This window comes from Flavobacterium sp. GNP011 (genome assembly GCF_056428925.1).
Genome location: NZ_JBWJVJ010000001.1, coordinates 519,043 through 611,607, shown reverse-complemented (window position 1 = coordinate 611,607; position 92,565 = coordinate 519,043). Strand labels below are relative to the sequence as shown.

At 33.6% G+C, this 92,565-nt stretch carries 66 protein-coding genes, 1 tRNA gene, 1 pseudogene and 1 riboswitch (1 of these 69 only partly in view); of the genes and pseudogenes, 19 read left to right on the top strand and 49 right to left on the bottom strand.

Annotated features, from left to right (window positions below; translation table 11 throughout):
• Positions 1-340 (bottom strand): annotated as a pseudogene (locus AC061E_RS02590) (efflux RND transporter periplasmic adaptor subunit); the annotation flags it as partial.
• Between the two features lie 5 nt (positions 341-345).
• Positions 346-1,713, bottom strand: a complete 1,368-nt coding sequence (locus AC061E_RS02585; RefSeq protein ID WP_478284858.1) for a TolC family protein — start codon at positions 1,711-1,713, stop codon at positions 346-348.
• A gap of 190 nt (positions 1,714-1,903) precedes the next feature.
• Between AC061E_RS02585 and AC061E_RS02580 the strand changes: the two genes are divergently transcribed.
• Positions 1,904-3,304 (top strand): DUF4403 family protein, encoded by a 1,401-nt coding sequence (locus AC061E_RS02580; protein ID WP_478284857.1) that lies wholly within the window; start codon positions 1,904-1,906, stop codon positions 3,302-3,304.
• Between the two features lie 20 nt (positions 3,305-3,324).
• Here AC061E_RS02580 and AC061E_RS02575 read toward each other — a convergent pair whose 3' ends face one another.
• From AC061E_RS02575 to AC061E_RS02445, 27 genes are all read right to left on the bottom strand, one after another.
• Positions 3,325-3,561, bottom strand: a complete 237-nt coding sequence (locus AC061E_RS02575; protein WP_478284856.1) for a CAMCR motif-containing small membrane protein — start codon at positions 3,559-3,561, stop codon at positions 3,325-3,327.
• 16 nt (positions 3,562-3,577) lie between these two features.
• Positions 3,578-4,162, bottom strand: coding sequence for a DUF420 domain-containing protein (locus AC061E_RS02570; protein WP_478284855.1), 585 nt, complete (start codon positions 4,160-4,162; stop codon positions 3,578-3,580).
• Positions 4,163-4,164: 2 nt separating this feature from the next.
• Complete coding sequence (locus tag AC061E_RS02565) at positions 4,165-4,851, bottom strand: SCO family protein (protein ID WP_478284854.1); 687 nt, start codon at positions 4,849-4,851, stop codon at positions 4,165-4,167.
• 5 nt (positions 4,852-4,856) lie between these two features.
• Positions 4,857-5,498 (bottom strand): hypothetical protein, encoded by a 642-nt coding sequence (locus tag AC061E_RS02560; RefSeq protein ID WP_478284853.1) that lies wholly within the window; start codon positions 5,496-5,498, stop codon positions 4,857-4,859.
• A 73-nt stretch (positions 5,499-5,571) separates the two neighbouring features.
• Positions 5,572-5,922, bottom strand: a complete 351-nt coding sequence (locus tag AC061E_RS02555; protein WP_144889532.1) for a cytochrome C oxidase subunit IV family protein — start codon at positions 5,920-5,922, stop codon at positions 5,572-5,574.
• Positions 5,923-5,943: 21 nt separating this feature from the next.
• Complete coding sequence (locus AC061E_RS02550) at positions 5,944-6,921, bottom strand: cytochrome c oxidase subunit 3 (protein ID WP_144889534.1); 978 nt, start codon at positions 6,919-6,921, stop codon at positions 5,944-5,946.
• 42 nt (positions 6,922-6,963) lie between these two features.
• Positions 6,964-7,551: a cytochrome c oxidase subunit 3 gene (locus tag AC061E_RS02545; RefSeq protein WP_182650666.1), complete on the bottom strand. Its 588-nt coding sequence runs from the start codon at positions 7,549-7,551 to the stop codon at positions 6,964-6,966.
• A gap of 2 nt (positions 7,552-7,553) precedes the next feature.
• Positions 7,554-8,456 (bottom strand): heme o synthase, encoded by a 903-nt coding sequence (gene cyoE / locus AC061E_RS02540; RefSeq protein ID WP_478284852.1) that lies wholly within the window; start codon positions 8,454-8,456, stop codon positions 7,554-7,556.
• Between the two features lie 105 nt (positions 8,457-8,561).
• Positions 8,562-10,685, bottom strand: coding sequence for a gliding motility outer membrane protein RemB (remB, locus tag AC061E_RS02535; RefSeq protein ID WP_478284851.1), 2,124 nt, complete (start codon positions 10,683-10,685; stop codon positions 8,562-8,564).
• A gap of 18 nt (positions 10,686-10,703) precedes the next feature.
• Positions 10,704-11,447 (bottom strand): deoxyribose-phosphate aldolase, encoded by a 744-nt coding sequence (deoC, locus tag AC061E_RS02530; RefSeq protein WP_478284850.1) that lies wholly within the window; start codon positions 11,445-11,447, stop codon positions 10,704-10,706.
• A 139-nt stretch (positions 11,448-11,586) separates the two neighbouring features.
• Positions 11,587-11,982 (bottom strand): VanZ family protein, encoded by a 396-nt coding sequence (locus AC061E_RS02525; protein WP_478284849.1) that lies wholly within the window; start codon positions 11,980-11,982, stop codon positions 11,587-11,589.
• Positions 11,975-12,355: a glycine cleavage system protein GcvH gene (gene gcvH, locus AC061E_RS02520; protein ID WP_478284848.1), complete on the bottom strand. Its 381-nt coding sequence runs from the start codon at positions 12,353-12,355 to the stop codon at positions 11,975-11,977. Before gcvH ends, AC061E_RS02525 begins: the two co-directional genes overlap by 8 nt.
• Before the next feature lie 93 nt (positions 12,356-12,448).
• Positions 12,449-19,675 carry a T9SS outer membrane translocon Sov/SprA gene (sov, locus tag AC061E_RS02515; RefSeq protein ID WP_478284847.1) on the bottom strand — a complete coding sequence of 2,409 codons (7,227 nt, stop codon included), beginning with the start codon at positions 19,673-19,675 and terminating at the stop codon, positions 12,449-12,451.
• Positions 19,676-19,700: 25 nt separating this feature from the next.
• A complete protein-coding gene (ruvA, locus tag AC061E_RS02510; protein ID WP_086452892.1) occupies positions 19,701-20,282 on the bottom strand; it encodes a Holliday junction branch migration protein RuvA in 582 nt (193 codons plus the stop codon).
• A 94-nt stretch (positions 20,283-20,376) separates the two neighbouring features.
• Positions 20,377-22,665 carry an NADP-dependent malic enzyme gene (locus AC061E_RS02505; RefSeq protein WP_478284846.1) on the bottom strand — a complete coding sequence of 763 codons (2,289 nt, stop codon included), beginning with the start codon at positions 22,663-22,665 and terminating at the stop codon, positions 20,377-20,379.
• Between the two features lie 154 nt (positions 22,666-22,819).
• Positions 22,820-23,245 (bottom strand): CBS domain-containing protein, encoded by a 426-nt coding sequence (locus AC061E_RS02500; protein WP_478284845.1) that lies wholly within the window; start codon positions 23,243-23,245, stop codon positions 22,820-22,822.
• A 69-nt stretch (positions 23,246-23,314) separates the two neighbouring features.
• A complete protein-coding gene (locus AC061E_RS02495; RefSeq protein ID WP_478284844.1) occupies positions 23,315-25,180 on the bottom strand; it encodes a trehalase family glycosidase in 1,866 nt (621 codons plus the stop codon).
• Positions 25,177-26,391, bottom strand: coding sequence for an MFS transporter (locus AC061E_RS02490; RefSeq protein ID WP_478284843.1), 1,215 nt, complete (start codon positions 26,389-26,391; stop codon positions 25,177-25,179). Before AC061E_RS02490 ends, AC061E_RS02495 begins: the two co-directional genes overlap by 4 nt.
• Positions 26,392-26,467: 76 nt before the next feature.
• Positions 26,468-28,204, bottom strand: a complete 1,737-nt coding sequence (locus AC061E_RS02485; RefSeq protein ID WP_478284842.1) for an alpha-amylase family protein — start codon at positions 28,202-28,204, stop codon at positions 26,468-26,470.
• A gap of 3 nt (positions 28,205-28,207) precedes the next feature.
• Entirely contained in the window at positions 28,208-29,146 is a 939-nt protein-coding gene (locus AC061E_RS02480) for a carbohydrate kinase family protein (protein WP_478284841.1), read from the bottom strand.
• Positions 29,139-30,443 carry an MFS transporter gene (locus AC061E_RS02475; protein WP_478284840.1) on the bottom strand — a complete coding sequence of 435 codons (1,305 nt, stop codon included), beginning with the start codon at positions 30,441-30,443 and terminating at the stop codon, positions 29,139-29,141. The genes AC061E_RS02480 and AC061E_RS02475 overlap by 8 nt, the downstream gene beginning before the upstream one ends.
• 128 nt (positions 30,444-30,571) lie before the next feature.
• Positions 30,572-31,495 (bottom strand): GyrI-like domain-containing protein, encoded by a 924-nt coding sequence (locus AC061E_RS02470; protein ID WP_478284839.1) that lies wholly within the window; start codon positions 31,493-31,495, stop codon positions 30,572-30,574.
• The gene (locus AC061E_RS02465) at positions 31,495-32,865 is read right to left on the bottom strand and encodes a vanadium-dependent haloperoxidase (protein WP_478284838.1); all 1,371 of its coding nucleotides are present in this window, start codon (positions 32,863-32,865) and stop codon (positions 31,495-31,497) included. The genes AC061E_RS02470 and AC061E_RS02465 overlap by 1 nt, the downstream gene beginning before the upstream one ends.
• Positions 32,866-32,880: 15 nt before the next feature.
• On the bottom strand, positions 32,881-36,144 hold the full coding sequence (locus AC061E_RS02460; RefSeq protein WP_478284837.1) for a VCBS repeat-containing protein: 3,264 nt from the start codon (positions 36,142-36,144) through the stop codon (positions 32,881-32,883).
• Positions 36,137-39,454, bottom strand: a complete 3,318-nt coding sequence (locus tag AC061E_RS02455) for a VCBS repeat-containing protein (RefSeq protein ID WP_478284836.1) — start codon at positions 39,452-39,454, stop codon at positions 36,137-36,139. The genes AC061E_RS02460 and AC061E_RS02455 overlap by 8 nt, the downstream gene beginning before the upstream one ends.
• 159 nt (positions 39,455-39,613) lie before the next feature.
• Positions 39,614-41,197 carry a RagB/SusD family nutrient uptake outer membrane protein gene (locus AC061E_RS02450; protein ID WP_478284835.1) on the bottom strand — a complete coding sequence of 528 codons (1,584 nt, stop codon included), beginning with the start codon at positions 41,195-41,197 and terminating at the stop codon, positions 39,614-39,616.
• A gap of 11 nt (positions 41,198-41,208) precedes the next feature.
• On the bottom strand, positions 41,209-44,178 hold the full coding sequence (locus AC061E_RS02445; protein ID WP_478284834.1) for a SusC/RagA family TonB-linked outer membrane protein: 2,970 nt from the start codon (positions 44,176-44,178) through the stop codon (positions 41,209-41,211).
• A 598-nt stretch (positions 44,179-44,776) separates the two neighbouring features.
• Here AC061E_RS02445 and AC061E_RS02440 point away from each other — a divergent pair.
• Both AC061E_RS02440 and AC061E_RS02435 read left to right on the top strand, forming a co-directional pair.
• Entirely contained in the window at positions 44,777-45,796 is a 1,020-nt protein-coding gene (locus AC061E_RS02440; RefSeq protein WP_478284833.1) for a LacI family DNA-binding transcriptional regulator, read from the top strand.
• A 173-nt stretch (positions 45,797-45,969) separates the two neighbouring features.
• Positions 45,970-46,992, top strand: a complete 1,023-nt coding sequence (locus AC061E_RS02435; RefSeq protein ID WP_478284832.1) for a LacI family DNA-binding transcriptional regulator — start codon at positions 45,970-45,972, stop codon at positions 46,990-46,992.
• Position 46,993: 1 nt separating this feature from the next.
• Here the strand turns inward: AC061E_RS02435 and queG are convergent, their stop codons facing one another.
• From queG to AC061E_RS02385, 10 genes are all read right to left on the bottom strand, one after another.
• Positions 46,994-47,917 (bottom strand): tRNA epoxyqueuosine(34) reductase QueG, encoded by a 924-nt coding sequence (gene queG / locus AC061E_RS02430; protein ID WP_478284866.1) that lies wholly within the window; start codon positions 47,915-47,917, stop codon positions 46,994-46,996.
• Between the two features lie 17 nt (positions 47,918-47,934).
• Positions 47,935-48,957 (bottom strand): Holliday junction branch migration DNA helicase RuvB, encoded by a 1,023-nt coding sequence (gene ruvB / locus AC061E_RS02425; protein ID WP_478284831.1) that lies wholly within the window; start codon positions 48,955-48,957, stop codon positions 47,935-47,937.
• Between the two features lie 90 nt (positions 48,958-49,047).
• A complete protein-coding gene (locus AC061E_RS02420; RefSeq protein ID WP_182650639.1) occupies positions 49,048-50,844 on the bottom strand; it encodes a cytochrome c oxidase subunit I in 1,797 nt (598 codons plus the stop codon).
• A gap of 28 nt (positions 50,845-50,872) precedes the next feature.
• Positions 50,873-52,027, bottom strand: coding sequence for a cytochrome c oxidase subunit II (locus AC061E_RS02415; protein WP_478284830.1), 1,155 nt, complete (start codon positions 52,025-52,027; stop codon positions 50,873-50,875).
• 19 nt (positions 52,028-52,046) lie between these two features.
• The gene (locus AC061E_RS02410; RefSeq protein WP_478284829.1) at positions 52,047-53,429 is read right to left on the bottom strand and encodes a quinol:cytochrome C oxidoreductase; all 1,383 of its coding nucleotides are present in this window, start codon (positions 53,427-53,429) and stop codon (positions 52,047-52,049) included.
• 27 nt (positions 53,430-53,456) lie between these two features.
• Complete coding sequence (locus AC061E_RS02405) at positions 53,457-54,002, bottom strand: c-type cytochrome (RefSeq protein ID WP_144889573.1); 546 nt, start codon at positions 54,000-54,002, stop codon at positions 53,457-53,459.
• Positions 54,003-54,010: 8 nt separating this feature from the next.
• Complete coding sequence (locus AC061E_RS02400) at positions 54,011-54,535, bottom strand: DUF3341 domain-containing protein (RefSeq protein ID WP_144889575.1); 525 nt, start codon at positions 54,533-54,535, stop codon at positions 54,011-54,013.
• A complete protein-coding gene (nrfD, locus tag AC061E_RS02395; RefSeq protein ID WP_144889577.1) occupies positions 54,528-55,931 on the bottom strand; it encodes an NrfD/PsrC family molybdoenzyme membrane anchor subunit in 1,404 nt (467 codons plus the stop codon). Before nrfD ends, AC061E_RS02400 begins: the two co-directional genes overlap by 8 nt.
• A gap of 37 nt (positions 55,932-55,968) precedes the next feature.
• Positions 55,969-59,025, bottom strand: a complete 3,057-nt coding sequence (locus AC061E_RS02390; RefSeq protein ID WP_478284828.1) for a TAT-variant-translocated molybdopterin oxidoreductase — start codon at positions 59,023-59,025, stop codon at positions 55,969-55,971.
• Positions 59,026-59,054: 29 nt separating this feature from the next.
• Positions 59,055-60,392 carry a c-type cytochrome gene (locus tag AC061E_RS02385; protein ID WP_478284827.1) on the bottom strand — a complete coding sequence of 446 codons (1,338 nt, stop codon included), beginning with the start codon at positions 60,390-60,392 and terminating at the stop codon, positions 59,055-59,057.
• Between the two features lie 215 nt (positions 60,393-60,607).
• On the opposite strand from AC061E_RS02385, the gene AC061E_RS02380 reads away from it, so the two are divergent.
• On the top strand, positions 60,608-60,997 hold the full coding sequence (locus tag AC061E_RS02380; protein ID WP_144889583.1) for an SPOR domain-containing protein: 390 nt from the start codon (positions 60,608-60,610) through the stop codon (positions 60,995-60,997).
• Positions 60,998-61,250: 253 nt separating this feature from the next.
• Here the strand turns inward: AC061E_RS02380 and infB are convergent, their stop codons facing one another.
• From infB to rimP, 3 genes are all read right to left on the bottom strand, one after another.
• Positions 61,251-64,133 carry a translation initiation factor IF-2 gene (infB, locus tag AC061E_RS02375; RefSeq protein ID WP_478284826.1) on the bottom strand — a complete coding sequence of 961 codons (2,883 nt, stop codon included), beginning with the start codon at positions 64,131-64,133 and terminating at the stop codon, positions 61,251-61,253.
• 110 nt (positions 64,134-64,243) lie between these two features.
• Positions 64,244-65,497, bottom strand: a complete 1,254-nt coding sequence (gene nusA / locus AC061E_RS02370) for a transcription termination factor NusA (RefSeq protein ID WP_478284825.1) — start codon at positions 65,495-65,497, stop codon at positions 64,244-64,246.
• Positions 65,498-65,510: 13 nt separating this feature from the next.
• Positions 65,511-65,975 (bottom strand): ribosome assembly cofactor RimP, encoded by a 465-nt coding sequence (rimP, locus tag AC061E_RS02365; protein WP_478284824.1) that lies wholly within the window; start codon positions 65,973-65,975, stop codon positions 65,511-65,513.
• A gap of 177 nt (positions 65,976-66,152) precedes the next feature.
• Here rimP and AC061E_RS02360 point away from each other — a divergent pair, with 177 nt between their 5' ends.
• The gene (locus AC061E_RS02360; RefSeq protein ID WP_478284823.1) at positions 66,153-66,977 is read left to right on the top strand and encodes a universal stress protein; all 825 of its coding nucleotides are present in this window, start codon (positions 66,153-66,155) and stop codon (positions 66,975-66,977) included.
• Positions 66,978-67,032: 55 nt separating this feature from the next.
• Here the strand turns inward: AC061E_RS02360 and AC061E_RS02355 are convergent.
• Positions 67,033-67,103 (bottom strand) — tRNA-Gln (locus tag AC061E_RS02355).
• A 251-nt stretch (positions 67,104-67,354) separates the two neighbouring features.
• Here AC061E_RS02355 and AC061E_RS02350 point away from each other — a divergent pair.
• Positions 67,355-70,645 carry a glycosyltransferase family 117 protein gene (locus AC061E_RS02350; RefSeq protein WP_478284822.1) on the top strand — a complete coding sequence of 1,097 codons (3,291 nt, stop codon included), beginning with the start codon at positions 67,355-67,357 and terminating at the stop codon, positions 70,643-70,645.
• A 59-nt stretch (positions 70,646-70,704) separates the two neighbouring features.
• The gene (locus tag AC061E_RS02345) at positions 70,705-71,346 is read left to right on the top strand and encodes a polysaccharide deacetylase family protein (RefSeq protein WP_478284821.1); all 642 of its coding nucleotides are present in this window, start codon (positions 70,705-70,707) and stop codon (positions 71,344-71,346) included.
• 10 nt (positions 71,347-71,356) lie between these two features.
• On the opposite strand, the gene AC061E_RS02340 is transcribed toward AC061E_RS02345, so the two are convergent.
• From AC061E_RS02340 to AC061E_RS02330, 3 genes are all read right to left on the bottom strand, one after another.
• The gene (locus AC061E_RS02340; protein ID WP_144889597.1) at positions 71,357-71,653 is read right to left on the bottom strand and encodes a thioredoxin family protein; all 297 of its coding nucleotides are present in this window, start codon (positions 71,651-71,653) and stop codon (positions 71,357-71,359) included.
• A gap of 72 nt (positions 71,654-71,725) precedes the next feature.
• The gene (locus tag AC061E_RS02335; protein ID WP_478284820.1) at positions 71,726-72,961 is read right to left on the bottom strand and encodes a metallophosphoesterase; all 1,236 of its coding nucleotides are present in this window, start codon (positions 72,959-72,961) and stop codon (positions 71,726-71,728) included.
• A 180-nt stretch (positions 72,962-73,141) separates the two neighbouring features.
• Positions 73,142-74,644 carry a phage tail-like protein gene (locus AC061E_RS02330; RefSeq protein WP_478284819.1) on the bottom strand — a complete coding sequence of 501 codons (1,503 nt, stop codon included), beginning with the start codon at positions 74,642-74,644 and terminating at the stop codon, positions 73,142-73,144.
• 302 nt (positions 74,645-74,946) lie between these two features.
• On the opposite strand from AC061E_RS02330, the gene AC061E_RS02325 reads away from it, so the two are divergent.
• Entirely contained in the window at positions 74,947-75,249 is a 303-nt protein-coding gene (locus AC061E_RS02325) for a hypothetical protein (protein WP_478284818.1), read from the top strand.
• 247 nt (positions 75,250-75,496) lie between these two features.
• Here the strand turns inward: AC061E_RS02325 and AC061E_RS02320 are convergent, their stop codons facing one another.
• Positions 75,497-76,993: a phage tail-like protein gene (locus tag AC061E_RS02320; RefSeq protein ID WP_478284817.1), complete on the bottom strand. Its 1,497-nt coding sequence runs from the start codon at positions 76,991-76,993 to the stop codon at positions 75,497-75,499.
• Positions 76,994-77,289: 296 nt separating this feature from the next.
• Between AC061E_RS02320 and polA the strand changes: the two genes are divergently transcribed.
• The gene (polA, locus tag AC061E_RS02315) at positions 77,290-80,130 is read left to right on the top strand and encodes a DNA polymerase I (RefSeq protein WP_478284816.1); all 2,841 of its coding nucleotides are present in this window, start codon (positions 77,290-77,292) and stop codon (positions 80,128-80,130) included.
• A gap of 512 nt (positions 80,131-80,642) precedes the next feature.
• On the opposite strand, the gene AC061E_RS02310 is transcribed toward polA, so the two are convergent.
• Positions 80,643-81,668, bottom strand: a complete 1,026-nt coding sequence (locus AC061E_RS02310) for a LacI family DNA-binding transcriptional regulator (RefSeq protein ID WP_478284815.1) — start codon at positions 81,666-81,668, stop codon at positions 80,643-80,645.
• A 318-nt stretch (positions 81,669-81,986) separates the two neighbouring features.
• Here AC061E_RS02310 and rplM point away from each other — a divergent pair, with 318 nt between their 5' ends.
• The 5 genes from rplM (at position 81,987) to AC061E_RS02285 (ending at position 88,020) form a co-directional block, all read left to right on the top strand.
• Entirely contained in the window at positions 81,987-82,442 is a 456-nt protein-coding gene (gene rplM, locus AC061E_RS02305; protein WP_086453663.1) for a 50S ribosomal protein L13, read from the top strand.
• Positions 82,442-82,828 (top strand): 30S ribosomal protein S9, encoded by a 387-nt coding sequence (gene rpsI, locus AC061E_RS02300; protein ID WP_086453662.1) that lies wholly within the window; start codon positions 82,442-82,444, stop codon positions 82,826-82,828. Before rplM ends, rpsI begins: the two co-directional genes overlap by 1 nt.
• A gap of 237 nt (positions 82,829-83,065) precedes the next feature.
• Entirely contained in the window at positions 83,066-83,845 is a 780-nt protein-coding gene (gene rpsB / locus AC061E_RS02295; RefSeq protein ID WP_221917854.1) for a 30S ribosomal protein S2, read from the top strand.
• Positions 83,846-83,970: 125 nt separating this feature from the next.
• Positions 83,971-84,933, top strand: a complete 963-nt coding sequence (gene tsf / locus AC061E_RS02290; protein WP_478284814.1) for a translation elongation factor Ts — start codon at positions 83,971-83,973, stop codon at positions 84,931-84,933.
• Positions 84,934-85,395: 462 nt separating this feature from the next.
• On the top strand, positions 85,396-88,020 hold the full coding sequence (locus tag AC061E_RS02285; RefSeq protein ID WP_478284813.1) for a TonB-dependent receptor domain-containing protein: 2,625 nt from the start codon (positions 85,396-85,398) through the stop codon (positions 88,018-88,020).
• 160 nt (positions 88,021-88,180) lie between these two features.
• Here AC061E_RS02285 and AC061E_RS02280 read toward each other — a convergent pair whose 3' ends face one another.
• Positions 88,181-88,360, bottom strand: coding sequence for a hypothetical protein (locus AC061E_RS02280; protein WP_478284865.1), 180 nt, complete (start codon positions 88,358-88,360; stop codon positions 88,181-88,183).
• A 206-nt stretch (positions 88,361-88,566) separates the two neighbouring features.
• Between AC061E_RS02280 and AC061E_RS02275 the strand changes: the two genes are divergently transcribed.
• From AC061E_RS02275 to AC061E_RS02255, 5 genes are all read left to right on the top strand, one after another.
• The gene (locus tag AC061E_RS02275; protein WP_478284812.1) at positions 88,567-89,220 is read left to right on the top strand and encodes a queuosine precursor transporter; all 654 of its coding nucleotides are present in this window, start codon (positions 88,567-88,569) and stop codon (positions 89,218-89,220) included.
• Entirely contained in the window at positions 89,217-89,786 is a 570-nt protein-coding gene (locus AC061E_RS02270; RefSeq protein WP_478284811.1) for a DNA-3-methyladenine glycosylase I, read from the top strand. Before AC061E_RS02275 ends, AC061E_RS02270 begins: the two co-directional genes overlap by 4 nt.
• Before the next feature lie 37 nt (positions 89,787-89,823).
• Positions 89,824-89,919: riboswitch (TPP riboswitch) on the top strand.
• A 66-nt stretch (positions 89,920-89,985) separates the two neighbouring features.
• Entirely contained in the window at positions 89,986-90,192 is a 207-nt protein-coding gene (gene thiS, locus AC061E_RS02265; protein WP_478284810.1) for a sulfur carrier protein ThiS, read from the top strand.
• A 319-nt stretch (positions 90,193-90,511) separates the two neighbouring features.
• On the top strand, positions 90,512-92,335 hold the full coding sequence (thiC, locus tag AC061E_RS02260) for a phosphomethylpyrimidine synthase ThiC (RefSeq protein WP_478284809.1): 1,824 nt from the start codon (positions 90,512-90,514) through the stop codon (positions 92,333-92,335).
• 92 nt (positions 92,336-92,427) lie between these two features.
• On the top strand, positions 92,428-92,565 hold the 5' portion of the coding sequence (locus AC061E_RS02255) for a thiamine phosphate synthase (protein WP_478284808.1). The gene runs 453 nt beyond the window's last position; only the first 138 of its 591 coding nucleotides appear in the window; the start codon lies at positions 92,428-92,430; the stop codon falls past the right edge of the window.

Sequence of the window (92,565 nt, the reverse complement as noted above, 5' to 3'; positions counted from 1 at the left end):
TAGTTCCGGATAAGTTAGATACTGATCTGTTGTAACCAGAGGTGTATAAATCTGGATTGATCTTCACTAGTAAATCTCCTTTTTTCACTACTTGCCCTTCTTTTACATTTAAGGCTATGATTTCTCCCGAAACTTCAGAAGAAATTTTAACTTCAATTTCTGGCTGTATTTTTCCAGTAGCAGATACCGTTTCAATTATTGTAGATGGAATTACTTGTGCGGTTTCTACCTCAGTACCTACATCTTTTTTACCTATAACCCCAGACTTAGAAAGAGCAATTAAACCCGCAATAATTACTACTGCACCACCTATTAGGATATAAACTGTTTTTTTTGACATAATAATTAGTTTTTGATAAGAGGAATTCCGAAATAGAATTCTAATATTTTAATTTTAAAGATATAATCGTATTTGGTTCTCAATACTTCAGATTGTGCATTAGTAAGCAATGTTTGGGCTTGATTGTAATCAAATGAGTTCATTAACCCAACATTATAACGTTCTTTAGCATAATCAACCGCTCCTTGTCTAGCCTCAACAGCAATTACAGCAGATTCGTATGACTTTAAGGCGCCTTTAGCATCAGTAAATGCAGTAAAAACATTTCTTTGCAAATCCAAATCTTGTTGTTCTACGGCAATTTTCGATCGTTCTAAACTCACTTTGGAACGCTCTACATTGTTTCTAACAGAAAAACCATTAAATATTGGTATTGATAATTGTGCTCCAAAAGACTGTCCTTTATTATCGCTAAACTGATTGAAAAATGGGGCTGCATTTCGGGTACCAGTTATATTTCCCATGTTATTAAAAACAGGAACATCAGCATATGAAACCCTACTATTAAAACTGTAGAAACCCTGTAAAGTAGGCTGAAAAGCTCCTTTTGCAATGTCCACATTTTTTTGGGCAATCTCTAAGTTAGTTCGAGCAATTTTCAATTCTGTTCTGCCTTCTATCGCTTTATTATAAATAGCACTTGGAGTTTGAGCCATAATATTATTCTCATCTCTCATATTAGTGTCATCTACAACATCAAAATTTTCAAAATCTTTAAGCTGTAGTAACTGCGCTAAACTTAATTTTGAGATCAATAAAGCATTATCAGCAACTATAACATTCTGATTATTCTGAGCAACGGTAGCTTTGATATCTAATAAATCACCACGAGGAATAGATCCAGCTTTAACCAATTCTTCTGAACGTGCATATTGCTTTTCATTGATTCCCAATTGCTCCTTCTGTACTTTTAAATTTTCTTTATTAAAAAGAACCTGCAAAAAAGCATTGGCAACATTCAAAGCGATATCTTCTTGCATTTTTAACAATTGATATTTGGCTGCCACTATGGAAAGATTGGCTTTACGAAGCGTGTTCTGATTTTGCAATCCTTTATAAATATCAATACCTACATTAGCACCAGCTGAAGTAAACTGGGTTGTTTGATTTCTCAATAAACCAGTGGTAATATCCTGATTCAAACCAATGTTCCAAGAGTGAGAAGCACTGGCATTCAATGAAGGTAAAAAATTACCAATAGCACCTCTCTTATCAATCAATGCCGTTTTAGTATCTAGAGCGGATTGCTTAATTGAGATGTTGTTTTGAATGGCGTAATTCACACATTCTTGCAAGGTCCACTTTTTGGCTTGTCCCTGAACAGACAATCCTACAAGAACAATGAACAAACTAAAAAAACTATTTCTTTTCATATTTTTTTAAATAATTGCCTGAATTATGGATCAAACACATTTAACTTAGTTTAATTATGGTCTTCAAAATCATAAATTTTACAATCTGAAATTCAATAATTAAACAATAAGACTTTCGATCGTACCATTTGTTACAAAAAATCATAAAAAAAGAATTGTTTTACTAATTTTGTTTTCTAAAATTAATTAAATGTACGCATTCTCTCGAATCATTTTCGTTTTTGTAGCTGTAATTTTGTGTGAATCCTGCGCCACAACAAATAAAATAAACGCTTTAAAACCAGAACCAGACGATGCTGTGCCATTGGTTTATGAAAATCTTCCGTCCTTTATCAATCTACCAATATCAGTAAAATTAAAAGATATAGAGAATCAAACCAATACAGTTTTAACAGGATTGATCTATGAGGACAACACAATTGAGGACGATGACATTGAAATGAAAGTTTGGAAACAAGCCTCAATAACAATTACATCTGAAAAAGGAGAAAAAATAAAAACAATTCTTCCTTTAAAAGCTGTAATAAAATACCGAATTGGCACCAAAAAAATGGGGATAGAGCTCTATGATACTAGAGAGTTTAATTTAGATGGCGTTGTGACTTTATCTAGTGATGTTACCTTGACAAATTGGAAACTAAACACTAAAACCGAATTAAAATCACTTGATTGGAACGAAAGTCCCACCATGCTTGTCTTTGGTAAAAACGTACCTGTAACCTATCTAATCAATCCTGCAGTCAAAATATTTAAATCAAAAATTGAACGTAAAATTGACGAAGCCATAGGGAAATCAATGGATTTTAAACCAAATGTCTTGAGTGCGTTAGAAAAAATAACCACTCCTTTTTTAATGAATGAAACTTATGAAAGTTGGTTACGAATAGTTCCCTTAGAGATTTACACTACCAATGCGACATTAAAAAACGATGCATTACTTATAGAAATGGGAATGAAGTGCAATATGGAAACTTTTATAGGAAAACAACCTGAATCGAAGTTTAATGCCTCTAAGATTACTCTTAAACCGGTTACCAAAATTCCTAATGATATAGATGCAAACATTATTGCTATTTCATCCTATCAAGAAGCGTCTAAAATAATGACTAAGAATTTTAAAGGTCAAGAATTTGGATCAGGTTCCAAAAAAATTCAAGTACAAAACGTGGACATTTGGCACAAAAAAGGAAAAATGATTATTGCATTAGATGTTTTGGGTAGTGTAAATGGCACCTTATATCTATCAGGAATACCTCAATATAATGACAAAACCAAAGAAGTTTATTTTGAAGATCTTGACTATGCCTTGGATACAAAAAACAAATTAATGCGAACCGCAAACTGGATGGCTCAAACATTAATTCTAAAAAAAATAAAACAAAGTTGCAGGTATTCTATTCAACCAAACCTTGACGAAGGTCAAAAAAGCATGCTGGGTTATCTAAAAAACTATTCACCGATGCACGGGGTATTTGTAAATGGAAAAATGGAAGAAATAGAATTCCAAAAAATACAACTTACCAATCAAGCTATTATAGCATTTGTAAAAGTAAAAGGGAAAATAAATGTTTCTATCAATGGTTTAAAATAAACATTGATAGAAACAATAAATTACGAAGCCTTATTTTTCTTCATTTTATAAATCAAATATCCAATAATTGCAACTAGTAAATACGGAATAACCATTAAGTATACAATTCCATCATTTACAGCAGCAGCTTGAGTAGTATTATCACCACTAGTAAGGGCAGCTCTACACATAGCACATTGTGCATTTACGCTAGCACTACAAACAAAAGCTATAAATAGGAACCAAAACTTACTCCCGCTAGGATTAATTAACTTCATCTTTCTAACTGTAAAATTAATAACTATAATAAGGCGCAATCATCAAATAGACAATAACACCCGTTACTGCAACATAAAGCCAAATAGGGAATGTTATTTTAGAGATTTTTTTATGAGCAACAAAATCCTGCCCTACAGCTCTAACATAAGTAATCAATACCATTGGTATGATTGCTATAGACAAAATAATGTGAGTGATTAAAATCAATAAGTACACTATACGTAAAGATCCTATACTAACTTTTTCAGACTCTTCCAATAAGCCATTATGGTTACTATCACCAAATACAGTAGAATCACTAGTCATGTGATAAGCAACATACATCACTAAAAAAGCAAGCGATAAACCAATGGCTGTAGTCATGAAATACTGATGCCATTTTCTATTACCGTATTTAATAGCTACTACAGCCCCTACCAATAGAACAGCCGTTAAACCGTTTGTAGTAGCATATATTGGAGGTAAAAAGGACAATGGAGCAACATCAATTCCAAAATCTTTTAGTTTAATTTTAAATAAAATAGCTACCACGACAGGAATTACTATAGATACCGCAATGATGTATTTATTAAATTTTTGTTCTAAGGAATTGTTTTTCATATCTATTCTTCTAATAAAATATTAATATCTTGTTGTAGGTTTCTCACCCCTTTTTTATCTAGTCCATCGTAATATAAAATAGGATTACCAAATTCATCATTACGACAACGGATGTTTCCGTTTTTATCAATCAATGCAAATAAACCAGAGTGTTCAAATCCTCCAGCTACTTTTTTGTTCTCACCAGCATACAAGTTAAAGCCTTTGTTAGCCAATTTAAAAATATAATCTTTCTCACCTGTTAAAAAATTCCAATTTTTGGATCGAACTCCTAACAAATCATAATGTACCTTTAATGCCGCAGGTGTATCCGTTACAGGATCAATCGTTATAGAAGCAATACCAAAGTTAGGATTACCAAAGAATTTTTTTTCAATGAGCAACATACTTTCATTCATTTTTGGACAAATGGTAGGACAAGTAGTGAAAAAGAATTCTAAAACATATACTTTACCCTTATACGTTTCGTTTGTAATTTTTTCATTATCTTGATTTGTAAGTTCAAACTTAGGTGCAGCTCCAATTTTTAATAACTTCCCTTCCTCAGCAACTTCAGCCTTAACATTATCTAGTCTATCACCTTGGACAATTTTATCGTTTTTAATACGATCCACAATCTTAGGTATGGCATAAATACCAAATACCAAAATAATAAATGAAATACCGATGTAAGATTTATTTTTAAACATAACAATTAAATTTTTCTTGAAGCATTGTTATTTTTCTTGAGTGCAGCTCTGTATTCATACAAGATCACTTTAAAATCATCCAGCATTTCATTACTTAATTCAGCTGGGTGAAAAGTATTGTATCCTTCCATAACATCTTTTACTAACTTGCGTCCTCGTAAATTTCTTTTTTTATCAATAATATAGACCTTTGGAGTCCCCAACTTATCATCTAGATTTTCTTTCAACCTTAACTGTGAATAATAATCAGATATAGTATCGGGAGAAGCAAAAACAAATCTCCATTGAGCGACATCTGTAAAAGCGCCTAAAGCATCAACTACTTTTTTAGCATCACTTTCAGTTCCAGCAGGACACAACATTACAAACTGAACATCCTTAAATTCGTGATAACGTTGATAAATTTTTTGATTTAGATTAAAAAGATTACCTCTGTTTTTAAGTAATTCTGTACCGCAAAAGCCCAAAATAGTAACTTTCCCATTTAAAGTTAAAGGTTTACTATCTAAAGTTTTCCAAGTACCAAAATCAGCCGTATTAGGAGTAACAATAGGTAATTTAGTATAACCATTAACTCCAGAAGCAAAAAACAAATAAGCAACTATTGGTAAAATAAAGAGAACAAAAAGGACAATATTTTTTTTCATTACATTTTAAATATATAGTACAAAAATAAAAAAAGGTACGCAATGCGTACCCTTTTATTGAATTAATATCTTGTTAAAAATTCCATTTAATTGTGGAATTTTTAAAAACCTCATAAATATAATCCCCTTCAGTCAAAAAGATAAAAAGAATGTATAATATCAGAAAAATAAGTGGAAAAACAACTGCATTTCGCAATGAGCTCTTTTCACCTTCCATGTGCATGAAAGCCCAAACGATATAATATGCTTTGTAAATGGTTAGCAAATAAAATATCCAGTTTAGTAGGTTCATACCCATTAGACTATTCATGTGAAGGGCTTCTGGTTTAAAAATACCCAAAAATACTTCTAATATGGTTACAGCAGATAATATTCCGAATACTTTCCAGATTCTACCTACATTTGATGCGTGTTCGTGTGACATGATAATAATTTTTTTTAGAAATTAAACTAGATAGAAAACTGTAAATACAAATACCCAAACTAAATCTACAAAGTGCCAATATAGACCTACTTTTTCTACCATTTCATAACTTTTTCTCTTATCATATGTACCAAGTAGTACATTGAAAAAGATAATAATGTTAATTATTACTCCAGAGAAAACGTGAAAACCGTGAAAACCAGTTATAAAAAAGAAGAAATCAGCAAATAATTTACTCCCGTATTCATTTCTAATTAAGTTAGCACCCTCTACAACATAATGTGCTTGAGAAAGTCTAGTTTCTGATTCTTTTCTAGAAAGAATTGTTTTTTGTTTGTTCGCATTGACAATCTCTGTTCTAATCAATAAATCTGGATGAGCTTTGAAACCAGCTTGTACCTCTGCAACAGAGTAAGATGGCAACTCCCCTTCTTCCATGAACCATTTGGCTTTGTTTCTTTTAAGCTGTTCACGCTCTTCAGGTAAAGTCACTGCAAAATCAGCAAGTGCAACACGTTTCCCGTCTTTATCAACAAACTGAAGTAAACTACCTCCTTTTGTTTCAATTGCTCCGTACTCTCCTTTGATAAAGTTTTTCCACTCCCAAGCTTGAGAACCAACAAAAATAAAACCTCCAATGATGGTCAAGAACATGTACAAAACCACTTTGTCTTTTTTCATTTGGTGACCAGCATCTACGGCTAAAACCATAGTTACCGACGAGAAAATCAAAATAAAAGTCATTAATGCCACATAATACATTGGCGCTGAAACTCCGTGTAAAAACGGAAAGTGAGTAAACACTTCATCAGCCAATGGCCATGTTTCAATAAATTTAAATCTAGAAAAACCATACGCCGCTAGAAATCCAGAGAACGTTAAAGCATCTGACACGATAAAAAACCACATCATTAATTTGCCATAACTTGCTCCCATTGGCTCATTGCCGCCTCCCCAAGTTTTTTCTTCACTATTTGCAGTAGTAACTGTCGCTTCCATAAAAGTTATTCGTTAAAAAGTTCCCAAATTTACGTTTTTTTCTTATTTAAAGAAATATAAAAACAAAAACAAATAAACCCACAATAAGTCCAGAAAGTGCCAGTACATTGCACCTAGTTCTATACCAAGGGTTTGAGATGAGTTGTATTTTTGTTTAAAATGATTATAAATTATAATTAAAAGCGAAATCACACCACCAGCAAGGTGAATTAGGTGCACAACCGTTACTACATATAGAAATGTAGTCGTAATTGAACTCCCGCTTCCAGTAAAATAATAACCACTTTCTACTATTTGTCCAAAACCTACAAATTGTAAAATTACAAATAAAATACCAAGTCCCAATGTAGCTAAAAGATACATTGTTGTGGCGCTATTATTATCCTTTTGTATTGCTTTTTTAGCCAAATGAAAAGTTATACTACAGCCTATAATAGCAGCAGTACTGTAATAAAATGCAACTGGCAGTTGAAAATCTTTCAACCAATCTGCTCTTGATTTACTCACTACAAAAGCACTTGTGAGTCCCGCAAACATCATGGTCATACTTGCCATTGCGAACAAAAGGATCAATTTATAGGATCTATTTGTTCTGGATTTTTGCTCTTCGGCCGTCATTGTCATTTCCATAACTATCTTAAAAATTTATCAAATATGTATACTAACTGTAATAATGTAATGTAGGTAACACTTACAAGCATAAGTGTTCTAGCTGCTTTTGCAGTTCTTAATTGATATAACTTAACGCCATAAAACAACATCCATAATCCTAATAAGAAAATAATTCCTGCTGCGATAGGAGTCACAAACAACCTTCCCGTATATCCAAAAGCTGGTAACAATGAAGCTAATATGAGCCAAATGGTGTATAAAATAACCTGCAATGCTGTTCCTTTATCTTTTTTTCCCGTTGGCAACATAAAAAAACCTGCTTTTTCATAATCTTCATACAAGAACCAACCAATTGCCCAAAAATGAGGAAATTGCCAAAAAAACTGAATTAAAAATAAGGTTCCTGCTTCGATACCAAATTCACCAGTTGCAGCAACCCAACCTAACATAAAAGGAATTGCTCCTGGAAAAGCACCAACAAAAACAGACAAAGAAGTCATTGTTTTTAATGGCGTGTAAACACTTGTATATAAAAATATAGAGATAGCACCAAACATTGCTGTTTTTCCATTTATCGTATACAACAACACAAGTCCTACTATGGTCAACAACGCAGCTATAAATAGCGCTGTGGTTTGTGTCATTCGTCCTGCTGGAACAGGCCTCCCTTTTGTACGTTCCATCAAAGCATCAAGATCTTTCTCAATGATTTGATTGAAAGCATTTGAAGCACCTACCATACAATATCCGCCAATTGCCAGTTTTAACAAAACCATCCAATCTAAAGACTGAAAATCATAAATACCCAACATAAAACCCGCAACAGACGAAAAAACGACACTAACCGCTAATCGTGCTTTTGTGATTTCTCTGAAGTCTATATAAACTGATTTTAATGAAAGTGTACTTTGTGATGTGCTCAATGCTACTATTTATTTTATTTCTAAAAACTTATGCAAAAGTAGGCTATCAAAAGGGATTTGACAAAAAACAATTCACAAAAAAGTATAAAAATAAATGGATGTCTTTTAATAGTCAAAATACCAATTAAAAATATCGGTTCTAACACCTAAACTAAGCCAACTTGTGTCTTGATTTTGTGCAGTCAATGTATTTTTAGTTGGGTCAAATGTTCTGTAAATATAACTCCCAAATACTTTTAAGTTAGTAGATGGATTTACTACATACCCTACTTGAAGATCCGCAATAAACACGGCTGTTTTATTCCCTTGACCTACTTTTACATCTGAGTCAAAAGGTCTTTTTTCATCATAATCTTTGTAGATATTACCACCATAATTAAATCCATTCTCAGTGGTATCAAAATCAAAACCTCTGGTTCCCATTGTGAATTTTGCGTCAGCGTAATATCGCTCTTTTCGATAACGAGCTAAAAGGATTAACTCGCTAAAATTTGCTCCCCATTGATGCCCTAAACTTTGATTATTGTGTGCATAGTTTGTAATTGGCATACTATGAGAATAGACATATGGCCTCACATGATTGTATTCCAATTGTACCACTAAGTTTTCTACATCGAAAGCATTGTAATACTTTGCTCCTAACTGATAACCATACTTGTTTTTCCAACTATTATTTCGCTCTTTTACGTCATTCAGTGAAAATTCATCTAGGATAAACTGCCCATAAAAATTGATTTGGTTATTCCATTTGTATTTAAAAGTTAGACCCAAAACTGCATTCCCACTCCTTGCCGAAGAGGTAAACTCAACTGATCTATAAAAAATTAATGGATTAACAAAATTTACATCATACCCTCTATCATTTGTATTTGTCCATACCACCGATTCAAAAAAACCTAAATTCAACTTGTTTGACACGTTCCAACTCAAATAATGATTGGCCATGAACTTAGTTGCATAAGTACGCTCAAGAGTCACCTCAGGACGTACGTCTTTGAGCCACATATAGGTATTGGTATACTTTATCTTCCAGAAATTTGTATTCAATTTAAAATACGGGTATGGACTAGCGCCATCACTTTCTAGTAATGACCTGTATCCATCGCCAATGAAATTTCGGCCATAGCCCAATTGCATATCAATATGCTTGCTTGGTGTAAATGTTAAATTAGCATCTGCGGATGGAAAATCGAAACCTGTTGTTTTAAAATCCTTAGCAATTCCTATTCCCGGAATTATGGCTGGATTTCCTCCCGCTGGTTTTATAGAGGAAGCATAAGCGTTATAATAAGGAGCAAAACGACCTTGACTTTCAAAAACTGTGGTTGTAAAATGCAAGTTTTTACCCAGAGCTCCTTTAAAATTAATTCCTCTAGTGTTTACATAAGTGTATGAATCAGAACTTTTACTAGCCTTTCCCAACTGTAAATCTACAACAGGGTTAAGTATAAACCAATATCCTTCTCCTTGAATGGCAACCATGTTCTCATTCCATAATTTTCGAGACCACCAGCTTGAAGTTTTCTTCATTAGAGACGCTTGCACTGCTTTGAGATTGTAATATTTAGAAACTTCGGCATATGCAAATGGCTTTGAAGCTGTATGATTATTACTCCCCATTTGATTTAGCGCTGCATCAAATTGCGCATAATAACTATGCGAAAATGGAATATTCAATTGACTTTCTAATTCTGGATTATCGAATTTTTTATATACGATGCTATCAAGTTCTGACAAAGTTTTATCTTTTGTAATGCTGGATTTGGCTTTCGCCAAAGAAACATTGTCAGTCACAACATTGTTTACCAAAGGAATCGCAATTGTGTAGGTGAATCTAGAATAAGTGGCATTCCCATTATATGTTGCAGGCTGAATTTTGGGCATTTTACCAAAAACACGCTTGGTTTCTAAAATAAGTTTTTCATCAGTGGCATCTACATGAATTACTTTAAAGATTCCGTTTGAGTCTACTTCAAAAAGCACTTTTATATTCCCTTTGAAATTAGAAGAAACTAATTCTTGAGGCACATTAAAATTAGAAGTAATATAGGTTTGCACTTGATTGTAAAAACAATTTTCTAGTTCCTTGAATTGTTTAGAATTACATTCCTCAAACACAGGAAAACGTTCAGATGTATTGACTGGACGATTTTCATTATTAGAGTTGTCTTGTGCAGTTGCACTAAAAATAGAAAATAAAAATAGTAGTAGTGTTAGTCCTTTGTTCATCCTTAATATTTGTACAATTTAGTATCCTATTGTGGCCTTTTGACCATCGGAAATTATTTTAGCTCCTGAAGTCCCTATTCTTTTCACACCAAGATTTATCATTGTTACCGCCTCTTCATGAGTACGTACGCCACCAGCAGCTTTTACTGGCAAAGGAGAAGCGTTATCTAACATAATTTTTATAGAGTGTAAAGTTGCACCATTTGGTACACCTATCTCAGTTTCATAAAAACCTGTAGATGATTTTACAAAAACACGTGAAAATTGTTCTTGACTAAAAGCAGTTACCACAACATTTTTAATCAAACTAGAAATTTGAATAATCTCTTTATCTGTTAAAGCAGCAACTTCAATTATCCACTTAACCACTTTATTATGATCTAAACCAAGTTGTGTACATTCAAATATTTCTTGCTTTACAAGATCTATTTCACCATTTTTAAACGCTTTATAATTGCACACAAAATCCAAATCATCAGCTCCATTTTGAATGGCTACTTGGGCTTCTTCTAATTTATCTTCAACTGAGGATTCACCATTAGGAAAATCAATAACAGTTCCTACTTGCAAGACCGCATTAGCATCAATAATCATTTTTTTTGCTAGTGAAACCATATCTGGCCTTATCATCACTAGTTTAAAACCCTCCTCTATTGCCTCCTGGACATTTTTTTTAACAACAACCGTATTTTCTTCTGGAGAAAGGCCAGCTTGTTCTGCAGTTTTTAAATAGGTTGCATCTAAATATTGCTTAATATCCATAGTCGTCTTGATTATTGATTTTACTAAATCTTGTTTACAAAAATACATTTTATCTCTACACTAAGCCTACTTAAAAATTACAATTTGAAATATAGCGAACAAAAAAATTAAGACGAGTAGACTTCAAAAAAAAATCCCACTAGTGTGAGATTCTTTTTGATTTTGATGAAAGTGCTTTATTTGAAAAGTAAATTAGTAGCACCGCAATAGTTGCTCCAGTAGTATTTGCTAAAACGTCATAAATATCGGCATGGCGTGTAGCTGTAAATTTATCTTGAATAATTTCTATTAATATACCGTAGATGACCGCACAAAAAAACGATATTGTCATCGCATTAAAACTAATCGTATTAGAGAAGCTATTTTTAATAGAAAGGTAAAACAGAATTGTAAATATCAAATAAAAAAATGCATGTACGATTTTATCCAAATGAGAAACGCTTCCTAAGGGCACACTATTGAAGGTTGCCAAACAAAAAAAAGTTACGGTTCCTATCCAGAGTACTAGCGCCCATGGATATATTTTTTTAAGCACCTATTAATTCTTTATACGCTTCTTCTGATAATAAAGAGTCAAAATCAGCAACATTCGCCACTTTAACTTTAATCATCCATCCAGCTCCATAAGGATCTGAGTTTACACTTTCAGGATTGCTCTCTAAGTCATCATTAAAAGCGATGATTTCGCCAGCAAGAGGAAGAAACAAATCCGAAACTGTTTTTACTGCCTCTACGGTACCAAAAACCTCATCTTTATCAAGTGTTTGATCTAAAGTTTCAACTTCTACATAAACAATATCACCTAATTCTTTTTGAGCAAAATCAGTGATTCCTATTGTTGCGATATCGCCTTCTATACTAACCCACTCGTGGTCTTTTGTATACTTTAAATTTGCAGGTATTTTCATTTAAGTTGTAATTATTTATTAGTTTTTATTTTTTTTTGAATTTATTGACAAATGTAACAATCTTCTTTTCAATTACCGATTAGAATTTAAAAATTAATTTCCAAAATTATAACGCAATGTAAATCCAGATCGGATGTTGGTAAGTGGAAAAGCAGTTGATATAACAGCCTTAGAGAAAGAGTGATCGTAATAGAAAATTGCTGTCAAATTTTTACTAAAAGCATAGTCAGCCTTAACTTTTACGGTCCAAATATTTTGTCCACCTGCCAGCTGATTGTTATTATAATCCAAATAACGCACTATCGTTTCATTATTTCTATACGTAACATCTGCAGAGAGATTGATATCACTTTTTATGACTCCCGTTGGATTATCAGCCAATCTTGATGAAAAAATTACATCTTTAAACCTGTATCCAAGTCCAACAACATATTCAACACCCTTAACCTCTGTCAATAAATTATTGTCAAAACTCATTGATAGCGCTCTATCTTTCTTAATTTCAGTAAGTACTTTTAGCGAACTTTTAAGCTCAAAATCCATTCGAACCAAAGGATTGAATTGTTCTACTAAATTGATGTTTGACATAATGGTTTTATTAAAAAAATTGCCACTAGCATCAATACCGTTTGGATCTTTATCATATTCAAAATTAGAACGGAACGCATTAATAGTGTAAGAAGCTCTATAATTATGCAGCAAAGAAAAGCGTTTGAAATTTTTCTTAAAAAGAGAATAGCGCATAAGACCATTGTACTTAATGGCCCAATTAGGCAATGGAAAACTCTTAAAAATACCTAATGAGGCACCTCCTGCATCATTCCCAGAATAAGCTGCAAGAAAGGCGGGTAACAAAACGGATTGATTATTCTTTCCGTAACCCAAAGGAAATCCATCGTTTGTTATAATTTGTCTTCTCCTAGAATTATTTGGATTAGCCAAATCTGTAATAGGAACACCTGCGTTTTCTGCTGGCAATGCCGTAGCATTATATCTAGGCACCGTAGAACCATAATAATCTATGGCTAATCTATTTGCTATTACAAGTCTGTTTTCTCTAAAATCATCAAATGCTTGTGAAGCGTTTTGATCACTTGCCGAAAAAGACGTTTTGATCAATACCGTAGAGATAGAAAAAATTCCTGTGCTAAAGGGCGATCTTGGATTGTATATCCCGTTTGAAACATCATATTGCTCTGAATCATTTTGAGACAATGCTCTGTCAAAGGTTAAATCTATTTTCATATCCGGAAACAAATCCACATTGGCCGTAGCCTTCAAAATTTTATTATCTACTTGCGTATAATTTTGATTAAAGTCTTGATAATTTGTTAACCACCCATTTTTTGCAGCTTCAAAACGTATGTCATCTTGGCTTCCAAAAATAAATCCTAATGAAGGTCTAGAAGAACCTAGAAAACCTAAACCAGGAGTATAACCTGGTAAAACAGTACCACTATTGTGTGTGTAGTTTACCTGAATATTTTTTACACTAGTAAGCACTCCTAATAATCCATCTACAAAAGGACCTTTTTTAGCTGTGGCTGCAGCAACATTTGTATTTACAATTTTCTCACCCGGTTTTGGCGGACCAGTTTTTGGCTTAGGAGCAGCTTTTGTACTGGTTTTTGAAATACCTAAATATTTGTACAGCGTTTCCATGGTCAAACTTGCATTCAAATTACTTGAACTTGCATTTTGAATTGTATTTCCTAAATTATAATCTTGTCCTCCTATTGAAATTTGTGACAAAGCATTGGAAGTACGCTGCCAGCTGTAATCACCAGTATAGGAATAGGTAGCTTTTATAAAACTAAACAACGGAATTTTATTAATAGGCAATTCATAATTTACAACTAATTGTTGCATGTGCTGGTTAGGATCACCGATATCCCAATAACTATCCCATATTGTAAAACTGTCAATAGGTTCATTATCTTCATTGAGATAACTCTTCACAATATTACTAGAGGAAGCTGTGTAATTTAGCTTTAATGATTTTGTAAGGTTGTAATTAAAACCATATTGATAATTGAATGCAAAATTTCTTCTATACAAAGGATCAAGTCCAATGCCCTCTACCTCAACTTGACGAAATTGTTGACGGTTGTATTGTCTGTTAATATTAGTATTAAATGAAATAGATGATGGCAAATAATTAAAATTAAAATCGCTCAACATTTTCCAATAATTACTTTTCTTTAAAAACTTTGATTTTTTAAAGGGTTCAACAGGTTTTGGTTTAAAAGTGTAGGCATAATCTACCGCAGAATTAGCTTGCTGATCAACAAAATCCTCTATCTCAAAATCATGACGTTCTACTTGATTGAAAGACTGAGAAAGAGTGAAATTCTCAGGATCGTACAATCTTTGTTTTTGCTCTGGTTGACGTTCTTTTTTTACTCCAATAAAATTGATACTTGTTCTTTTAGTATAATCAATTGCTCTGTTTGCAATATTATCTTTCTCATTTTGATTTGTTGTATTGTCTAACAACTGCTTCAACTTAATGTCTTGGTTGAACGGATCGTATTCAGGAGTAATGGTTTCTTCACCTACAGAATAGTTAAACGGTAAATTCACACCCCATTTTTGAGGCAATAATTTCCCTAGATTGACATTGGTTACAATGTTGTATTGTTGCGTATCCTCTCTACTTCTCTCATTTGGTCCTTGCTCTAGGGAACCAAAACCTATAGTGGTTTTTCTACCCGATGCAGAAACGGTAGCAAAATCAGCTAGATTGGTATCAATATTTAAAACGGCAGCCATTCCGCCTTTGTTATCCATATCAGCCAAACGTAATTCATTAAACCAAACCTCACCTTTTATGTCATTTAGAGGATCATTGTTTTTTATTCCCACCATAAGTGTTCGCACCAAACCAAAGTTAGGATTTCCTTTAATCCCTAACTTAAGCGTAGTTGATTTATCTCCATCAGGAAGAGAGGCATCACTATCTGGATAATAAATCCCGTCTAGCGGAAGTGTATTTGGATTTACTTTCATGGCTAAAATTTTCATCCTAGTCAATAATTCAAGAGGTAAGTCTATTTCGTTTTCGGCTGGCCAAACAAGTTCTGGGCTCAAAGGACCACAATCTGAAGTGTTACCACCAGAGGGTAATGTTACTTTTAATGGAATCTCTATTTGATAAAAATTTTGATTAAAATCGTTTCCAAAACGGATAAAACCGACCATTTGATTGTCTCTTAGTGCAATCTCATTAGGTAGTGATTCAGCATGTAAAAACATTTTCAATTTATTAAATTGTCTCATGTCTATACTTACATTTTTAAAAACTGCTCTAGAATCTTGTGGCTCTAACCCGTCTCCCGAAGCACGTAAAGCAAGTGACTGCTCGTTTTGATTGATTACCGTATTATTGTTGAATAATTGTTCCCGTTGAACCGCTGGTGGAGTTACATAGTTTACGGGGCATCGCTCGTTGTTTTCTTGAATATTAACAGCAAGAACATCCAAATTAGTACCGTCATCATCAGGATTAGTATCGTTAAAATCAAGTGCATTAGTGTAACGTCTCCATTCTCCACGCACAAGGTCAAGTGCACCAAAACGTACTGTAACCTCATCATTAAAACCTGTCATAAACATCCTCATAAATCGAATGGATCTAAAATCAGAGATGGAACCTATAACATTTTCTGGCTGAGAAACTGGTATTTTAAACTGCAACCATCTAGCCTCAGTAGTTGAACCATTTGGTAAGGTCACTTGTGTGTTGCGAATATCAGTAATATAATTTTGTCCAATATCCATCCCTGGACGCATATCAACACTGTACTCATAGTAGGCATTGATTGTGTTCATGGTATTGTCTCTATTGATATCTTCAACATCAGGCACAGTAATAGAACCTCTGTTAGCTGAATTAATATCTACTGGAGAATTATTCTCTACACCATTGTAATTTTTATATCGGTCTATGATTGTACCATTGGCATTCAAATAAAAAGCATAATCATCTGCTGCGGGATCAAGATCTGATTCAAAATTAGTATACACAGATCCTTCATTAGGATTTGACAAACCATCAAGACCTACATCCTGATTTTTCCTGTTATTCACATCCGTATCAAATGCATAAATCAAGGATTGTGAAGCAGGAACATCTCCCCAAAGTGGTCTTGGATTCACTACAATTTGTCCAGGCCCAAGACCATTTTCATATTGTTTTCTTCCATCTTTTAGAATATCTTCGGAAATTTCACCTAGGTTAAAATAGATCTTTCCTGTATTAGATTGTGGCGCGGGACCATTACCCACATACGGATCTAAAACCCAAAACTGAATGTATTCAACATTTCCTTGCTCAAAATTTGTTGAATTCAAAGAACGCATAATTCCGCCAAAATTTTCAGTAGGATTAGCTCCCACAGCACTATTATTATTGTAAGGTCCTCTTTCTGATGGAAAATAAGTTAAATCAAGCGTGCTTATTACTTGTGTTTGCCCTTGTGCAATATCAGTTAAGGGATACAATTCCCTACTAAAAACTCTTCTTGTTTTATTGAATGACAAATCAGCATCAGAGACTCCGGGTGGTTTTTGGGTATAAAAAATAGGGTCAATAGCATACCAAGCCAGTTTTGCCCGTTTGAACCCATAGCTTAAATCAGTTGCGCTACCATTAAAATTATATGTACTTGTTGCTGCTCTCTCTGGTGTTGATGACAAACTCCAAGCCTGCGGCGAACGCATGTCAATTGTTGATTGTGACCCTTCAAAATCATCTACATAAATAGTAGACTCTCCTTGAAACTGATCCGCTTTTGGAGTATCCGGTCTTAAAAATGCAACTTCACCTCTTATGGATAAATTAGACGGTACATCAGTGTCTAAATTTGGTAATTTATTAACAAGACGTGTCAAGAAAGGAACTTCTGTAGAATAATTTGAATTTAAACCAAAAACAGTATTATTTACAGACTCTTGACCAAAACTTGATTTTTGTGTAAAAGGTCTCTCGGTCATTTTTAAAAATGTTCCCCCTACAACAAAATTATCTGATATTTTATGCTCTACGTTTAAGCCTATGAAACGTCTGGTTTGTTGTCCAAAAACAGAATTATTTTCTAAAGATACTTCGATAGGTGTATTTGAAGCTTGAAGTGATGGATCTAGAATTTGCACACGACCAAATTGATAATTTACACTATAATCAACACCTTCAACCAAGCGTCTACCTGCAGCAGTTACTACTACTGATCCTTGTGGAACATTTAAAGCACCAATAGGAATTCCATCACTTCCGCTGGATTTGTACTTTCCTCTCAATAAAAACTTATTTTTATCACTGTCTTGTAATGCACCTGCTTGGGTATTGCGATACATACTTTGAAACACATATTTACGCTGATTATCATTGTAAGTAGCTGGATTTCTATAATCTTCAATAGCAGTATTTGTCAATTTAGAAAATAACAATTCCCCAAAAGGTTCCTTGGTAGTAAACATGATACGACCGTTTTGTGCATCAATTGTCAAACTGGGAATAAAGTCAAAAAAACCATCACCTCCTGCTTGAGGATCGTTATTGAAATTTAATTTATCTAAATTAAAAACTTTTAATAAAGGCGTTTCGGCAACTTTTTTATCTGGATCCGGATTTGAAGGGAAAGGAGTTCCTGTAACTTCAGTAATATAATTTAGCGGAGAAGGATCAGTGTACAAAATATTAAATCTAAAATCCTCTTGTTTCAATTGATATCCTCCTTGAATTTGATATATATTTTTCATCATCAAGTTCCAAATGGGATTTTTAACATTGGTTAAATTACTTTTCAGCATTTTCAATATTAAACTTTGAGAAATGATAGCTTGTGTAGCGGGCGTGTTACCTGTAACCACAGTGGCATCAACACCATCATTACCAAACTCCCCTACTTGATACACTTGATCCCCAATGGTATATTGATAAGCCACTGCTAAAACCTCATCATTTGCCAAACGTTGTTGCAAAGAAATGAATCCGAGTTGTGGGTTAAAAGTGTACTCATTTGGATTCAATTTTCGAGCATTCTCCAGCTTAGAATAATCTTGTCCTTCACTAACAGTTGTATTAAAACCTGAACTTGAAGTTGCAATTTCTCTAATATTAGCATTTAATAATCCTGTTCCAGCAGCAATTTGAGCTGGATCATAATCATTATTGCCATTATTTGATGGAGTATTAGCTGGAGTATTAAAAATTCCTGTAGACGGGTCTAACACAACAACTTCATTATCTGGTATACCTGTGATTTGCGCTTCACCTAGATCTTGAATAGCAATAATATTCCTTAAATTATTATTGGTTGTAGTTACCCTATTTTGTCTGTTGGTAACCCAAATTTCGATTCTAGAGATTTGAACTCTACTATCAATAAAAGGATAATTTGCTAAAGATTTATCATATCTATCTCTAAAATATTGGGATAAAAAAAAGTGACGGTCACTGTCATAATCCAAAGCAAACATTTCAAAGTTTTCAATGGTTCCTCCGCCTTGCGCTACTACGCTTTTTGTTTGTGATTTTTGCTCTGAAATTACCCCTGTGAAAGTTGTTTTACCAAATTGCAATTGGGTTTTGAAACCAAATAAACTTTGAGCACCACGTATAAGAGAGCTATTTAAAGGCATGCTTACATTTCCAACTTCAATCTTTTGAATGATATCATCCTCTGTAGGAGCGTAATCTAGTTTTATTAAATTTTGAAATGCAAAGGTAGATTGAGTATCATAATTAGCATTTACATTAAGTCTTGTTCCCACTTTCCCCATTAAACTCATACTAATTCTTTGGTCAAAATCAAAAGAAAGATTAGACCTGTTTCTAGGAGAAAATGAAGGATTATCTTGTTTTGTATAACGCAAACCTAAATCCATTTCAACAGATCCAGTTGGTTTTACATCAATGGTATTACTACCAAAAATAGATTCAAACAAACCTGATTTAATTACATATCTCGGTAATAAATCTTTTTTTGCTAGTTCACTCCCCTCTTTTTTACCGTCTATTGCGTCCACTTTTGTTTTAAAATAGTTGCGCATTGACTCTTTCAAAACTAATTTCTCATATTCCCTAGGAGTCAATATGATAGGGTAATTTATAGATAACCCGTCAAAAGAACTTGTGTACACATACCTATCAATAGATGGATCATACGTATATGATGAAAGTATACTTGGTGGGTTTTTAAGCTGTAATTTCCCCTTAGAGAAACCCTTACTTACCGTATCCTGAGTTCCCTCTTTAACTTGAGCATGCAATATGTAACCACATAATAGAACAAGCCAAAAAATACAATTTTTATGCATATAACTCCTGTTTCTTAAATCCCTTTTATAGGTTTTTTAAAGCTTGTTTGATAATAGATTCAACAGTAGCATCTGGATTTTCCTTTACGATTTTTTCGATAACTTTTTCCGAACTTTTTCGTACAAAACCTAATACTTCCAATGCTGATAACGCTTCATCTCTATTTGTATTGCTTTGAGACATAGAAACTTCGTCTAAATCATAAAGTTTTAATACTTTTTCTTTGAGGTCAAGTATCACCCTCTGTGCTGTTTTACTACCAATTCCCTTAATAGATTGAATAGTTACTACATCTGCAGATCCTATGGCATTTGTAATTTGTTTGGGATCAAGTGAGGACAACATTGTTCTAGCAATGCTTGCGCCAATACCTGAAACAGATAATAAGAGTCTGAAAATTTCTCGCTCTGATTTTTCTATAAACCCAAAAAGTGTATGCGCATCTTCCTTAATTTGAAGATGCGTATATACTTTTATAAAATCGGTATTGGGTAATAATGAATATGTATGTAAGGAAATATTTATATGGTAGCCTACGCCACCACAATCAATAACAATATGTGTTGGCGATTTTTCAACGAGTTTCCCTTGTAAATGTGCTATCATGATGTTTATTAAATAGTTCCAAATATAATAAAATTTGTACACGCATAAATTTCTTATCAAAAATTACGGTATAACTTGTTTACAATACATTAAATTAAACTTGTTTGGCTTTCTTGATGGCTTTTTCTTGAGCGTCAATCACTGCAATTGCAGCCATATTTACCATTTCCTCAACACTTGCTCCTAATTGAAAAATGTGTACTGGTTTGCCCATTCCTAACATGATCGGTCCTATAGAATCTACTTTGTTAAGTTCTTTCAATAGTTTATACGTAATATTTGCCGATTCTAGATTTGGAAAAATCAAAGTATTTACTTTTTTTCCAGCTAGTTTAGAGAATGGAAACTTCTCTTTTAACATTTCAGGGTTTAAAGCAAAGTCGGCTTGAATTTCTCCGTCAATGATCATATCAGGATAATTTTTATGCAAGAAAGCTACTGCTTCACGCACTTTTGATGCGCTTTCACTTGATGATGAACCAAAGTTTGAAAATGATATCATTGCTATCACAGGTTCAACTCCAAACATTTTAGCAGTTTTAGCAGTCATGATTGCAATTTTGGCTAAATCATCTGCTGATGGGTTGATGTTTATTGCAGTATCTGATAAAAACATTGGCCCACGAGCCGTCATCATCATATTTGTTGTAGCAATTATTGAAGCGCCAGCTGCTTTATCAATTAATTGTAACATAGGTTTCACTACAGATGGATAACTTCTAGAATGTCCTGTTACCAGTGCATCGGCTTCATTTTCATTGACCATCATGGCTGCAAAATAATTTCTTTCGCGCATGAGTTTTTGAGCATCTAGAAGTGAAATACCGCGACGTTGTCTTGTAGACCAGTACGTTAAGGCAAATTTATTTCTTCTTGGCTCTTCCTCTTTAATTTTTGGATCAATAATAGGCACATCAGCATCAAAGCCTATTTCTTCTTTGAGTTCCAATATAATTTCTTTGTTTCCAAGTAAAATTGGGAAACCAATACCTTCTTCGTGTACTATTTGAGCTGCTTTTAAAACATCCAAATGATCTGCTTCGGCAAAAACAATGCGTTTAGGATCCATCTTAGCTCTATTGGTAATCAAACGAACCATTTTGTTGTCGTTACCCAAACGTTCGTTCAATTCTTCTTCGTATTTTTTCCAATCTGTAATAGGATTTAGTGCAACGCCAGACTCCATAGCTGCTTTGGCTACAGCCGGTGCAACAATAGATATTAATCTTGGATCAAAAGGTTTTGGAATGATGTAATCTCTACCAAAATTAAGTTTTGTAGCTCCATATGCCACATTTACTTGTTCTGGAACAGATTCCTTAGTCAATAAAGCAAGTGCTTTGACAGCAGCCATTTTCATGGCCTCATTTATTTTGGTAGCACGTACGTCTAGAGCACCTCTAAAAATGTAAGGAAAACCTAAAACATTATTAACTTGGTTAGGGAAATCTGATCTTCCCGTGGCCATGATAACATCTTTGCGGGTTGCAATAGCTACATTATAATCAATTTCTGGATCCGGATTTGCCATAGCAAAAACGATAGGATTATCAGCCATTGTAAGCAGCATCTCTGGAGACATTAATCCTCCTGTTGACAACCCTAGAAAAATATCAGCACCTACTAAAGCCTCGGCAAGAGACATTGAAGGAATGTTTTTTGCATATTTTAATTGCAGTTCAGACAAACTCGGGTTGTCACTTGTCAACAAACCTTTGCTGTTGAACATGAAAATATTCTCAACTTTAACACCCAATAAAACGTATAAATCAGCACAAGCAAGTGCCGCCGATCCTGCTCCTGAAACCACCATTTTTACATCTTCGGCTTTCTTATCAGCAAGTTCAAGCGCATTCAACAATGCAGCTGATGAGATGATAGCAGTACCGTGTTGATCATCATGCATTACGGGAATATTCAATTCCTCTACCAAACGTCTTTCTATTTCAAAAGATTCTGGCGCTTTAATATCCTCAAGATTGATTCCTCCAAAAGTAGGAGCAATATTCTTAACCGTTTGAATGAATTCTTCAATATCTTTAGTTCCTATTTCAATGTCAAAAACATCAATATCTGCAAAAATTTTAAACAACAAACCTTTTCCTTCCATTACTGGTTTTGAGGCTTCGGGACCTATATCCCCTAGACCCAAAACAGCGGTACCGTTTGTAATTACGGCTACTAGATTTCCTTTGGCAGTATATTTGTAAACGTTATTGATATCTTTTGCAATTTCTAAACATGGCTCAGCAACTCCTGGAGAATACGCTAGTGACAAATCTCTTTGTGTGGCATATTTTTTTGTTGGAACAACTTGAATTTTCCCTGGAGTAGGCTTTGCGTGGTATAATAATGCTTCTCTTCTTTTGTTATTTTTATCCATTTTTTTGCTTTTATTCTAGATCACAAAGATAGAAGACTTGGTTTAAAAAGTCAGCTTTTATACTATTCTTTTCCAATTTTGGGCTAATTTATTAACTTAGAAACAAAAATAGCCGCATATAAATGCAGCTATTTCTTTATTATAAAATATTAATTTACTGTGTAATATAGGTATTTAAATGTTGTATAGTATCTTTTTGCAACTCTATTATTGCTTTTACAACATCACTTATGGATATAATTCCTATTACAATATCATTCTCTAAAACGGGTAGGTGACGCACTCTTTTTGTACTCATTAATTCCATACAAAAATCCAAATTATCTGTTGGTTTTACAGTAATCACATTTGTCTCCATAATTTCATGAACAAATGTTTTCTTTGAAGATTTTGCTTTTAAAACAATTTTCCTGGCATAATCCCGCTCTGATAAAACTCCTTTTAGTTCTGTATCTTCAATAATTAGGATGGCTCCAATGTTTTTTTCACTCATAATGGTCAGAGCTTCGTAGACTGTATGGGTTGATAGTATAGAGAATACCTCTTTCCCTTTTGTGCTTAAAATTTGGTTTACTGTCATAATCAATTCATTTAGTGAATGATAAAGTTATAAAAAATAAACATTCAAAAAACAATTGAAACTATAAGTTTAGAAAATTGCCTCTGGAGGAATGAGTTTTTCTAATTTTTCTTTGAGTTCTAAATTTAAAATTTTCAACCCGTATTGATAAGAAGCATTTACCCAGCCAAAGCCTTCCTTAGCGATATAATCAAATTCAGTACCCACATTTCCATACTCGGCAAAAACTTTATGTGAACTGGTTTCCATATCGAATTTCTCTGGTATTGTTCCATTATAGTCAACGGCGTTTTTAGTGATTAACCAAAGCCATCTATACGCCATTTCTTGTGCTTTATCAACATAATTATAGTTAAGTAGCCCTTCCCAAAGCAACATTTGATGAGGAGCCCACCCAAACGGATAATCCCATTGCCTTTGTGGTGCACCCTGAGGTAATTGAGCTACGCTCGCGGGAGTACTTCCTGTAATTCCGCCTGTCTTTAGAAACTGTGGTAGCGCTAGTTCTACTAATTGCTTAGCTTGATCATTAGTACAAATCCCAGCCCAAAGTGGAAAAAAAGTTGTTGCTGCTTCAAACTGGGACTGTTTTTTATTAACAAAATCATAATCAAAAAACATACTTAACTCTTGATTCCAACACAACTTATTAACTATTTTAGCCCTTGACTTTGCTTTCAATTCCCAATCGGTAGATGTATACCGTATTGAACCTATTTGAAAACTATCCTCAAAAAAAGTTTTTATGAGATATGAAATGTCTTTCTCATACTTGTACAGAAAGCTATTGAGGTCAACCGAATTCAAATTAGCACATGTATTAATAAACCTGTTTGTAGTATCATGACCGCTCTCTCTCATACTGCGATCATGTACAAAATACTCATCTAGCTCAGTATCTACAAGAGATCTGTCTAAATATTGTTTTTCAAACTCTTGTAAAGTGCATTTGTATTTTTTAGCAAAAGGCTCTAAAATATCATTAAAATGTCCCGGCTCTACCTCAAACGGCATACCTATTCCATCGGCTTTATACCGGTTCAAACCATTTGACGTAAGTCTATTTCCCGGTACCATCCACACAGTATTATACTCTACAATAACAGCTTCAAGGTGACCTTGTAACCATTGCTTATCTATTGATTCTAATTTTGCAATTTCTACCAATAATGAGGAATACAATGGTGGCTGAGATCTTGTTAAATAATAGCTTCGATTAGCATTTAGAATTTTTTTATAATGCGTTATTTGGTATTTAAAATTTTCAGCAATTGCCATAGCTTTATTAACTTGATCATCTACAAGTAACCCTATCCCAATAAAGTAGCTATCCCAACCATACATCTCATTAAACCTGCCCCCCGGAACCACAAATGGAACACCTTGAAGACTGTATAGCTTTTGTTGTAATGCAAGTGCTAAGATTCCCGGTTTTTTATTTAAAGTTTCTAAATATTCCATTGAAAAATCTATAGGGAGAATTTCAACTTTAAAATTTGATACTTCTTGTTCTAAATCTTGAAAATAGGCCACACCTTCTATATCTGTAGCTGGAACGTACAAAGTAGCCTGATTATTTACTGTTTTTTCGTCTTCAATAATTCTAGAAAGTCCTTTTTTATCAATTGTTCGCGTAAGCTCATCCCAATAGACTTCTTTTATCTTTCGTGAAATTCTGGAAACAGGATTCTCAAGAACGCAGTTTAAATCAATTTCAGTCCACTCTAGGTTTGCATCTTTACAAAGTGCTAACTCTTGTAATAAATTTGACAAATAATAGGTTCCCTCAATAGTTTGCGTCTCCTTTGTAATTTCATCAGTTAACACAAATGCCTTAGGACCATTGTCATCTTTTGTGATTTTATTATCCTTATCCGTGTCTTCTTGAAGTAACAATTCATGGAAAACTTTATTTATGTTGACTAGGTAATTCATGATTGAGGTGTGAGTTTATGTAAAACAAAAAATGTTATCAATAACAAAATCATAGGAATAAGCGTGTAATAAAAAGCTGTAGCTGGACCTTCAATTATAAATAAGTAACCAATGACTCTAGAACCTAGCGTACCTCCTAATGCCGAAAAAACAACTATTAACCCAGTCATTGAACTGTGCATTTTTTTAGGGAGAGCACTCAAAACAACTGAGTTTAACAAGGGATAAATGGGTGCAATAAACAGTCCTACTAACGGAAAAGCAAAACCTATTAAAGGAATGTCTCCTAAAGTATTTATCTCCTTAATTTCTAGTCCGACAGTTTTGGGTAGTACAAAAGTCACTATACTCATGGCAGCAAGGATACAAAAACTGAGCACCCAAATCCAAGACACTCTTTTTGTTATTATTCCTGCCAAAAGTCTACCTGTAGCAAGTGAAACTGCAAGAATACTTGCCATCATAATGCTTATATTTTCAGGCAAATGCAGAACTTTGCTGTTAAAAGTAGGGAGCCATGACATAATTCCTTGTTCAATCATAACAAACAAGAACGCACTGATTACAAAAACAATAGTTAATAATTTTGAAAACAGTTTGAACATTTGTTTAAAATCATCCGCAAGATGCACTCCTGGAATTTCAGTTTGATTTTCGAATTCTGTAAAATTCAAAAACAAAAAAGAAAGTAAAACCAACACGGCTAAAAGCAAGTAAACTGTAAGCCAAGCATCTCGGTTGTCATTTGAATTAAAAGCAGGAAACAAGAAATAGGCTACTGCTATACCTAACATAAACACACCTTCAATACTACTCATTAAACTATTGTGCTCCTGTTGATTAGTTGTTACAGCACCAATAAGTGAATACACTGAGACTTTTATCAAAGCAAATGAAACTCCAACGGTAGCAAAAAGAAGTTTTGCCGTACCAAAAGAATTACCAAAATACATACTAATACAAGCAATACATACTAATCCCAACCCGATAAGCATAGCTCTCTTATAGCCTATTCTGGGCATAAATGATGCTATTGCAAATGAAACAAACGCTATAGGTAAGTCCTTAAATGCCTCAAGTACACTAGCCTGCAACTCATCTACACCATAATTTTTTTGCGCCTTGAGAATCACAATTCCTACACTATTTAGCAGTATTGCAAATACAAAATAATTGAGATACATAGCTGCTTTTATGGTGCTATTCTTCATGAAATTTAGTTAAAATTAGTACTTATTTGAAATAAATATTTTAAGTCATACAACTAAAATAACAATTTAAGAGCTCCTAAAAGTTCATAGTAACTGTTTTTCCATTATCTGAATATTCGATACTAAAAGCATGTGTTTTAAGATCCGCTTTTAGATGAGCAACTTCATTTTCATTATCCCATTTTACATCAAATACATCATCTTGTTCTTCATTAAATAAAACGGTACCTAAAAATGCGCTTGATGTATTTCTTAACTTTATCAGTTCTAATTGACCCTTTACAACATCTGTTTTCAAACCTTCGAGAATCTCTTCTGTGGAAAGAGTGGTACGATTAATTTCTTTATGTCCAGCACTTCCACCTGTATCGGCAGCTTCATAATTATTTTTTCCTGCAAAAATATCCAAATACCACACTTGAGGTATTCCTGGCATAAACATCTGTATGGCGCGTGCTAATAGCATTTTTTGTTCATTTTCGCCTAGCGCACTATAAAACGTTGCATTTATTTGATAGTATGAAATTTTGTTACCCGATGGATCATAAAGATTTTTTACTCTTCCTCCACGTTTCATGATTATATTCATAATGGCATCAATCTCATCGTTTGCTAGCAATCCTTTATTGTAAATACCATCAACTTCTTTCCCTTTCAAATCTAAAACTGGAATCCCGTCATGACAACCTAACATATTTACCGTTTTATATCCCTTAGCGATAATTTCTTTTGCCCATGAAAGTAAGGCCATACTAGACTTATTTTCGAGCGTATGAATTGTTAAACCTGGTAAGAAAAAATCATAAATATAATAGCCTTCATTTGCAACCTCATCATGTAAATGCAAACCATATTCTGCATGAATTTCAGGTAACAGCATCAAATTATTTTTCATTGCAATTTCCTTAATATGGTTTAAATACTCCCAAGTTCCAGGTTTGTTAAAAAAATTAGAAGCTCCAACCTGTTTGTGTAAATATGCAAAAGCATCTAATCTTAAAATACTGCAACCATAACTCTTCAACTTATGTAACGTATCATTATAAAAATCCCAGACTAATGGGGATGCTGCATTAACATCCATCTGGCCTAAATAGGAACGCTTGTTTCCTAAAACTTTCCTAACAATTGATTTGATAGGCTCTTCTAAGTTTAATTCAATTTTTGAAATTTCTTGACCTTGATAAATTGCATCATTAACAGAATCAATAACAAGCTGTTTTTGTTCCTTTGACAAATGATTCAATTCTTGCAAATCAGCTTGATCAATTGAATTATACGTGACCTGTTGATAAAAGGTATTCCAATATGGCTGAGATGAACCATCTGGAAAGCGAACATTTAGTATTGGTAAACCTGATTTTCTCATAAAAAGTTTACTCAAAAACTCCGGTGCTGGAATTATAATTCCGTCTTCATTAACAGTGCCGTGTCCTGCCCAAAATTCATTCCAATTGATAAAGAAGTCTTTAAACTTTGATTGATTTCCATGCAACAATAGGTCCTTAAATTGTGGTGAAGCAACTGAAAGATGATTTAAAACTATATCAAATTTTAACTTGATTTGCAAATCATCAAGATCTTGTAAATCCTCTAGTGCTACAAGTTCCTTATTGATATCATAATCAATGATAGAAAACCCTCTATCTAAATCACTATTAAAAAAGGTAGGCAAAACATATATCAAAGAAAAAGCATCTTTAAACTCTGGTCTTTTTAACATAGATATTGTGTCACTAAACTTTTCCCCTATGCTGTCCGGATATACGTTAAGCATAACCCCTTTTACAATTTCACCGCTTTTTTCTTGCATTTTTTACAAAAGTTTTGAAAGAATATTAATATTATCTGGAAGCCTACCTACATTTTGCAATTTCAAAGCTGCCAGTTTTAAAGCAATATCTAAGCATTCGTTTATTGATTTTTCTTTGATGTAAGCAAATAAAAACCCTGACCAGAATGCATCACCTGCTCCGGTTGAATCCATCACTTTATCAATTTTTATGGCTGGCATTTGTATAACTTCCTTACCCTTTTGCGAAAGCTTTACTCCTTTACTGCCTAGCGTGAGACAAATTAAGTCAACTCCTTGTTCATGAAAAAAATTAAATATTTCCTCATGAGGCATTTCTTTTTCAAAAAGACGCAACATATCATCCTCACTGATTTTAATCAAAGGGTTAAAAGAGCAATACTTCTTAATTACCTTGAAAGCTTTTTTGGGACTTTTCCAAAGTTTTTTGGCATAGTTAATATCAATACTCAACTTACATCCCAAGTCTGTTGCCTCCCTGGCTTTTTTCAAAATTGTTTTTTGAGCGGGATTTTTACTCAATGCAAAACAAGTGGTGTGAAAAACATTGGTATTTGATAATATTTCTTTAGAAATTTGATCCTCATAAATACAACAATCAGCTGAGCGATACGGAATAAAATCTGGAGTTCCATCAGATCTAGAAACAAAAATTACACTTGTTGATTTGTGATCTAAAACATTTAAATGATTGGTATTAATCCCTACACTACTCAATCGTTCTGTGATATAGCTACCAAAACCATCATTCCCCACTGTTGCCACCATAATGGTATTCAATCCCAATCGATTTGAATTCATAGCTACATTTGTAGGTGAACCACCTAAATATCTATGATAATCTCTTGTCTCATTTATTAAAACCCCTTCTTGATCACCAATAAAGTCAACCAATACCTCACCTACACAAAGGATGTCTATCTTATCTATTTGATTATTCACTTAATTTTTTATTTTTAAGTTTAATTAATAATGTACACAATGCTGCAATTGCAAGCAAAACGCCAGCAAAACTTATGGCTTGGCGTGGGTCATTGTCCAAAAAATTTCTAAGAATATACCCAAAAGAAATGTTTTGAATAATCATGGGGATCACAATCATCATATTGATTATTCCCATATAAACGCCATAACGCTCTTTTGTAATCACCGAAACGACCATTAAATAAGGTATTCCCATCATACTAGCCCAAGCAATTCCGTAACCTATAATTACTCCAAAAAAAACATATTGATTATGAACTATTGGGAATATCAAAAAAGATAAGGCTCCAAGCAACAGACAAACAAAATGAATCATTTTTGCACCATGTTTTTTGGCTAATTTTGCTAAATAAAAAGCAATCGAGAAAGTAACAACAAACCCAAAAGCACCTATTAAACCATTCCACTCAACTGCTTTTTCATAAGCAACTGTACTTTCGGGTGTCACATTCCATACTGATAAAGCAATACTTTTTGAATTGTTTTGCCAATAACACATCATGGCATACCATTGAAACAAATACACCAAAAAAAGCTGCCACATCACTCTTGGCATATCTAGAACTGCTTTATAGATATCAATAAAAGGAGATAAAACATTCAAAGGTTGTGCTTTTAGAGCTTGTATTTCCTCGTTTGTAGGTGGCACTTCTTTAGTCTTACTCATGCTCCACCAAATTGAGGTTACTGATAACACAGCTCCCAGAAAAAAGGAAGCGTAAATCCAAGTAGGCAAAGAACCGGTGTAGCCAACAAAAACAATTGGGAATAAAAAAAGTGAAATATACGCTAGAAATTGTCCGAACCCTGTAAAAAAACTTTGTGCCTGAAAACCAGTAGGTTGTTGTTCCTCAATAAGTGTATCAGCAATAAATGCGCGGTATGGTTCCATTGCAGTGTTATTACCTACATCAAGAATCCACAACAAACCAGCAGCCATCCACAAGGAACTACTAAATGGGAATAAAAACAAAGCTATACTACAAACTATGGCTCCAATAAAAAAATAAGGTTTACGCCTACCCCATCTCGGATGCCACGTTTTATCACTCATTGCGCCAATAATAGGTTGAATTAACAAACCCGTAAGTGGTCCAGCAAGATTAAGTATTGGTATTTGATCTGGACTGGCATGCAAGAAATCATAAATAGGGTTTACTGCACTTTGCTGGAGTCCAAAACTGTATTGTATTCCAAAAAAACCAACGTTCATGTTGATTATTTGCCAAAAACTTAACTTTACTTTTAAACTCATTACAATCAATTTTTTGTTAATTAATTATAAATTTAATTTTAAAATCGCCAATTAAAAATAGATTAATAACAAAAACGTTTTCGGTACACCCGAAAACGTTTTCGAAAAATTTATAAAACACTTCTTTTTTAGTCTTTATTTGTAGTAAATGGGATGATCACCTTTGTTTCCCATTCTAATTCATCACCTCCATTAAACGGATTTGCTAAAAAATGTTCTAAAACTCTATCCTCAAGTTTTAAATTACGCTTTTTTGCATAATCCTTTAATGCAAACCAAGCTCTATCCGATGTTCTAAAATTTCCGAAATAGGTAGCTTGTAGGCCCTTTATTGCAGGTATCATTTTAAATTTTACTTTATCATGAGTAATTGCTTTTACTGATGTATCAACAGGAAAACAATAATTAAAATTTAGTATTTCATTAGCACTATCCCATGATACAATCTCAACGTAAGGTCTTCCTTGTATTTTGATGTTATTGTTATGTAAAAAACCCGTAATCAAGGCATCATTAGCAATCATGGTTTGTCCTTTTTCCTGCATTATACTTTTTAAATTTATGTAAGCAACCCAAGTTTTTTGAGATGAATTTTCTCCATCAATAACAACCTTAAATGTTTTTAAATGTTCGTTTAATCCTTTTCTGAAATCTTTTACCCTCTCTAGTTCTTTTTCCTTGAAATTCGTTGAAAAAAATGGTACTGTAAGTTTATTATACCAACTATGATTTAAGTCCTTTACCCCAACAGAAACCTCTGTAACCGTATCATTTATACCACATATTTCCCAGGTATACCGCTTATGATACCCCTGGGCAGTAATTTCTTGTTTTAAAAAATCATAGTTTCTTTTTTCTAAAACAACATACTTTTCCTTTTGTTTGTTTGCAAGCAAGTTGGTCCATTCTTGGATTCCTTGAAAAACAGTTCCTGTTGCAGCTTTTACTTTAAAATTGATGGTATAATCGTTTTCTTTGAAACAAAGATACCATCCACAAAAAAGCAAAAACAAAACGCCTGTAGTAGCTATTAATTTTCTCTTTGTTGTCATTATTCTAGTTTCATGATTAAGGTCTTGTTTAAGAAAGTGCCTATTCTATTTCCTTGTTCTATTCCATTTTCTATTGCAGCTCGATAATGAATTCCGCCATACAACCTGCTTACTGAGGCTTCTGCCGCTGCTTGTTTGAATGATTTAAAGTTTCTTTTAGGTAAACCAAATGGGACTTCGGAATCATCAATATAACTGAAATTATCACCAAATATTGATGTTAAAATAATAGCTGAACAAGACGAAACTACAGAGTGCCCGCTAGTATACTCTGGAAAAGGTGGCGTTTGCAATTGAGGCCTCCAAGATTCGTCAATATTTTGATTAATATATGTTTCTGGACGTACCACATTACTCCTGTATTTCTCATCCCAACAACTTATAAAACTTTCAAAAATACCAATAGATGCTTTTGTGTATGCAAACACTGCAGTTTCAAAATTAGAATTTGTTTTTCGTAATGCAATTTTTGTAATATTAATCCAATGTGCGTCTGGAGTGTTCTTTTTCTTAGCAAACATCATGTGTCCTTGCACAACGGTAGCATAGGGATTACAGTCCCAAAAAGATGCAATAGCCGATTCTTCGGGCAGGGGGTTCTTTTTGTTTTTTTCAACTGCCAGAAGTTTTCTGGAAATTACATTTCCCAACTCATACGTTTCTTTTGCATCCTTATAAAAAGCAGAGTTTTTATCCGTTGAGAAAGGATAGGGAGCTTTTGGTTTAAATTGAGACGCTGAGTCCATTACCAGAGTTCTTATTTTACTCCAATGCGGTTCCACTCCATCCATATATGAAGGAGGTGTGGGCTGCCATCGTCCTGCATCATCAGATTGAACTGTAAACTTTGAAAAAGTTCTTGTTTGTTTGTAATTGTCTTTACTTATCCAAGCTGTGATTTTTTCAACTACACTCATTGCATAAGCCTTAGAAACATCAAATTCTTTTTTATTTTGGTTTTCCCAAGATTGGTACAAACTGTCCTTATATTTTTCTAATGCATCTTCGCTAAAAATCAATTGCTTACTTACTTCAAGATGAGCAATAAGTGCCGCCAAGTTTTTATTTACACCGCTTTTAGCATCTAATTTAGGAATAGAATCAAGACCTTGTAGTTGTCCTTGTAAACTTTTATACTGCGTATTATTTTGAACCATAATCTCATAAGCAGCCACATTTGGGTAAACATAAATTCTACTGGCTACAGGCGGAGAAAAAATATCATGCACCATAATTCCCGTAACGGTGTCAACTGCTGCACAAAAATCATTAGTACTTACTTGTATTGGAATGTCTTTTTTACAAGAGGTTAAAAACAATAACGAAATTCCAAAAACTAGTATCCTTAAAAGTGATGTGTATAATTTCATAAGTATTAATTTCATTTATTTAGTTATCGAAGGAAGTTCATACACCTCTATTTTTCTATTATTAATCAATACTAAAAGGTATTTTTTAGCATTGAAAGTAACTACATCCATTTGACGAACTGCTTTTTGAGTTAGATTTATTCCTACTTGATGTCCCAATAATATGGTTTTATCATTTTTAATTAACGCGCCCGAAAAACCATCAAACCTACTGTGATAAGGAGTTACACCAAAATAATTTCCCGCTACAAATACTTCTTCTCGCGCATCCGCATCAAAATTTGATTTTACAAACGAAGTAATAGGTGCAACCTGTAGCTTGTTGATAAATGGAACAAAAACAAATAAGCCCTTATCATTTCGTAAATACCCTGATTTTAAATTATGTACTTCAAACAATTTTCCTTTCTTCAACATTTTTAAATCAAAAATATCTTCTACTTTTTTTCCTGCAAAGGATTTATAACTGTTAAATTTCTTTTTTAACATCCCACTAAACTGTTCTGCCAGTTCATCAAGCCCCATGGTGGTGTAATAAGAACCTTTTTTTTCTATTGCTACAATGGTTTCATAACTCCCATTGGTATCAAAATCATCATAATACATTTTCATAGGAAATTCACTTGAAGCTTTAAACTTAGAATTCAATCCCCAGTTGCCTACTAAATAATCATCGTCACCGTCTTGATCAATGTCAAATGTTTGGATGGATTGCCACAATCCGTTACTTTTTTCTGGGAAAACCGTTGCTGTAACATCCTTAAATTTTCCGTTTTTATTAGCAAAAAAAGTAGGTTTCATCCATTCTCCTACAACAATTAAGTCCATTTTACCATCATTATTGAAATCAGTAAAAATAGCGTTAGTAACCATCCCTATTTTTTCAAAAGTTTTGTTTTGTACAATGGTGAACACACCTTTATTGTTGTTTAATAAATAACTATTTGGCAAACTCCCAAACCTGTTATTGAGCGAATTATTGCCTATAAAAAGGTCTAAATCTCCATCAGTATCATAATCAAAAGCTTTTACAATCGATGCATTCTGTGACAACTTAGGTATTCCTGCATTTACAAACTGATTGTTTTTTTGGTTCGAATACAAACGATCTTGCAAATTAGAGGCGTTTTCTCCTCCACCAGATGCTACATATAGGTCATTCCTTTTATCATTATTAAAATCACCTATAACAGCTGATGCATCCTCATAAATAGAATCTTTTTCTATCCCTGAAAGTTTTTTTCTTTCAAAGCCTGTTTTGGTTTGATAGTAAATGGCTCCTGATTTCCCCTTGGCTCCGCCCAAAAATACATCACTTTTACCATCACCGTTTAAATCACCCACAGCCATCGCCGAACCTCTATCAGAACGTTGGTAGGGAATTAATTTTTGATATAAAACATCTACATAATCATTTTCTTGATGCATAAAATCAATTCCTAAGCTATTTTCAACCTTTTTAAAAATTGACAACGTACGAGGATGTAATTTTTTATAATCAAAAACTTTTCTAACCTTGTTTGCAGTAATTGTTAGAGCTTGACCTGTTGTTACGTTTTTTAAAGTTTGATATGTTTTATCTGGCCAGATAACCACTAAGGAGTCAACAGTAGTTTTTTGGCCATAGCCAAAATGTATTATGGGCTCAGACGAAGATTGAAAACCTCTGGTAGTTTGTAATTCTTTAAATTGCTTTTTGCCCTTAACATAAGAAATTAACTTAGCTCCTATGCCAAAAGTATTTTGTCCTGTAAAACGAAGTTTTAGCTTTAAATACTTTGATTTAGAATCTGTTTTATTGATGTATACTGATGCAATGGCATTTGTATTATTGGTTATAACGTCTAAATCTCCATCGTTATCAATATCAGCATATCCACTTCCATTAGAAATTATAGAATCATTTTCTATCCAATCATTTGAACGGTTTGTAAACTGCAAATCAGCTGCTCCTTGAAAAACATAATTAGTAACATTTCCTTTTGGCATTCTCTTCAAGGCTTCTTTATCCAAAAGTTTTGTGGTACTTATTTTAGTTTTTATTTGATCATTTGAATAATATTTAACGTAATCCAAATCATTCGGTCGTTTTGGAATTCCGTTACTCACAAATATATCTTGCTCTCCATCTTGATCAAAATCACTAAAAAGGGTACTCCAACTCCAGTCAGTTGCCGCTATACCGCTTAACAAAGCCGTCTCGGTAAAACCCGTTCCTGCTTGATTTAATTGCAACATATTTCTAGTGTATTGGTAGTGATACCCTAATTTTTGGGTTCGCATTTTTAGCATTTGTATATTATCATCCCCCAGAGAAGACTTTAAAACTTTTTCATCCTCAGGAAGCATGTCTAAGCTCAAAATATCTGGAAAACCATCATGGTTCACATCGGCTACATCAACTCCCATTGAAAATCTACTGGTATGCCCAAAATAATCTTTCAACCTTTCGGTATAAGTACCATCGCCATTGTTAAGATAATAATAATCATCTTCATGAAAATCATTACCTACATAAATATCCGGATAGCCATCTAAATTAAAATCAGAAATTGCCAATCCTAATCCATATCCATTAGCACCACCAAAAATTCCTGCTGGTTCACTTACATCAGTAAATTTTCCATTCTCATTACGAAATAATTTATCCCCACATTCATAGCTTCTCTTATTACGTAAATTAGCATTTCCAAAAGACGATTCAGAGTGTACAGCGTGATTTAGTAAGTACATATCTAAATCACCATCTAGATCATAATCAAAAAATGCAGCTGAAGAACTATAATTATCTAGATCTAAGCCATAATCAGCAGCACTTTCTGTAAACGTATTATCTTTATTGTTGATAAATAGTTCATTTTGACCCTCAAATCCATTAATTCCCACTACGGCGCATACATAAATATCAAGATAACCATCTCCATTTACATCAGCCATTACGGTTCCTGAGTTCCAATCACTTTGACTTTCTACACCTGCTTTTGTAGTGATGTCCACAAATTTATTTTTCCCTTGATTTAAATACAGTTTATTTTTCCCTTGATTAGAGGTGAAATAAACATCTACTAAACCGTCATTATTAATATCCCCAAGAGATACTCCACCACCATTATAATAATAGAGATAATCTAAAATGGAAATATTTTTTGACTCCAATAGCTCATTGTTAAAAGTGATATTGCTTTCCTCTGAAGCTAATTTTTCAAACAATTGATCCTCTTTATTGGAGCAACTCAATAAAAGCAATGAAGCTAGTCCTGTCTTTAAAAAATTATTCATTGCTAGTAAATATTTTTGGTGCATTATTATTAACAACCGCAATTACTGACACAGTTTTATTTTTATTTTGTATCGTTTTAAGATGTCTTACTTCACCTTTGATAAAAAAACCAGATTGCTTGTATGGCAACCATGTATAAGTTCCATTTGTATTTCCTAATAGTACACTGCCATAATTAGCATCTAGTCTTGAAAACTGCGGCTTAAATTCATATTGATTCCCACCCAAGATAAGATCTAAGATTCCATCCTTATTTACATCCATAGTAACAATTGTATTTACACTTGAGAACTGAACTTCTTTTGGCAAGGCTTTAATTTCAAAATTCCCATTTCCTTGATTGATAGCAATTACGCTTTCTTGAATATTTGTTGTTTTTGTAATTGAATTAGAAACAACATCTGCTGCAAATAACTCTTGAAAAGTTCGTTTTGAATAATCAGCATAGCTTAAATTTTTCTTTTTAATAGAAGGTATTTGTTTTGCTAACTCTTGTTTTAAGTTTACAGGAAAATCTTTTCCGTTACTGGAATGTGTTGTAATTTGTTCAATAGTGCCATTATTGTCAAAATCATTAACAAATAATTTCATAGGTGCTTGACTTGTTGCCTTATAAGTGGTATTTGTTCCTTTATTACCTAGAATCATATCTTTTTTGCCATCATTATTAACATCCATACAATAAACTGCGTTCCAGAAACCTTTGTAATTTGTCAAATTAGATTTATAAGAAACTAATCGTCGCCCATTATTTTTAAAAATCATCGGTGTAGTCCAGTCTCCCACAAGTATTAAATCCTTTTTACCATCATTATCAACATCCTCCCAAACTGCATCAGTAATCATACCAGCTGAATTGAGTTTAAAAGCTTTTTTGTCAATTACATTTGTAAAATTACCATTGCCATCATTTTCTAATAATAAATGTCTAGGATCAATGCCATAAACACCAGGAACACTTCGACTTCCAATAAAAACATCAATATCACCATCATTATCAAAATCATATGGGGCAATAACAGCTACATTAGTATTAACTGAGGGCATACTCATTTTATTTTTTACAAAAGTTCCTTTGCCGTTATTTAAATACAAACGGTTTTTGTAGCTTGCCTGATCTGCTTTTTCGTTTCCACCAGAACCTACTAATAAATCGACATCCCCATCATTATCAGCATCAAAAAAACTCGCAGCAGTATCCTCAAAAAGAGCATCAACTTCTAAATCTTTTTGACCCAAAAGAGTGAAATTTCCCTTCCCGTTACTTATGTAAACTAAACCTGCTTTTCCCTTTGCTCCACCCATAAAAACATCTTCGTTTCCATCGCCATTAATGTCTGCTACTGCTAACGATGGTCCTTCCTGCGAAAGCATTTTAGAGATTAAACCTTCATGATCAAAGTCTACGAAACTATTTTCTTTATGAGTTAAAAAATTAGTTTTCGTTTCAGCTAAGTACGATTTTGCATTACCTGTTTTTGAAACAAAATCTGTTTTGGCATGACTCATATCCAACTTAGATATGCTATTATAAACAATTTTTTTTATGGTTTGAAATTTGCCATTAGGCCAGATAACTCTAAGAGAATCAATTTTTTTTATTCCAATACCAAAAGTCATCACATAATCCATAGACGATTGAAAGCCTCTTGATGGAATTAATTCTTGTCTGAGAATTTCTTTCCCTGAGAATAGCTCCACGATACTACCAACAGCAAATTTATTTTGATGATCTCCTTTTAATTTTATTTTGATGTATCGGTTTTTATTGTTTTTCTCAGCATTATTCCGATATACAAAAGATTCCATATTGACATTATTGACAATTAAATCTAAGTCTCCATCATTATCTAAATCCCCATAAGCGGCTCCATTAGAAAAACTTGGTGTGTCTAATCCCCATTTTACTACCTCATTTGTAAAAGACAAATCTCTATTGTTCTTGAAAGCGTAATTAGGTATTGGTGTGCTTGGCATTTTACTAATAATCGTTTGAATCTCTTCTTTTTTACCAGTAACTACCATTTTTTGCATAAACTCATTAGCAAAAAAATCAACAAAATCCTGATTGGTCAAATCATTATAAATTCCGTTACAAACATAAATATCTTTGTAACCATCATTATCCATATCAAATAATAAAGCACCCCAACTCCAATCGGTTTTTGCAACACCAGCATGATTAGCTATTTCAAGAAATTTATTATTACCAGTATTTAGCTGCAATGTATTTTGCATGTATTGGTAATAAAAATCTAAATTTACTTTTCGTGTAAAGAGATCGTAATTTTCAAAATTGGTAGTCGTTTTAAGTCGCTCGTCTGGTTCTGGCAACATGTCAGTTACAAAAATATCGGCCTTTCCGTCATTATTAATATCGGCCATATCAGCTCCCATTGATGATTGACTTATATGACAAGCCCAGTTTTGAATATCCTCAGTAAACGTTCCGTTTTTATTGTTGATGTACAAATAATCTCTTTCGTAAAAATCGTTTGAAATATAAATATCCGGATACAAATCACCATTTATATCACCAACGGTCACCCCTAAACCAAAACCTATTAAACTCCCAAAAATTCCTGCTTCTTGACTAACGTCTGCAAACTTTCCATTAACATTTCGCATTAACTTGTCACCGCCTCCTTTTAGAATATCAGCTACTTTCCAGTCTTTATCCCGTAACTCTCTTTTGTTTGAATAATTCAAGCTACTTACCGGAATAAAACTATTATTTAGAATATATACATCTAAGTCACCATCTTTATCGTAATCAAAAAAAGCTGCATGGGTAGTAATACCAGTGTCAGCTAGATTATACTCATCAGCTTTTTCAGTAAAAGTAGCATTACCGTTATTGATAAAGAGTTCGTTTTTTTGCTGATTTCCCATACTATTGCCAGCATTACAAACATAAATATCGAGTAAACCATCTGCATTTAAATCGACCATTACTACTCCTGTTGACCAAGATTTAGTTCCCTCTATACCAGCTTTTTTAGAAATGTCCTCAAATTTAAAATTACCTTTATTTAAATAGAGTTTGTTTGTACCAAGATTTGAAGTAAAAAAAATATCCGACAGGCCATCATTATTAATGTCTCCAATAGCTACTCCACCGCCATTATAAAAATTCCTATATTTAAAAATGTTCATTTCTTCGCCATTTTTAACCTCATTAAGAAAATTAATTCCGGTTTGTGAAGCATCCAGTTTAGAGAATAAAACGTTTTTATTTTCTGAGTTTTCTTTTGAACAATTAGAGAAAAACAATATAATTAACGGTAAAAAGACAAAACGTTTTGACATATTTAACAATAACATTATGATTAGAAAAGTACTTGATAACAATTCTCTAATTTATGTAATAATAAATAAAAAAAGAATTATTCGTAAAAAAATAAAGAGGGTAAAAAATACCCTCTTTAAACTAACTCAAAAAAACAACATTATAGTAATCAAAAAAAATTAATATCCAGGGTTTTGTTTTAAATTAGAATTAAACAAAGCATCTGCTGGAATTGGGTATAAAATATATCTTTTATCAGACACATATGGCTTCAATTCTCTCGCTTCTAAGAATTTACCAAAACGCACCATGTCATTTCTTCTCCAACCTTCATACCATAATTCTTTACCTCTTTCTGTATAAATAGCATCAAGCGTAGTAGGCACAGTTCCTGGGACGTTGGTTCTAGATACTAATTGTGCAAACTTTGATGCATCATTTACTCCAGTTCCTCCTCTTAAGATTGCTTCTGCTTTCATTAATAATGCATCAGAATAACGCATCAAAGCATAATCATTTTCAGGAACACTGATATTAGCTTCATCCGGAATGTACTTTTGACTTCTGATTCCTGCAGTTTCAAGGGTATTACCTCCTGTAATCAAAGTCAAAGCAGCAGTATAAACCAATGGATTACCTTTTCTATCTTTTAAATTTAAAGTACCTGCAGGTATATTAGTATATGCTACTCCATTCGCGTCTTTATCTTTCCCGTTTTCATCACGGTCTCTCCCGTTTTTCATTTGTCCTATTTGAAATCCTACATTATTTCCGAATGCATTAATTATGTATGGATCTGCATTTTTTATACGTCTGTCATTTGGATTGAACTTATTGTAATATTCTGCCACTGTAGCAAAACCATTCCAACCATCAGGCGTTTGTTGGTAATGCATACTCATTCTCCATCTCGATTGTATACCACCACCTTGTCCACCTCTAACATTTTTAGAAGAAAAAATAATTTCAGGTGAAGTATTGTTTGTGGGTTTAAAATTATCCCAATAATCTAATGATAAACTTGCATTTATAGCATTAACATGTGTTACCACCTTTGTCATATCAGCTGCAGCAAAAGTATATGGACCAGCAGGATCAGTAGCTGTAAATACCCCTTTATTCAAATACAGTTTAGCTAATAAAAAGTGACCCGCATCTGCGTTTACAACACTTGCATCTCCTGCAATACGCGCAGGCAAACTACCTATAATCTCCTCTAATTCACTAATAACAAATGTTGTGGCCTCTTGCCTTGTCCAAACTTTAGGATCCGATTCTAATGAACTTCCCTTTTCTCTGTATGGAACTTGACCAAATAAATCGATAACATTATAATAATAAAAAGCTCTTAAAAAACGTGCTTGAACTATTTGAGCAGGAGTTCCATTTTCTATAACAAGATTACAATTGTATACTTGTGATAAAAGTGAATTCCAAGCATTTCTTATCTCAATGTTATCTGGCGCCCAAGTATGGGTATGAATTTGTCTCCATTTGGCATTATCATCCCAATCACCACCTCGTGTAGGTCCTACTAATGCATCTGTTGACATTTCATCAAGAGCAAACATTTTATCTTGGTCTTGAAAACCTCTTAAACCTTCGTAGGTAGTTACTAAAAGTGATGTAGCATTTACTGTAGATCCACCCGTATTACTTATTACTACACCGTCTAAAACCTCTTCGTCTAAGTTTGTACAGCTTACTCCTAAAAGAACTGTACCTGTAAAAAAGATTCTTTTTATAATATTTATTCTTTTCATCGTGTTTTTAATTAAAATGTTACGTTAAGTCCAAACGATATACTTCTATCTCTTGGATATGACAAATATTCCATACCTGCAGAAGGAACACCATTTAGAGATTTATCAGTATCCACCTCTGGATCAGACCCTGAATACTTTGTTATAACAAACAAATTGGATGCATTAATAAAAAATCGTGCTGACTTGATTTTAAATTTATCAAGAGAATTAACTGTGTAACCAAAAGTTAAATTACCCAACCTTAAAAAATCTCCTTTTTCTAGATATTTTGTAGATGGAGAGTTTGGATCACCTTGAGCCTGTGGAGATGTAGCTGCCTCCTCTGTTGTGTTTCTACCCCCTAAGAAAGCGCCCTTAAAAAAATAAGCGTTGGTTGTATTATTGTAAATATAATGCCCAAAAGCACCGTAAAAAGAAGCACTTGCATCAAATCCTTTGTAAGTCAAGTTTGTAGTAAACCCTAAATTCATTTTTGGCAAAGGCTGTTTGTCTAATAATTTCTTTGCAGCTGTACCCAGTCCAGTATCATTTCCTACAGCATCGGCATAAATTGAATTTCCAGCATTATCATATCCTCTCCACTCGTATAAATAATAAGTATATGCGGGCTGATTGTTTGTAATAACTTGTGTGTAAGCATCTGTCAATCCTTGTCCGTTTAAACCCCCAGTTGAAATAAATCCTGCAAAGTTTTTAACTTCATTATTCAAGAATGATGCATTTGCAGAAACATCCCAGGTAAAATCTTCTTTATCAATTACTTTATAATTTAATGCTACCTCAATACCTTTATTAATGAGGTTTCCTGCTAAATTTTTAAATCGTGGCGAAGGTGGTCCTGGTTGAGTAGCCGCTGAAGGCACAGGGAAAATTAAATCCTTTGTATCTCTTTGAAAATAATCTATTGATCCCGATAATCTGTTATTTATTAACTCAAAATCAGCTCCAACTCCATAAGATGTTGTTGTTTCCCATTTTAAATCAGCATTAGAATTTGTATCAACAGTTAGGCTTCCGTTATTTCCATATGCTGCTCTCGCAATTGCAGAATTAGGTGCAAACTCCTGATTACCTGTAATACCGTAATTTCCTCTTATTTTAAAACTATTTATCAGACCCTTTTTATCCTCAATAAGTTTATAAGCAACACCTACAGATGGGAAGTAATCATACTTGTTATTGATTCCTAGTTTTGTAGATCCATCAGAACGTAAAGTTGCAGTAAGAATTAATTTCTTATAAAGTGTAGCATTAACTCTACCAAAATAAGATTGCAATTCTACTCTATTTCTATAAGAACTCACTCGAAATTCATTTTGTAAACCTCCTTCTATATTATCAATCAAATTCACCTGATTTACATCATATCCTTTTCCACTAGCTGAGTTTCCATCGGCAGTGTAATCATAATATGAATAACCTACTAAGGCGTCTAAATTAAAATTATCACCAAAGTCATTATTGTAATTTAAAGTATGCTCAAAAGTTTTATTGAATTTATTTTGATTATTGATATTGGCCACACCAAACCTAACTTCGCTAGTCCCTGGAACTGTTGCTTGAAACTGATTTCCAGATATTTCCATGGTAGGCAACAACTGACTTTTTCTGCTTGAAGTCGACGATTCTACTCCAAGTAAAAATTGATATTTCAATTTGCTATTAATTTTCCAAGTAGTATTGATACTTCCTAGTAATTTATTTGTGTTAGTATAATCAGTATATGAATCTAATAATTGAACAGGGTTCAAATAGTCATCACCTACTACATTATAAGAGCCATTTGCATTTCTAATTGGCAATGTTGGATTCCAATATAAAGCAGTACCGATGACATTACCAATAAAACCCGCGTTATTTGACAATAAAGTGGCTTGATCATTAATTGAGGAGTAAATTACTCTAGATTCTACTTTTAAGGCGCCTCCAAAGAAATCATTTGAATTATAAATGGATGCATTGTAACGATCTAAACCTGTTTTTTTAACTATACCATCTGTATTAGATGCTCCAAAAGAAATTCTTGTATTCGAATTTTCAGTTGATTTAGTAAAAGATAAATCATGATTCATTGCAAATCCATTTCTAAGTACAGCATCTTTCCAATTGTAAGATCTAGCACCTTTATCATCTCCTCCAGCAGATGCAAATTGGTCTCCACTCATAACATCTAACTTACCAGACATTTTACTAAACTGAAAAGAAGTACTATAGGTTAATTGAGGTATATTTGACTTTCCTTTTTTAGTTGTTATAACAATTACACCATTAGCACCACGAGAACCATAAATGGCGGTACTTGATGCATCTTTTAACACAGACATACTTTCAATATCATTTTGATTGATAAAGTTTAATGGATTTCTTGACGATGAAGTACCTAACAAATCAGCTCCTCCAGCAGAAACATTACCTCCATCAAGAGGAACACCATCTACTACTATAAGAGGGCCATTACCAGAACGGATAGATGAATTTCCACGTACTCTAATTGCTACTCCAGCACCTGGTTCTCCACTTGATTGAGTAACTTGAACACCTGCTACCTTTCCTCTTAACAACTGAGCAGGGGAAGGTGATGATACATTATCAAAATCTTTTGCACTGATTTGATCTACAGCACCAGTTGCATCTTTCTTTTTAACAGATCCATAGCCAATAACAACAACTTCTTTTAATTCTGCAGAATCTTCTTTTAACACCACATTAATATTGGTCTTTCCTGAAACATTCACTTCTTGAGTTTTAAGCCCAATAAAACTATAAATTAACACTGCGTTTGCCCCTACGTTTTTGATTGTATATTTACCATCAAAATCAGTTTGAGTACCATTTTTAGTTCCTTTGACCAAAATTGAAGCCCCAGGCAACGGTCCGCTACCATCTGATACAGTACCAGATACATCTTGCGAATACGTCAAACTTGTACTCAGTATCGTGAGAAACAATATCAAGCCTTTAATTAGACTATTTTTCATAAGTAATAAATAAGTTGGTTAATAATTATTTTAAATGGTTTGTTTTATTACTACCAAACATAATTAAAATTTTATGAAAATTTTAATACAATCCTTAACTATAACGTTTTCGGAGCACCGAAAACGTTTTCGATTTTTAAATGAATACTTTAAAAAATTAATAAAAAAAATAAATAATATGCAATTATATTGATTAAAAAAATCAATATCCTTAAATAAACCGCATTCTAATCCAAGAAACACTGCTCAAAACATAAAATAAGGTTCACTTATGGAAAAAACATTGCGAATTATTCATAAAAAAAGGCATTTCATAATTTCAAGCTATAAATCAATTTGATATAAATAATTAAAATTGAATATGTTACACTACAAACCTAGTATCACTTTCTAAACTACACTGGACAATTATTTTCAAATTTCTTTAATCTTTTAAATTATTTTAAGTAAATACTCAAAAAAAAAGGAGTAAAACTCTTTAAAATTCAGATTTAATAAAAAAACTATATACTTTAAGTATTCTAGATTTTATCTTGAAATATATTGTAAATTCGTTATAATCAACTGCTCACAATGGTCATATGCTTATCTAAAAAAAATGAATACCATTACATTGAAACAAATAGCGGTACAATTAGGAATATCAATAACTACTGTATCTAAGGCATTAAAAGGCTACCATGATGTAAATGAGCAAACAAGAAAGTCAGTCATTAACTTAGCTAATCAGCTTCATTATTATCCAAATGTATTTGCTGTAAACCTCCGTACAAAGGAATCAAAAACAATTGGCTTAATATTACCTTCGATTGTTCATGATTTTTTTTCGACTGTAATTCAAGGTGTTCTTGCTGAGGCCGAAAAAAGAGACTATCTAGTTATTATTTTACAATCAAAAGAGAAACTAGAATTAGAAAAAAAACAAATTGAATTATTAACACATAAAAGAGTAGATGGAATCTTAATTTCTCTATCAAACGAAACTGGAGATTATCATCACATCAATTCAATTTTAGCCAACAAAACTCCTCTTGTACTTTTTGACCGTATTGCCAAAATTGTAAATTGTAGCAAAGTAATTATTAACGATAAAGAGGCAGCATATGGTGCTGTATCATATTTGATACAAAAAGGACACAAAAAAATTGCACATTTTAAAGGCGGATTTCTAACGCAAAATTCGATAGACCGTTTTTTAGGATATAAAAAGGCACTTGAAGATCATAACATTCCTTACGATCCTAATCTAATTTTTTTTTGTGAAAGCAATGACGATTATCAAGATGGATATCAAAATGCTCAGAAAATAATTGCTAAATATCCAGATGTTGATGCTATATTCACCTTCTCAGATATGGTAGCTATAGGCGCTATAAAGTACTTTAATGAAATAGGTGTTTTAATACCTAAACAAATAGCTATTTTTGGATTTAGTAATTGGTTTATGTCAAGCGTAATTACTCCAAAATTATCCACAATCCATCAACCAGGTTATGAAATAGGTAAAACTGCAGCATCTATACTGTTTGACGAAATTCAACTCAATAAAAACAATTTACCCATTGAATTCAAAACCGTTGAAATAAAGACAACTTTGATTGAAAGAGAGTCAACCTAAATTAATAATATTATTTTTGTACAATCTGTATTTTGACATACAAATAAAAGATATTTCATAAAAATATCATAACTTGTAACAAGATTGAACTATTCAAGATTTTTAAAAACAATATACTATTAGCAAAAATTTCTACTATTCAATCTTAAAAAAAGAGCCCCTAATACCAATTCATGAAAGATATCACACTAAAAGAAATTGCACTTAAACTTGGAATATCAATTACTACCGTTTCTAAAGCATTAAAAAACTATCCTGATGTAAGCGAAAAAACTAAAAAAGCAGTGATTGATCTTGCCTCAAAACTTCACTATACCCCTAATAGTTTTGCCGTAAACTTAAGAACTAAAGAATCTAAAACTATTGGATTGATAATCCCTGAAGTTGTGCATCATTTCTTCTCAAATGTTATCAATGCGATTATTGATGAGGCTGAAAAAAATGGTTACTTAGTAATCATTCTTCAGTCAAATGAAACTTTGGCATTAGAAAAAAAACAAGTAGAATTGTTAATCAACAAAAGAGTTGATGGTATTATTATGTCTTTGTCAAATGAGTCTAATAACGATGAACACATTCAAGAAATCATACATCGTAAAATTCCATTTGTAATGTTTGATAAAATTGCAAAATTATCTAAATGTTCAAAAGTTATAATTGATGATCAAAAAGCGGCATTTAACGCTGTACAGCATTTAATAGATAATGGTTGTAAAAAAATTGCACATATTAGAGGGCCTCTAAATCCTCAAAATTCAATCGATAGATATATTGGTTACAAGAAGGCTTTAGAAAAAAACAACATTCCTTATAGTGCGTCACTTGTGTACACTTGTGAAAATGTAACATTTGACGAAGGTAAATTTTTTGCTGAACAAATAATTAACCAGCATGAAAACGTAGATGGCATCTTTGCAATAACAGATTTAGTTGCTGTGGGGGCTATTGCCTATCTAAATGAAAAAAAAATAAACATCCCTAAAGATATAGCCGTAATAGGATTTAGCAACTGGTTTATGTCTCAAGTAATAACACCAAAACTAAGTACCGTGGATCAACCTAGTCACGAAATGGGTAGCGCTTCATTTTATTTACTCTTAGAAGAGATGAATTGTCATAAAGATGGAACTCTATTTAAACCCAGAACTATAGAATTAAATACAAGCATTATTCAAAGAGAATCTTCAGCACGCTAACTTATTCTAAGAATGAAATATTTTTTTTTATACCTTCAAATTTTGTACGCTTAATAGGTGAGTTTTTAAAAACTACTTTAAAAGTTTCTTCTGTTATTTCTTTCCAGTCCTTCTTTGACATGGATAATAAAGAAGGGCTTGCATTAAAAAGAGGTTCACTATGTGGTTTTGAAAATTTATTCCAAGGACAAACATCTTGACACACATCACAACCAAAAGCCCAGTCATTAAACATTCCTTTAAACTCAGTCGGAATATTCTCTTTTAATTCAATTGTAAAATAGGAAATACATTTACTTCCATCTACTACATAAGGAGCCACAATAGCATTAGTGGGACAACTATCTATACAGGCTGTGCAAGAACCACAATGGTCTGTAGTGGGTGTATCATAGTCTAGTTCTAAATCTATAATCAATTCAGCAATGAAATAAAAGGAACCTACTTTTTTAGTCAATAAATTACTGTTTTTTCCTATCCACCCTAAGCCGCTTTTAGCTGCCCATGCTTTATCTAAAACTGGAGCTGAATCTACAAAAGCACGCCCGGAAACGACACCAATATTAGTTTGAATAGAATGGATAAGCTCTCTCAATTTTCCTTTTATCACGTCATGGTAGTCGATACCATAGGCATACTTCGAAATTTTAAAACTCTCTGGATTTTGAAATTCACTAGGATAATAGTTAAGTAATAATGATACAACACTTTTTGAATCTTCAACAAGAAGTGTAGGGTCTAATCTTTTATCAAAATTATTTTCCATATACGCCATCTTTCCATGATGGTTTAAATTAAGCCATTTTTCAAGGCGCGGAGCTTCTGTCTCTAGAAACTCAGCTTTAGAAATACCGCATGACATGAAACCAAGCCTAGTAGCCTCGTCTTTAATAAAATTTGTATAATTCGATCTAGTTTGAATAATTGTACTTTTAAAAAATCCTAAAATAAACCACCCTGAATATTCGCTTTAATTTTACCCAAATGCCTATACGCTTTATCAGTAACCTCTCTACCTCTGGGAGTCCTCATAATGAAGCCTTCTTGGATTAAAAAAGGTTCATAAACTTCTTCAATTGTTTCACTACTTTCTGAAACTGCAGTTGCTAAAGTACTCAAACCAACAGGTCCACCTTTAAATTTATCAATAATAGTGTTCAAAATTTTATTATCCATCTCATCTAAACCAAAAGCATCAACGTTCAAAGCTTTTAGAGCATAACGAGCGATTTCAATATCAATAGAACCATTACCTTTTATTTGAGCAAAATCTCTAACACGTCTCAGCAATGCATTTGCTATACGAGGCGTACCTCTACTCCTACCAGCAATTTCTATAGCTGCTTCCAAAGAAATAGGCATTTTAAAAATAGCTGCACTTCTTTCAACAATAGTAGTCAACAATTCGGTAGTGTAATATTGAAGACGAGAAGATATTCCAAATCTAGCTCTCATAGGCGCCGTAAGCAGCCCAGAACGGGTGGTTGCACCAATAAGGGTGAAAGGATTCAAATTGATCTGTACTGTGCGCGCATTGGGCCCAGATTCAATCATAATGTCAATTTTGAAATCTTCCATTGCAGAGTATAAATACTCTTCAACAATAGGTGAAAGCCTGTGAATTTCATCAATAAAAAGCACATCACGCTCCTCAAGATTTGTAAGCAAACCCGCAAGGTCTCCTGGCTTATCAAGTACAGGTCCAGAAGTAATTTTTATTCCAACTTGTAGTTCATTAGCAAGTATATTGGCAAGAGTAGTTTTTCCAAGACCAGGAGGACCGTGAAAAAGAGTGTGATCAAGTGCTTCATTTCTTTGATTGGCTGCCTGTACAAAAACCTTTAGATTTTCTAAAACTTGATCTTGTCCAGCAAAATCATCAAAAGATAGAGGACGAAGCTTCCTTTCGATATCGAAATCTTCAAGATTATAATTATTTGCAGTAGGATCTAGATTCTCATTCATAGTACAAAGATAATAAAGAGGAGCATTGAGAAAACACTTCCCCAAATAAAATGAATAAAAAAAAGCCTCTACAGAGTAGAGGCCTAAATTTTAGTGATGAAGAACCTGTTCTCCAGGTTTCATTGGTACATTTTGTGGTACAAAATCCTCTTCATGATTAGGATTACTGTAGTCATAAGGCCAACGGTGTACTTCAGGAATCTCACCTGGCCAATTACCGTGGATGTGTTCAACTGGAGCAGTCCATTCTAAGGTATTAGATTTCCATGGATTCATTACTGATTTTTTACCGTAAAAAATACTACTAAAGAAATTGTACAAGAAAATCAATTGAAAAGCACCACCTATAAGAGCAAAAGTTGTAATTAAAACATTTACGTTTTGTAAGTCATCAAACAAAGGGAAGTTAGTATTAGTATAATAACGTCTTGGTAAACCAGCTAAACCGATAAAATGCATAGGGAAAAATACACCGTAAGCACAAATAGCAGTAACCCAGAAATGAATGTAACCTAAGTTCTTATTCAACATTCTTCCAAACATTCTTGGAAACCAATGATAAATACCAGCAAACATTCCATAAAGCGCACTAATTCCCATTACTAAGTGAAAGTGAGCAACTACAAAATAAGTATCGTGAACGTTAATATCTAGCGTACTGTCTCCAAGAATAATACCCGTTAAACCACCAGTAATAAAAGTTGACACCAACCCTATTGAAAATAACATAGCAGGATTAAGCTGTAAGTTCCCTTTCCACAAAGTAGTAATATAATTAAAAGCTTTTACTGCAGATGGAATTGCAATCAAAAGAGTTGTAAAAGTAAACACAGAACCTAGGAAAGGATTCATACCTGAGATAAACATGTGATGACCCCAAACAATTGTAGATAAGAAAGCAATTGCAAGTATTGACATAATCATCGCTCTGTAACCAAAAATTGGTTTACGTGAATTTGTTGCAATAACTTCAGATGTAATACCTAAAGCAGGTAATAATACAATATAAACTTCAGGATGTCCTAAGAACCAAAACAAGTGTTCAAATAAAACAGGTGAACCTCCTTGATAATGCAATACTTCACCAGCAATATATATATCAGATAAGAAGAAAGAAGTACCGAAACTTCTATCAAAAATCAACAATAATGCAGCCGACAAAAGTACTGGAAACGAAACAATACCAATAATCGCAGTAACAAAGAATGCCCAGATAGTCAAAGGCAACCTTGTCATCGTCATACCTTTAGTTCTTAAGTTAATAACCGTAACAACATAATTTAAAGACCCCATCAAAGAAGAAGCAATAAACAATGCCATAGAAACCAACCAAAGTGTCATACCCATACCTGATCCAGGAATAGCTTGTGGTAAAGCACTTAATGGAGGATAAATTGTCCAACCAGATGATGCAGGACCAGCTTCAACAAATAACGAAGAAATCATTACGATACTAGAAACAAAAAACAACCAATATGAAACCATGTTCATGAAACCTGATGCCATATCTCTAGCACCAATTTGAAGTGGTATAAGAAGGTTACTAAAAGTTCCACTTAACGCGGCGGTTAGTACAAAGAAAACCATTATGGTTCCGTGTATGGTAACAAGAGCAAGGTAAATATCATTTGCCATAACTCCATTTGGAGCAAATTTATCACCTAATAAAATATTAAATATTTTAAAAGATTCTTCTGGCCATGCTAGTTGCATTCTAAACAACATCGACATACCAACACCAATGATTCCCATAATAATACCTGTTATCAAGTACTGCTTAGCAATCATTTTGTGATCTATACTAAAAATATATTTAGTAATAAAAGTGTCTTTGTGGTGGTGTTCGTGTTCGTGATCTATAGCGTGATCGTGACCTTCTGCTGACATATATTTATACTTTAAATTTTCTTAATAATTATTTAATTGCCATTACAGCAACATCTTCTTTTTTTGCACTACTACTGTCAACTGACTTTGTATCACCTGTTGTAGCTGGAGCAACTAACGAAGCTTTAACTTCATTTACTACAGTTGCTTTATCTTTTAACCAAGCTTGATAATCTTCTGGAGTATCAACAATAATTTTCATTTGCATGTTGTAGTGTGATGCACCACAAATTTTATTACACAATAAAAGATAATCAAAAGTGTATGGATCAAGACCTGGTTCACCTTTAGCAATTAATGCCTCACTTTTCTTAGCTCTTAAAGCATTAATATTAGCAACTTTTTCTACCATAAAAGGTAATTCTCTATATTCTGCAGTTGTATAAATAGGCTCAAAAGCAAATTGTGTAACCATACCAGGCACGCAGTTCATTTGAGCTCTAAAATGTGGCATATAAGCAGAGTGCAACACATCTTGAGATCTCATTTTAAAAAGAATTTTTTTCCCCTTAGGAATATGTAATTCAGTTACTACAATATCATCTTGTGAATAAGGATCTGCTAAGTCTATACCAACAGCATTAACTCCTTCAATATATCGAACATTGGCTTTACCAAGAACGTTATCTTCACCTGAATATCTTGCTTTCCAGTTAAATTGTTGTGCATAAAGCTCTATAACAACTGTATCTTCGTCTTCATCAACAAACATAATGTTAGTCCAAGCATACAAACCATACAAGATTAAACCGGCTAATACTACTGCAGGGATTATGCTCCAAACAGCCTCTAACTTATTATTATCAGCAAAAAATAAAGCTTTTTGACCTTCTTTACCGCGGTATTTAAAAGCAAAATAATGAACTAAAACCTGAGTAATTGCTTGAACAATAAAAATAAGTATCCAAGTAATGTTCATTAAATTATCAACTTGACCACCATGCGCTGATGCAGGAGTATGCAATACTAAAGGACCCCATTTTATTAAACCGTAAATGGAAAAAATATAGATAAAAGCTAGGAAACCAAACATTAAATAACCTTGAATATTGTTATCGTTATCAGTTGCGATTTCTGTATTATCTGAAGTAGATCCAACTTGCGTTAGGTCGAAGATTTTAGTCAATTGCCATAAAGCAATAGCTAATAAAACTAAAACTATAATTACTAACAAACTTGTCATCTGTTTTTTTCTTTAAAAATTAATAATGAAAATGTTTACTTTCCTCAATAAACGGATTTCTTTTTGCTAGCAGAGGGGATTTAGATAAAGTAGTGAACACTACATAAATAAATAAACCTAGGAAGAAAAGGATTGAAGCTATTTCAGATACTCCTATAAACCAACTGTCACCAACCGTACCTGGCATAATCATATTGAAAAAATCTACATAATGACCCATTAAGATAATAACACCAGCCATAACAATAACCCAAGATATTCTCTTGAAATCTGTATTGATCAATATTAACAATGGGAACAAGAAATTCATAACTACCGCTCCAAAGAATGGCAAATTGTATAATTGAATTCTAGTTATAAAATAAGTTACCTCCTCAGGAATGTTTGCATACCAAATTAACATAAACTGTGAGAACCACAAATAAGTCCAAAAAACACTTAAACCAAACATGAATTTAGCTAAATCGTGAATATGACTGTTATTTACAAATTCTAAATAACCTCTTGACTTTAAATATAAAGTCACTAAAGCTATTGTAGTTACACCACTAACAAAGAAACTTGCAAAAACGTACCAACCAAACAAAGTACTGAACCAATGTGGATCTATTGACATAATCCAGTCCCAAGACATTATAGATTCAGAAACAATGAAGAAAACAAGAAACATTGCTGAAAGCTTAAAGTTTTTCTTGTACAACAAATCATCTGAAGCCTCATCTTGTGCAAGACAATTTTTTCTAGAATAGAATTGATATAGACACCAACCTGTCAAAAATATAGCCGCTCTAATAATCCAAAAAGGGAAATTTAAAAAACTTGTTTTATTAGCAATTAATTTGTCAGTAGCAACTACTTCAGGATCAAGCCAAATAAAAATATGATTAAAATGTAAACCACATAAGATTAATAAAACAAAGAAAATAGCAGCTCCCACAGGTAGGTAAGATGTAATACCTTGCATAACTCTGAAAAGAACAGGAGACCAACCCGCTTGTGCAACTTGTTGGATTGCATAAAAAACTAAAACACCTAATGAAACAAGCATAAAAAATATACAGGCAACATATAAAGCAGACCATGGTTTATTTTGCAATTGATGCAAAACATGATTCAAATGCTCAGTGTGTTCATTATCTGTAGAAACTTCATGTTTTTGTGACGATGCGTTAGCTTCAGTATGGTTTACCTCTGTTGAACCATGAACTTCATGAGAATTTGATTCATTGGAACTTCCATGTTCTTTTTGAACAGCGTGTGTACCATGACTATCAGCAGCAAGAAGCTCTTCAACTTCTTTAATATCTTTTGGTGCAGTGTAAAAACCATAACCTATACCTAATAAACCAATGGCCATTAAGACAAAAGAAATAGTTTTTAATTTACTTGAAAATGTATACATATCTATTACGATCAGTTTGTTCAACAATTATAATTCACTTTTTAGTTTCAGAACATAGTCAGTAACTAACCAACGCTCTTGGGGACTCAACTGATTTGCATGTGAACCCATTGAATTCAAACCATAAGTTATAACATGAAATATACTACCCTCAGTAATAACTCTGTCTTTATAACTAGGTACACCTAGGAATTTTTCACGCTCAACTAATTTACCCTTACCGTTACCAGATGCACCATGGCAACTAATACAATAAATTTCAAATAGTGCTTTACCTTTCTCAAGATCCCTACCTAAAGAATCAAGAGGAGATTTCAAATTGGCTTTCGCCAATTCATAACCAGCTGTAGTATTTTCATACTCATAAGGTACAAAACCTCTATTCAATGAACCTTTTGCAGGTAATTGTGCTTCTTGACCATTTTTAAACGCATCAGACTCTGAATAGGTCTCATAACCTAAAGACTCATACATATTTGGAAAATACTGATAGTTCGGTGCCTTATTATCATGGCAAGATGAAACTAAAATTACGATACCAAATAATAGTGCTATTTTATATATGCTTTTCATAACTATAATTAATGCTTATCTATTACTTTAACTTCAACCGCACCTGTATTTTGAAAAAAAGAAACTAATTCTTCTTCGTTATCATGTACAGCAACTTCCATTAAAAAATGGTCATCTGTAGTTCTTACATCTGGATTCTCAGCTTCTTTGAAAGGCCATAATTTACTTCTCATATAAAAAGTAATAACCATCAAGTGAGCTGCAAAAAATACAGTAAGCTCAAACATAATTGGCACAAATGCAGGCATATTTTCAATATAACTGAAGCTAGGCTTACCACCAATATCTTGAGGCCAATCTTGAATCATAATATAATTCATCATAGCAGTTGCTACCGAAATTCCAACACATCCATACAAGAAAGCACAAATAGCTAATCTTGTAGGGGCTATCCCCATAGCTTTATCCAAACCGTGAACAGGAAATGGACAAAAAACTTCTTCAATATGATGATGAGCTGCTCTAGTCTTCTTTACTGCGTCCATCAAAATATCATCGTCATTATAAATGGCGTATATTACTTTATTACTCATGATGTGAATCTTTATTTGCTTCTCTTGCGCGTTTGTAATTATCTCCAGTTGCTTTTAAAATAGTTTTAACTTCAGCTTGTGCAATAACAGGGAAAGTTCTTGAATAAAGAAGGAACAACACAAAGAAAAAACCAATTGTACCTATGAAGATACCAATATCAACAAAGGTAGGTGAAAACATAGTCCATGAAGATGGTAAATAATCTCTATGTAAAGAGGTAACAATAATTACAAATCTTTCAAACCACATTCCAATATTTACAACAATTGATATTATGAATGAAAACATAATACTTGTACGTAATTTTTTGAACCACATAAACTGAGGTGAAAACACATTACAAGTCATCATTGCCCAATAGGCCCACCAGTAAGGTCCAGTGGCTCTGTTTAAGAAAGCATATTGTTCGTACTCTACTCCTGAATACCATGCTACAAAAAGTTCAGTTATATAAGCAACACCCACGATAGAACCCGTAATCATGATTACGATATTCATTAACTCGATATGCTGTACAGTAATATATGCTTCTAAGTTTGAAACTTTTCTCATAATGATCAACAAAGTGTTAACCATAGCGAAACCTGAAAATACAGCTCCCGCAACGAAGTATGGAGGAAATATAGTGGTATGCCAACCTGGTATAACGGAGGTAGCAAAGTCCATCGATACAATAGTGTGTACTGACAATACAAGAGGAGTAGCTAAACCAGCAAGAACAAGAGAAACTTCCTCAAAACGTTGCCAATCTTTTGCTCTACCACTCCAACCAAAACTCAAAATTGAATAAACTCTTTTATTAAAAGGAGTTACAGCACGATCTCTAAGCATTGCAAAATCTGGCAATAAACCTGTCCACCAGAAAACTAATGATACAGATAAATAAGTTGAGATTGCAAATACATCCCAAAGTAATGGTGAATTAAAATTTACCCATAATGATCCAAATTGATTTGGTATTGGTAAAACCCAGTAAGCCAACCAAGGACGACCCATGTGAATGATTGGAAATAAACCTGCTTGAATAACCGAAAAAATAGTCATTGCTTCAGCAGAACGGTTAATTGCCATTCTCCATCTTTGACGGAAAAGTAAAAGTACCGCTGAAATAAGTGTACCAGCGTGACCAATACCAACCCACCAAACAAAGTTAGTAATATCCCAAGCCCAACCTACTGTCTTGTTTAAACCCCATGTACCAATACCTGTAGATACAGTGTATACGATACACCCAAGTCCCCAAAGGAAGGCTATTAATGCAATTGAAAATACAATCCACCAATGTTTATTTGCCTTACCTTCAACAGGTGCGGCTACGTCTACAGTTACATCATGATAAGTTTTATCACCTATAACTAAGGGTTTTCTAATGGTTGCTTCGTAGTGAGACGACATAATCCTTTATATTGATTCTTAATTAATTTTTTTTGTACTAAGTATTTCTAACTTTAACATGATAAATCACATTAGGTTTAGTTCCAACATGTTCTAATAAATGATACATTCTATCATCAGCTGCAAGCTTTGCAACTACAGCATCTTTATCATTTACATCTCCAAAAATCATAGCTCCTGTAGAACATGCATTTGAACATGCAGTTTGGAATTCGCCATCAACAATTGGTCTTCCTTCTCTTTTGGCTTTAAGGATAGTTGCTTGTGTCATTTGAATACACATAGAACATTTCTCCATAACACCTCTTGAACGAACGTTAACATCTGGATTTAAAACCATACGACCTAGATCATCATTCATATGATAATCAAATTCACTGTTTTTGTTATACAAGAACCAGTTAAAGCGACGTACTTTATAAGGACAGTTGTTAGCGCAATAACGTGTGCCAACACATCTGTTATAAGCCATGTGGTTTTGACCTTGACGAGAGTGTGAAGTTGCAGCAACTGGACAAACAGTTTCACAAGGCGCATGGTTACAGTGCTGACACATAACAGGCTGGAAAGAAACTTGAGGATTATCTCCTGCTTTTTCCATTTCGTTAAATGTAGACAAAGAACTTGTTAAACCAGCAATATTTTCTTTTCTTTCATTATCTCCCTCAAAAGTACTTTCTGATGAGTAATATCTATCAATACGCAACCAGTGCATATCACGACTTCTTCTAACCTCAGATTTACCTACAACAGGAACGTTATTTTCAGCATGACAAGCGATAACACAAGCTCCACAACCAGTACAAGCATTTAAATCAATTGAAAGATTAAAATGATGACCTGTTGAACGATCAAATGAATCCCATAAATCTACTTTAGTTGCCTCAACTTCTTTATGATCTAAAGAAACCATCGGTTGTTCATTCCATATGTGAGCATCTTTGGTATTGAATATTTCAAGAGAAGTTTCTTTAATAATATCACCTCTACCCATTAATGTCTTTTGACCTTGAACACAAGCAAACTCATGTTCTCCATCAGCTTTAGCTAATGTAATAGATTGAACATTATTGAAACCTTTATATAAAGAGTAAGCGTTTAAACCTACCATCATTTCTTCTTTCAAAGCAGCTTTGCGACCATAACCTAAAGCTAAACCTACAGTTCCAACAGCTTGACCAGGTTGTACAATTACAGGTACATTTTCAAGTTTTAAACCATCTGCAGTCGTAATTGTAGCATAACTTCCGTTTAAACCTCCGTTAGCAACAATCTCATTAGACAATTCATATTTAATTGCATCAGCATTAGATACAGTTACATAATTATCCCAAGACACTCTTGTAATAGGATCTGGAAACTCTTGTAACCATGGGTTATTTGCCTGCTGACCATCACCTAAACCTGTTTTGGTATACAATACTAACTCAAGACCTTGAGACGCCTTAGTAGCAGCTAACGCATTTGCAGCAGCAGAATAATCAGCACTTCCCGTACCTACAGTTGGAACAGTAGAAACAAAAACACCATCATGTAATACTTTATTCCAAGATGATCCTGAAATAATTGAAGAACTAGTATTTTTAATATAATCATAAAAAGAACCTGCAGTTCCGTTTAATGATAACAAAACATCTTGAAATTGTTTTGTATTGAAAAGCGGACGAATAGTTGGCTGAGTCAAAGAATAAGTTCCTTTAACCAGACTTAAGTCATTCCAAGATTCTAAATAATGAGGAACAGCAGCAGCTACTGTAGACAACAAAGCCGTTTCATCTTCTTTCAATGAAAATGCAACTGATGTTTTAACTTTCTTTAAACCTTCTTGAAAACTTACGCTATCTGCTAAAGTATATACAGGATTCACACCACTCATGATAAGAGTATGAACTTTCCCAGCTTTCATATCAGATATTAATTGAGATACATTAGATGCTGAACCTTTTCTAATTTGTCTTAAACCTGCAGTAACAAATGACTCACTAGCAAGAGCTTGATTAATCGCCAAAACTAGTAATTGAGCATTTTTATCTTGAATTCCAGAAACTAAAACACCTTTACTTCCAGCTGCTCTTAACTGTTGTGCAGCTTTGGTAACTTCTGATTTAAATTTATCTTCAAGTTTAACCGAAACAGAAGAACCTGTTACAATATTATATATGTGAACTAAAGCTTGCTTTTGGGCTGAAACAGACATTGGCAAACGCTTGTCAGCAGCAGCTCCAGATAAAGTCATATTAGACTCTAATTGGAAATGACGTGACATTTTTCCAGCTTTTGGTATTCTACCTTTAGCATAACCAGTATCAAAACTTCCTCCTTGCCAGTCTCCAAGGAAATCAGCTCCTACAGAAACAATCAAAGAAGCTTTAGAAAAATCATAATCTACTAATACTCTTTCACCATAAACCAATTCAAAAGCATCAAGAGCTTCGGACTCTGATACCGCATCATAAACTACATGCTTAGAATTAGGATTTTTTGAAACGAATTCAGAAATCAATCTTTCAGTAGAAGGACTTGCTAATGTATTTGTTAAAAAAACAACCTGTCCTCCTTTAGCTTTTGCTTCTGCAATACTTGATTTAATCTTAGCATCAACAGCAGACCAAGTTGAATCTTTCCCATCAATCTTTGGTTCTTTAAGACGCATACTATCATACAAAGATAAGATAGATGCATGAATCCTTGCATTTGCTGTGAATTTAGCACCAGCAATAGTATTGTTGTCAATCTTAATAGGACGTCCCTCTCTGGTTTTCACCAAAAGATTTGCAAAATCAAATCCGTCAAAAACTGAAGTAGCGTAATAATCCGCAACTCCAGGAATAATTTGCTCAGGTTGAAGAACGTATGGTATTGATTTATTAACAGGACCCTCACATGCAGCCAAAGTAGCAGCAGCAGTACTAAAACCAACGTACTTTAAGAAATCACGACGTGATGTTGAAGAAGATGATAATGCATCACTATTTCCTAAAAATTCATCAGTAGGAATTTCTTCAACAAATTCGTTATTTCTTAGCGCCTCAACAATAGAACTATTTTGGTCTAGTTCCTCAACACTTTTCCAGTATTTTTTGTTTGATGACATATATAAATATTAAAATCTTAATAATTTGATTAATAGTGGCATTTACCACACTCTAAACCACCCATTTGTGCGGCAGTCAACTTATCTACACCATATTTTTTAGAAAGCTCTTCATGGATTTTAGTGTAATACTCATTACCCTCCATTTTAACCTCAGTTTTTCTATGACAATCAATACACCATCCCATTGTTAATGGAGCAAACTGTTTTTGAATTTCATATTCTTCAACAGGACCGTGACATGTTTGACATTCAATTCCTCCAACAGTTACGTGTTGTGAGTGATTAAAATAAACAAAATCTGGAAGATTGTGTATACGAACCCATTTTACTGGCTGCGTTTTCCCTGTATACGTTTGTGTTGCTTGATCCCAACCAACAGCCGTGTATAACTTTTGAATTTGCTCATCATAAAAAGCCTTACTGTACTCTGGAGTGGCAGTTGTCTCAGCAACTTCAGCAATGTTTTTATGGCAGTTCATACATATATTAAGTGATGGAATACCTCCGTTTTTACTTACACGTGCAGCTGAGTGACAGTATTTACAGTTTATTTCATTATCACCAGCATGAATTCTGTGTGAGTAATGTATTGGCTGTATTGGCTCATACCCTTGATCAACACCTACCTGCATAAAGAAACCATACACATAATAAGCACTTGTAAGAAGTAAGAAAATAACAGTTACCAAAATCAAAAATTGATTTTTAGCAAACGCTTGCCAAATTGGAGTTGTTTTAGCTTTTGGCTCAACTACTATCCCGTTTGCTTTTGCAACTTTAGAAAGAACTTTGTTTACTAAAACTAACATTACCACCAACACCACTAATACTAGTGCAAGAGCAGCTAATATAAGATTGTTTGAAATACCGCTATCAGCAACTGGACCACCAGGAACAGCAGTAGCACCACCAGCAGCTGGAGCAGCTACTTCAGCTTTAGGCTCAGAAGTGTAAGCTATAATGTTATCAATATCAGCATTTGATAATTGAGGAAACGAAGACATTACTGACTTGTTGTTTTCTTCAAAAACCTTAACAGCTTGAGCATCACCTGATTTAATAAAGTCTGAACTGTTTTTTACCCACTTATAAAGCCATGCCATTTCGTACTTACTAGCAATACCTCTAAGTGCAGGCCCTGTAGCTTTAGCATCTAACTTGTGACATGCAGCACAATTTGCATTAAACAATTCTTTACCTTTAGCAGCATCTCCACCAGAAGCAGCAGCAGGAGCCGCGGCCGCATCAGGAGCAGCAACAGCGGCAGCTTCTTGAGCAAATGAAGTGAAAGAGAAAATTAACGATAAGGCTACGCCTAAAAATAATTTTCTTGTGATCGAATTATGGTTACCCACCTTTTTCATATAGTATAATGATTATCTACTAAAAATTGGCACAGTCTTTACTAATAGACTTAGAAGGACTGCTCCTTTGTTTAAAATATTGGACAAAAATACGATATAAGAACTATTCTCAAAACCCTAAAATAGTCTTAATTTCAATTTATATTTATTCTAAATAACGTATTTGATTTGGTATTAAACACTAAATATTAATTTTGCATAAAAACATACACATTATGAGAATTTTAAGCCTGAAAGCTTCACTTATCGCCCTTATTTCAACAGCATTTTTTCATTCGAAATCAACTGCACAACAGCAAAATATTTCCATAAAACAAGACTCAAAATTTGAGCAATTGCTTACAGAAAAAAGAAAAACAAATCAATCAAACACTGTAAATGACCGTTTTAAAATTCAAATTTACAGTGGCGATAGTGAGAAAGCAAAATCGACATTAAATGAATTTAGACAAGAGTTTAATGACATTGAGGGAACCATCGTATTCTTTGCACCAAATTATAAAGTTTGGATAGGGAATTTCAAATCTAGAATAGAAGCTGAAAGACATATAGTAGCTATCAAAAAAAAGTATCCAAATCTCAATTTGATTCGTCCCAACAAATAAAGATTGTATAAAACTCTTAAACACATCCACTAAAGCCGTTCTTTTTGAATGGCTTTTTTTTATACACAAAGAAGTAAAAAAATTTAATTAAAAGAGCATAGGATTGTAAAATTACAAAACGCATAAAATGATAGGTATTACTGAATATCATTAATAAATTTAAACCTCTTCAATTACAAAATAGCATTTTATAAAAAGTACTAAAATAAAAAAATCCCGACGAATCGGGATTTTAAAACTATAATAGAAAAAATTATTTCAATTTCTTTTTAACAGCAACTTCATGGTAAGATTCAATAACATCACGTTCTTCAATGTCATTATATCCTTTAATTTGAATACCACAATCGTATCCTTTGGCTACGTCTCTAACATCATCTTTAAAACGTTTAAGAGCTAATAACTCTCCAGTGAATACAACTACACCATCACGAATAACACGCATCTTGGCATTCTTAACAATTTTACCATCCATAACCATACTTCCGGCAATAGAACCAACCTTAGAAATTTTGAAAATCTCTCTAATCTCAGCTGTACCAAGGATTTCTTCTTTCATTTCAGGAGCTAACATTCCTTCCATTGCATCTTTCAAGTCATCGATAGCTGCATAGATAATAGAGTAATAACGGATATCTATTTCTTCTTTGTCTGCTAATTGTCTTGCATTTCCAGCTGGACGAACATTAAATCCGATAATAATTGCATCTGAAGCAGAAGCCAACATTACATCAGTTTCTGTAATTGCTCCAACACCTTTATGGATAATATTAATTTGTATTTCTTCAGTAGATAATTTAGAGAACGAATCAGACAATGCTTCAACAGATCCATCAACATCTCCCTTAAGGATAATGTTCAATTCTTTAAATTGACCCAATGCTATTCTTCGTCCGATTTCGTCTAATGTAATATGACGTTGAGTACGTACAGATTGCTCACGCATCAATTGAGAACGTTTTGAAGCAATTTGTTTCGCTTCTTTTTCGTCTTCAAAAATATTGAACTTATCACCCGCTGTTGCTGCTCCATCAAGACCAAGAACTGAAACCGGCGTCGAAGGACCCGCAACAGTTACAATGTTCCCTCTTTCGTCATGCATAGCTTTAATTTTACCATGATGCTTACCAGCCAACATATAATCTCCAATTTTCAAAGTTCCGTTTTGAACTAAAATCGTAGAAACATATCCTTTTCCTTTGTCCAAGAATGCCTCAACAACAGTTCCTTGTGCCGCCTTGTTTGGATTTGATTTTAAATCTAAAAGTTCAGCTTCAAGCAATACTTTTTCTAATAATTCTTTAACACCTGTTCCTACTTTCGCAGAAATGTCATGTGATTGAATTTTTCCACCCCAATCTTCAACAAGTAAATTCATACCTGCTAATCTTTCTTTTACTTTCTCAGGATTAGCATTTGGCTTATCAATTTTATTGATAGCAAATATAATAGGAACCCCAGCTGCTTGAGCATGGCTAATTGCCTCTTTAGTTTGCGGCATTATATCATCATCAGCAGCAATCACAATAATAGCAATATCGGTAACTTGAGCACCACGCGCACGCATCGCAGTAAACGCTTCGTGACCCGGTGTATCTAAGAATGCAATTTTTTGTCCATTATCTAAAGTTACTCCGTAGGCACCAATATGCTGTGTAATTCCTCCAGACTCACCTGCAATTACGTTTTCTTTACGAATGTAATCCAGTAACGATGTCTTACCGTGATCGACGTGACCCATTACCGTTACAATTGGCGCTCTAAAAACTAAATCTTCTTCTCTATCTTCAACAACCTGAATTGCTTCTTCGATATCAACAGTGATAAATTCAACTTCATAACCAAATTCATCAGCAACAATAGTCAACGTTTCTGCGTCAAGACGTTGGTTCATGGTAACCATGATTCCAAGTGACATACACGTACCAATAACTTTGGTAATTGGCACATCCATCATGATTGCAATTTCACCTACAGTTACAAATTCAGTAACCTTAATAGTTTTACTTCCTTCGTCTAAAGCTCTTTGCTCATCATCAGATTTCTGACGGTGTGTATCCCTTTTATCTCTTCTGTATTTAGCAGCTTTAGATTTACCACCTTTACCTTGTAGTTTTTCTAAAGTCTCTCTAATTTGATTTTTAACTTCTTCTTCTGTTGGCTCAACTTTTGCAACAATTGCAGGTCTGTTTCCTTTTACGAAACCAGGTCTTGCACTTCTATTTGCATTAAATCCACCACCACCAGTGTTAGGCGTAATTTTATTTGGATTTGGAGCACCTGGAACAGCAGGAGGCCTTGGCGCACCTGGTTTAGGAGCTATCCTTTTACGTTTATTCTTATTGGCATTAGCTGCCGCAGAACCTGGAGCACCTGGTTTATTAGGTGTAATCTTTGGCTCTTCTTTTTTCTTTTTAGGCTTATTAAATTGTGATAAATCAATAATCTGCCCTGTTAGAGTAGTACCAGATAATTTTTGGTATTGAGTGGTAATAGTTTCGTCAGCAGGAACCTCTTCAGATTTTACCGGTTCAACTTTTTCAACAACCTTAGGAGCTTCAGGTATTTCAGCTACAGGTTCCTTTGCTACTTCTTTAGGAGTAATTACAGGTTTTGATTCTTTCGCATCTGAAGTAATTTTAGTATCCAAAGGTTTCGGAACAATTTTATTTTCTGCTGGCGTAATCTTTACAGCAGGAACCTCTACACTTTTAGGTGCAGACTCTACTTTTGGCACTTCTTTTACAGGAGGGACAATTGCAGCTTTTTTTGGATTTAAATCAATCTTACCTACTTGAACAGGTCCAGATATCACCGCTCTTGCTTTGATAACTTCCTGTTGTTTTGCTCGTTCTTCATCAAGCTTACGTTTATCCTCGATTTCTTTTTCTCGCTCTAAACGTAATGCTTCCTTCTCTTTTCTTTTCTCTTCTCCCACTTCTTTAGAAGCTTCTTTATTCCCTTTGTCACCAGCAAATTGACCGCACAAAACATTGTATATATCGTCAGAAATTTTTGCGTTTGGATTTGCATCAATTGCAATTCCCTTATCTTTTAGATAATCCACAGCTCTTTCCAAAGAAATATTCAATTCCCTTAAAACTTTGTTTATTCTAATAATTCTCTCTTCAGACATAAAACCTTTTTATATTTACCTTTTTTGTTATTCCTCATTTTACTCCTATTCGATACCTACCGAACTAGATTTGTTGTAAAATGGCATGTTTATAGTTGAAGACCTGTTGACTAACTGTCAAATTCCTCTTTTAATATTCTCATTACATCTAAGATTGTTTCCTCTTCTAGATCTGTTCTTCTAACTAAGTCATCTACATCTTGGCTCAAGATACTTTTTGCAGTATCCAAACCAATTTTAGCAAATTCCTCAATAACCCAATCCTCAATTTCATCTGAGAATTCAGTTAACTCAACGTCATCCTCATCAGCAGTAGCACCAGCTACATCACCCTCACGAATCACGTCTAATTCATATCCTGTCAATAATCCAGCTAATTTAATATTGTGTCCTCCACGACCAATAGCCTTAGAAACCTCTTCTAATTTCAAGAAAACTTCAGCTCTTTTAGTTTCCTCATTAATTTTAATTGAAGAAACTTTTGCTGGACTTAGAGCACGTGTTATTAACAATTGAATATTACTAGTATAATTGATAACATCAATATTTTCATTTCCTAATTCACGAACAATACCATGAATTCTAGAACCTTTCATTCCAACACAAGCACCTACAGGATCAATTCTATCGTCATAAGAATCTACAGCTACTTTTGCTTTTTCACCAGGTATTCTTACCACTCTTTTAACCATAATTAAACCGTCGAAAACTTCAGGAATTTCTTGTTCAAATAATTTTTCTAAAAACTTCTCAGAAGTTCTAGACATAATTATTTGCGGTTTATTTCCTTTCAATTCAACACTTTCTATAATTCCTCTAACATTGTCACCTTTACGGAAAAAGTCAGATGGGATTTGTTTTTCTTTTGGAAGCACAATTTCATTCCCTTCATCATCTACTAAAATAACAACTCTAGGGCGTACATGATGTACTTCGGCAGTATAAATATCACCAATTAAATCCTTAAATTGCTTGTAAAGATTCGTATTGTCGTGTTCGTGTATTTTTGAAATCAAGTTTTGGCGTAAAGCAAGAATAGCTCTACGACCTAAATCAATAAGTTTTACTTCTTCAGATACTTCTTCACCAATTTCAAAATCTGGTTCAATCTTTCTAGCTTCTGTTAAAGTTATTTCAAGGTGATCAAAGTCTAAATCTTCATCCGCAACGATTACTCTTCTTTGCCATATCTCCATATCTCCTTTGTCAGGATTTATGATGATGTCAAAATTATCATCTGAACCGTACTTTTTCTTCAATGCATTTCTAAATACATCTTCTAAAATTGCCATAAGCGTTACACGATCAATGAGTTTATCATCTTTAAACTCTGAAAATGAATCGATTAATGCTAAATTTTCCATGCGAATTCTTTAATTAAAATGTTACTGTAACAATTGCTTCTTTTATGTCTACGTAAGAAACTTTCAATTCTTTTTGAACTGTCTCTTTCCCCTTACCTATTTTCTTTGGCTCTCTTGCTTTCCAAGACAAAATTACAAAATCATCATTAGCATCTACTAATTCTGCTTCAATAATTTCAGTATTTGTCTTCAAAATCAAGGTTCTACCAATGTTTTTCTTGTATTGCCTTACTTGCTTTAAGGCTGACCCAACTCCAACTGACGCTACTTCAAGTGAATAGTCCTGCTCTTCTCTATCTAGCTTGCTATCTATATATTTACTCACATCAATACAATCTTGCAAGGCCACTCCTTGATCCCCATCAAGTGCTATAATAACTTTAAAAGCATCTGTAACCACTAGGTCAATAAGAAATATCGAAGGCTTTTCTAATAAGCAATCGGCCAAAACTGAATGTAACTTTTCTTTAAATGTCATATTTTTATAAAAAGAGGGGACTATTCGTCCCCTCATTATCTAGTTTTTAATAAATAACGGTGCAAATATAGTGTTTTTTTACAAATTAAAATAATTGACTGCTTTAAAAATATTTCTTATCTTTAATATCAAGTTAAAACAACTTGTTGATTCCCATAATTTAACACTTTTATAATTATGAAACATATTTTAGTACCAACTGATTTTTCTGAGCAAGCTGAATACGCATTAAAAGCCGCTTCTATTCTTGCTAAAAAAAACAACGCCTCCATTTATTTATTGCATTTACTTGAACTTCCGAGCCAAATGAGCGACGCCGTTTCTAGCGGAAAAAGCATTCCCGAAGTAATCTTGTTCATACGAAAAGCAAATGAAAGACTTGAAAACATAAAATCTCAACCTTACCTTGAAGGCATTAGCATAGAGAGCAGTGTTCAACTTGAAAAAGCATTTGCAGGAATCTTATCTTTTAATGAAAAAAATGAAATCGACTTAGTTATTATGGGCTCACACGGTAGTTCAAATACAGAACACGTCTTTATTGGCTCAAATACAGAAAAAGTTGTTCGCCTTTCCAAAGCTCCCGTTTTGGTCATAAAAAAAGATCCAAGAGAATTCCAAATCGAAAAAATAGTTTTTGCATCTGATTTTTCGAAAGAAACTAAAAAACCCTTTAAGAAACTACTAAAATTTAGTCATGACACAAATGCAAAACTTCTTTTAGTCATGATCAATACTCCAAACAGTTTTAAAACCACTCAAAAAAGCGATCAAATTCTAGAAAAATTCCTTAGAAAATATGATTTAGAAAACTACTCCACCCATGTTTACAACGATACCAATGTTGAAAACGGAATAACAAATTTTGCCGAAAGTCAAGGAGCCGACTTAATTAGCATTTGCACACACGGCCGAACAAGATTATCTCATTTTTTTAGCGGCAGCATTAGTCAAGGATTGATAAATCATGAATCCAGACCTGTTCTAACTTTTAGAATATAAAATTAGAAAATAGTACAAACAAAAAAACCTCTCAATTGAGAGGTTTTTTTTTAAGTTGGTCTACTAGGACTCGAACCTAGAAAGACTGCACCAAAAACAGTTGTGTTACCATTACACCATAGACCAGTAAACTGCTTTGCTGTATTATTGCTTAGCGAGTGCAAATTTATACTATTTTTTAGTTTGCACAAATTTTTTTTACATTTTTATCAAAAAAAATTCATTCCATTTTAAAAAAAGCTCTTGATTTAGTCGAAAAATATTCATAATCAACACGTTATTAATTAGAGATAGTTTTTTAGAAAATAATGTTAATGCTATGTGGGTTAAACAAAAAAACATTTTCTTTGTAACTTAAATAATATAATATTTGATACATGGATAAAACAGCATTCAATTTCAACAAATGGAATACGATCATTGGTTGGATTACTTTTGGGATAGCATTGATAACATATACTTTGACGGTTGAACCTACCATGAGTTTTTGGGATTGCGGAGAGTATATTGCTACAGCTGCAAAATTAGAAGTGGGTCATCCGCCGGGCGCTCCTTTGTACCAAATGATTGGGGCCTTTTTTGCCATGTTTGCTTTAGATAATACCAAGATTGCATTGATGGTAAATATGGTATCTGTTTTTTCTAGTGCCTTTACTATTTTGTTTATGTTCTGGTCATCATCAATGATTTTGAGAAAAATTGTTGGTCGATTTGCATCAACACCTTCATTAAATAAAAACAATGACGTTGTTGTTTTAGGAAGTTCGTTTGTAGGAGCATTAGCCTATACCTTTTCAGATAGTTTTTGGTACAATGCCGTAGAGGCCGAAGTGTATGCTATGGCTTCCCTTTTAATTGCATTATTGTTTTGGCTTGGCTTACGCTGGGAACAAGATATGGATAAACCAAGAGGTAATAAATGGTTACTCATTATTTCACTAGTAGTTGGGCTTTCTTTTGGTGTACACTTTATGGCCTTATTAACCATTCCCGCAATAGGTTTTTTATATTTCTTTAAAAATTATGAAAAAGTAACTGTTAAGAGTTTCATTATTGCGAATGTTGTAGTGATTTCTATTTTGTTGTTCATCTTTAAATTATTGCTACCACTTACCATGGCTTTCTTTGGTAAAACTGAGGTTTTTATGGTAAATAATTTAGGATTACCCTTTGACTCTGGGACATTGTTTGTAGCCTTGTTAATAGCTGTTTTGTTTTATTTTGGTTTGCAATACACCAAGAAAAAACAACTAATTACATACAACACTCTATTGCTTTGTGTACTTTTCATCCTAATTGGTTTTTCTACCTGGATGATGCTACCTATTCGTGCCAATGCAAATACAGTAATAAATGAAAATAAACCATCGGATGCTCGCGAAGTTTTAGCCTATTATAACAGAGAGCAGTATGGCGTGAATCCTCTTTTTTACGGCCCTCAATACACTGAAAATTTTGCAGGCTTAGACAAGGATAATCCGTACTTAGACAAAGCACCAAACTATGAGCGAGATTATAAAACTGGCAAATATGTTATTGTAAATAATTTTAAAAACGCAGAGCAAAATTCAGATAATAATCACAAAACTATCTTACCAAGAATGTGGAGCGCTGATCATATTGAGAATTATATGAACTTCTCAAATCCTCCGGCATTTAGACTAAATCCTGATTATCCTTATGAAGAAGATCTTGCCAAATATGGTATTGACCCTAGCCAATTAAGCGAAGAAGATTATAATAAAGCCATAGCCCAACTGAAAAATGAAACTGAAAAAATTGTAAACGAGTTCAGACAAGCGTATGCGCAACAACAAATTGACAATGAAGGATACGTTAAATTCTTAAAAAGTTATGGCGACTATTTACTTATTGACAAACCTACCACTGTTGACAATTTAGGTTTTATGGTTGAGTATCAATTTGGCTACATGTACTGGAGGTATTTAATGTGGAATTTTGTTGGAAGACAAAATGATGTGCAAGGAAGATACGATTATCTTGATGGAAACTGGTTGAGTGGTATTTCATTTATTGATGAACTACATTTAGGAAGTCAAGAAAACTTACCCTCGGATGTGGTAAACAATAAAGGTAGAAACGTATATTTCTTTTTACCTTTTATTCTAGGACTTATTGGTTTAATGTATCATGCCAATAAAGATTTAAAGAGCTTTTACGTTCTACTTGCCTTATTTCTTTTTACAGGAATTGCTTTGAAAATCTACCTAAACGAGAGACCATTTGAACCGAGAGAACGTGATTATGCTCTTGTAGGATCGTTTTATGTATTTGCTATCTGGATTGGTTTTGGCGTATATGCTTTATATGAGAGCGCGCAAAAATATCTAGCCCCAAAAATTGCTGGCCCGCTTATTATATGCGCAAGTTTACTAGCAGCTCCTGTATTAATGGCTTCTCAAAACTGGGATGATCATGACCGTTCAGGCAAATCTACTGCTGTAGCTATGGCAAAAGCATACTTAACATCATGCGATCCTAATGCTATTTTATTCACCATTGGAGATAACGACACTTTCCCTTTGTGGTATGCCCAAGAAATTGAAGGCGTGAGAACTGACATTAAAATTGTAAATACTAGTTTGTTCATGACGGATTGGTATATTGATCAAATGAAAACCAAAACATACGAATCAGATGCATTGCCGATTTCATTTACGCATGATCAATACGTGGGTGACAAACTGGATTATGTGGCATTTATCCCCAAAATCGATACCAGATGGGATGTTAAAGATTTGATTGATTTTATAAAAAATCCAAAATCAACTGTTGAAATGCAAAACGGACAAACGATTCATTTTTACCCTACTAACAAAATCAGAATCCCAGTTGATAAAAATATTATTATCAAAAATAAAGTTGTTTCGGCTCAATACTTTGATTCAATAGTTCCATATATTGACATTGATGTTAGCAAAAATGCCTTGTACAAAAACCGATTGATGATGCTAGATATAGTTGCAAATAACAACTGGAAACGCCCTATCTATTTTAGTGGTGGCGCATTTGATAACGAAGATTATATTTGGATGAAAGAGTACCTTCAATTAGAAGGAATGGTATACAAACTGGTTCCTGTTAAAACTACTTTACCTAAAGATGCTAGCCCACTAGATATGGGACAATTGGATTCAGATAAAATGTATGATATTGTTATGAAATGGGAATGGGGTAACGGAGAAAGTACTACCATTTATCATGATCCTGAAACTAGACGCAACAGCATCAACTACAGGTCATACCTGTCTAGATTGATGAACCAACTTATTAAGGAAGGCAAAACCGATAAGGCAAAGAAAGTTATTGACCTAGCAATGACTAAACTTCCAGTGGAATATTTTGGTTACTATTCTCTTGTAGAGCCTTTTGGTGAAGGATATTATAAAACGGGTGAAAAAATAAAAGCACAACAATTACTGGATAAATTAACTCAAAAGTACCGTGAGAATCTTAATTATTATGGCGGTTTAAAAGCTAGTGAGCAGTCAAGTATTGTGATTCCTATTGTTACAGATATTGAGCGCTATAGAAGCTTGCTTAAAGTAATGAAAGAGAATAATGACTTAGAGTTCTACAACAAGCACAGAGCTACATTTAATACCTACATAAAAATGTTTGAACGTTTTGAACGTGATAGAGAATAAATAAAATAGTACTTAAAATAGCGGCAATCTTGTCGCTATTTTTTTTAACTTTCTTTGAGATGAAATTTTACTGGGTAAAAACTAATAAACTAATTAAGACTCTATTATCAAAATGGATTTGGGACATACCAAGTACGGAAAAAGTGGTATATCTCACTTTTGATGACGGTCCCACCCCCGAAGTAACGGTATGGGTACTTGAGGAGTTAAAAAAATACCATTTTAAAGCTACCTTTTTTTGTATTGGTGATAACATTCATAAATATCCCGAAATATTCAAAAAAATTATAAGTGATGGTCATGCAATAGGAAATCACACCTTCAATCACTTAAACGGATGGAAGACATCAACACAAAACTATATAAAAAACACAAAACATTGTCAAGAAATAATTGACGAGAATATGCATTACAATTCTGATTCTAAAATATTTCGTCCGCCTTACGGCAAAATAAAAACAGCTCAATCTAGAGCTTTATTAAAAATGGGCTACAAAATAGTAATGTGGGATGTATTAAGCGCTGATTTTGATAGAAACATTACAGAGCAAGAATGCTTGAACAATGTAATTATGAACTTGCAGCCAGGGAGTATTATTGTATTTCACGACAGTATAAAAGCTTTTGAAAAACTAAAATACGTTTTACCTGCAACCTTACAATATTTAGAAGATAATAACTATGAGACGAAAGTTTTATAAGTTGTAACGATTAATATTGTTCTTGAACAATGCTAATAAGAGTATTTGCATCAAGTTCTCCAGATTGCCTCCAGATCATTTGGCCTTGCTTGTAAATCATCAACGTTGGAAGTCCTTTAATACGGAGCGCATTTGCTAATTCTTGGTTTTTATCAACATCTATCTTTATCACTTTTGCTTTATCACCAAGAGCAGCTGCTACATCTCTAATAACGGGATGCATGGCTACCGAAGATTCATTCCAATCCGTATAAAAATCAATTAATACTGGGACTTGCGTATGTAAAAGTTCTCCAAATTTTGACATAAACCTTAATATTTAGTTTTCTAAATGTAATAAAAGAGATTGATAATATACAAATGTAACATTTTTAACGAATTATGCCACATTTACAGCTTTTTTTAGTTCAATTACTGTTATTTCTGGCATGATACCAACTCTTCCAGGATAGGCATGAAAACCAAAACCTCTATTTACATAAACATACCTACCAACATTTTCGTATAAACCCGCCCATTGTTCATATACGTATTGCACTAAACTCCATTTGAAATAACCTGGGATTTCAATACCAAATTGCATTCCATGAGTATGGCCTGAAAGCGTAAGTTGAAAATGTCTTTTATCGTGCTGAACTACCTTATTCCAGTGTGAAGGATCATGACTCATGAGTATTTTAAAATCTTGTTTTTGTAATGATCCTGATGCTTTGTCTAAATCTCCAGCTTGTTTAAAATTGTGCCCCCAATTTTCAACACCTACAAGAGCTATTTGATCCGCGCCTTTCTTTATAAAAGTATGCTCATTAAGCAATAAATTAAAGCCTATTTGTCCGTAAAGCTTTTTTATATTCTCAAAGTTCTCCTCTTTTTCTTGCTTGGTTTTCCAAGTTACATATTCCCCATAATCATGATTCCCTAATACAGCGTATTTTCCGTACTCGTGTTTATTGATATTGTTAAACGTTTCTATCCAAGGATGCATTTCTTTGGCATGCGTATTTACGATATCACCTGTAAACAATATCAAATCTGAGTTTTGAGCATTAATCAAATCAATTGCGTGTTGTATTTTATCTGGATTGTCAAAACTACCACTATGAACATCTGATATTTGCGTAATCGTAAATCCATCAAAAGCATCTGGTAAATCCGGAAAAAAAATACGTTGCTTGATAACTTTATAATTGTACTTACCAACTGTAATACCATATATAAGTGAAAGAAAAGGAACCGCAGCAAGACCCAATCCTATTTGACTCACAAATTTTCTTCTTGAATTAAAAAAATCTTTGTTTTCATCATAATTTGTAAAATATTTCAAAGTTCCCACACCTAACCTATACAGATCTTCTCCTAAAAGTACAATTGTAAAAATAATTTTAGGAAGATAAACCAAAAGCAACAACGCCATAGTGAACATTGTTTTTTGTGTTTGTCCTACGCTCCTATCAAATTGCATTAGGGCATAAACAATGTATATTGAAAAAGCAACACTAGCAATTTGAATACTATATAAAACAGACTTGTTTTTGATTATGGTTTTAAAAACTTGGAAAGTATAAATCTCTAAAACCAAAAGAAACAAACACAAAATAACTACACGAAAGATCATTACCAATAATTTTTAGGCAAAATAACAAATTAAGGAATCATAATAAATTTTTATTAATCAAAATTTAACTAAAATATACTAGTTGCATCTTAAAAAGTCATTTAAAAAAAATAAAAGCTGAAATATTCCTATTTCAGCTTTTAAAAAATTATATGAAGTTAATAAGTAATAAAACTAGATTTACTTTAAAGTCATGTTAAATGAAAAAGTATCGATATTAATTTTTGTACCGGTATTGATTCTCTTTAACCATAATTCAACAGACTCGTTTTGATTTAAGGTTACAGAACCTGTAACTGGGAAAGCTTGTGTAAAGCCACTATTTGTATCAATATACGTTTCAGTTGATGGAAGCGGTGTAATTGTACTTCCATTTGAGCCAACTTTTACAAAATAAAACACATAGACAGCATTAGTTCCTGCTGTTGATTCTATGAAGGCAATTGATGAGTTAACTTGAAAGGAACGTGTTTTTTTTCCTCTGTAAGTAAGTCTACCAGTAGTACTTGAACTAACTCTTAAAAGTTCATCGGTTGTAGTTACGTTTGTATTTACCTTATAACCTACATTTTGCGTAGTAGCTGTAGTTCTTGTAGAAGTTGTGTTACTGGGATCGTATAAATTTCCTGTAGCAGATGCATCTGTCTCAGTAGGAATACCTGCGCATCTCACATTCCAATTATTATCAAAATTATAGCCTGTATAAGTTGCAGGTGTATACCCATTTACATACTTCCCTGTAGAGAGCGTACCCGTAAAAACAACTGATTCCATTACTCCATCACCCGTTATAATAGGGTTTGCACTTACATCGACCCCAACCGCTGCACCATTTACTTCACAAAAACCACCTTGTTTTTGGATCAAAGAAAATGTACCGGTGAACCTTTCAAAAGTACCTGCATTATTTCCAAACCATGCCGTATTGCTCAAAAGCACTCGTGTGTTATTAGTATAGGTAATACCTGTAGTATTTGCGGCAAAATTCACGAAAGATAAAAATACCAATCCAAAACCACTGATTGTGCCGACATTGGCAGAGTTTGCAACAATAGCATCTCTAAAAATAAAACTTTGAGTATTGCCACTTGCCACCAAATTAAAAACAGCACTCGTTCCAGCAATACCCAATGTTTTAATAGTGCCTCCAGATGCTCCATCAAAAAGAAACCCACTAGATTTAATGAGTAAATCTTCATTGGCGTCTAAACCTACCAAATAGGCATTATTCAAATCAATTGGAAAATTGACGTTGATAATACCATTTATTTCATAATACGTGCCACTATCGAGAACATATTTTACACCACCGCCAGCGGCTAATTCAGTAGCTAAAACAGTAGCTAATACATCCGTAGATTTAATACGTTTAAACTTCAACCTTCCATTAGCATCACTATTGATAAGATTCCAAGAAGTTATTCCTTGATTGTAATGGTATAATGATTTTAGATTTGTATCATAAACCATCAACCCATCGGCTGGAGATGCAATTGCTAAACGCTGTGCGGTAGTCATCCTTGGCGTAAGCATCCCTTGAGTAGTTGAGGAAACGTCAAGAACTGAACTTGCATGAGGTGTTGTGGTTCCTATACCTACTTGAGCGTACGTTGTTAGAGTAAGTATTAAAAAAAAGAAAACATAGATTGGTGTGAATTTTAAGGTGGTGTAATTTTTTGTCATCACATTGAAATATAATGTTAATAAAATAGTTAGTTTTTATTTCAATCAAATTTATTTTTTTTATCGACAAATTGCAAATAAAATCGATTAAATGCATCTATTTTATTTTAATATAATCTTTAACTTACTTTTTATATAAAAACAAATTATTAAAAAATTATAGATAAATTTTTATCAAAAATTTAAAGACGAGACCAATTCTTATTTAAGATGTCCCATATGGCTTTAAAAAAATACGTCTCTTTTAAAATAAAAAATACCCTTTTAGATATATACCCGCATTTTGATTTGTAAAAAATGATATGTGGTTACTAACTTTATCAAATCAACTCCAGTTAAATTTACTCTCAGCACTACTAGGATTTATTTTTCTGTTAACGCATGATGTGAAAAAGTATAATCCCTATTATTTGAAAGAACAATTTATGAAAGTGCTACGAGCTTCGAAACGAACTCACCTGAAAGTACAATACCAAGAAAGACACCTTGCTCCTAAACATAGAAGTACAATCACTAACACACCCGAATTACTTGAAAACATAAAATTCTTTTTATTTAAATATCGCATTATGAAACGAAGAAACAACATGCAAGATTACCCTTAAGCAGAGTAGTAATATTTGGATTTTACCTTTGATTAACAATTTTACGAGTTACTTTTTGTTTATTTTTCTGTAAAAAATCATCACCAAAGAATGAATATTTAGACAAACACCAATTTACATTCTTCAAGTTTTTCGATAAATATACCAACGAAGCGTCATAAGTATTGAACAAAAAAAAGCTGAAATAATATTATTTCAGCTCCATGTAATTTTAATAAGTAAATGCAAAAGAAATTGAAAGAAAGGACTACTTCACTATCATGTTAAATGAAAAAGTATCGATATTAATTTTTGTACCGGTATTGATTCTCTTTAACCATAATTCAACAGACTCGTTTTGATTTAAGGTTACAGAACCTGTAACTGGGAAAGCTTGTGTAAAGCCACTATTTGTATCAATATACGTTTCAGTTGATGGAAGCGGTGTAATTGTACTTCCATTTGAGCCAACTTTTACAAAATAAAACACATAGACAGCATTAGTTCCTGCTGTTGATTCTATGAAGGCAATTGATGAGTTAACTTGAAAGGAACGTGTTTTTTTTCCTCTGTAAGTAAGTCTACCAGTAGTACTTGAACTAACTCTTAAAAGTTCATCGGTTGTAGTTACGTTTGTATTTACCTTATAACCTACATTTTGCGTAGTAGCTGTAGTTCTTGTAGAAGTTGTGTTACTGGGATCGTATAAATTTCCTGTAGCAGATGCATCTGTCTCAGTAGGAATACCTGCGCATCTCACATTCCAATTATTATCAAAATTATAGCCTGTATAAGTTGCAGGTGTATACCCATTTACATACTTCCCTGTAGAGAGCGTACCCGTAAAAACAACTGATTCCATTACTCCATCACCCGTTATAATAGGGTTTGCACTTACATCGACCCCAACCGCTGCACCATTTACTTCACAAAAACCACCTTGTTTTTGGATCAAAGAAAATGTACCGGTGAACCTTTCAAAAGTACCTGCATTATTTCCAAACCATGCCGTATTGCTCAAAAGCACTCGTGTGTTATTAGTATAGGTAATACCTGTAGTATTTGCGGCAAAATTCACGAAAGATAAAAATACCAATCCAAAACCACTGATTGTGCCGACATTGGCAGAGTTTGCAACAATAGCATCTCTAAAAATAAAACTTTGAGTATTGCCACTTGCCACCAAATTAAAAACAGCACTCGTTCCAGCAATACCCAATGTTTTAATAGTGCCTCCAGATGCTCCATCAAAAAGAAACCCACTAGATTTAATGAGTAAATCTTCATTGGCGTCTAAACCTACCAAATAGGCATTATTCAAATCAATTGGAAAATTGACGTTGATAATACCATTTATTTCATAATACGTGCCACTATCGAGAACATATTTTACACCACCGCCAGCGGCTAATTCAGTAGCTAAAACAGTAGCTAATACATCCGTAGATTTAATACGTTTAAACTTCAACCTTCCATTAGCATCACTATTGATAAGATTCCAAGAAGTTATTCCTTGATTGTAATGGTATAATGATTTTAGATTTGTATCATAAACCATCAACCCATCGGCTGGAGATGCAATTGCTAAACGCTGTGCGGTAGTCATCCTTGGCGTAAGCATCCCTTGAGTAGTTGAGGAAACGTCAAGAACTGAACTTGCATGAGGTGTTGTGGTTCCTATACCTACTTGAGCGTACGTTGTTACAGTAAGTATTAAGAAAAAAACAACTTGCAACACTCTTTTTGGAAAATATTTTTTTTTCATGAAAAAAATGTATTAAAATATTAAAAACCACAACTTTATTTGATTTTAAGCTTGATATAAATTTAAAACAAATTATCGATTAAATGCATATTTAATCGATAAAACGCACGGTAATACCTGTCGACAGAAATAAAACCTACGTTGAGTAAACATTCATTTCTTCACAAAAGATATTTAACAATAAAAATTAACCACGAAATTTGAAAAAAAACACAAAAACACAAAAACATAAATATTGAAAAGCTAAGGGTCATAATCATACAAGTTTTGTACTTTTGAACTTTACAAAAAAAATTATGTCACAACAAAAACGTCTTTTTCTTCTTGATGCTTATGCATTAATATTTCGTGGGTATTATGCTTTTATCAAAAACCCACGTATTAACTCAAAAGGCATGGATACTTCTGCCATTATGGGTTTCATGAATTCATTGATGGATGTCATCAAACGTGAAAAACCAGACCATCTTGCGGTAGCATTTGATAAAGGAGGAAGCGCTTTAAGAAACGACCTTTTCCCAGAATACAAAGCAAATAGAGATGCAACTCCCGAAGCGATAAAAATTGCGGTTCCTTATATTCAAGAATTACTCAAGGCCATGCACATTCCTATTATTGAGGTGAGCGGTTATGAAGCCGATGATTTAATAGGAACAATTGCTAAGCAAGCTGAAAAAGAAAATTACAAGGTCTTTATGGTTACACCTGATAAGGATTTTGCACAACTAGTATCTGAAAACATTTTTATGTACAAACCAGCCCGAATGGGTAATGGTATTGAAATTTGGGGTGTCCCAGAAGTATTAGCAAAATTTGAAATTGAAAGACCTGAACAGGTCATCGATTTCTTAGGCATGATGGGCGATACGGCAGATAACATTCCTGGTTTACCTGGCGTAGGAGAAGTGACCGCAAAGAAATTGTTGAAAGAATTTGGCAGCATGGAAAACCTTTTAGCAAATACTGATAAGCTAAAAGGAAAAATGAAAGAGAACATTGAAGCCAATAAAGAAAAAGGATTGTTGTCTAAAACATTAGCAACCATATTACTGGATTGCCCGGTGGTTTTTAATGAAAATGACTATGAGCTATCTAAGCCCGATGTAGAAAAAACCGATGCCTTATTCAATGAACTAGAGTTTAGAAGAATGGCTGAGCAATTTGACGCTATTTTTAAAAGTCCATCTCAACTTGAACAAAATAGCAATGCTCAAACAGATGCCAAACTATATAAGAAGCAAACAAAGAATGAAGATCAATTTGATCTTTTTGGATCGAATGATCAAGACGCTACATCAGATGAAAATCGAAATCAATTTTACAGTACGCTAACAAACACTGAACATTCCTATCAAATTATTCAAGGTGATTTAGGTCTAAAATTACTGTTGCAAAATTTACAAAAACAAACTTCAGTATGTTTTGACACTGAAACTACTGGACTTGATGCACTGCATGCAGAACTTGTGGGGATATCTTTTTCATATGAAAAAGGGAAAGGATTTTATGTTCCGTTTCCAGAAAATCAAGAAGAAGCACAAGCTTTAATAGAAAAATTTATTCCGTTTTTTGAAAATGAAAGCATTGAAAAAATTGGTCAAAATCTAAAATACGACTTGAAAATTTTATCCAATTATAAGGTAGAAGTAAAAGGAAAGTTATTTGACACCATGATTGCGCACTATCTTATTAATCCTGATATGCGTCATAATATGGATATCCTATCTGAGACCTATTTAAAATATTCACCTCAATCTATCGAAGCTTTGATTGGAAAAAAAGGAAAAAATCAAAAATCAATGCGTGACATAGCACTTGAAGAAATAAAAGAATACGCCGTTGAAGATGCCGATGTAACTTGGCAACTTAAAAATATTTTCACCCAAGAACTAGAACAAACCGAAACCAAAAAGCTTTTTGAAGAAATAGAAATCCCATTGGTAAAAGTACTTGCCGATATGGAAAAAGAAGGTATACGGGTTGATGTAGATTTTCTTAAGTCGCTTTCAAAAACACTTGATGAGGATATCAAAATATTAGAAGCGAGCATTTATGAAACTGCAGGTGAAAAATTCAATTTGGCCTCACCAAAACAATTAGGAGATATTTTATTTGACAAATTAAAAATTGGTGGAGTTAAACAAAAGAAAACCAAAACAGGGCAATATGCTACCGGCGAGGAAATACTGAGCTACCTTGCCCCAGAAAACCAAATTGTAAAGGACATCTTGGAGTGGAGACAATTAGTGAAATTGCAAAACACCTACGTAGATGCCTTACCAAACCAAGTAGATACAGTTACAAAACGCATCCATACAGATTATATGCAAACTGTAGCAGCTACTGGACGATTGAGTTCTAATAACCCTAATTTACAGAACATCCCAATACGTACCGAGCGTGGTCGCCAAATTAGGAAGGCGTTTGTTGCAAGAGATGACAATCACACCCTAGTATCTGCCGATTATTCACAGATAGAATTGCGCGTCATTGCAGCTTTGTGTGGAGAAGAAAATATGATAAAAGCGTTTCAAAACAACGAAGACATTCATAAATCTACGGCATCAAAAGTATTTAACGTTCCGCTTGAAGAAGTAACACGAGAACAAAGAAGTCATGCTAAAACCGTAAATTTTGGGATTGTTTATGGTGTATCAGCATTTGGACTGAGTAACCAAACTAGTTTGACCCGAAAAGAAAGTGCCGAATTGATTGAGGCCTATTACCAAACGTATCCAAAATTAAAATCGTATATTCAGGATCAGGTAGACTTTGCTCGTGATCATGGTTATGTGCAAACAATACTTGGCCGTCGTAGGTATTTAAAAGATATCAACTCTCAAAACGCCATCGTTCGTGGTGGTGCAGAACGAAATGCAGTAAACGCTCCTATTCAAGGAAGTGCTGCCGATATTATCAAAATTGCAATGATCAATATTCATAAAAGGTTAAAAAGTGAAAACTGGAAAAGCAAAATGTTATTGCAAGTTCATGACGAACTCGTATTTGATGTGCATAATGATGAGCTAGAAAAAATACAGCCCATGATTAAACATGAAATGGAAAACGCCTTTCAACTTGTTGTGCCACTAGAAGTAGAAATTGGCACCGGTAGAGACTGGCTAGAAGCACATTAATAAAATATACCGCAAATAAAAAATCTCTAATTAAGAAATTAGAGATTTTTTTATAAGGTTTGTAATTTACTATTCCTTTTTAAGGAACAATTAAAAATTATAATGAGCTTTCTAAATTGCGACAGCTTTTTTATTGCTTAAAATTTTGTACGACCAGAAAGCTAACAGACCCAAAGGTTGTAAAACAATTAGCGAAAGAATAAGAAGCAATTTAGTTACTGAAGACACTGTTGTTAAGTTTGTAACCGTATACAAGGAGTATATCCAGAATACAAAATAAAAAACCACGAGAATCATAAAAAGAATTTCTAACATAATTTATTTTTTAAAGTAATAACCATAACATCAATAAATACATGAAAGGTTATTTTATAGAATAAAGAAGTAAATTTAAAAAAAAACTAGAAAGTTCAAAATATTCAGTTTAAAACTTTCTTTACTCTGATCATTTTTTTTTGTTTCAACAAAAAACTAACTGTTATATAAAATATAAATTTAAGGCTAAATTAATGTTACAGCACTTTTTTAGTCGACTCTCTTTCTTTTAATTTCGTTTTAATAACTTTTGTTTCATAAGGAAGATGTTCCTCATCTGACTCTAATCTATTAATGAGTAATTTCGCTGCTACTTCTCCTATTTCTATACCGTGCTGACTTACCGTTGTTAAACTAGGCGAAAGCCTTCTTGAGGCTAAAATTCCGTCTGCAAAACCTATTATAGAAATATCTTCGGGTACTTTAAATCCTTTTTTTAATGCAACTCTTAATGCCGCAACTGAATCATTCTCATCCAATGCAAAAATTCCATCTATTGGATTTTCAAATATAGAATCGATTTTATTTTTAAGATCAAGCTCTGAGTCGGTTCTAATTATAATATTTGTATTAACCGCAATACTATTGTTAGATAGTGCTTTTAAGTAGCCATCAGCTCTTAATTTACCCACACTCAAATTATCAATAGAAGATAACAAGGCAATATTTTTGCAGCCAAGATTCAAAAGTTGTTGGGTAGCATTTAAAGCCGAATCAAAATCATCTACAATTACTTTATCACACTCTACCCCATCCGCAATTCGATCAAACATCACAATAGGAGTTCCATCGTTGATAATGGTAGAAAAATGTTGGTACTCTTGCGCTTTTTGAGCTTCCTCAGATACAGACACTATAAAACCATCAATAGTACCATTACTCAACATCTCTAAGGTATGTGCTTCTTTATCCAGAGACTCATTAGAAATACACATAATCACATTATACCCTTTTTCATCAGCAATTTTCTCAATACCACTAAATACTTTGGCAAAAAAAGAATTAAGAATATTAGGGATAATAACCCCTATAGTCTTTGTTTTTCTATTTTTTAAATTTAAACCGATAACATTTGGTTTGTAATTTTTAAGCTTCGCATATTCTTTAATTTTAACCTTAGTTTGCTCACTAATCTCTGGGCTGTCGTTTAATGCCTTAGACACAGTAGATACGGAGACATTGAGTTCCTTTGCGATTTGTTTTAAAGTTGCTTTGGCTTTCATATTAAGAATTAAGTATAAAGTTAAAGTACAAGATAGTATAATTTCTAAAAAATTCAATCAATTGACAAAAATAACGCATTAAGTTCAAAAAAGTAATTGTTGAACAAAAAAAATACACATATACAAGTCATTAAATAGTAGAATAAAATCAATTTATAAAATAGGATTTATAAAACGTAAAAAAAATATTAATATACATTTGATAATCAGGGACAAGCACATATCAAAATAATCTTTTAAGGTATTTGTATTTAAAATAATTAATTGTACTTTTGCAACCCCTTTATTGGGGATGGAATGTTTAATTAAAAAAATATTATGGACGCATTAAGCTACAAGACACAGTCAGCAAGCAAAGCCACAGTTACAAAAGAGTGGATTGTTGTAGATGCAGATGGTCACAACTTAGGACGTCTTGCTTCAAAAGTCGCAATGATTTTAAGAGGTAAGTACAAGCCAAGTTACACACCACATGTGGACTGCGGAGATAACGTAATTGTTATCAACTCAGAAAAAATCAACCTTACAGGTAACAAAATGGATGAAAAAACGTACATCCGTCACACTGGTTACCCAGGAGGTCAAAGAACTTTAACTGCTAAAGTTTTGCAATCTAAAAACCCTGCATTATTAGTTGAAAAAGCTGTAAAAGGGATGTTGCCTAAAAACAAATTAGGAGCAGAGCTTTTTAGAAATTTAAATGTTGTTGTAGGATCAGAGCACAAACAAGGAGCTCAAAAACCTAGAACAGTTAACCTTAACGATCTTAAGTAATGGGAGTTATTCACAAAATCGGTAGAAGAAAAACCGCTGTTGCACGTGTATACGTTTCAGAAGGAACAGGAGTAATCACGGTAAACAAAAAAGCATTTGAAACTTACTTCCCAACTGCAACTTTACAGTACAAAGTATTACAACCAATGTCTATGACAGAAAATGTAAGCAACTTTGACGTAAAAGTTAATGTTTACGGAGGTGGTTCAACAGGACAAGCAGAGGCTGTAAGAATGGCATTAGCACGTGCAATGTGCGAAGTTGATGCTGAAAACAGAGGAATCCTTAAACCACAAGGTTTATTAACAAGAGATCCAAGAATGGTTGAACGTAAGAAATTCGGTCAGAAGAAAGCTCGTAAGAGATTCCAATTCTCTAAGCGTTAATATTCAATCTGGTTATTTTTCAGATTATCAAGTTCAAATGCTGGTATTACTATCAGCTTAAACTGAAATATGTTAAAATAAATTTAGCATAAAAATTTAAAAACACAGTTGTTGTTGCTCTCCTACCGAGGTAGGAAATAGTTTAGCATCTAAATAAGTCGAAAGTCTTAAAGGCAACAGCCTTAAGTCGTATCAAAGAAGCTTATTGCTAATCAACAGAACGTAAACTAGAACAAAATGGCAAACAAAATAGAAGTTAAAGACTTACTAGAAGCAGGTGTACACTTTGGACACATGACTAGAAAATGGGACCCAAACATGGCTCCTTACATCTATATGGAACGTAATGGTATTCACATTATCAATCTATATAAAACTGCAGCAAAAATTGAAGAAGCGAATGAAGCTTTGAAAAAAATCGCTGCATCAGGTAGAAAAATATTATTTGTTGCTACCAAAAAACAAGCAAAAGATATCGTTGCTGAAAAAGCAAAAGCTGCAAACATGCCTTACATCACTGAAAGATGGCCTGGTGGAATGCTAACTAACTTTGTAACTATCCGTAAAGCTGTTAAAAAAATGGCTACTATTGATAAAATGAAGAAAGATGGTACTTTCATGACTTTATCTAAAAAAGAGCGTTTGCAAGTTGATCGTCTTCGTGCTAAATTAGAGAAAAACTTAGGTTCAATCGCTGACATGTCTAGACTACCGGCTGCATTGTTCGTAGTAGATATCAAAGCTGAACACATCGCTATAAAAGAAGCACAAAAATTAAACATTCCAGTTTTCGCAATGGTTGATACTAACTCTGATCCACGTGAAGTAGAGTATGTAATTCCTGCAAATGATGATGCTTCTAAATCAATTGACAAAATTTTAACTTTAGTTACATCTGCAATTATCGAAGGACTTTCTGATAGAGGTACTGAAAAAGAAACTGAAGCTACTGCTGAAGTTGCTGCTCCAGCTACTGAAACTGCAGAAGCTCCAGCTGCAACTGCAACTGAAGAATAAATCAAATTTTGAATTCCAAATTTTGAATTCCAAATTCCAAAATCAGAAAATAACTATCTGATAACATTGGAATTTGGGATTTAAAGATTGGAATTTTTACTTTTAACATTAAAATTCAAAATATTATGGCAACAATTACTGCTGCAGACGTAAACAAATTAAGACAAACTACAGGTGCCGGAATGATGGACTGTAAAAAAGCTTTAGTTGAAGCTGAGGGAGATTTCGATAAAGCAATCCAAAACCTTAGAGAAAAAGGTCAAAAAGTTGCTGCTAATCGTTCTGACCGTGAGTCTTCTGAAGGAGCTGCTGTTTCTTTTATCAATGCTGATAACACTAAAGGAGCTATCATCACTTTAAACTGCGAAACAGATTTCGTAGGTAAAAATGAATCTTTCGTAACTTTGGCTAAAGAATTAGTTGAAAAAGCGATCAATTTCTCTTCTAAAGAAGAATTCTTGGCTTCAGATTTCAACGGAATTACTGTTGCTGAAAAATTAATCGAGCAAACTGGTGTTATAGGTGAAAAAATCGAAATCGGTGGTTTTGAAATTTTAGAAGGTGCTTTTGTTGGATCTTATGTTCACGTTAACAAAATTGCTGCATTAACTGCTATTTCTGCTGCTGTACCAAATGCAGAAGTTTTGACTAAAGACGTCTCTATGCAAGTAGCATCAATGGGAGCTGATACATTATCTTACAAAGATTTTGATCCTGCTTTTGTTGAGTCTGAATTAGCTGCTCGTATTGCGATCATTGAAAAAGAAAATGAAGAAGCAAAACGTTTAGGAAAAACTTTAAAAAATGTTCCTAAATATATTTCTTTCTCTCAATTAACTGAAGAAGTTATCAAACAAGCTGAAGAAGATGCTAAAGCTGAATTGAAAGCTGAAGGTAAACCAGAGCAAATTTGGGACAAAATTATTCCTGGTAAAGTACAACGTTTTATCTCTGACAACACTACTTTAGACCAAGAAAAAGCTTTACTTGATCAAAACTTCATCAAAGATGATAGTAAAAAAGTAGGTGATTATGTTAAAGGTTTCAATGTTGAAATTACAGGTTTCAAAAGAGCTTCTTTAGGATAGCTTTCTGTCTCTAAAATAATTAAAAATAGGCTGTTTCACGTTGTGTGTGACAGCCTGTTTTTTTTTGAGCAAATAGCAAAGCTGCCTAAATCAGCCTTTCCTATACTATAGAAATATAATTTTACATCAGCAATTACACTAAATTAAAGCACCAACAAATCTATAAAAAGCTCCCACTACTAGTGTGTATTCTAATACATTTTATTAAATAAATCAGCTTATTTTCCTTATTGTTAACATGGTTAGAGCCTAATTTGAGATTGACAACATTTTCAACTCAATCCGATTATGCACTGTTTTTTACTTTAAAAAAGAACATTCCTAACTCTCATCAAAAAAACGAAAACGTTTTCATTAATTCGAAAACGTTTTCGAGTTTTTAAAGTGTTTTTTTTTATTCGTTAAAATATACATTTGATTTTATTAAACTAATATAATTACAAATCAAACAATTTAACAACCATGTACACGAGTAAAACAGTGCTGAAAAGATTTGTATTGCTAGCAGCTATTATGCTATTCAATATTTCGTTTTCGCAAAATGCAACACTATCAGGAACCGTTTCTGATACATATGGTCTACCAGTTATTGGGGCTAATATTATTATCAAAGGAGGTCAAAAAAGTACTATCACTGACAGTGATGGTAAATATAAATTAGCAGGTTTAAAAGACGGAGACGTAATTCTTATTGCATCGTCAGTTGGATATAAAAAACTAGAAACAGCAGTCCGTATCAGCACTGCAACAGTTCAAAATTTAGTGCTCACTGCTGAGGAGAATGTTTTAGATGACGTAGTCATTACAGGAGTTGCAAACCCAAAAACAAAGATTAAATCGAGTGTTTCGATAACATCATTAGGAGCACTACAAATTACACAATCAGCACCAAGATCTACTGCAGAAATTTTTAGAACCATTCCTGGAATTCGAGCAGAATCATCAGGAGGTGAAGGAAACTCAAACATTGCAGTGCGTGGTGTGCCTATTTCATCTGGAGGATCTAAATACCTTCAATTGCAAGAAGATGGTTTACCTGTGTTACTTTTTGGTGATATCTCTTTTGCAACAGCAGATATTTTTACAAGATTCGATGGGAACATTTCAAAAATAGAGGCTATTAGAGGAGGTTCGGCTTCTACATTATCTTCTAACTCTCCGGGTGGTATCATCAACTTTATTAGCAAAACCGGAAAAGTTGAAGGTGGATCTGTAAGTACCACATTAGGATTAGATTATGATACATTTAGAACTGATTTTGATTACGGAACTTCAATAGGGAAAGATTTATATTTTCACGCAGGAGGTTTTTACAGAGTGGGTGAAGGACAAAGAAAAACAGGTTTCATAGCTAACAATGGTGGTCAATTTAAATTTAACATTACAAAAGAATTTGAGAATGGATCAGTTACGGTTTACACAAAATTCTTAAATGATAGAGCTGCCGCTTACATGCCAATGCCTGTGCAAGTATCAGGTACTAATGCAAACCCAAATTGGGGAAGTATTCCTGGATTTGACGCTACAAATGGTGCATTACAATCTGTATTTTTAAATCAAAGTTTAGGTTTAGGACCTGATGGAAACATCCGAAGAGAAAAAATATCAGATGGTATGAATCCGATCTCTAAATCTATTGGAATTAGTGCAAATTTTGAACTAGATGGCGGATGGAAAATTACTGAAAACGGACGTTACTCATCAAACAGCGGTGGATTTATAGCTCCATTCCCTGCAGAAGTAGGTAGTGCTGCAGCAATTGCAAACTCTTTTGGAGCTGGATCACAATTGCGTTATGCAGATAACGGATCAGCATTTAACAATCCAAACGGATTAGTAGCAAGAATTCACATGTTTGACACGCAATTAAACGACATGAGTAACTTTATGAATGATTTGCGTATCAACAAAAAGTTTGAAAATATAGGGATAACTGCTGGTTTCTTTAAGTCTATCCAAAACATTTCAACTTCATGGTTGTGGAACTCTTACCTTCAAGAAGTATCAGACAATAACCCTAGACTTATTAATGTCGTAAACGCAGGTGGACAATTGCAATCAGAGAATGGTTTATATGCTTACGGAACACCATTGTGGGGTAACCTTGCTAGAAACTATGACACACAATACAATACCTCTGCTCCCTATGTGAACGTTTCAATTGATGCTACAGAAAACTTATCTATTGAAGGTGGATTGCGATATGATCTAGGAAAAGTTACAGGATCGTTTGCTGGAGGTACTTCAGGAGCTTTTGACATCAACAACAACGGAAACATTTCTGTACCGGAACAAAATGCATTTGCTATCAATACAGCAAACACAACTGCGGTTGATTATGATTACGACTATGTATCATACACTTTAGGGGCTAATTATTTATTGAACGCTCAGCAATCTGTATTTGCACGTTTAAGTAGAGGTGCATCTGCAAAAGCTGACAGAATTTTATTTTCAGGTTTGAACTACCTTGACGGAAACAGAATCAATGCTTTAGATTTCTTAACTCAAGCGGAAGTAGGTTACAAACAAAAAGTTAATGGTGGTTATGTTTACGCTACTGCATTTCATTCTAAAACTGATGAGCAAGGCGGATTTGAAGCAACATCAAACACTATCATTCAAAACAATTACAAGTCATTTGGTTTAGAGCTTGAGTCTGCTTACAAAGTAAACGAAAACTTTAATTTCACAGGTGGATTAACTTACACAAAAGCTGAAATTACATCAGGTAGCAACAGTGGTAATGAACCTAGAAGACAGCCAAAATTAATGTATAACGTAATACCAACGTATAAATTTGGTGCAAACAAAAACACTTTAGGATTGAGCTTCATTGGGCAAACAAAAGCATTTGCACAAGACTCTAACCAACTTGTTATGAATGGATTTGTAATTATCAACGGATTTGTTGAAGTTGAAATTGCAAAAGGATTATCTATCAATGTTTCTGGAAATAACTTGTTAAATACTTTAGCAATTACAGAGACAGAAGAAGGTGCTATTACTAACAATACTGTAAATTACGTAAGAGCAAGACCAATGCCAGGAAGATCAATCTCGACTGCATTGACTTATAGATTTTAGTTCGTTTTTAATTAGTGGTTATCGCTCTCACATGTGCAATGTGTGAGAGCAATTGTTTAAAAATCTACATCCATTTTACAGCTGTAAAAAAAGGTGTAGATTTTTTTTTGTAAAACACATGAGTAAATTAATGCTAACGTAAACACTTTGTCTTAACTCTTTAAAACCTATACTCCATTTTTAAGAGGGCATATCTAGGTTGTAAACGGTACTCGGTTTGCGAAATATTGATATCAGAAATACTGTAATTGCGGAAATTTTGGGTATTAAACAAGTTATTTCCTGAAAGGAAAATAGTGAACTTATTTTCTTTAACAACATAACGCGCCTCTAAGTCCAGAAAATAATATTTATTATTTTCTTTGTTTAAATTACCAAAAAAATAGAGCTCTGACTGTAGTTATATTTGGAACCAATATGATAATTAAAAAAAACTTTGAAACAAGAACGGAACTCCAAACCATAATTAGCATAAAAGTTTTTTAGCTACAATATCGACTTTCTAATATTGTCATTTATTTATTAAATTTGGCAAAAGTTAATTCTATGTTCAAAACCAAAAAAGAACTTGTCTTCATCATCCTTGCTGGGATATTTATCACTAATGCCGTTACTGCTGAATTGATTGGTGGTAAACTGATCCAAATAGGTCCGTTTGTAATGAGCATCGGCATTTTGCCTTGGCCTATTGTGTTTTTGACTACAGATTTAATTAACGATTATTTTGGCGAAAAAGGAGTAAAAAAATTATCCTTGATCACTGCTGGATTAATTGCGTATTCGTTTATTATTTTACTGCTGGCCATGAGTATTCCAGCCGCTAAAGGCATTAGCCCAGTAAATGATGCTCAGTTTACCGCCGTTTTCGGTCAAAGTATGTGGATTATTGTGGGCAGTATTATTGCTTTTCTTATATCACAATTAATAGACGTTACTGTTTTTTGGTTTTTTAAAAACCGAACTGGAAATAAAAAAATATGGCTCAGAGCTACGGGTTCCACCATCATTTCACAACTGTTTGATTCCTTTATCGTGTTGGGAATTGCATTTTGGTTGCCCGGCAAAATCAACTTTGAAACCTTCCTTACTTCGGCCTTAACTGGCTATACTTTTAAGCTAGGCACAGCCATACTCTTGACTCCGCTAATTTACCTAGGTCACTACATGATAAAAAATTATTTAGCCTCCGAAAAAGAATGATTATAACTGATAAAACACGTTGCGGCTGGTGTCATTCCAGCGATTTATACATGAAATACCATGATGAAGAATGGGGCGTTCCCGTATATGATGACACTACTCTATTTGAATTTTTAATTCTTGAAACCTTTCAAGCAGGCCTAAGTTGGATTACCATCTTGAACAAAAGAGAAAATTTCTACAATGCATTTGATGCTTTTGATTATAAAAAAATCGCCCAGTATTCTGATGATAAAATTCAAAATTTATTACAAGATGCAGGTATCATTCGCAACAAACTCAAAGTTTATTCGGCTGTGACCAACGCTCAAAATTTCATTACAATCCAAGAAGAATTTGGAAGTTTTTCGCAATACATTTGGGCTTTTGTAAATAACACACCGGTTAACAACTCCCCAAGAAACTTAAAAGAAGTTCCTGCTACTTCACCAATTTCTGATGCTATAAGTAAAGATTTAAAAAAACGCGGCTTCAAATTTGTAGGTTCCACCGTTATGTATGCCTTTATGCAAGCCACAGGCATGGTCAATGATCATGTAGAATATTGTTGGAAACGAAATTCATAATTTATAATTTAAAATTCATAATTTTCATTACATTTGCTTCACACTTTAGGGGTGTCTACCACGGTAGGCTGAGATTTTACCCTCTGAACCTGATCTAGTTCATACTAGCGTAGGGAAAAGTAAGATGACTTCATTGTACCATAATTGGGTACCGTCGTAGCCATTCCTAAAGTATACCTATATACTAAATTCAACAGGAATGGAACTAAAAATCAACAACCAAACAAAACATTTTGCCGCCAAGAGCCTAACGGTTCAAGCACTTCTTGACTTGGAAATTCCCGTAAAACAAAACGGAATTGCTGTGGCCATTAACAATACCGTCATTCCAAAATCCAATTGGAATTTGCATCTCATACAAGAAACCGACACCATTCTTATCATCTCCGCAACTCAAGGAGGATGAGGCGGCTGCTCGAGCACAATCTAATTAAGTTAATAGGAAAAAGAAAAAACAGCACGCAGATTCAATAGATTTAAACCGATTTTTCTGCGTAAATCCGCTAAATCTGCGTGACAAAAAAGCAATTATTTAACTTAATGACCTTGTGCTCGAGCGGGCTATCCATTACAAGTCCGCAGTGACCATCCTATAAAACACAGTCGCCATTAAAGCTTCCTTACGGTCGCTTCACTGTCTCCTTGTTTTATTAGTCTGTTCACTTTACGGGCTTTCCATTACTATCCCTAGCAGAAAAAAAATACTTAACACAATCCTATTACTAATGAACAACGAAGAAAAAATATCTAGAACCCCGTTTCCAAATTCGAAAAAAGTATACATCGACGGAGAAATTCATCCCATAAAAGTAGCCATGCGTGAAATTTGGCTCGCAGATACTAAAATGTCAAATGGCAGAATAGAAAAGAATCCACCGGTAACAGTTTACGACACTTCAGGCCCTTTTACAGATCCTAATTTTGAAATTGATATTCGCAAAGGATTGCCACGCATCCGCGAACAATGGATTTTAGACCGAAATGATGTAGAAGAACTAATCGAAATCTCCTCAGAATACGGAAAATCACGTTTAAATGATGAAAAGTTAGATCACTTGCGTTTTGAATATTTACACAAACCAATGCGCGCCAAAAAAGGAGCCAATGTTACCCAATTATATTACGCCAAACAAGGTATCATCACTCCCGAAATGGAATACATCGCCATTCGTGAAAACCAACGCATCGAACAACTAAACGAGCAAACAAAAGCAATGCAATGCCAACACGCTGGAAATAGTTTTGGAGCAAATACACCAAAAACTAAAATCACGGCTGAATTTGTTCGTAGCGAAGTAGCCAGAGGTCGTGCTATTATCCCCAACAATATCAACCATCCCGAAAGCGAACCAATGATTGTAGGACGTAATTTTTTAGTGAAAATTAATGCCAATATTGGGAATAGCGCAGTCACTTCAAGCATCGAAGAAGAAGTAGAAAAAGCGGTTTGGGCTTGTCGCTGGGGTGCTGATACCATTATGGATTTATCAACCGGAAAAAACATTCACGAAACCAGAGAATGGATTATCCGTAATTCGCCCGTGCCAATTGGTACCGTGCCTATCTATCAAGCTTTAGAAAAAGTAAATGGTGTAGCCGAAGATTTGACTTGGGAAGTTTTCCGTGATACCTTAATCGAACAAGCAGAACAAGGCGTTTCTTATTTCACCATTCACGCTGGTGTTTTATTGCGCTACATTCATTTAACGGCTAACCGTGTTACAGGAATTGTTTCTCGCGGTGGTTCTATTATGGCCAAATGGTGTTTGTTCCACCATAAAGAAAACTTTTTGTACACGCATTTCGAAGAGATTTGCGAAATCATGAAACAATATGATGTTGCCTTTTCATTGGGTGACGGACTTCGCCCAGGTTCTATTGCCGATGCCAACGATGCAGCACAATTCGCCGAATTAGAGACGCTGGGTGAACTAACAAAAATCGCTTGGAAACACGACGTACAAGTATTTATTGAAGGACCTGGTCATGTACCAATGCATATGATTAAAGAAAATATGGACAAGCAATTAGAACATTGTGATGAAGCTCCATTTTACACTTTGGGGCCATTAACAACTGATATTGCTCCAGGTTACGACCACATCACTTCTGCCATTGGTGCGGCAATGATTGGCTGGTATGGTTGCGCCATGTTGTGCTATGTTACTCCAAAAGAACACCTTGGTTTACCCAACAAAAAAGATGTAAAAGATGGTGTGATTACTTATAAAATTGCCGCACACGCAGCTGATTTAGCCAAAGGTCACCCAGGTTCACAATACCGTGATAATGCTTTGAGCAAAGCCCGTTTCGAATTCCGTTGGGAAGACCAATTCAACTTGTCATTAGATCCAGATACTGCTCGAGAATTTCATGATGAAACCTTGCCTGCAGACGGTGCAAAAGTGGCTCACTTCTGCTCAATGTGTGGACCAAAATTCTGTTCTATGAAAATTTCTCAAGAAATTCGTGACGTTGCCGCGGCCGAGAAAGGAATGGCAGCAAAATCAGAAGAATTTATTGAACAAGGAAAAGAAATTTATATTTAGAATAATTGAAAAATTAAATGATTTAACAATTTAAAAATTCTTGAATCTAAACCATTTTAAATCTTTCAATTTTTCAATCTTTAAATCTAAAAATGATTTTAATCACAAGTCCAATTCAAATAGCAAACGAAATCCACACCATACACGCTCTCTTTGAGAATGGATTGGAGTTACTTCATATTCGGAAACCTGATTTTTCAGAAACAGAAATGAAAACATTTGTATCAAAA

Coding starts and splice junctions, on each gene's coding strand:
- AC061E_RS02325 (WP_478284818.1), top strand. CDS start 74,947: ATGTGGTTACTAACTTTATCAAATCAACTCCAGTTAAATTTACTCTCA.
- ruvB (WP_478284831.1), bottom strand. CDS start 48,957: ATGAATGAGAATCTAGATCCTACTGCAAATAATTATAATCTTGAAGAT.
- polA (WP_478284816.1), top strand. CDS start 77,290: ATGTCACAACAAAAACGTCTTTTTCTTCTTGATGCTTATGCATTAATA.
- AC061E_RS02465 (WP_478284838.1), bottom strand. CDS start 32,865: ATGAAATTATACACATCACTTTTAAGGATACTAGTTTTTGGAATTTCG.
- AC061E_RS02405 (WP_144889573.1), bottom strand. CDS start 54,002: ATGAAAAGCATATATAAAATAGCACTATTATTTGGTATCGTAATTTTA.
- AC061E_RS02330 (WP_478284819.1), bottom strand. CDS start 74,644: ATGACAAAAAATTACACCACCTTAAAATTCACACCAATCTATGTTTTC.
- thiS (WP_478284810.1), top strand. CDS start 89,986: ATGGAACTAAAAATCAACAACCAAACAAAACATTTTGCCGCCAAGAGC.
- AC061E_RS02460 (WP_478284837.1), bottom strand. CDS start 36,144: ATGAATAATTTTTTAAAGACAGGACTAGCTTCATTGCTTTTATTGAGT.
- AC061E_RS02385 (WP_478284827.1), bottom strand. CDS start 60,392: ATGAAAAAGGTGGGTAACCATAATTCGATCACAAGAAAATTATTTTTA.
- AC061E_RS02270 (WP_478284811.1), top strand. CDS start 89,217: ATGATTATAACTGATAAAACACGTTGCGGCTGGTGTCATTCCAGCGAT.
- AC061E_RS02335 (WP_478284820.1), bottom strand. CDS start 72,961: ATGATCTTTCGTGTAGTTATTTTGTGTTTGTTTCTTTTGGTTTTAGAG.
- nusA (WP_478284825.1), bottom strand. CDS start 65,497: ATGGAAAATTTAGCATTAATCGATTCATTTTCAGAGTTTAAAGATGAT.
- rpsI (WP_086453662.1), top strand. CDS start 82,442: ATGGGAGTTATTCACAAAATCGGTAGAAGAAAAACCGCTGTTGCACGT.
- AC061E_RS02495 (WP_478284844.1), bottom strand. CDS start 25,180: ATGAATTACCTAGTCAACATAAATAAAGTTTTCCATGAATTGTTACTT.
- AC061E_RS02490 (WP_478284843.1), bottom strand. CDS start 26,391: ATGAAGAATAGCACCATAAAAGCAGCTATGTATCTCAATTATTTTGTA.
- AC061E_RS02415 (WP_478284830.1), bottom strand. CDS start 52,027: ATGACAAGTTTGTTAGTAATTATAGTTTTAGTTTTATTAGCTATTGCT.
- AC061E_RS02400 (WP_144889575.1), bottom strand. CDS start 54,535: ATGAGTAATAAAGTAATATACGCCATTTATAATGACGATGATATTTTG.
- ruvA (WP_086452892.1), bottom strand. CDS start 20,282: ATGATAGCACATTTACAAGGGAAACTCGTTGAAAAATCGCCAACACAT.
- AC061E_RS02275 (WP_478284812.1), top strand. CDS start 88,567: ATGTTCAAAACCAAAAAAGAACTTGTCTTCATCATCCTTGCTGGGATA.
- AC061E_RS02445 (WP_478284834.1), bottom strand. CDS start 44,178: ATGAAAAATAGTCTAATTAAAGGCTTGATATTGTTTCTCACGATACTG.
- AC061E_RS02475 (WP_478284840.1), bottom strand. CDS start 30,443: ATGAGTTTAAAAGTAAAGTTAAGTTTTTGGCAAATAATCAACATGAAC.
- AC061E_RS02410 (WP_478284829.1), bottom strand. CDS start 53,429: ATGTATACATTTTCAAGTAAATTAAAAACTATTTCTTTTGTCTTAATG.
- AC061E_RS02565 (WP_478284854.1), bottom strand. CDS start 4,851: ATGTTTAAAAATAAATCTTACATCGGTATTTCATTTATTATTTTGGTA.
- AC061E_RS02360 (WP_478284823.1), top strand. CDS start 66,153: ATGAAACATATTTTAGTACCAACTGATTTTTCTGAGCAAGCTGAATAC.
- AC061E_RS02455 (WP_478284836.1), bottom strand. CDS start 39,454: ATGTCAAAACGTTTTGTCTTTTTACCGTTAATTATATTGTTTTTCTCT.
- AC061E_RS02470 (WP_478284839.1), bottom strand. CDS start 31,495: ATGACAACAAAGAGAAAATTAATAGCTACTACAGGCGTTTTGTTTTTG.
- nrfD (WP_144889577.1), bottom strand. CDS start 55,931: ATGTCGTCTCACTACGAAGCAACCATTAGAAAACCCTTAGTTATAGGT.
- AC061E_RS02320 (WP_478284817.1), bottom strand. CDS start 76,993: ATGAAAAAAAAATATTTTCCAAAAAGAGTGTTGCAAGTTGTTTTTTTC.
- rpsB (WP_221917854.1), top strand. CDS start 83,066: ATGGCAAACAAAATAGAAGTTAAAGACTTACTAGAAGCAGGTGTACAC.
- sov (WP_478284847.1), bottom strand. CDS start 19,675: ATGCATAAAAATTGTATTTTTTGGCTTGTTCTATTATGTGGTTACATA.
- thiC (WP_478284809.1), top strand. CDS start 90,512: ATGAACAACGAAGAAAAAATATCTAGAACCCCGTTTCCAAATTCGAAA.
- AC061E_RS02555 (WP_144889532.1), bottom strand. CDS start 5,922: ATGTCACACGAACACGCATCAAATGTAGGTAGAATCTGGAAAGTATTC.
- AC061E_RS02585 (WP_478284858.1), bottom strand. CDS start 1,713: ATGAAAAGAAATAGTTTTTTTAGTTTGTTCATTGTTCTTGTAGGATTG.
- AC061E_RS02310 (WP_478284815.1), bottom strand. CDS start 81,668: ATGAAAGCCAAAGCAACTTTAAAACAAATCGCAAAGGAACTCAATGTC.
- AC061E_RS02545 (WP_182650666.1), bottom strand. CDS start 7,551: ATGGAAATGACAATGACGGCCGAAGAGCAAAAATCCAGAACAAATAGA.
- remB (WP_478284851.1), bottom strand. CDS start 10,685: ATGAACAAAGGACTAACACTACTACTATTTTTATTTTCTATTTTTAGT.
- AC061E_RS02380 (WP_144889583.1), top strand. CDS start 60,608: ATGAGAATTTTAAGCCTGAAAGCTTCACTTATCGCCCTTATTTCAACA.
- AC061E_RS02435 (WP_478284832.1), top strand. CDS start 45,970: ATGAAAGATATCACACTAAAAGAAATTGCACTTAAACTTGGAATATCA.
- AC061E_RS02340 (WP_144889597.1), bottom strand. CDS start 71,653: ATGTCAAAATTTGGAGAACTTTTACATACGCAAGTCCCAGTATTAATT.
- AC061E_RS02390 (WP_478284828.1), bottom strand. CDS start 59,025: ATGTCATCAAACAAAAAATACTGGAAAAGTGTTGAGGAACTAGACCAA.
- AC061E_RS02420 (WP_182650639.1), bottom strand. CDS start 50,844: ATGTCAGCAGAAGGTCACGATCACGCTATAGATCACGAACACGAACAC.
- AC061E_RS02440 (WP_478284833.1), top strand. CDS start 44,777: ATGAATACCATTACATTGAAACAAATAGCGGTACAATTAGGAATATCA.
- AC061E_RS02485 (WP_478284842.1), bottom strand. CDS start 28,204: ATGCAAGAAAAAAGCGGTGAAATTGTAAAAGGGGTTATGCTTAACGTA.
- AC061E_RS02570 (WP_478284855.1), bottom strand. CDS start 4,162: ATGAAAAACAATTCCTTAGAACAAAAATTTAATAAATACATCATTGCG.
- AC061E_RS02345 (WP_478284821.1), top strand. CDS start 70,705: ATGAAATTTTACTGGGTAAAAACTAATAAACTAATTAAGACTCTATTA.
- AC061E_RS02450 (WP_478284835.1), bottom strand. CDS start 41,197: ATGAAAAGAATAAATATTATAAAAAGAATCTTTTTTACAGGTACAGTT.
- deoC (WP_478284850.1), bottom strand. CDS start 11,447: ATGGATATTAAGCAATATTTAGATGCAACCTATTTAAAAACTGCAGAA.
- tsf (WP_478284814.1), top strand. CDS start 83,971: ATGGCAACAATTACTGCTGCAGACGTAAACAAATTAAGACAAACTACA.
- AC061E_RS02580 (WP_478284857.1), top strand. CDS start 1,904: ATGTACGCATTCTCTCGAATCATTTTCGTTTTTGTAGCTGTAATTTTG.
- rimP (WP_478284824.1), bottom strand. CDS start 65,975: ATGACATTTAAAGAAAAGTTACATTCAGTTTTGGCCGATTGCTTATTA.
- rplM (WP_086453663.1), top strand. CDS start 81,987: ATGGACGCATTAAGCTACAAGACACAGTCAGCAAGCAAAGCCACAGTT.
- AC061E_RS02575 (WP_478284856.1), bottom strand. CDS start 3,561: ATGAAGTTAATTAATCCTAGCGGGAGTAAGTTTTGGTTCCTATTTATA.
- infB (WP_478284826.1), bottom strand. CDS start 64,133: ATGTCTGAAGAGAGAATTATTAGAATAAACAAAGTTTTAAGGGAATTG.
- AC061E_RS02350 (WP_478284822.1), top strand. CDS start 67,355: ATGGATAAAACAGCATTCAATTTCAACAAATGGAATACGATCATTGGT.
- AC061E_RS02505 (WP_478284846.1), bottom strand. CDS start 22,665: ATGGATAAAAATAACAAAAGAAGAGAAGCATTATTATACCACGCAAAG.
- AC061E_RS02560 (WP_478284853.1), bottom strand. CDS start 5,498: ATGAAAAAAAATATTGTCCTTTTTGTTCTCTTTATTTTACCAATAGTT.
- AC061E_RS02285 (WP_478284813.1), top strand. CDS start 85,396: ATGTACACGAGTAAAACAGTGCTGAAAAGATTTGTATTGCTAGCAGCT.
- AC061E_RS02550 (WP_144889534.1), bottom strand. CDS start 6,921: ATGGAAGCGACAGTTACTACTGCAAATAGTGAAGAAAAAACTTGGGGA.
- AC061E_RS02500 (WP_478284845.1), bottom strand. CDS start 23,245: ATGACAGTAAACCAAATTTTAAGCACAAAAGGGAAAGAGGTATTCTCT.
- gcvH (WP_478284848.1), bottom strand. CDS start 12,355: ATGAAAATACCTGCAAATTTAAAGTATACAAAAGACCACGAGTGGGTT.